Here is a 115,343-nt window from a genome sequence, read left to right on the forward strand (position 1 = left end):
AGTCTCAAAGTCACTCAAAGTGCTCACTTTTGAATCAAATTTGAGATAACCTCCTAAGTAGTTGTCTAAGATCTTTATTCACATCTTAATACTTTTTTCAAATTTATCAAGTTTTTGAATACTCCTTTACTCTTGTCTAAGATTGCAAAATGAATTCTACTCAGTATTCAGAACGTTTTTTGAATTTTGTTCAACAGCAATTGATGAGCTTTAACGCTGATCAAGAACTTGAACATGTTGTTGTATATGTAGCAAGATCAGGAGACGCTGGATCTCCAACTTTAGAAGTTGTAGGTCAGTGGCCCAAGTCAGAAAAAGTATTACAGCCAGTAGAAACAGATACGGCTCTTCGAACCCCATCATCTAATAGGAGATGGTATCCATTGCAAGAGGGTTCAATATTATTAGGTGTTATTCGTGCGGAAAGAATTAATTCTGAGGAAGAATGGCCTGAGATTCTTGATCAACGTTTGCAAACTCTTTCAATTGCTCTAGCCAACTCATTAGCATCTGAACTTGAGAGGAAAAGATTGTTAGATCAACTTGATGATCAAAAAGAGCAGATATCTCTAATGGTTCATCAACTTAGAAATCCATTAGCAGCACTTGGAACTTATGCAAAACTTCTTTTGAGGAAAATAGGGCCTGAAAGCGAACACGAAAATCTTTTAAAAGGACTTTTGAATGAGCAAGCTCAAGTGAATAAATATTTATCTGCCCTTGATCAACTGAGCCAAGTCAAATTACCTCAAACTGATGATGGTTCAAATAGATTACTCTTGCCTCCACTTTTGCCAACTGAGACTGCTATCAGCGTAAAAAGCTTACTAGAACCTTTGATTGAAAGAGCCAAAGCTAGAGCTAATCTGCAAGGGAGGAAATGGTTTAGTCCTTCTCAATGGCCAACATGGATGGAATCAAGATCAATTTCAGAAGGAGTTATTGCTGAAATAGTCGCCAATCTTTTGGAAAATGCATTCCGTTATAGTCCCCTTCCGTCTTCTATTGGTATAGAGGTAACAGAACAGGGTATATGTATTTGGGATGAAGGTATTCCTATTAAGCAGGAAGAAAGAGAAAAGATTTTTGAAAAAGGTTTCAGAGGTGAAAGTGGTTCAGAAATGTCTGGGAGTGGTATAGGCCTTGCCCTTGCTAGAGATTTAGCTATCCAGGTAGGAGGCAATCTAAAGTTATTGGTTAAACCAAGCCAATTTAAAAGTTCTTTACCTGCGTCAGGAAATGCTTTTGTAATTAATTTACAACCAAAATAATACTTAATAGAAACAAATAAATTGTTTCTGTTATTACTAAACTTGCTCCATAACTATCACCATTATGTCCTTCTAAATATTTATTCAATAAATATGGTATTAATAATGAAGTTATTAAACCTGACAAAATAAAATATACCAATAATAAACTTCTTGATATATTTACGCTATTTGAAAATAGAAAAAATATTATTCCTAAACAAATAATTATGAATGAAGGTATTATCTCTTTAATTAATCCGTTCCAGTGCTTTTGATGAATGGAACTTGATCCTTCTTTGAAAATATATTGATAATTTCCAATAGCAAAAATTTGGGAAATTCTCCCCCAGAATGCCGCTAAAGGAAATACAAGAGGTGCATAAAAACTTAATTTGTTTATTGTTGCTATTTGAATAATTATAATAATTACTAAACTTTGTACGCCTATTGCACCCACTCTGCTATCTTTCATTGCTTCAATTCTCTTTGATGGACCTGCACCAATTCCATCTGCAGTATCCATTAAACCGTCAAAATGAAGTCCACCCGTCACTAAGATATTAATTGCAACTGATATTAAGGCAATAGAAATATTTGGCCAATTGAAGTGACTTAATAAAAGCCAAGAAAGAGATTGTAAAAATCCAATAATAAGTCCTATTAAAGGAGCAAACCTAGCAATCCTTCTAAATTGAGGTTTAATTAATGGCAACTGAGGCAAAATTGTGTAAAACACCCATGCGCCTGCAAGATCACCCAGCCAGTTTTTAAAAATCAGAATTACAACCTCAACTGTTTATTACCTACTAAATTAGTTATATAACTAATTTAAGTTCAGGTTTTTAGAAATAATTGAAAAACCCATTGTTTGATTTTCAAATAAAAAGCAGATGTAAGTCGACATTAGCTCGTGCTTGTTCTTTTAAAACGCCAAATGGAATTGTAAATACCCCTAGATTTATGCCAGTAGGAACTTTAGGAACAGTTAAGGGAGTCTCATCAGAGCAACTTGCGAAAACAGGAGCTCAAATGATTCTTGCAAATACTTTTCATCTCCATCTTCAACCAGGAGAAAAGGTTGTTCAAGATGCTGGAGGATTACATAAATTTATGAGTTGGAGCAAGCCAATACTTACTGACTCAGGGGGGTTTCAAGTATTTAGTTTGGCAAAATTGAACAAAATTGATGATGAAGGGGTTTTGTTTCAAAGCCCCAGAGATGGTAAACAAATTTTTCTTACTCCTGAAAAAGCTATTGAAATTCAAATGGCTTTAGGTTCAGATATTGCAATGGCTTTTGATCAATGCCCCCCTTACCCAGCTAGTGAAGTAGAAGTTGAAGAGGCTTGCAAACGAACTCATATTTGGTTAGAGAGATGTATTAATTCTCACAATAAAAAAGATCAAGCAGTCTTTGGAATAGTCCAAGGTGGTTGTTTCCCACATTTGAGAGAAATAAGTTCAAAAATCGTTTCAGGATTTGATCTCCCAGGGATCGCTATAGGAGGAGTAAGTGTTGGAGAGCCTATAGAGCAAATGCATAAAATTGTAAGAGAAACCTGTCCGCTATTACCTGAGGATCGACCCAGGTATCTTATGGGGATTGGAACATTAAGAGAAATGGCTATAGCTGTTGCAAATGGTGTAGATTTTTTCGACTGTGTGATCCCTACGCGCTTGGGAAGACATGGAAGCGCTTTGGTTGATGGTCAGGTATGGAATTTAAGAAATTCACGTTTTAAAGACGATTACAGGCCACTGGATTCATCTTGCCCTTGTGAGGCTTGTACTGGTGGATATACAAGGGCATATATTCATCATTTAATTCGCAACAAAGAGTTGCTAGGTCTCACACTTTTGAGCTTGCATAATCTTACCCATTTGATCCGTTTTACAGGCGCTATGAGGCAAGCAATCCTGGACGGTTGTTTTTCAGAGGATTTCGCTCCGTGGCAGAGTGACTCTAAAGCGCGTCATACGTGGTAGCGTGCGTGCTTAATACGTCCATTATTTCTTAGGGATGGCACTGATTAATCTCGACTTACTTGCTGAACTTCCTGCTGCTTACCAGGCTTTTGCACCAACAGTGGATGTTCTTCCGCTTATACCTCTTTTCTTCTTTCTGCTTGTTTTTGTTTGGCAAGCGGCAGTTGGCTTTCGTTAAAAGCGAAGTTTTTTCTTCTGGTTCTTTTACAAATTAAGTAATCTAAGAGAAGTTCTTAACAAAATAAAACTTTTGCCCGAATTAAAACATCGGGCAAAAATTTTTTAAATAATTGATAAGTCTTATTTAAATACCTTTTTTAAGCAAAATGTCTTCGCTTGGCATTGATACAGCTTTCTCAATTAAATCAGCAAGATGTAGTGCTCTAGACGCTTGATGACCTCCAACAGCCGGTTTCTCCTTACCTCTAACGCATTGTAGAAAATGCTCCAGTTCTGCATATAGCGGCTCAATTGATGTTGTACTTACTTCTTCAATAAAACCATCGTTTCTATAAAGTAGCTCGCCGTGATCAGCTGAATACCATTCATGAGCTTTCCGATGGATGTGAATATTGTGATTTAGGAAATCTGTTTCTATAAGACTTTGTTTGCAATGAGCGCTCAAGCTTCTGATCTTTTTGTGACTCATTTTGCTTGCAGTCAGACTTGCTACAACCCCGTTTTGAAAACCCAGTGTCGCATTAACGTAATCCATAGGTCCATCTCCACTGCATCCTCCAACTGCAGCAAGTCTTATCACTTTTGAATTTGCAAGTTCAATAACTAAATCAATATCGTGAATCATTAAGTCCAATACGACTGAAACATCATTAGCTCTCTCGGGATGAGGGCTATGCCTTCTGGCTTCAAGAACTACAACTTCTTCATTAGCAACTACTTTTGTTAATTCTCTAAAAGCAGGGTTAAATCTTTCTATATGGCCAACTTGTAATAACTTTTTCGAATTGTTTGAGGCATTAATCAAAGATGAAGCTTCTTCTTTATTTGCTGCTATGGGTTTTTCAATTAACACATGTATTCCGGAGTTTAGACATTCTAGTCCTACTTCTTGGTGAAATAATGTAGGCACAGCAATACAAACAGCTTCTACTTGATGTAATAAATCCTTGTAATTTCTATACCAATTACAATTAAATTGCTCCATCGCTAATTTCCCTCGCTCTTCGTCTAAATCTGCAACTCCTACTAGTTCAGCATCTTTTAGAAGACTTAGAACTCTTGCGTGGTGCCACCCCATATTTCCAATTCCTATTACGCCAACTTTTACGGGAATAATATTTTTGTTAATTTTGGAGATGGTTTTCATATTTTTATTATTCGTAAATGAATTTTTATAAATTATTTAGGTAGGGTTATTTTTACTTTATTTATTCTTGGACCTTCCATGGAGATGATTTCAAATATGATTTCATTATGAACCAACGTTTCTCCTGTATTAGGGATTTCTTGGAGCTTTTCTAAAACAAATCCAGCAAGAGTGTAATGATCATCAGCTTCTGGAAGTTCTAGTTTAAGTTCTCTATTTAGTTCTATTACTTCTATATCACCAGAAGTAATCCAGATTTTTTTTAAGTCATCAATAGTTCTTAGCTCACATTCTTTATTATCAAATTGAATCTCATCACCAACAATTTCACCTGTTAAGTCTGCTGATGTTATTAATCCTTCAGTTCCCCCGTATTCATCAACAACTAAAAGTAGTGGGTTCCCATTCTTTATAAGCGGTAATAATTCGGCTAAAGTAGAAGTTTCTAACACACGAATAACAGGATCTATATACGGCTCTAAAGATGTGTTTGCTTGCATTTTCCCTTTAGCTATTGGATCAGCAAGTTGCCTTAAATCCAAAACCCCAAGAACATTATCAAGCGAATCATCAATTACTAAGTATCTTGCATGACGAGTTTTGTGAACTTCCTCCATCATTTGTGTGAAGGAAACCTCTCTTGGAAGGGTAACCATCCCTGACCTTGGAACCATTACTTCTCTGACTTGTGTGTCTCGAAGTGCAAAAACGCCTTCAAGTATGTTTCTTTCATCAGGTTTTAATCCTGTGACTCCACCAGTTTCAATTAATTTTTCTAGTTCTCCTGCAGAGAATGCAGCTGTTGTAAGACTTTCTGATTGAGTATTGAGTCCGAAAGATCTAAGAATTAATAAAGCAAGTCTTTCTAGTAAAGAAAGAAATGGTGACATCCATTTTATTGCTGCTTCAATTAGAGGCGATAATTTAAGGGCAGAAGTCTCTGGCTGATTAAGAACAAGTGCTTTTGGAAGTAGACCAGATATCAGAGTTGCTAAAAGTACAACACTAATAAAAAGTCCTAGATCTAAGAAATAGTTAATTGGACTACTATCCCCCCACCTTTGAAATGCAAAATTTTTGCAGATCCAACCAATTGAAATTAATGAAATAGTTATTCCTAACTCGGCTATTAAAAGGGTTCTTCTAAGCCTTTTCTGCAGCCTAATTATTGAATTGGATCCTGGTAGTCCATCTTCAACCAACCTTTGAACCTTAGTTGAACGAAGTCGCAAAATGGCAAATTGACCTGCATTAAAAAATGCTGGTATTACAAGCAATATAAAAAGAAGTAATAAACTCATTAATAATTTTTCTATGGGGGTGGCGAGGATCGAACTCGCCTAAGGCGAATTATGAGTTCGCTGCATTCACCAGATTGCTACACCCCCAAAAAAAGCAAAAATAAAACTTTTTTTGATAATAGTTAATTAGTTTGCCTAAAGTAAATATATATCTAATCCCACCAAGATGTTTAATAATTAAACTTGCATATAAAGATATGAACCCATTGAATTCTTCTTTAGATGGATTAAAAGAAAATCTTTTAACTTTATTAGCTCAAAAAGCTTATAGGTTTGGCGATTTTACTTTGGCTTCCGGGAAAAAAAGTTCTCATTATGTCAATTGCAAACCTGTTTCTCTCTCAGGTCGAGGCCTATTGTCGATAAGTTCCTTATTCCTGAGACAAATAAATGATAATGATAGCGGCGTAGCTGGTTTAACTTTGGGCGCTGACCCTCTCGTTAGTGGTGTTGTAATGTTGGCAGCTCAATCAGATATTGATTTAAGCGGTTTAATAGTAAGGAAAGAGGCTAAAGGTCACGGAACTGGAGCATGGTTAGAAGGACCTTTGCCTCCGAGGGGATCTGTGATTACGGTTCTAGAGGATGTTGTGACTACTGGTGGCTCTTCTTTAAAAGCTGTTGAAAAACTTAGAAATCAAGGTTATTTAGTTAACCAAGTATTAGCGATAGTCGACAGAGAAGAAGGAGGAAGAGATGCAATGTCTAAAGCTGATTTAGATTTGAATAGTCTTTTCTTTTTACAAGAGATTGTTGAAAGAGCTAAAAGCTTGTAATGACAGAAACTAAATCATTGATTTGGGATGAAACATTCCCTTCATTGCTTCTAAAAGGGGGTGGGACTGCTGCTTTTTTACATGGTCAAACGACTGCAGATATTTTTGCTCAGCAACAACTAGAGGAAGTCTTCTTGAGCTGTTGGTTATCAACTAAAGGAAGTTTAAAAGCTTTATTGGAAATTCGAATTTCAAATAATATGGCTGAAATAGCTATAATTTGTGGTGAAATTAATTCTATAATTGATGGATTTGAGTCAGTAATATTTCCAGCTGATAAAGTAAAGTTAGAAGTTATAGAACCAATAAGAAGAATACAAGAAATAAATAACTACCAATCTTGGAAAAAGTCAAATCCTATTTGGATATGTAATAGTAATTTAGTTCAAAATGAATTTCGTGAGTATACTAAAGTAACCAAAGAAGAGTTGGAAATATGGAAAATAAGACAAGGTATACCTAGTTTTGATAGAGAGATAAATGGAGAAACAAATCCCTATGAATTAGGTTTAGGAGATACAATAAAGCTAGATAAAGGTTGTTATTTAGGTCAAGAAGCGATTGCAAGATTTGTTAGGTCTAAATCTTTAAAATATCAACTTCGTTATTGGGAGGCTTATGGTGAAGCTGAAAATTTCAAAATTGGTAAGAAATTTTTGAATACTATTCAAGATAACGAATTGAAAAAAAAAGTAGGCGTTATTACATCTTCAATTAAAACTAAAGATAATTTTCTTTGTGGACTTGCCTTAATCAAAAATAATTTTATTAATAAGGATATTTGCTTTTCTGAAAAAGACGAATCTATAACTATGAAAAAGCCAATTTCATTTCTTCAGACTTTCTAGTCTATTAAGATATTTTTCCTCTTGATCTATTAACCACTTTGCGATCATTAAAGTAGCAATACAATCATCACGATTATATCTAAAGATTGAACTTAAATTTTTAGAGTAAATGTTATTTAATTTACGTGATTCCTTCCATTGTCTCCACCATAAAAGAGCTCTAGCTCCATCAGTATTTGATTGCTCCCATTCAAATCCTATGAATTCTGCGATTGATTTAAGTCCATAATTCTTTACAGGAAGGCACCAGTATTCTCTAATTAATAGATGTATATCAATAAATCTTTTTTTTAATGCATCAAGTTCATGAGGACTAGCCCCTTGCTGTAATCCTAGTTTTAGTAAAGATATGTGCTCTGTTTCACCGTAATGGAGTATTGGAAGATCTTTGTGATGATTTAACTTTCTCTTTATTCTTTTCCATAGTGAATTTTCTGTATCCTTTTCAAGATTAAGTAATGGTGAATATTTAATTTTTTTTAAATTTATCTCTTTATAAATATTGTTTGGTATTCGAATGAAACCATGTAAAAAATCATGTTTAATATCTGGGTCAGATTCAATATCGTAAATCAATAAACCTTTTGCTTCTTTTAGGTTATTTAGATTTTTTTCTGGGTTTAGCTTGATTGCCTTATTTCTTGATTGGGATTGCGCTTGTAAAATTAGTTGTTTGGAAATATCACCATGCTGTGTGCCAAAATTATCAAGCTTTTCCTTCAGTTTATAATGCTTGATTTTTGCTAAATCTTCTATATTTTTTATACCAATTTTGTTTAATAAAAGTTCTCTTTTTGCTCCTATTCCACTGACTTCACTTAGGTATCCTTTTTTATTAGCGACACTATCACAATCTTTTCTCCAAGAACATATAGTGCATTTTTTTCTATTAGAAGTGATTGGTGGAGGAGTTTTGGACTCAATATCTTTCTCTAGATTTAATAATGATTCTATTAATTCTGTATTCATATTATCGGTTAATCTTATCTTTTCGACTTTTATGATTTCATTTTCTTTATGGAGTATTAAACCTTTTTGGACCTGATACTTTTGTAAATTATTTATTAATAAACCTGTCATAGAAAGTATTAATCTGTGCTCTCTTGTAATTTTTTTACCTTGCCTGGCTAATACAGGTTGGTAAGAAAAACTACCCCAAATACTTTCTCCAGATGTCTTTTTTAAAATAGGTAAATTACCTTTGATAAGTCTATGTTTTATTAAAGGAAATTTAAGTCTGATTCCATAAACGATATTTTTCCCCTCTTCACAAGCTTGAATTCCTATCCCATAACTTTTTTGTGCGAGATTATGAAAGCAGTCGATTTGATGATTTAATTGAAGTGTGCTGTGAGCTGTCCACAATTTTTTTTGTTTATCACCATAGATTTCAAGCCAAGCTTTTCTTCTGCATCGAATCCAACTCCTTAAAAGGTGATCATTAATTGTCTTGGATTTATTACATTTCATACTCTCAGAATAATCTGCATTTCTTTAAGCACAAAGTTTCTCCAACATAAAAGATGAAAAAGAAAAAATTGAATCTTACTAAGGAGAAAATTTCTTTCGGCACAGATGGATGGAGAGGGATATTAGGAGTTGATTTCACATTGGAAAGATTGCTTAAAGTTGCTGCTGCTGCAGCCCAAGAGCTTGCATATGTGAAGGAGAAAAAAAATAATAAAATAATTATTGGTTTTGACCGTCGTTTTCTTGCAGAGGAGATGGCTGAGGCAGTTGCCTCTGCAGTTAGAGGAGTAGGTTTAGTACCTTTGTTGGCATCTTCTGCTCTACCAACTCCCTCTTGTAGCTGGGGAATAGTTGCAGAAAAGGCACTTGGTGGACTAGTAATCACAGCAAGTCATAACCCTTGTGAATGGTTGGGCTTGAAAATCAAAGGTCCTTTTGGAGGCTCAGTTGATAATTCTTTCACCGATTCCGTTCAAAAAAGATTGGATGCTGGAGGAATATCAATTCCAATTGAAGATGTAACAGAGAGAATTGATTTTAGAAAACAACATCTTTTAGGCATTAGTCAAAAATTTGATATGCCTTTCATTTCTAATGGTTTGAGAAAATTAGGAGTGAAAATATTTGTCGATCCAATGCATGGATCTGCTGCGGGCTGCATGTCTGAATTATTTGGCGTTGATAGTGATGACTTTATTCATGAAATAAGAACTAAAAGAGACCCATGTTTTGGCGGGAACCCACCAGAACCTATGAGGGCTTACCTATCTCAATTAATAGAAGAAGTTCAGGCTTCATTCAAAGCAGATCAGTTGTCCATGGGCTTGGTTTTTGATGGAGATGGAGATCGAATTGCGGCTATTGATGAAAAAGGTAGATTTTGCAATACACAGTTATTAATGCCTGTCCTTATAGATCATTTAGCAAGAGTTAGAAATATGGAAGGTTGTGTTGTTAAAACTGTAAGCGGATCGGACTTGATGCGATTGGTTGCGGAGGATTTGGGTAGAGAAGTGCTCGAAAAGCCCGTTGGCTTTAAATATATTGCTGAGGAAATGCTTTCAAGAGAAGTTCTCATAGGAGGAGAGGAGTCAGGCGGAGTTGGATTTGGACATCACTTGCCAGAACGCGATGCTTTGTTTACCGCTTTGCTTTTGATGGAGTCAATAGTTGCTGATGGTAAATGTTTAGGTGAGAAAATAGATTCTCTTCATGGTCGTTTTGGTAAGAGTCATTTTGATCGTATTGATTTAACTCTCAAAGATATGGAGATGAAAAGGAATTTGGAGAATTTTTTGAAAAAGAAAACTCCTTCTTCAATTGGTCATAAATCTGTTTTAGAGGTTATTTCAACTGATGGAATCAAACTTGTACTTGATAAAAGTCATTGGCTTATGTTCCGCTTTTCTGGAACAGAGCCTCTTTTAAGAATTTATTGCGAAGCTCCATCAAGTGCAGAAGTTACTTCAACTTTGTATTATGCAAAGCAACTTATAGATATTAGTTTTGGATAATCTCCCTCTAGTAATTGCTAGTGGCAATCAAGGTAAAATAGGAGAATTTAAAAAACTTTTGGATGATTTTCCATTTGATTTATTGACTCAACCTTTTGGATTTGAGATTGAGGAAACAGGAAATACATTTATGGAAAATGCAAGAATCAAGGCCATTGCTGTCAGCCAAACAACAGGTAATTTGTCTCTTGCTGACGACTCTGGGTTAAGTGTTGAGGCTCTTGGAGGGGCACCAGGTATTTATTCTTCTAGGTATGCAAATTCAGATAAGGAAAGAATTGAAAAACTATTAGCAGAGCTAAAACCTTTTCCAAATAGAAAAGCTAAATTTGAATGTGCATTATGTATAGCTAGTGGGGCAAAAGTGTTGGTAGAAGTTTCAGGCTTTTGCGAAGGTCTAATAACTTTTTCCCCGAAAGGGGAAAATGGGTTTGGTTATGATCCGATTTTTGAAGTTTCTGGATTAGGTGAGACTTATGCGGAAATGAATCACGAAAAAAAGAAGCATATTGGTCACAGGGGGAATGCATTCAAATTGCTCATACCAGAATTGAAAAAACTATTGGTTTCAATAAAAAAGTAGTTTTTGATTTCTTGAAAAACTTTTAGTTTTAATTTTCAACCCAGCTTCCGTGCAATCCATGGGGAATTGAAATAGGAACTTCGAGAATTGCTGTTTCACTCAGATCTTTAGAATCAAGGATTATTAAATCAGTTCCCGATCTAATACCATTCCAAACCAATACAACTAACCATCCATCGTCTTCTTCAGATTTTGTTTCTTGGGATGGAATAAATATTGGCTCACTTACAAAACCTCTTGGAGCAGCGCTCCAGCTGATCTCTTTATTGTTGGAAAAATCAATTTTTTTTATAGCCTGTAGTGGCCCATTTCCTTCTTTTTCTTCTGCAGTTGCCATCCAACTGAAGCGGGCCTTTAATCCTTCGAAATGAGGATTGACCATTGCAAATTCACAACATTGATTGCTTATGGTTGAACAAGTAAATGTATTTTCTATTGGATTGATTTCACTTCTTTTCAAAATTCCTTCTGGTAAAACATCAAAATCAATTTCTCTAAAATTATCCTCGGGTCCAATGCTAGGAAAATCATCATAAAAAATACTTTCAATATTGATTTTTTCATTTTCTTCCCATGCATTTAAATGATGAAACACAAAACCTTTGGGAGCATTAACTGACTTTGGAGGTTGACCAGCAAATTTGCCAGCGTCCCTTGGAATTAATAAAAATTTTGGAGTCCCATCGGGTTTGGACGCTAAGCATTGTGCGGCTCCTTTTTGTCCAAGGAGGAATGGGAGAGGATTAAAACTAATAGCATTTTGCAGAAAGATTGCCCAGTTTGGTGTTATGGCAAAATCATGCAAGAACGCAAATCCATTAAAAGAATCTTTTCTATCACTTAAAAGAGAACCTATATTTTCTCCCTCTGTGGAAAATTCCATCAATCTAATTGTGCTTTTAGGACCAGTAGACACTCCAAAAGTGACCATTCTTTGACTTTTGTGATGGCCAGGGTCAAATCTTGGATGAGCACTAAATGCCTCACCTTTTTTTAAAACTCCTTTTAAATCAGATAAACCATTGGTTTCAAGGGTATTTGGATTAAGTGAATATGGACTGGATGCTTCCCATAAAGCTAGTAGATCATCTCCAAGTTTTATTACGTGAGTATTGGCAATATTTTTTAGCCTTACATCAAAAGCATTGGCTAATACCCCTCCTTCTTTTTGAGTTCCAAATACACCTCTATATAAAAATTTTTGGGATTTTTCTTCTTCTGCCCATTCCTTTGTGCGAACAAAACGATTTGTTAGGTTTATTTTCCCATTTTCAAATTTGAAGGCAGCAATCATTCCATCTCCATCAAATGGATGATGGACCCATTTCCCACCTCTTTCTAATCTGCCTGGTCCGTTTCGATACAAGGTCCCAGAAATTTTTTTAGGAATAGATCCTTTTACCAGTTTGAGTTGAACATGATCTAATTCTTTTTCAACATTGCAATATGCACTTGACCAATCTTCTTTATTAAAGATTTTTTGCTGTGGTGACGTTTCTTTTTTTAAATAACTAACTGACACTATTTTTTCTTAGATTGGAACTTGATTTTCGCTTAAACTTCTTACTTTTGCGAGCTCAAGGTCAAAATGATTTATTTAAATATGAAGTTTTTATTGACCAGCCTGTTCAAGAACTCCTTTACTGCTTGGTATTTGACTTGATCTTCTAGGGTCAATTTCAGTAGCCATCCTAAGAGCTCTTGCAAAAGATTTGAAAGTAGCCTCAATTATGTGGTGAGTGTTATTACCCGCCAATTGTCTGATGTGGAGAGTTAACCCACCATTACCCACAACAGCACCAAAAAATTCTTTAACCAACTCGGTATCATAAGTGCCCACTTTTTGAGAAGGAATATCTAAATTAAAACTTAAATGTGGCCTACCTGAACAATCAACCACAACCTGAATAAGAGCTTCATCAAGCGGAGCTGAAAAATGACCAAAGCGCTTTATTCCAACTCGATCACCTAATGCTTTTGACAAAGCTTGTCCAATAGCAATCCCAATATCTTCATTGGTGTGATGATCGTCAATGTGAGTATCTCCATTAGCTCTTACTTCAATATCAAATAATCCATGACTAGATAATTGTTGGATCATATGGTCTAGAAAGCCAATCCCGGTATTTGCACTGCATTTACCAGAACCATCAAGATCAATTTTCACAAAAACGTCAGTTTCCTTAGTTTTCCGGCTAATCTCTCCTTCTCTGGTTTTTTTCATATTTAATTGGAAATTTGAGTTTGCTTGAAATTACATTCCATTTATGCAATAACCTGCATCCACATAAACAGTTTGTCCTGATATACCACTCGAAAGATCGCTAAGCAAGAAAGCAGCTGTATTACCCACTTCGATTTGAGTCACGGTTCTCCTTAGGGGAGCTTTTGCTTCGACGTTATGAATCATGTCAAGAATTCCTCCAATAGCTGAACTAGCGAGAGTTCTTATTGGCCCAGCACTAATAGCATTCACTCGAACCTGATTTTCAGGACCAAGTTCTTCCGAAAGATATCTAACGGATGCCTCTAAAGCTGCTTTAGCAACTCCCATTACGTTGTAGTTAGGAATCGCTCTTTCTGCTCCTAAATAAGTCAATGTCACTACGCCTGCACCTTTACTGAAAAGAGGTTTTGCATATTTGCATAATGGGGCGAGTGAGTAAGCACTAATTTCTAGGGCTCTTGAAAATCCCTCTGAAGAAGTTGCACTGTAATTACCTACCAACTCTTCTTTCCCAGCAAAGGCTAAACAGTGAACTAATCCATCAAGCTGTCCCCATTGATTTTTAATGGCTTCAAAAACTTCTTCAATTTGAGAAGAGTTTTGAACATTAAGTGGTAAGAACAGGCTTGGATTTAAAGGAGAAGTAAGTTCTTTTACTTTTGCTTCAAATCTACCTTTTTCATCGGGCAAGTATGTAATTCCCAGTTCAGCTCCAGCTGCTTTTAACTGTTGTGCAATTCCCCAGGCAATTGATCTGTTGTTTGCTATTCCTGTAACAAGGATTTTTTTGCCACTAAGATCGAGAAGCATCTTTCGGACTCATTTGGTTAGTATTACTAATTGTCCCTTATTTAGGGCTAAGACTCATAGTTAAATGAATATATAGTTAAAAGTTCTGTAATCCACTTACCCCAAAAAGTATAAGAATCATGGTTCGAACAGCCTCAACAATGCTTCCATTAGGAACTCAATTACCTGCTTTTGAGCTGGCTGTGGTTTCAGGCGTGAACCTCGCTCCGGATGATTCTTTAAAAGGTCTTAGTTATATCAGTAATTTTGAATTAACAAAAAGACCATTGTTTTTGATGGTCATATGCGCTCATTGTCCATTTGTTAAGCATGTAGAAAGTGGAATCACAAATTTATTCAATTCTTTTGGTGATGACGTTCAATTTTTGGCTATTTCTAGCAATAGCTTGAAAACTCACCCTCAAGACGCGCCAGAATTCCTAGCCGCTCAGGCCAATCAACTGGGATGGAAGTTCCCATATTTATTTGATTCTGATCAAAAATTAGCAAAGGCGCTTAAAGCCGCATGTACCCCTGATTTTTATATTTTCTGGCCGTCTCCAGATGGAGGCTCAATATTGAGATACAGGGGACAATTGGACGAAAGTCGTCCTGGCAATGAAATACCTGTTTCTGGTGATGATATTCGTCAAGCACTCAGATCATTATTCAAGGGAGAAGATATTTCAGCTAATCAAAAACCTTCTATTGGTTGCAACATCAAATGGCATCCTGGTATGGAGCCTGAGTGGTTTGGATGAATTAATGATCATCTTTTTGATCCTTCATCGTTGCACTTAATTTAAATAGTTATGCAAATACCTCCTTTTAGCCTTGAATCTCAAATTTCTGAAATTGGAGAAGAGATTGAAGAAGCTTTAATAAAGGTTTTTAGAAGTGGAAAATATATTGGAGGAGAAGAGGTAACTTCCTTCGAAAAAGCTTTTGCCTTAGCTACAGAAACTTCTTACTCAGTTAGTTGTAATAGTGGAACTGACGCATTAATTCTTGCTTTAAGATCACTCAATATTGGACAAGGTGATGAGGTGATCACCTCATCATTTAGTTTTTTTGCTACTGCAGAAGCAATTACAAGTGTTGGAGCTAGGCCGGTTTTTGTGGATATTGATCCTGAAAATTATCTTATGGATCTGGATTTAGTAGAAAAAGCAATAACTCCCAGAGCAAAAGCTATTTTGCCTGTTCATTTATTTGGTCATCCACTAGATATGGATAAAATAATGGCAATTGCTGAAAGAAATAATCTAAAGGTTGTAGAGGATTGTGCGCAAGCGGCTGGTGCACATTGGCGAGGTAAACCCGTAGGAAGCTATGGGGATGTAGGTTGTTTTAGTTTTTTCCCTACTAAAAACTTAGGTGCAGCAGGAGATGGAGGAGCTATAACTACTAATGATTTTGATTTGGCAAAAACAATTAGGGAATTAGCTATTCATGGGATGCCAAAGAGATATTTTCATACAAATATTGGATATAATAGTAGACTTGATTCATTACAAGCTGCAATCTTAAATGTTAAGTTATCTCGATTAAATAAATGGATCGAGCAAAGAAAATCAATAGCATTTAATTATATAAATGAGTTATCGACTATCGAGTCAATTAAATTACCATCTAATAGTTTTATTGATAATTCTAGTCATTCTTGGAATCAATTTGCAATAAGGATAACGGACAATTCTTTTGTTAAAAATTTAAAATTCTCTTCAGAGGATGTTCCTGATAGTCTAAGTAGAGATCTATTTAAATCCGAACTTCAAGGGCATGGAGTAAATACAATAATTTATTACCCAATACCAATACATCTTCAACCTGCATATAAAATATTAGGGTATAAAGAAGGGTCTCTTCCTATTACTGAGAAAGTATGCAGTCAGGTTATTAGCCTACCTATCTTCCCCGAGTTAAAATCTATTGAGCAATCATATGTAATTGATAAAATAAAGGAAATATTTAAAATATAATCTATTTAATATTTGAATATAATTCTTTGAATATTGATGTTTGATTTTTATGGTTTATTATGGGTTTCGGATAGCCATTCCTCTCTGCTAAAATTATTTCACCTGAAAGTAAATTAGACGTTGATATGTGTGATAACTCCGGAATCCATTTCCGGATATAATTACCATCTTCGTCGAATTTAGAAGCTTGTCTAAAAGGATTAAATATTCTCATAGGTTTTGGATCCATTCCACTGCTAGCACTCCATTGCCAACCTCCATTGTTTGATGCTAAGTCACCATCAACTAAGCTTTTCATGAAGAAAAGTTCACCCAATCGCCAATCAATTAAAAGGTCTTTTACTAGAAAAGAAGCAACAATCATTCTACATCGATTATGCATCCATCCAGAATCTTTAAGTTGTCTCATTGCAGCATCGACTATTGGGATACCGGTCAATCCATTCTCCCAAGCATCCAGCCAAGCAGGTTTATTTTGCCATGGAAAATTTAACCATTTTTTCCTATATGGACCTTTCTCAAGCTCTGGGAAATTAATGAGGGCATTTTGATAAAACTCCCTCCAAGAAAGTTCCTTTATCCATGTATCAATAGAATTTATTTGATATTCGTCAGTCGCCATGTTTTTTGATTTTTGAGCCCCATTCCATACTGCCCTGCAACTTATTGTCCCTAAACTTAAAGCAGCACTAAGATTAGAGGTTGATTCTAAAGATGGAATATCTCTTGCTTGATTATATGAATTTATCACTTTTGAATTTATGAAAAAGTTTAATTGCTTTATTGATTCAGACTCTCCTGGTTTGCAAGGACAAAGATTAGTACCCTTAAATCTATTTGAAGAAAGTAAATCACAAATATATTTACTTTCTTTTGTAATGCAATAGTTTAAATCTGAGTTTTTAATTAATGATAATTCTCTCTTATTTAGACCTCGAAAATTTTCAGGTGTTCTTAAGATTTGGATTGAATTATTATTTGCTATGTTAGTCTTATTGATTATATTAATCCATTTACGATAAAAAGGTCCATACACTTTGTAAGGTTCATCGTTGTTTGTTTTGATATTAACTGGATTAACAAGTAATTGATCTAAAAATGTATATACTTTTCTTTTCTCCTTTAAAAGTAGTTTTGTAATTAGTTTGTCTCTATTGATTTCATAGGGCTCAATATTTTCGTTCCAGTAAATACATTCAGCTTTAATTAAGTCCGCTAATTTAGAAATTAATTTAATAGGATCTCCATTCAATATTAATAAACGACTTCCTCTCTTTTCCCAATTCTTTTGGAGTTCTAAAAGACTTTCGCCCAAAAACCAATTTTTTGCTTCAGATGTAGTTCTATTGATATCTAAAAGATTGGGATCTAAAATATAAACTCCTATGAGCTCTTTTGAATTATTAGATGCATGAAATAGACCTATATTATCTTCAATTCTTAAATCTCTTCTATGCCAAAATATTGATCGAAACTGTGTCATTTTTTATTCAAGATTTGGCATGCTCTGAACCATGCAGTAATGGTTTTTCCATCAAGGTATTCTTCTCCACTTGCAATAATGTCGTTTAACTTTTCGGGAGAAATTTTTAATACTTCAATATCTTCATCTGCATCGCCCTCAGGCTTCTGATTAAGTTTAGTTAAACCTCTTGCAAGAAAAAGATGAATTGTTTCGTCTGAATATCCTGGGCAAGGAAGCATTTCTCCAAGATTGTCCCATCTTTGGGCTGAGTAACCACTTTCTTCTTGGACTTCTCTTTTGATCGATTCCAGTGGGCTTTCTCCTGCTTCTAATGTTCCTGCTGGAAATTCAAGAATTCTTCTCGAGCAAGCAAATCTGTATTGACGAAGAATAACAACTTCTCCGGAATCTGTTATTGGTACTGCTAATGCAGCTCCTGGATGCCGAATGACCCCAAATTCACCCTCCATTGAATTGGGTAAAAGAAATTTATTAATTTCAAAACGAATTTTTTTTGCATCAAGACAAGCTTTTGTCTCAATAATTTCTGAGGGTTCAGGTCCTGGAATAGACATACATTTTTTTATATTCATATAGGATGACTGATTTTTTTAGAAAAGGTAGGTGATTTTTGTTATGAGTTTTATTCAGGCCAAATGTTTTGAGAATTGATACGTTTTGGTTTCCCTTGAGACTTTGATAAAATCTCTGCAAGGGGAATTAAAACAAAGTTTCTTTCACTTAATCTTGGATGAGGCAAAATAAGAGTTTCTGAATTTATGTGCAGTTCCCCCCAAGAAATGAAGTCAATATCTAAAGATCTTGGCCCCCAAGAAATTCCTGCTTTTTTTCTGTCCCTACCTGCAATTCTTTCTAATTCTAAAAATTTTTCCATCAAACAGATAGCTGCTTTTTTGTTTGGGGTTACTGAGGCAAAATCCTCTCCCTCAACCATAAGTACGGTATTAATAAAGTTTGGTTGATCAACTGGACCCCCTAAAGGAGCAGTCTCAAATAGAGGTGCCCATTGAAAAGATAAAGACTTATCAATATTTTGGGAATCGATTTTTCGGCAATTTAAAGCAACATTCCACTCAATTATGCTTTGTTCTATTTGCGGCCTCATGACAGCGATTGTTCTTATGGGATCTCCAAGAATGCCAGGGATATTTGCGCCTATTGAGATGACGAGTTTCAATTCTGTTTTTTGTTTTGCATAAGTCATGCGAATATTAAAAGACTTTTAAAAATTTGCTTGATTTATCCAACCCTATGGTTTCCAGTGGATTGAATAACAACAAGATGTCTTCTGCTTCAAAAGACACTGCTGTCATGGATAGAGCTAATCGTTCTTTCCCGTTGGCTGCAATTACAGGCCATGGAACTTTAAAGCTTGCTTTAATGCTCGCTGCAGTTGATCCAGGCTTGGGAGGAGTGATAATTGCTGGTGGTCGTGGTACTGGTAAATCTGTTTTAGCTAGAGGGTTACATGCGCTTCTACCTCCTATTGAAATAATTGATTTAGAAAAATTAGCTAATAATAATCATGATGATGATTCATTTATTTATCCAGCAGGTAGAAATTTAGATCCTTCTTTTTCAGGGGAGTGGGATGATTTGACTAAAAAGCTATTTACAAAAAATATAGGAAGCCTGGAAAATACTAATGACTTAGAAAATATCCCTAAAAAAGTTATTCCTGCTCCTTTTATTCAGGTTCCCTTAGGAGTAACCGAGGATAGACTTGTTGGGGCTGTAGATGTTGCTGCTTCATTATCAAGTGGAACTTCAGTATTTCAGCCAGGGTTATTGGCTGAAGCACATAGAGGAGTTTTGTACATAGACGAATTGAATTTGCTAGATGATGGCATTGTTAATCTCCTTTTAGCTTCAGTTGGTGCAGGTGAAAATAGAGTCGAACGAGAAGGATTAAGCCTAAGTCACCCATGTCGTCCTCTTTTGATTGCCACTTACAACCCTGAAGAGGGGGCATTGAGGGACCATCTTCTGGATAGATTTGCAATTGTGCTGTCTGCAGATCAATTAATTACAAATGAACAAAGAGTTGAAATAACGCAGTCTGCCATTGCACATGGTCAATCTAGTGAAGCTTTTGCTAAAAAATGGTCTGAAGATACAGAATCCCTATCAACGCAATTACTTTTGGCGAGGCAATGGCTCCCAGATGTTCAAATCAGTGCGGATCAAATCCAATACTTAGTTACAGAAGCCATTCGGGGAGGTGTAGAGGGACACAGGTCAGAGCTCTATGCAGTAAGAGTTGCAAAGGCTCATGCTGCTTTATGTGGTAGAGATTCAGTGGACGCAGAAGATTTAAAGGCTGCAGTAAGACTTGTAATTGCTCCAAGGGCTATGCAAATGCCTTCAGAAGAAGAAATGGAACCCCCAGCCCCAGAAGATCAGCAGCCACCGCCACCGCCGCCTGAAGACTCTGAAGACAATAATGAACAAGAAGAAGAACAAGAAGAAGATCAAGAAGAGGAGCAAGATGAAGAATCATCACCTCCAATCCCGGAGGAGTTTATGCTTGATCCAGAAGCATGTGCTGTTGATCCAGATTTGTTGCTGTTTTCATCCACTAAATCAAAGAGTGGAAATAGCGGAAGTCGATCAGCTGTTTTAAGTGATAACCGAGGAAGATACGTAAAACCAATTCTTCCTAGAGGCCCTGTTAAAAGGATTGCAGTAGATGCGACTTTAAGAGCTGCGGCTCCTTATCAAAAAGCTAGAAGAGAGAGAGAACCCAATAGGAAAGTTATAGTTGAAGAAGGAGATTTGCGTGCAAAATTATTGCAGCGTAAAGCAGGTGCTCTAGTGATTTTTTTAGTTGATGCAAGTGGTTCAATGGCTCTCAATAGAATGCAAAGTGCAAAGGGAGCTGTTATTCGTTTGCTAACCGAAGCTTATGAAAATAGAGATGAAGTTTCTCTTATCCCTTTCCGTGGAGATCAAGCAGAAGTTTTACTTCCTCCAACAAGATCTATTACTGCTGCCAAAAGAAGACTTGAGGCAATGCCATGTGGGGGTGGATCTCCACTTGCTCATGGTTTGACTCAAGCTGCAAGAGTTGGCGCAAATGCTTTAGCAACAGGAGATCTAGGACAGGTGGTTGTTGTGGCAATTACTGATGGGAGAGGGAATGTTCCATTAAGCACTTCATTAGGTCAACCCGTTCTAGAGGGAGAACAACCTCCTGATTTGAAACAAGAAGTTCTTGATGTTGCATCGCGCTATCGCTCACTTGGTATTAAATTGCTGGTTATTGATACAGAACGGAAGTTTATTGCAAGTGGTATGGGTAAAGATTTAGCTGAAGCTTCTGGAGGGAAATATGTTCAATTACCTAAGGCGAGTGATCAGGCAATTGCATCAATTGCTATGGAAGCAATAAATAGTGTCAGCTGAAACTTCGGTTTCTTAGGGATATATTTCATCAAAGAATTTACTCAAGCCTATTGTCACCCTTTTAAGGGCATCAACCAGTTCTTTATCTTCCATAATGTTTCCAACTTCTGAACTCATTTGATCAATTTTTTTTGTTAAAGAACTAGATGTTGAGGCAAGTTCCTGAAGATCCTTTAAGGTCTTTGGATTATCTAAGCTTGCAAGAATATTTTTTAAATGAAAAGCAGCTTTTGTAAGTTCAGAAATAATAGGTTTTGCTCTTATTAGTTCTGATTTTGATAACAAAACAAGTTCATCAAGATTAGCTTGAGTTCTATCAAATTGTTTAATTGATTCCGATACTTGATTGACTATTGCTTGTTTATCAGCTTGATCAATAATTTCATCTAAACCTTCTGTTAAGGTTGATATGCTTATCATTTCTACGCCTTTAATTTTCTCTCCATTACATAAGATTCTTTTATTAGGACAATCTTTCTTTACCGTATATTTTTCGTTTCTATTTAATGATTTTCCCAATGAGATTAATGATAATTGAGCATCTCCTCCAAGCACAGAACTTGTAACTATTTTTGCAATTACCGGTTTTGGTAAAATTAGATTATTGTTATTTAATTTTATTTTCGTCTCTACAGAATTTCTTGTGAAATTTATCTTTTGAATAGACCCTACAATTATTCCTCTATAAGTAACTGGAGAGAGCTTGGCAAGGCCACTTGCATCTTTGAAATTTGCAGAAATTTCCCAGGTTTTAGAAGCTAAACGAAAATCTCTTAACCAAAGCATGGCTCCGGAAAAGATGATTAATCCACCTAATAGTGAAAATCCAACAAATGCATCACGAACGCTTCTCCGCATAGATTTATAAGTCCTCTGGTTGCATTGGTCCTTGAAGATTACCTGTGCGAAATTGTTTTACATACGAATTCTCAGTTTGTTTGAATTCATCTACAGATCCATCCCATTGAAACTTACCATCATAAAGCAAAATAACTCTATTAGCTGTTCTTTCAATAGTACTTGAAACGTGACTTACCACTATTGAACAGCCTTTGGCTACTTCAGTTGTTTTAATAATTAAATCTTCAATTCGGGTGCAAGCTATTGGATCTAATCCAGCTGTTGGTTCGTCGTAAAGAAGAAGTGGAACAGAGCCTTTCTTTGCTCTGGAGTTACTAATTAAGGCACGAGCAAAACTTACTCTTTTTTGCATCCCCCCACTAAGTTGATTTGGAAATTTTTCTGCAACATCGAATAAACCAACTTGCTGTAAACAGTCAATAACTTGCTTGTGAATCATCTCTTCAGAATATACATTTTGTTTTTCAAGTAAAAATCCAACATTTTCTTTGACAGTTAAAGATGCTAATAAGGCGGGGTTTTGAAAAACCAATCTCACGTCGGGAGGTTCGTTTTGATCAAGCCTTAAATAATGTTGCTCTATACCTGATATTTGAAGGCTTCCACTAGAAGGTAATAGTAAACCTGCAAGTAAGCGAAGTATTGTTGATTTGCCTGAGCCCGATGGACCCACAATTGCAAGTCTCTCTCCAGTACGCATGGAAAGATTAACTTCATTGAGAACTTTATTTGATCCCAGTTCTATGCTGAGATCTTTTATGAGCATAACTTGAGTGTTTTTTGACACTCTCTCTCCTAATGTTTGTTTACCTATCTTATTTTGTATGAGATTTATGGATTTGGAAGTTTAATTTGAGTTTATATGAATTAATTGTTTAGGTCTATTTTTAGAAATTTTCTCTAGCTTAAATCCATTGAAAAAAAGAAGAAAAAGAAAATTAAAAAGATCTAACTTGCGTAAACGCTTTTTCGCGAGTTTATCTTTTCAACTTTACTCACGCTTTAGAAGAGCTATTAGATGGCTTTTGCCAGGACTAGTAGTAAAAAGATGGATGATGACATCTGGATTGGGTTTGTTAATTGCTTTGATAGGGGTCTCAATTTGGGCGGATCTTCGCCCGATTTACTGGGTTGTAGAAATACTTTTTTGGTTTTTAGGATTTATAACTACTTTTTTACCTAGAAATATTTCTGGACCAATCGTCTTTTTAATTGGAATATGCTTATTGATTTGGGGTCAAGGGAGAAGTTTTGAATCTATTAGACAGGCATTAGGTACAAAAAAAGATACTTTTTTAGTTGATGCATTAAGAGCTAAACAAAAATTAAATAGAGGTCCAAATATTGTTGCCATTGGAGGAGGAACAGGTTTATCTTCATTATTAAAAGGTTTAAAAAGATATAGCAGTCGAATTACAGCGATAGTAACTGTTGCAGATGATGGCGGAAGTAGTGGAGTCCTTAGGAGAGAACTTGGTGTTCAGCCTCCAGGAGATATTAGAAATTGTCTAGCAGCTTTAGCAACTGAAGAACCACTAATTAAAGGTCTATTTCAGTATCGCTTTTCTTCAGGCAGCGGACTTGAGGGCCATAGTTTTGGAAATCTTTTTCTCTCGGCCTTAACTGCAATTACTGGAAGCTTAGAGACAGCAATTACGGCGTCGAGTAGAGTTCTTGCTGTTCAGGGACAAGTTGTTCCTGCAACTAATGTAGACGTCAGGTTATGGGCGGAACTTGAAAATGGTGAGAGAATAGATGGAGAATCAGCTATTGGTAAAGCCAGATTCCCAATCATTAGAATCGGTTGCTATCCACCTACGCCTCCAGCTTTGCCAAGAGCTCTTGAGGCCATAAAAAATGCTGAAATTATTTTGATTGGTCCTGGGAGCCTATACACTTCAATACTTCCAAACTTATTGGTCCCTGAAATAGTCGAAGCAATTGAGAGAAGCAAAGCTCCAAAATTGTACATATGTAATTTGATGACTCAGCCAGGAGAAACTGATGGACTTGATGTCTCTGGACATGTAAGGGCTATTGAGGCTCAATTAGCTTCTAGAGGAATCACGAGAAAAATTTTTAGTTCAATTCTTGCTCAAGATGAATTAGAACCTTCTCCACTTGTCGACTACTACAAATCAAAAGGAGCTGAACCAGTCAAATGCAATAAAATTGAACTTTTTAGCCGAGGTTATAAGGTTTATCTTGCTTCACTTCAGGGCTCAAAAGCTACTCCAACTTTGAGGCATGATCCTAGGAGTCTTGCTTTGGCAATAATGAGGTTTTATAGAAGATATAAAAAAGGTAAATAACTCAGTAAGCATCTTGCATTTCGTAAAAATCAGGCTGTATATAATCTTTTCTTAATGGCCAACCTTTCCAATCTTCAGGCATCAAAAGTCTTTTTGGATGTGGATGACCTTTAAAATTAACGCCATACATATCGAAAGTTTCTCTTTCTTGCCAATCTGCACCTCTAAAAAGACTGTACAAACTTGGAACAGTTAGATCCCCATCTCTATCTAGAAATACTTTTAATCTAACTTCGCGAGGAGAAATATCTTTTTTAAATTCACCCATTTCTATTAAATTATAAAAACAAACAATATTTAGTCCAGGCCCTTCATCGTATCCGCCTTGGCATTGAAGATAATTAAAACCATCATTTTTTAATGCCTCAACTATAAATAAAAGATCTTTTGGATCGACTTTGATTACTTCAATACCAAGATGATCTTCTGGAAGAGATATATTTTTAAATCCATTTTTAGAAAGCCACTCGCTTATAGGACCTGTAATTTTTTCTTCTACTAAGATTTCAGTTTCATTTGTCATGTTTTTTTAAGTAGATTTAATTATTTGAGAGTTCTGCAGATATTTTTTGAACTTCTTTTATTGATTGGTCAAATTCATTTGACAAGGATGGATTTAAAGCGACCATTTGTGTTTTAGCCTTTAAATATTGTCCATTAACTTTTGACTCGATTCTCTTCATCTTATGTGGAATGGTTAAGTATCTATGCGTTTGAGTGATTTTTGATCTTTCTGAGATTGATTCGTTCGCTACTTTTTTTCTTAATTTAATCACTGCATCAAATATTGCTTCAGGTCTTGGGGGACACCCAGGGAGGTATAGGTCAACTGGTATTAATTTGTCTACACCTCTAACTGCTGTCGTAGAGTCTGCGCTGAACATGCCACCAGTGATAGTACAAGCTCCCATAGCAATTACGTATTTAGGATCAGGCATTTGCTCGTAAAGCCTCACCAGCGCAGGTGCCATTTTCATGGTTACAGTTCCAGCAACTATGAGTAAATCTGCTTGCCTGGGAGAACTTCTTGGTACCAATCCAAATCTATCAAAATCAAATCGAGATCCAATCAGAGCCGCAAATTCAATAAAACAACAAGCAGTTCCGTATAAAAGAGGCCATAGACTGCTTAATCTTGCCCAGTTATGAAGATCTTCAAGGCTGGTGAGAATTATATTTTCGCTTAAATCATTAGTTACAGAGGGAGCACCAACAGGCCCACAAGAAGCCTCCCTAAGGTTTCTTACGGCTTCGGCGGAGGGAGATTTTTTCAAGGGATTCAACTCCATTCAAGGGCACCTTTTCTCCATGCATATGCTAACGCCACAACAAGTATTGTGATAAAAACAAGAGCTTCTATAAATGCTAATAATCCAAGTCTGTGAAATGCAACCGCCCATGGGTAAAGGAACACCGTCTCTACATCAAAGATAACGAAAACAAGTGCAAACATGTAATAACGAATATTAAATTGGATCCATGCCCCTCCAATAGGCTCCATTCCAGATTCATATGTGAGTTGTCTTTCTCCTGCTTTGCTTTTTGGAGCTATGAGCTTGTTTGTTGTAAGAGCAAGGATAGGAACAGCTCCTGAAATAAGAAGAAATCCTAAAAAATACTCATAGCCCTGAAGGGAAAACATGAATGAATTACTGATTTCAATATCAGTCTGACAGTCATTTTCTAGATTAGTGCCATAGAGTTGTTATATGTGAGAGTGAAAACTGTGAGTGAAAACAGCAAAACAAAATCCAACCCTATGGAAGATTGGAATTCTGATGAAAAACAAAATCAAGTTATTTCATTTGAACCAAAAAATTCAACTAAGGAACTTGATGCAAAATTAAATAGATTCGAATGCATGAGTTGTGGCTTTATTTACGATCCTGAAGAGGGTATAAAAAAGCTCAATATTAAATCAGGAACTGCTTTCCTAGACATAGACAAAGATAAGTTTAGATGTCCAGTCTGTCGAGTAGGATTTAGTGGATACAAGGATATTGGACCTAAATCAAAGCCTAGTGGATTTGAAGAAAACCTAACTTATGGCTTTGGATTTAATAAACTTCCCTCAGGCCAGAAAAATGTACTGATTTTTGGAAGTCTGGCTTTAGCCGCTGCCTGTTTTCTCTCTCTTTATTCTTTGAAATGAAACGTCTGTTTTCTAATGTCATCAATTTGACTCTTGTCTTAATAGTTGGAGTTGCTCTAAGCGGATGTACTGTTAGCAATGCTGACATGGGAACATCAAGTCCTTGGACACCTGTCATCCTCGACACTGATGCAAATCCCTTGGATATTGACTTTGTAGATGACAAAAATGGTTTTCTTGTGGGAACAGATAGGTTGATACTGGAGACAAATGATGGAGGCATTACATGGAAAGAAAGGAATTTAGATATTCCAAGCGAAGGGAACTTTCGTTTGATAAGCATTGATTTCAAGGATCAAGAAGGTTGGATTGCAGGGCAACCGGGTTTAATTCTTCATACAACTGATGGTGGAAAAAATTGGACTCGTCTCGATTTAGGAAATAAGTTGCCCGGAGATCCATATTTGATAACCACAATTGAGCCTGATTCTGCTGAATTAGCAACTACTGCTGGTGCAATTTATAAAACTATGGATGGCGGTACAAATTGGGAAGCACTAGTTGTGGATACTTCTGGCTCTGGAGGTATAAGAGAGTTAAGGCGAACAAATAATGGTGGTTACATTAGTGTTAGTAGTCTTGGAAACTTTTTTTCAGTTCTAAAACCTGATCAGGAGACTTGGAGTCCTCATCAACGGGCAAGTAGCAAAAGAGTCCAAAGTGTTGGTGAACAGCCAAATGGGGACTTATGGATGCTTTCAAGAGGAGCTGAAATCAGATTTAACGCTGATCCCGATAACATTGACTCCTGGTCCAAGCCCATAATTCCAATTGTCAATGGTTATAACTATCAAGATCTTGTTTGGGACCCAAATGAATCGATTTGGGCCGCTGGAGGCAATGGAACTTTATTAGTTAGCAATGATGATGGAAAATCTTGGGAGCAAGACCCTATTGGTGATTCAGTGCCTACAAATTTCATCAGAATTCTATTTGTGGACGATTCAAATAGTGTCAGCGCCAAGGGATTCGTTTTTGGAGAAAGGGGGAATTTATTGAGGTGGCAGGGTTGAAATAGAAAAAAATATGATTATTTCCATGACTCTGTGTAACCAGCTTGCAACAGAGATCCATTCTTTTGATTCTTGCTTGATAAGATCACTGAGCTGATTAAGTGAGGCTATGGCTGCCGGCTCTACCGGGGAACGCCCGTTTTTTGAGATCATTACTAGTGTCCGCTATTGGATTATCCATGCTGTGGCACTCCCTGCGATCTTCGTTGCAGGATTTCTATTTGTGTCTTCTGGGCTTGCCTACGACGCTTTTGGAACTCCTAGACCAGATACGTATTTTCAGGCTGGAGAAAGCAAAGCTCCTGTTGTTGTTCAGCGCTTTGATTCCAAGGCTGAACTTGACACGCGTCTGAAATAACCAAATTTCATCTGATTGCTTTTTTATCCATGCAAGTCAATCCAAATCCAAATAAAGTCCCGGTTGAATTAAACCGAACAAGTCTTTATCTTGGACTCTTACTTGTTTTTGTAATGGGAATTCTTTTTTCCAGTTACTTCTTTAACTAAATCTCTTTATCATGAGCAAATTAAAAGGACCTGATGGACGAGCAGGAGATCGTCTGCCAAATGGTATGCCTGCAGTCTCCTGGCAAAGACGGTGGACAGAGGGAGCACTTCCTTTATGGCTAGTTGCAACTGCAGGTGGAACAGCTGTTATTTTTGTTCTTGGTATTTTCTTTTACGGTTCATACACTGGTATTGGTAACGCTGGTTAGTTTTAACTAGAAAAATACTATTTATTTGAAATAACTTTAAAGCCAACTGACATTTATTGTCGGCTGGCTTTTTTTTGAAGCCAATATTTGTCTGTAAATATTTTGATCTTGGCTTTGGTTTTATTTGGTACATGCTCTTTTGGAGTAACTAGCGCATTTTTTAATGCATTATGGAAAGAGCTTGAAGGTCTTAATGATGAGATTCTTTTAGCGGCAGAAGAGATTATTGATTTTGCAAAATTTGCATTTTCCTGAAGATTCTCAATGACCATCTCGACAGATACATCTTCGCAATTTTGATTCCAGCAATCATAATCAGTAACCATGGATAGGCTTGAATAAGCAATTTCGGCTTCTTTTGCCAATCGAGCTTCCGTATGGTTTGTCATGCCTATGATTGAACATCCCCAATCTCGATATAAGTTTGATTCTGCTTTTGTTGAAAATGCTGGTCCTTCCATAGCAAGATATGTTCCTCCAATATGCATTTTTTTCCCTTTGGTTAATAGTTTTTCTACTTCTTGCGAAAGTATTTGAGAAAGAATTTCGCAAAAAGGATTTGCCATGCTTATGTGAGCTACAACTCCATTGTTGAAAAAAGTCAATGGCCTTTGATGAGTTCGATCAATAAATTGATCAGGGATAACGATGTCGCAAGGCTTGATACTTTCTTTTAACGACCCCACCGCTGATGCAGATATTAACCATCTAACATTTAGGTAGCGCAAAGCCCAGATATTGGCTTTATATGGAATTTCGCTTGGATTTAAAGTATGTTTCTCTCCATGGCGAGCTAGAAAAACAATCTCTATTCCAAATAGATTGCCTATTAGTAACTTATTAGAGGGTTTTCCATATGGAGTGTCTAAGTTTAATTCGACTATGTCTTTAAGATTTTCTATCTTATATAGTCCACTTCCGCCAATAATTCCTAATCTAGCTTTTTCGAAATCATAGGCATCTGATTGTGTTCCAGAAATATTCAAAAAATCATGCTCAGTGATCATCTCGTTCTTGCTGGTGGTGGTCATACTCATGCCCTTGTGTTGCTTCGATGGGCAATGTATCCAAAATTGAAGCCTGCTGGAATGATTACTTTAGTTAATACATCCAGTACTACTATTTACTCTGGGATGTTTCCAGGTGTATTAGCAGGTAAATACAAGATTGATGAAATACTAATTGATTTGAGAGGCCTTGCCTCAAAAGCAGGCGTTTCATTTGTGATGGCAGAAATTAATGGGATTGTGCCTAAGAAAAAAAAATTACTTTTAGCTGGACGTCCAGAAATTGAATATTCTTCACTATCTTTAAACATAGGAACAAAAACTAACTTAAATTCTAAACCTTTAATTCCAGGGGATAATAACTTAGCTGTTCCAATTAAACCTTTCTCCGAATCATATAAATTTATTGTCTATCAAGATATATACAAAGATGATTCTTCTGCAAAACCATTTGTCATTATTGGTTGTGGATTCGCTGGAATAGAAATAGCTTTTTCTTTAAGAAAAAGATGGCCTAAAAGATCTATTCTATTAAAAATTAAATCAGGCGTGAAAATTAATAAAAATCTACTTATAAATTTAAAGGATTTGAACATTGAGATTATACAAAAAAATCCATCTATTTCATATCCAAAATTAATATGTACTGGTAATGAATCATTTGATTGGATAAAAGATAGTGGTTTACCTTTAGATGAGGAGGGTAGAGTTCTAACAAAAAAAACTCTTCAAGTTCTTAATTATCCTGAGTTATTTGCTGTTGGAGATTGTGGAGTTATTAATGATCATAACCGCCCTGCTTCTGGAGTATGGGCAGTTCGTTCGGCAAAACCACTTGCAAAGAATTTAGAGAGTATGAGTAAAGGTTTAAAACTGGAGGAATGGACACCTCAAAGAAAAGCCATACAGCTTTTAGATATTAATTCTATAAAAAAAGAATCTAAAGCTTTTATTTCTTGGGGTGAACTTATGATTGGCCCTTATAATTTTTTATCAAGATTAAAAGAATCAATTGATAAAAAATTCATCTCTAAATTTGACCTAAATAAAGATAAAGATTCAGATATGTTTTCTGAAAAAGAGATGATTAAATGTAGAGGATGTGCAGCAAAAGTAGGTTTTACACCATTAAGTTCAGCTTTGAAAAAATTAGATTTAATAGAATCTTCATCAGATGATTCTATTGATATAGGACTATTAAATTCTAGTAAGACTTTAATACAAAGTGTCGATGGATTCCCATCTTTAGTGAGTGACCCATGGCTAAATGGGAGGCTTTTAGCTTTTCATTCTTGTTCTGATATTTGGGCATGCGGAGGATCTGTAATCTCTGCACAGTCAGTTGTGAACTTACCATCCGTGTCCAATGATTTACAGCAAGAATTATTATTTCAAGTATTGGAGGGTATTAATGCTGCTTTAGTTATTCAAGGCGCAAAACTTATAGGTGGGCATACATTAGAATCAAGAAAAATATCTGAAGAACCATTCTCTCTGGCGATTGAAAGCTCATTAACTGTAAATGGAACTATTGATGATAAAAAATATTTTTGGTCTAAGCGAGGAATGAAAAAAGGAGATAAGATCCTCATTAGTCGTTCTTTAGGAACTGGAATTATTTTTTCTGCGTTTATCAATGGTCAGGTAAAACCTCATATACTTGATGCTGTTTTAAAAGAAATGAATAAAAGTCAGCATAATGTTGTTAATTATATTAATCAATTAACAAATGGAAACTCTTATTCAAAAATTGTGAATGCATGTACTGATATAACTGGCTTTGGTTTGCTAGGCCATTTGTCTGAAATGTTGGACTCTACAAATAGCGATCAATTGAAGATGAATTTAGCTCCCCTAAAAATTACTCTTCAGTTAGATAATATACCAGTCTATGATGGTGTTATTGACCTTGTAAATCAAGGCTTCCAAAGTACTTTGGCTCCTTCTAATGAAATTTTTTTACAAAATATTGATGGCGATAAAAATTTAAGATTTGAGCTAATATATAATGATTTTCTTTCTAATAAATCGTTTTATAATACAATGCTAAAAATTTTAGTAGACCCCCAAACTTGTGGACCTTTGGTTGTTAGTTGTTCATCTATTTATTCAGAGAAACTTATACAGGAGGGCCCATGGACTGAAATTGGTTTTGTTTCTTGATAAATTCTGATTAACTTATTTATAAAATAACTTTTTCATCAATTAATTTCATTCTTTGTCGTTTTATTTCTATCCCTATTTCTGGCCCAGGTGACCAACCTTGGGCTATTAAATCATCTCCTTTTATTGGAGATTCTATAGACTTCCAGTTGTATAGCCAAGATTTCAAATATTTTTTTAGAGGGTTATCTCTACATATTTCAAGTATGACAGAAGATTCATTAGCATTTATTTCTTCAAGGATTGTAGTCCACTTCGATGGGGGCCAATTTTTATATGAATTTTTAGCTTTTATATCTTCTAAATATTTATTTAATTTTAAAGACCCTTCGATTATTTCTATTTGTTGTTGATTTAAGTGTAATCTTTTTGCTTGATATATAGGGTTTTTAGATTCATAGACTAATGCTGTAAGAGATTCAATATTTGACTTCTTTGCAATGAATATTTTTTCGATGAGTCTTTGATCATTCTGCAATTTCGAATCTACTATTTTTAGGCCTCCCCAAGTTTGTAGATTTTTTAATGCATTCTTCCAATATTTACTTTTTAAAAGTAATTCGAGTTCCATTTTTAATCTTATAGATAATGCTGAAGGGGCTAAATCAGTATTATCTCCAATATGCCACTTCCATGGCCAAAGTTCGATTGTATTTTTTATTTGACTTAAGGCTTGATTTGATAGAACAAAATCTAACTTTGCAGAATAGCGAGAACCTCTAATAATTCTAGTGGGGTCATCTAGAACGCTTGATTCATGCAAAAAGTCCATTTCCATATTTTTAATAGCATCTAATCCTGAAAATAAGTCTATTATTTTATTATCTTTTAGATCAATTGCCATTGCATTTATATTAAAGTCTCTTCTGATTAGATCATTATTGATCTTTGATGACTGGACTATTGGATTTTCCCCAGGGATTGGGTATTTTTCTTCTCGTGCAGCTGCAATATCAATTTTTATTCCATTAATTGTTATTTCTGAGGTTTTATAAGTTTTGTTATCGCGAATGACTTTTACTCTTTCTGATCCAAGAATTTTTTGTAATTCTTTTACATAGGTTGATGTCTCACCTTCAATAATTAAATCTAGATCATTAAAGATAATTTCAAAATCTTGATTTTTAGATTTTGTTATTAAGTCTCTAACAACTCCTCCAACTATTGCAATAGAATTTATATTAACTGAGACTGCCGCATCTAATAAAATTGTTAGAATTCCATTAGGTAATTCTCTTATCTCTTTTTCAATTTTTGATTTATCAAATAATTCCATGAGATATATGATTTTAATGAATTAACATTTTTTTATTTTAAATTTTACTAATCTATTAATCTCAATGGAGCTAGTCTTGGGTCCAATATTTTAGGTCCCATTCCTGAGAACTTTATAGCAAGTGAGATTTTTTCTCCTGAACCAAAAACATGTGTGACTCTCCCTTCTCCAAATGAGGAATGTTCAACTCTGTCGTCAACTGACCATGTTTTCCCTGGTGAAGGACCCGAATATGTTTTTCTTACTCCATTTTCAGCTCCACTAATAAAAGACTTCTTATTGCTTTGGCGATCAACTCTAGTTAATCTATCTAAATTTCGTTCTCTTCTCAGTGTCGCTCCACTAGATAAAGGAATATCCCCTTTAACTAGCTCTTCTGGGATTTCTGAGAGAAATGTAGATGCGATAGCTGGTTCTCTCATGCCTCCCCACATTCTTCTCTCAGAGGCATGAAAGAGAAATAGTTTTTCTTTTGCTCTAGTAAGACCTACGTAACAAAGTCGCCTTTCCTCCTCAAGTGAAGATGGATCATCAAGTGATCTATAGCTTGGAAATAAGCCTTGCTCCATTCCCACAAGACAAATTACAGGAAATTCTAAACCTTTACTGCTGTGAAGAGTCATTAAAGTGACTCGATTTGAAGCAGTGTCTTTATTATCTGCATCGCTTGATAAAGCAGCAGTTGATAAAAAACCTTCTAAATTTGCCTCTTCACTTTCTTCCTGATACTGCAACGCAGCATTAACTAATTCTTGAAGATTACGCCTTCTTTCTTCTGCTTCATCTGTTCCAGTTGAAATTAATTCACTTAAGTAGCCACTTTTTTCTAAAACTAATTGAACTAACTCAGCAGGGCTCGAAGAAAGAAGATGACTTTGTAATTCATTGATAAGCTCACTAAAAGTCAAAAGACCTTTGGCAGATCTTCCAGCGAGAGATCTAACAGCTTCGGGGTCATTTACAACTTCCCAAAGAGGAATTTGCAATTGACTTGCAGCATCACTCAATTTTTGAACTGTTGTTTTACCAATCCCTCTTTTAGGAACGTTTAAAACTCTTAAAAGGCTGACACTGTCAGATGGGTTAATTAAAAGTCTTAAATAAGCTAGTAGATCTTTAATTTCTCTTCTGTCATAAAAACGCAGTCCTCCAACCACAATGTATGGAATACTCCATCTGACCAATGAGTCTTCGATTGCTCTTGATTGAGCATTAGTTCTATAAAGAATAGCCATATCTCCCCAATTTAATTCTGGATTCGAAGCATCTAAAATTCTTAGCCTATGAATAACTGCTTCTGCTTCTGCTATTTCATCGTCACACCTTGTTAATTTAATAGGTTCCCCTTCTCCTCTAGTTGCTCTAAGAACTTTATCTATTCTTTCTTTATTGTTGGAAATTAGTGAATTTGCTGCTTCGAGGATGGTAGAGGTAGACCGATAATTTTCTTCAAGTTTTACGAGAGTTGAATAATTTTTTTTGTCTTGACTTTCCTTCCCAAAGTCCTCCTGAAATCCCATTAGTATCCTAAAGTCAGCAGCCCTGAAGCTGTAAATACTTTGATCTGCATCGCCAACAACAAAAACTGATCGGTTATTCCAATCGTTAAAAGAAGATGGATCTATGCCATTGGTAACCAATTGCTTAATTAATTCGTATTGTGTCCAATTAGTATCTTGGTATTCATCGACTAAAACATGTTTGAAACGATTGTGCCAATAAGTTCTAATGTTTTCATTTTGTTGTAGTAATTGAACAGGTATTAATAGAAGATCATCAAAATCTAATGCATTATTAGCAGCTAAAGCTTTCCTGTAAAGTCTATAAGTTTCAGCAACTAATTTGCCTCTCTGCCCCTCTTGACTCTTTGCTAAATCATCAGGAAGTAAACATTGATTTTTGGCATTACTTATTGCCCAACGTACTTTTTTGGGCTCAAATCTTTTAGGATCTAATTGTAGGTCTTGTGTAACTATTTCTTTGATTAAACTTTGTGCATCTGTTTCGTCGTATATTGAAAACTGCTTAGTCCATGTCAATCCTTCAGGATCTTTGAACTTGTCAATATCAAAGCGTAATAATCTTGCAAATAAAGCGTGAAAAGTTCCTATCCATAATTCACGGCTGATTTCACGATATATACGATTACGAATTTGCCTTTGTTCTGCTACTTGCAAGGTAGACCAGGGCTTGCCATAACTTATACTTGCTAATCTTTTTGCTAAAAGTAATTCAAGTCTATCTTTCATTTCTCTTGCAGCTTTATTTGTAAAAGTGACTGCAAGAATCGAGCTTGGATCAACTTTATATTCAATAATTAAATGCGCAATACGATGAGTAAGTGCTCTAGTTTTTCCACTACCTGCTCCTGCTATAACTAATAATGGACCGTCAAAATGATCAACTGCTTGAGACTGAGCTTGGTTTAATCCATCTAAAAATATATTGTTTGATTTTTTCATTTTACAGACTGAGAATACATTAATTTAAATTTAGTTTTAGGTATATAAACAGAGATCATTTTATATAATTTAAGCAGATAAAAAAGTTATGATAATAAGCGAGAAGTCAAATTTTCTTTTTGTTTATTTAACTTAGAAAGTATTATCTTTATTTGATTAAGCTCTGAATGCGAGTTAATAATTGAGTTTATTTTTTTTTGAGGCATTTTTAGCTTATTTGACATAGTTACCACTTCTTTTTCTAAACGATTTTTGTACTCGGTTAGTTCCTTGATTGATTCTTCTAACTCTTCCTCTGTAGGACTTTGCATTTTTTGTCTCAACAATAGCTCAAATTAGTCATATCCCTGTTGCTTATAAGCTTTTTGAGATAACTCTATGAATGAGGTTACTAAAAATTCTTTTTTACAGTTAAGAAGCATTGCGTTCTTAGGTCTCTTTCAGTGAAATTTGACTGTAAGTCTTAAGTTAAATAAGTAATGACTAGGAAATCATTACTTATTTAACTTTTTACTAATAGAGCTAGGTAGTTAAAAGATGCTTGATGCGTTCTCAAGAACAGTTGTAAGTGCTGACGCCAAAGGTGCAGCAATTGGGAGTAAGGATCTTGCAGATTTAAGAAAGTATGTAGCAGATGCAAATAAAAGAATTGATGCAACCCTTGCAATAACTCAAAATGTTTCTTGCATAGCTGCAGATGCAGTAGCAGGAATAGTTTGTGAAAATACTGGACTTACTCAACCAGGTGGGCATTGTTATCCAACACGCCGAATGGCAGCTTGTTTAAGGGATGGAGAAATTATTTTGAGATATGTAAGCTATGCACTTCTTGCTGGGGATCCTTCTGTACTTGAAGATAGATGTCTCAATGGTTTAAAAGAAACTTATTTAGCTCTTGGAGTCCCAACTTCTAATGCTATTCGGGCAGTTGAAATAATGAAAATTGCCACAGTTGCAATTATGACTGAGACAAATACTGGAAGAAAAATGTTTAAGGGAATCAATTCTGGATCAGGAGCACAATGTCAAGATATAGCGGCGGAGGCTGCATCTTATTTTGACCTTGTTATAGAGGCATTGAGTTGATGAATATTCAACTTTAATTTTAATTCCTCCTCTAAAGCATTTAAACCAACTCTTATTAAGTCACTATGAAATCAGCAGTTACAACCGTTGTTAGTGCAGCTGATGCAGCTGGAAGATTTCCTAGTATGAGCGATTTTGAGTCTGTGAAAGGTTCTTTTGATAGGGCAAAAGCTCGTCTAGAGGCTGCAGAAAAACTTGCTTCTTGTCTTGATAAATTTACTAATCTTGCCGTTGATGCTGTATATCAGAATAGCTCATATGAGCAGGCTAATAAAGACAAGTGCGTGAGAGATATTCATCATTACTTGCGTCTTATTAATTATTGCTTAGTAACTGGCGGCACTGGTCCTTTAGATGAATGGGGAATATCAGGTATGAGAGAAATTATTCGTATCCAGCTTCTGCCAACAGCTGCATATATAGAAGCATTTATTTTTATTCGAGATGAAATTAAAATAAATGATGTTATGAGTCAGCAAGCCGAAACGGAATTCAAAGGATTATTGGATTATTTAATAAACGCACTTGCATAACAATAAATTAAATTAATTATAAAATATTTTCAAGGAGTTTTAACTAATGATTTGAGATCATAATGAGTAATTCTTTAGATTTAAATAAATATTTTGCACTTTATAAAGATTTTTTACATCCAAATCCAAATATTAATTCTCAAGCATTTTTGATTCTAAGAAAAGAGTTTGAAGTTAAATTTATGGATAATCTTTTAGCTAATCTCAAGGAAGAAGATTTATTTATAAGAAGAAAATCAATATTAGCTTTGGGTATGCTTGGCGAAAAAACCTTAAAATCAGTTGTTCCATTGTATATGGAGACTAGAAATAAAACTGTTAAAGTTAGCTGTCTTAAAACCATGATAAAAGTTGTAGTTAATTTTAATTTAAAAAAATTGGATCAGGACGAGATGTTAGTAGTTGGTTTAGCACTTAAAGATTCCTCCCCGGAAATAATATTGACGGTTATTTCTCTTTTGAGACAATTGGGTGAAACTGGTAGAAATATTTTGATGAAAACTTGTAGAGATAAAGACTTATTAAGGGCGAAAGCTTCTATTAGCGCTCTTTTAGAAATGAAAGATCAAACTGTTGATGAATTATTTAACGAATTATTAAATGATAAATCTATTGATCCAATGATAAAAGAAGATATTTTAAGAGATAAAGTTAATTAATATTGTAGATGATTTTTTAAGTCTTTTAGGTATCGATTTTTTTTATAGCTAATTTAATTATTGCCCTAACATTTTTATCCTGCTCCAGCTTAAGGAGCTCTTTAAGAGGGGCTATAGATTCTTTAATATTAAGTTGCATCAATGACAATGCAGAAGCTTTGCGAATATCTGGACAATTATTTTTTAATTTTAATATTAAGGCAGGAATTAAAGATTCTATTCTATACAATTTACCAATTAATTTAATAGCTTCAATCTGAATATTTTCATCAGTATCATTAAAAGCACTTTCTACTAATTGAATTGCTTCTTGATCTTTTGACTGTCTAATGTGTTCTTCAAGTGCTGAAATTGCAGCTGATTTAACGTTGGTATTTTTTGATTTAGCTGCCTTTTTTATTGCATTTGGGGCTTTGGCTCCAATGAATTCTAAACACCAGGCTGCAAGACCATATTGCATTTCTGTATATTGTGGATTCTCTAAGACAATGATTAGATGCTGCACAGCCGCCTCCCCAAAAATTGCAATTGCACCAGCCGCGGAGAATTGAACTACAGAATCCGAATCATTGGTAAGTGCTTTTATTAAGTAAGGTAATGCTTCTTGATCTTCAAGTAGCTTTAAAGTCTTAGCTGCTGCTCTCCTCTGTATTACGTTTTTACTATTAAGGAGAACATTAATCAACTCAGGGAAAGCTGCTTTGCCTATTTGGGCTAATGCTTCTGTATGACTTCTTCTAACTAAACCATTGTCATCTCCAAGACCTTTGATTAATAACTTTATCTCATTTTGACTTGATTTTCGCTTGCTCCTTATGTTGTGTTTGGCAAATTTGGCTTTATCTTTTTTTTCTTGGGTTGTAAGTTTACTTTTCGAATGATCATCCACTTTTATTATCCACTGGAATGCTTATTATATGATCTAAATGAAAGGATTCGCTAAAATCTTATTACATGTATTTTCATAAATAATATCCTTTTATATTCAGCAAAAAAATTATGCTGAATATAATGCTTTAGGCTTATCTGTTATTAAATTTCATTATATTCAAAGTGAAATCCAATCCATTTAATAATCTACCTAAAATCAATAAAAGAGATGCTATCAATATTCTTAGAAAACCAATTTCTGAAGTTAAGCTTTTAGCCGATTATTATAAAGCTGTATTCCACTTAGCCGCCTTCCCCTGCGAAGAATCAGAAATAGTACTCCTTGAATTTATAAAATATAATTGTGAAAAACTTGAATATAAAATTGCAAAAAGAAAAGCAATAGAGGTTCTTGCAATTTTTGATTGTAAAAAAGCTATACCAACTATTGCAAATTTTCTACAAACTGATGATGAGTACCTTGTCGAGGTCGCTATTTGGTCTTTAGGAAAACTTAAATGTAGTGATGTTGATATCATTAATAAGATTTCTTCAAAATTATATAATCAATTTAATAATAAAAGAGTAGTAATTCAAACATTAACTAATTTAGGAGTTATTAAAGAAATAGATAAGATTAGATCTTTATCAATAGATAAGCAATCATCCAATGGAATTAAAGGTGCATCTTTTGCGGCATTAATAAAACTTGCCGGTGAAGAAGATAAACTTATTCACTTGAAGGATTTCTTGAGGCTATCTAATCAAAATGATAGACATTGTGCGGTGCAGGATATTATTAATGCTGGTCATTTATCTATGTTACCTGTTCTAATTAAGGCGCCAATTTCTCCAACATTTAAATTACAGGCAATAGAATGTCTTTGGACTAATGAAGTAGTATTCTGGAAAAATATAAATCTCTTTAACTGTATAGATTCAGTCATTGTTGATGATCCAATTAAGATAGATACTTTAGAAGTTAAAAATTTTAATAACGACTTGAGCTTTTTTGTTGATCAACTTTTTCATACAGACTTTAATAGATGTTATCATTCGATTAAAGAATTATTAAAATTCCCTTCAGATAAGGTTTTATATTATCTAAATAATAATTGGGATAGAGCCAAATTAGATTACGGAGCAATATACTTCTTTATTGCTGTATATAAATTGCTATTAGATCAGCAATTATATGATAAATTTATTTTAGATAAAGTAGATTTTCTTTTATCCGATAATTGGCCTGACTATATGAAATTTAAATCTTCGGCAATACAAATATTGGGTTGTTTGAATGAAACAAAATTCTACAATAATATAAATAAGCTTTCCAATAATATGCATACACCTTATTGGAAAAACAGGTATACAGCCTTGCTTATATTACAAAATAAGCAAATTCATATAAAAAAAAATCTCGCTAAATTATTTTTGAATGATAGTCATAGATTCGTTAGATTAAAGGCAAAAGAGATTTGTTCTTAGTCAATTTATCTTGAGTAATGATTAATAGATGTTTTATTACCAATTCTCGTCAATAAAACAATCAAAATTTTCTATTTTTTTAAATATTAATGGTCCAAAGTTTGATCCCCATATCTTTTTATCAGTTTCTAATTCATATCCAGAATCTTCAGAAATAAGACGATTTTTATTAACTCTGACTTCACTTTTTACATAAGTCTTATCTTTCCCATATTGTATATAACATTTACAACCTGATTCTATAGATCCTGAAAAATTTCCTGGGTTTGTTTCTCTAAAATACATAGAACATCCGTCCTTCTTCTTTAATTTATATTTAGCTAGATTATTTAGAAGAGATATATCTAAGGCTCCACCAGTGAATCTTTCTTTATATTTAATCTTATGATTACTTAAAATGAAAATTTCTTTTTCTTGAGATAATTTATTTATAGACTGTCTATATGGATTCCATATATCGTGCTGATATCGCTGCTCTGAGTAGAATGCAAAACATTGATATGTTTTTAAGAACAATGGACGAATATGTATTTGAATATGTGCAAAGTTTTTTGGATTATCTAAAGCTTGTTCCTTATTACTAAATATGCCTGAAATTATCTTTGCAAATTCTAATGTAGTTTTATTTCTCATCTTTTAGTATAATTTATATTTTTTTAGAACGAATTTCCGATGCATATGAGGTTTGTAGGATAGCTAATGAATCTATTGCTCTTGTAACTGATGATCTACTCCTTAAATTGTTTGATACAAACCATATTCTTTCTTCTGTACAAATATGACTGTAGTTTGAATAAATAATTAGAGTTCCATCATCAAGAATTCTATATAAAGATACTACCTTTACTGCTTCAGTGTATCCAACGCTCCTTATTATCTTTCCTTTTGTTTTTGAGATCTCGATTGGAACAAGTATACTCTCGCCAGAAGAGTTTTCTTTTTGATTCTCTTCTCCCCAGTCACTTTTTGCTTCCCAATTAATTAGGTATGCTTTACTGACTTCATTGGGATTTATTAAATTATCTTTTAAAAATTTAATAACTCTAGAATCGTTACTTTTAGATGGAACTATTTTTATTTTACTTCTGATTTCTTCAAACTCTTGAAATGCTAGTGAATGTCCACTTCTCATTGAGTTCCATTCCCCAACGCTTTTTAAGAAAAATTCTTCAATATTCATCTAAATTATTTGAGTTGGAATTAATTTATTTTTAGACAATTAAATAATTTCACAAATATCACTTGAAGCAAAAGCTTTTGTTATATGTGAAGTTTCTAGAAAACTTTTTGTTTTAAAACCAATTGGAGAATTCCATGACCTCATAAATGGAACTATATCTTCACCAAAAATATTATTATATTCATCAGAATCTATTAAAAAATCAATATGAGCTTCAAAACCTAGGTTATTTATAATTTTAGAACTTTGAGTCACTTCGATTTGACTTTTGATTGGCCTACCAAGAATATGCTTATATCTTAACTTTATAGATTTATATTGGCTAATACTATCAAAGTATAAACTTCTATAAATTGTTGACTTACAAATTTTTCTTGTAAATTCCCTAATTGTAATATCACCATTCCTTAATTTCCTTTCAATATCAATTGGGCGCTCCGATTCCATTAAAGATAAGTTTCCAAAGATGTTTTTATATAATGCATTGATTGCTATAAGTAATGCATCATCATCATTAGGAACAAATTCATTGATTTGGAGAATATTTATCCTAGAACTTTCTTTATTTAGTATTTTGAAGTTATAACTTTCAATCTTCTCCCTTCTATAACTACTCATGATTCTGTTATGAATTAAGTTTTCGAGTTGCTTAGGTTTAGTTTTAGATGTGACTGTAAACTTTTCTTTTTCCCCTGGCATCGATGCCCCTCTTATATGTAGTCCATATGTTGTTTTTTTGCTTCCAGATACTCTGCTTTTATTATACTTGACTGGATTTTCATTAATAGTTTCTGCTCCTAATTTGAGCGCTTTAAATGGAATGCCTGACATATCAATATTTAGTACTAAGTAAGTTTAACAATATAAAGAGAAGAATATAATTTTTTTTTTAGTTATCTATATTATTTAATCTCTTAATGCTTGTATCGAATTCATTGATTTTATTTTTGAGTTGCAGAGAATCTATTTTTATTAAATCCAGCGATAGTTGCTAGTGCAAACATTCCAAGTAAAGCCCCCCCCAGCATTAGGCCAGCTCCCTGACTTACGCCTGCTCCAACAGCAACAATAATTGAATCACTTATTAATAAACTGATTATAAGAGCTGGCGTAAAAAGCCTCCAACGTGTTCCTCCTATCCCAAGTGCATAGCTTAAAAAATCAAAAAGTCCAGTCATCAGTAGCCCAGTCATTAGAAAGAAATTTCCTTCTAGTTGATTTTGATTGAAACCCTCAATTCTTTTCATGGCTTTTACGCCAACTAATTTCCTAACTGGAGCACGCCCAAAATTTCTAGCTATGAAAAATGCTAGCTGGCAAAAAATTAGGTCAGATATAAATATAGTTATGTAGCCTGTTTTGAAACCAAGTAATGATCCAGCTAAAAGTGAATAAACTGAACTAGGCAAAGCCGGAAGGATTACGCTTATTCCTCGAAGTATGAGAATTCCCAGAGGTGCCCAAATGCCCATTTCTTTAACAGCACTTCTTAACGGTTCAATTCCATACGTCTGAATTAAAAAGACAAGTAAAACAAAAGAACCTGTGAATAATGCAATGGTAAGGGACTTTTTTAATTTTTCTTTTTTCAAATTGAACTCCTAGCTATAGAGGATAAGCTCTTAAAAAATTTCTAATTTAATTATCCTATTTAAAATGTGTTTGATTTGGTTAATGATTGGATAGATGGTTTAACTTTATTCATGAAGTCTTCATATATATAACCATGAATTTAGCTAATCCTAAAGAATTATCTATTCTTCAAATTACTAACTTTATTAGAAATAAATCAATTGAAAAAGTAAATCTGAAATTTTTTAAAGAACTAGAGGACGATCACTTGAAAATATATCTTAAATTTATCTTTCAATAAATAATTAAATTGGAGCTCAAAATAATGCTTAAAGTTGTATTAGTAATTATAAGAGATTATATTGAAAAGAAAGTAACCTTTGAAAAAATAAATAAGTAATTTACTATTTTTAATTGAAAAAAGTTAATCAATATGATGCTATTATAATGGACAGATTCTTTGCTTTTTGTAAATTATAATAAACTCATGAATTCCAAGGTAAGTAATGAGACAATTCTTGTAACAGGTGCCGCAGGCTTTATTGGTGCTGCTTTAGTAAAAGCTCTTCTTACTTTGGATTTTAAAGTTATAGGTATTGATAACTTAAATGACTATTACTCAATTTCCTTAAAGAGATCTAGATTAACTGAAATTGAGAAAGTTTCCACAAAAAATGGAGAATGGTTTTTTTATGAGATTCCAATAGAAGATAATAAAGTATTGCAAGACATAATTAATAGATACAATCCAAAAGTTTTTGTTCATCTTGCCGCGCAAGCTGGTGTTCGTTACTCAATAACCAATCCTGCTGCATACATCCAAAGTAATTTGGTAGGTTTTGCAAATGTACTTGAGGGATGCAGGCAGAGTAAGATTTCTCATTTGATTTATGCCTCTAGCAGTTCTGTTTATGGTGGCAATAAAAACCTTCCCTTCTATGAAGAACAAGCAGTCAATCATCCGGTGAGTTTGTATGCCGCGACTAAGAAATCTAATGAATTAATGGCCCATACCTACAGTCACTTATATGACTTGCCAACAACTGGGCTTCGATTCTTTACCGTTTATGGCCCATGGGGAAGACCAGATATGGCTCCAATGATTTTTGCGAGATCAATTTTAAATAATGAGCCAATTCAAGTATTTAATCACGGTAAAATGCAGAGGGATTTTACTTACATCGATGATGTGGTAGAGGGTATAATTCGTTGTTGCTTAAAGAAAGCAAGTATTGATGATGACTTTAATCCTCTTATCCCTAACCCTTCAACTTCATCTGCACCTTATAGGATTTTTAATCTAGGTAATTCACATCCAACTCAACTCACATATTTTATAGAGTTATTAGAGAAGAATTTAGGAAAGAAAGCTATAAAGAATTTTCAACCTATGCAGCCAGGAGATGTCGTTTCAACTGCTGCAAGGATGGACTTGCTTAATTCATGGGTAGCATACAAACCTACGACATCTATAGAGAAGGGTATTAAATTGTTTTCTGAATGGTACTTAGATTATTTTAAAAATACTGTTTGAAGAATGGTTTTGATTCTTTCTGATTATTTAAAACTTAGGCTAGTCCTAATAATTTAATTCTGAAGAGAGCAATATTTTTTGATTGAATTGGATTTGAAATTAGAAAAGGGTGATTTTCTATCTTCTCAAAAGCTCTTTCAATCTTTTCATCTATTTTTATATCATTATTATTTCCTAGATCACAATCCTTCCAGGCTGTATCAAATGCCATTGCAAAACTATCAGCATTATTATATAAATTGTCACTAGATTCGTCTAAATTCATAAGAATACAATCAAATGTTTAAGTCATTTTAACTCCTTAATGGGATATTAAAAATAAACAAGTCTTTTTAATATATTTAATAATTATTTAGTTTTTTCGATAAAGCCTATTTAACTAGGATTTTTTATTTATAAGCTAAGTAACGCATTTGGAGCTAAATGATATGAAAACCAACATAAATTATGATTATTGTATAAAATATATTCGATTCTCAGCTATTTATCTTGCCAGATATTAACGACTTTTTAGTCTTACTTATCATTGTCTTTATTTTAATTGTGAACTTCTTTCGAAGAAATCCAAATTAGAATGATTTAATTTTATTAATGGTTTAAGTAAATTAATTACTTAGTAGTTAAAACTATAAATTTTATAAATTTAGCTTGGAGTCATTTTAGAAACTAGGAGTCTCTAAGAGTTGTTCCAAGTCTCAAAGCTAAAACCCCTGCAAAAATAACCATCAAAAATGATATTCCAGCAAGATCAGGTGAATTTATACCTATACCTGAGGAGAAATCTACCTTGGATAGATCAAATGTACTTTGAACTCCTAGTAAAAGGTTCATCATCTCTTTACTACTAATTTCATTTATGCTAACTCAAGATTGAAATGATCTTTTATTTTTTGAGCTTCAAGTATCAACTCTTGTGCAATTTTGTAATAATTAGGATAGGTCTACTTACCAACTTATGACTTAAATGCGGTTCGTATCAAAAGAAAAGGTGGGTAAACAAAAAAGATTAAAAGTATTACTAAAACTTTTCTAGTCATTAAAAAAGCACTTTGTTCTAGGTGCTTTTTAATGTTCATATTATCCAAATCTTCCTTTTTGAACGACGCCATGATCAAGATTTGAACTTGCGAAATTTACAAAAAACACCATAGCTAGCATCAAAAGAGATAAAAAGCACTATATTTAGAAATTATTAAAAAACTTCTAATCAATTCCATATTGGTATCCTGCTGGAGGAATTGTTTTTTGTTTCTTATTTAAGAGTTATTGGTATGGCAGTTCTGGGGAACTTGGTCATCTCAGAACTTCTAGAAGAGTAAATAAATCGTTAGTAGTCATTGATAAGTAAAAGACTTGCTAAAGAAGATCATTTAAGGAAAAGCAAGCATTTAAATCATTAGCGTTGGAATTTTTGCAGAAAGATTCAGGTCACTAGATCTTTAAGTAACTCCAGGACCCCAACTAATTTCAAGTATCCGTTGTTCTCTTCTAGTAGTAAAATCGTTGGACCCAACGAGAGAAAAGATAAGAGAATATGGATAGTTCTAGTAAAGAAGAAGAAAAAAAGAAGAAAATTAATGAAATAAAAACATTCTCAGTTCCTCTTGATTTAGTAAAAACCAAGGGGAAAACTACTTTGAAGACTAATGTTCCTTCTAAACTTTCTAAAGAACAAATAATTAATCAGGCAATAAATTTCCATTTACAAGGTAATATTTTAGAAGCAATAAAATATTATGAACAGTTAATCAGTCAAGGATGTAATGATCATAGGGTTTTTTCTAATTATGGAGTTATATTAAGAGATCTTGGTAAATTAAAAAGAGCAGAATTATTTACTCGAAAAGCAATTGAATTGAATCCTGATTTCGTAGAACTGCATTCCAATCTGGGAAGCATATTGCAAGATCTTGGCAAATTAAAAGAAGCAGAATTATCACAAAGAAAAGCAATTGAACTGAAACCTAATTTTGCAGAAGCAAATTCAAATCTGGGAAATATATTGAGAGATCTTGGAAAATTAAAAGAAGCAGAATTATTTACTCGAAAAGCAATTGAACTGAAACCTGATTTTGCAGAAGCTCATTCAAATCTAGGCACCATATTGCATGATCTTGGCAAATTAAAAGAAGCAGAAAATTCTCATCGCAAAGCAATTAAAATTAACCCTGATTTTGCTAATGCTTATTCTAATCTTGGCAATGTATTGAGAGATCTTGGCAAATTAGAACAAGCAAAAGAATTTCTAAGCAAAGCAATTGAAATAAAATCTGATTTCGTTCATGCTTATTACAATTTGGGGAATATATTTATAGATCTTGGTAAATACAATGATGCTGAAAATTTTTATAAGAATGCTATAAATTTAGATAACAATTTTTCACCTGCTAGATTAGGCTTAATTGTTTCAAAAGGAAATATATGCGATTGGGATGATCAAAATATTGAAAGCAATTACCTTGATAAACTTGGAATTGAAGGCTTATCTGTAAACCCTTTAGGTTTATTTTATTATGAAGATAATCCATTAAATCAATTAAAAAGAGCTAAGAAATTATATAAAGAAAAATATTATAAACAATCAAAAATAATAGCTCCTTTCAAAAATAAAAAAATTCATGTTGGTTATTTTTCAGCAGATTTCAGGAATCATCCAATGATGTATCTGATATGCTCTATGTTGAAATTACATGATAAATCTAAATTTAATATATATATATATTCATTCGTGCCTAAAGAAGATGAATATACCCAGTTAGCCAAGAACTCTGGATGTATATTTAGAGATATCAAAGAACTAAATTATAATCAAGCTGTTGATATAGCAAGGAAAGATAAACTAGATATTGCTATAGATCTTATGGGGTATACATTACACAATAGGATGGAAATATTTTCTTATCGAGTAGCACCTATACAAATCAATTATCTAGGATATCCTGGCTCTCTTGGAGCAGATGCTATTAATTATATTATCTCGGATAGCATTGTTATTCCGAAGGAATATGAAAGATACTATTCTGAAAAAATAATTAGAATGCCTGATTGTTATTATTGTACTAATGACAAAATGGAAATATATAACGGACCGATTTCACGTAAGGATTTCAACCTTCCTGAAAAAGGATTTATATTTACTTGCTTTTGTGCAAATAAGAAAATCACTTCAAAGGAATTTGATATTTGGATGAGATTACTTATTAAAATTAAAGGAAGTGTTATTTGGTTATATCAATCTAATAAATATTCAGTAGTGAATTTGATTAAGGAGGCAGAAAAAAGAAATGTAGATCCAGATAGATTAATCTTCGCCAGTAAATTGCCATTAAAAGAACATCTTGCAAGGCATGCTCTTGGAGATTTAGCACTCGACACCTTTAACTATAATGGTCATACAACAACTACTGATGCTTTGTGGGCAGGGCTACCAGTGCTAACAAAAATAGGAGAAAGTTTTGCGGCAAGAGTCTCTGCAAGTATTCTGACTTCTATAGACCTGCCTGAGCTAATTACTTATAATGAAAAAGAATACGAAGAAAAAGCCCTTGAAATAGCTAGAAATCCTGAAAAACTTATAAGTATAAAATCTAAATTAGGAAAGTTAAAAGAAACATCCCCACTTTTTAATTGTGAATTATTTACAAAAAACTTAGAGAGAAAATTCATAGAATTAGTTAACTAATTTTATGAATCAATATATTCTATAGAAACCATTTCCTAGAGTATAAAAAATAAACAAACTTACAAAACTGTGAACTGTTTCAGAAAAGCATCCCCACACTTTCAAAGCAACCTATCAGTTCTGGGTTTCTAAAATGACTACCTGATTATTCAGAGAACATCGTGGCATTAATAATTCATTAATTTGATAGGGCAACTTTCATACCGTTTTTATAGATACTCAATTTGTGCTTTATTGAACTCAAAACCTTCGAAAAGCAACTATATCTTGTTTTTGGTATTAAAAAAGCACCTATAAGGTGCTTAATAATGGTGCCAGGACCCAGATTTGAATTGGGGAAAATTTAAAAAAATACTAAAAAAACACTATTTATGCCTGTGAAGAAAGGACAAATTTCTAGATATTGTGCCCTCTCAAAAACTTCCATACCAGTTCCATACCAATACCTTTCTTGAGGAGTTATTTTTTATTTCTTATTTAAGTGGCATTGGTATGGAAGTTCTGTGGGACTTAGTTAACTCAGAAGTTCAAGAAGAGTGGAAAAGTGGTTAGTAGTCATTGATAAGTTCCTTTGAGAAAAAGACTTGCCAAATAAATTCATTCAAGGAGAAGCAAGCAGTTAAATCATTAGAGTTGGAATTTTTGCTTAAAGATTCAATTCAATAGATCTTTAAGCAACTTCAGGACACTAAATGTTTTCCAGTATCAGCTGTTCTTTAGTAGTAAAATCGCAGGACCAAAAGATAGAAAAGATAAGAGAAGATGGATAGTTCTATTCAAGAAGGAGAAGAAAATAAGAAAAGCACTGAAGTAAAAACATTCTCAGTTCCATTTGCCTCAGGTGAAATCAAAACCAATATTACTATTAATATCACGAGTCCTTCTAAACCTTCTAAACCTTCTAGAGAACAAATAATTAATCAAGCATTTAAGTTTCATTTCCAAGGAAATATTTCAGAAGCAATAAAATATTATCAACAGATAATTAATCAAGGATGTAATGATTACAGAGTTTTTTCTAATTATGGAAGCATATTGAAAAATCTTGGCAAATTACAAGACGCAGAATTTTCTACTCGCAAAGCAATTGAACTAAAACCTGATGTAGCAGAAGCACATTCCAATCTCGGCAATATTTTGAAAGATCTTGGCAAATTAAAAGATGCAGAATTGTCATACCGCAAAGCAATTGAACTTAAACCTGATTTCGCGGAAGCGCATTCAAATCTGGGAAGCATATTGAAAAATCTTGGCAAATTACAAGACGCAGAATTTTCTACTCGCAAAGCAATTGAACTAAAACCTAATTATGTAGAAGCACATTACAATCTGGGAATCATATTGAAAGATTTTGGCAAATTACAAGATGCAGAATTGTCATACCGCAAAGCAATTGAACTTAAACCTGATTTCGCGGAGGCGCATTCAAATCTGGGAAGCATATTGAAAAATCTTGGCAAATTACAAGACGCAGAATTTTCTACTCGCAAAGCAATTGAACTAAAACCTAATTACGCAGAAGCACATTTCAATCTGGGAATCATATTGAAAGATTTTGGCAAATTACAAGATGCAGAATTGTCATACCGCAAAGCAATTGAACTTAAACCTGATTTCGCGGAGGCGCATTCAAATCTGGGAATCATATTGAGTGATCTTGGTAAATTACAGGAAGCAGAAATCTCATTACGCAAAGCAATTGAACTAAAACCTAATTACGCAGAAGCACATTCCAATCTGGGAATCATATTGAGTGATCTTGGTGACTTACAGGAAGCAGAATTATCATACCGAAAAGCAATTGAACTTAATCCTGATTATGCAGATGCTTATTCCAATCTGGGAAGCATATTGAGTGATCTTGGTAAATTACAGGAAGCAGAAATCTCATTACGCAAAGCAATTAAACTTAATCCTAATTTTGCTACTGCATATTTTTCTCTATCGACTCTGAAACACTCAAATGATGATAATAAAATATGGCAGGATCACCTCTTTTCTGAAAGTATCTTGAATACTAAATTACAAAAAGATCAAATTGATATTTACTTCGCAAGAGCAAATATTCTTCATAAGGAAAAAAAGTACGAAGACAGTTCTAACTTTCTTGAATTAGCAAATCAATTAAAATTAATTCTTCACCCATCTAACGCAGATACTTTAATCAATCAATCTAAAGTATTACGTATTGAATCAGATCAAAAAGAAATTAATAAAAAAGACTACAAAGAACCACCAGAGAGTATTTTCATTGTAGGAATGCCAAGAAGCGGTTCTACATTATTGGAATCAATTCTCAGTATGAATACTAATGTTGATGATTTGGGGGAGAGTAATATCTTCAAAGAATCATTCCTAGATTATAAGAAAAACAACCAATTATTAACTCTTGCTGAGAGATATTGGGTAAAAATAAAAAATCATAAGAAACAATCAAATAAAACAACTAATAAAAACTTATACAACTACCGATACGCAGGTGTTATTGCTCGGCATATACCAAACGCAAAAATTATTCACTGCTATAGAAATCCTTTAGATAATATTCTTTCAATTTTCCGAACACATTTTGCTAGAGGAAATGAATATTCCTCTTCCTTAGTGGAATGCGCAAGAGTTTATCTAGATCAAGAAGAAGTAATGACAGAATATAAGAAAAGATTTAGATCAAAAATATATGACTTAAACTATGACTCATTAGTTAGCAATCCTAATAAAGAAATTCAATCTTTGATCTCTTGGTTAGGTTGGAAGTGGGAGGATAAATATCTATCTCCTCATCTAAATCCACGCTCAGTATCTACAGCAAGCAAGGTTCAAGTTCGGTCACCAATTAATTCAAAATCTATTGGTGGATGGAAGAATTACAAAGATATGCTGAAACCTGCGATTGAAATCCTGACTCAAACTGATAAATATCAAGACATAATCTCCTAAAACGAACTTACAAAACTGGGCAAAGTTTGAAGAAAACCTCCCACAACCTACGCAGGGATGTATCAGTTCTGGGTTTCTAAAATAACTATCTGAATATTCAGAGAACATCGTGGCAGTAATAATTCATTAATCTGATAGGGCAACTTCCATACCACTTCCATACCGTTTTTACAGATACTCAATTTGTGTCTTATTGAACTAAAAATCCTGAAAACCTAACTATATATTGGTTTTGGTATTAAAAAAGCACCTATAAGGTGCTTAATAATGGTGCCAGGACCCAGATTTGAACTGGGGACACGGCGATTTTCAGTCGCCTGCTCTACCAACTGAGCTATCCCGGCTCTGACCTCTAATAATGTACCAATTCGTAAGTACCTTATTGAAAAATAAATTGAAATCTCCTTAATTTTCTTTTGTCCAAGTTAAAAGGCAACTTTAAAAACAAGAGTAAGCTAGCGATCTCTTGATTTTCTTAGCAGTATTTTTCATTATGCTGGAATAGCCTTAATCATCTTAACCAATGTTTTATGTGCATCTGCACAGTCTTGAAGGATATGATCAAATTCTATTTCTAATATCTGTCCATCAATTTTTAACTGAATAGATTCTGGAGATATGCTGATCATTTTCGCTGATTTAAAAGTTTTGGTTTTTCCATAATATTTTGCATATGCAAAGACTGCATCCTCATGGTCTTTGTTCATATGATTACAGATTCTTGCACTTGACTCATTGTTGATAGGCTCGGAATTCATAATTTTTCTTTAGATAACGACTTTATAAATTAATTAATAAGTTAGTTAGATGTTTAAGAAGTTGAGATTAAAAATTTCATAAAGAATTTAATCCTTTATTCATGATAATCCTTGCAAAGCAATACTAGCCACCCCTGCTGCAGGGGGTCTATTGCAAATTTTTATTGGTATGCCAATTTCTCTTTCTCTTATTTTTTTCCAAGTGATATTTTTTGCACCACCTCCAATAGTAATAATTTGACTCGGTAAATCAACTCCTAATTCATTAAGCTTTTGCCAGCCTCTTGCTTCTATTTTTGCTAACCCTTCAAATAATGCATGAAGATAAAGAGAATCGCTGACTGGTCTGGGCTCAAACTTAGGTTTTAAATTGGGATCATCTATTGGAAATCGTTCTCCTTGACTGGATAGTGGAAGTAGAGTTAACCCTGTTGATTTATTAGGGTTAATTTGTTTGCTTAATTCTTCAATATATTCAAGATTAAAGAAATCTAGTAGTATTGCAGCTCCTGCATTAGATGCTCCACCAGACAGCCAATTCCCTAATAATTTATGATTAGAGATCCCTTTCCCCGAAAGGGGTTTATTAACAAATTTCTTAATCACTATTGTACTGCCAAGTATTGTTATCCCATCATGTTTATTGGGAAAAGTTGCTAAAACCCCAGCATTCGAATCTGTAGTACCTGCTATTACTTTAAGATTTTTTGGTAAATTTAACTTATGTGCTTTTTTAATACATATATTCCCCATTATTTGCCCAGAAGGAATTATTTTAGGAAGACAATTTAACCATTTTAAATGTTCAAAACTTTCTGGCCATGAATTATTTGATATATCCCAACCCATCCTGATATTGTTACCTTCCTCACCATATTCCCAATCATTGATAAGCCATCCACTTATCCAATCTGCTTGGTGTCTTAAGATTATTTCATTACCATATAAGTGCAAAAGTCTTAGTGCTCTCCCAACACTTCCACTTATGCTAGAGCCTGCACATTCTTTCGTAAATAGCTTTTCAATCTCGTACGAATATTCTGAACAGGATAAAAAATAAGGCAGGGCTTTCCCAATAGGTTCTCCATTTTTCTTGCATGCTAAAAGTGTTCCAGATGTACCCGCTACAGAGCAGGAAACCAATTTTTCTTTTAGCCCTTTAGGGATTTCTTTTATTAGATTTATGAGGCTATTTATCCAGTCTTCAGATATTTCAAGACCTTTTGAATATGCTTTTGAGGAAGTGAATAGTATTTTTTTTTTAGTATTAATTATTGCAATTCTTACACCTGATGTACCAAGATCTATACCAAGCACAAGCGAATTATTTAACATTTTTTGATTAAAATCTTTTTTATACGAGTAAACTCAATTCTTTTGCTTTTTGAGTTACATCCTCCCATGGAAGAGCAATATCAGTTCTACCAAAATGACCATAAGCTGCAATATCTCTATAAAAACGTCCTCCTCTTAGACTAGGAAGTCCCTGCAGGTTAAAAGATTTCATAATTGCGCCTGGTCTTAAATCAAATTGATTTTGAACAATTTGAGTTAATTCAGCGTCTGAAACTCTCCCGGTACCATAAGACTCAACAAGTATTGATACCGGCTTGGCAACACCAATTGCGTAACTTAGTTGGACTTCAACTTTTTTGGCAAGATTTGCTGCGACTAAAGCTTTTGCAACAAATCTTGCTGCATAAGCTGCGGATCTATCAACTTTTGTAGGATCCTTTCCAGAAAAAGCCCCACCCCCATGGCGAGCATATCCACCATATGTGTCTACAATTATTTTCCGACCTGTAAGTCCTGCATCTCCTTGAGGTCCTCCAATGACAAATTTCCCTGTTGGATTTACCAGAAATCTTGTAGTTTCTATTGAAGGTTTTAAATCCAGATCCTCAGTGGCTGGCTCAACAACCAATTGCCATAGGTCGTTTGCAATTCTTTTTTGGATTTCCTCTTCAAGAGTTATTCCATCGACTTCTGATTTGTGCTGAGTAGAAATCAGTATTGTGTCGATGGTGCAGGGGACTCCGTTTTCGTATGAGACACTTACTTGGGTTTTTCCATCAGGTAAAAGATAATCAATTAATTTTTGATGCCTAACTGATGCCAATCGTCTTGCTAATCGATGAGCGAGACTAATTGGCAATGGCATTAGTTCAGGAGTCTCGTCACAAGCAAAACCAAACATAATTCCTTGATCACCTGCACCAATTTGATCTAATGGATCTGTTGAATGGTCTTCAGCTTCATCTACTCCTTGAGCAATATCTGAAGACTGTTGGTCAAGAGCAACTAGGACTGCGCAACTATTAGCATCGAAGCCACCTGCACTTGCACTTTCATAGCCAATACTTTTGATCACTTCTCTAACAAGCTTATTGAAATCAACCTCCGCTTTAGAAGTTATTTCTCCAGTTATTAGACATAAGCCAGTATTTACTACTGCTTCACACGCAACCCTACTTGTTGGATCTTCAGTTAAGAGAGCATCTAAAACGGCATCACTTATTTGATCGCAAATTTTATCAGGATGTCCTTCTGTTACCGATTCAGAGGTGAAAACGTATCTACTCATTAGAAACCTGAATTGAATACTACTTTAGGTGTTTGTCAGAATGTTTAATTCATTTAATTTTTTGATGATGAATTGTTTTTCAGTAAGGGTTGGAGGAATTTTCCATCCACCAATAAAGCCTATTATTATTGCTACATCTGCTTCTTGGGCCATTTTTAAATCAGTATCTGCATCTGAAATCAGCGCACATTCTGAAGGCTTTTTCTTCATTCTTTTGCAAAGTTCTATAACTGCTTTTGGGTTAGGTTTCGAAGGTTTATTCTCAGCACTCCAAAGATAATCAAATATGCCTTCTAATTTGTTGCTGGAAATAAATTCTTCTATTCCTGTTTGTGTATCATTCGTCATTAATGCAATAGTTATACCTTTTTGTTTTAGAGAAACTAAGAGATCAAATGCATCTGAAATTAAACTTCTTTGCTTCTGTGTATTGTCTTCATTATTAGATAGGAAGATATCTACTTCATCGAATATTTCTTGACTTATGGAAAGTGATTTAAACCAATCAAAACCAAATAAAGAAAATATTGTTGCTGTAGATATAATATTTTGCTCTTTCGAAGCTATTGCTAGACTTGCATTAGCTGAAAGAGCTTGATTTTTTAATCCATAAATAGAATTAAGTAATTTTTTTAAAAGAAAAATTTTAAAATTGTTTATTTTTAATTTTTTAAATTTAGATGCTGCAAAATCTACTCTAGTTTTGGCAAGTTCTAATAAGTATTCCTCACTATTGGATAATGTGCCATCCTTATCAAATATTATTGCCTTAATAAAACCAGCAGAACTATTTCTTATTAACAGCTCTGCCATTTTTATAAAAGTAAATAATCAGATAGTCATTACTGCAATGGGATCTTCACCTTCTTCGGCTTGCTCAAGAAGCATTTGTTTATATCTTGCTGCCATCTCTTCAGCTTTATCAAAAACTTTTTGAGGGTCAGTCAGCATGTCTCCAGGTTCTGGTTCAAGTGCCTTTGTAGAGAGTGAAATTCTACCTCTTTCGGCATCTAGGTCAATTATCATAACTTTCATTTGGTCGTTGACATTTAGTACAGAGTGAGGAGTCTCAATATGTTCATGGCTGATTTCAGAAATGTGAAGAAGTCCACTAACACCTCCAATGTCTATAAATGCTCCATAAGGTTTAATTCCTCGCACTGCTCCGACAACAACTTCTCCAACTTCAAGTCGATTCATTTTCCTTTCAACTAAAGCTCTTCTATGACTTAGAACCAGCCTATTTCTTTCTTCATCAACTTCTAGGAATTTCAATGGTAGAAAATCAGCAACTAGTTCTTCTTTAGCCTTTCTAGTACTTATATGAGATCCAGGAATAAAGCCTCTAAGACCTTCCACTCGCACAAGTGCGCCGCCTCTATTGGTAGCAAAAACTTCGGAATAAATTGTGGCATCCTCCTTTTGTAATTGTCTCACTCTTTCCCATGCTCTTTGATATTCGATTCGCCTTATCGATAAAGATAATTGGCCATCCTCATTTTCCTCAGTCATGATGAAAAACTCTCTAATTTCTGAGGGTTGTAAAACATCACTGAGGCCTTCTACTCTATTTATGGATACTTCTTGCATAGGCATAAAAGCAGCTGTTTTGGCGCCAATATCAATCATTGCTCCTTTAGATTCAAGAGCAAATACAGTTCCATTGACTATGTCGCCAGGTTTAAAATTGTAGTCATATTTGCTTAATAAAGATGCAAATTCATCAAGAGTGAACCCTGCGCTTTCAAGATCAGTTTTATTTTTTCTGCTAGATGAGTCATCAGCTGCTGGAATGTTTTTGGGAATATCGTTTTCCTTTAATTCACTTTCGGAAGAAGTATCAAATTCTGAACTTGCTGAATTTGAGATGGTTTCTTCAGTTGGTGAGATTTCTGTTTCTAGATTTTTTTCTTGAACTTTGCTCTCTGGATTTTCAGACATGCTTTAATGACGGTCTGCCATTTTAGGACAGTGCGATAGAAATACAAAATGGCCCGCCGACCAAATTGAGATTTAATTCTACTTTATTGATAGGTCTTTCTAGTTAAATAACTGATGCAAATTGTTCTTTTTTTAGTGGTTTTAGCGATTCAAGCGTTTGAATAAAATCATTAATTCCATGAAATTGTCTGTAAACAGAAGCAAATCTAATATAAGCAACTTCATTAATATCTTTTAAATGAGTGAGAACCATTTCCCCAATTTCAATTGTTTCTACCTCTTTCCTAATACCTTGATGGAGTTTTTGCTCTATTTCATCAACAATAAATTCAATTTTAGTTGCAGTTATAAGTGTTTTTTCACATGCTCTATTTAAACCACTAATTAGTTTACTTCGATTGAAAATTTCTTTTGCTCCGCTTCTTTTTAATACAGTAATTGGTGTCGTTTCTACTCTTTCATAGGTAGTAAAGCGGAAGTCGCAATTTAAGCACTCCCTTCTTCTTCTGACGCTTCTTCCAGAATCAGCGGAACGAGATTCAAGAACTCGACTGTCTGTATTTTGACAAGATGGGCACTGCATGCAGCCCTTTTCAATGATTTAACTAACTTTAAACATTTATTTGGCTTCTGAGAAGGGGCAGATTAAATAAAACTACTTTTTTATTGAAAAACTATGTATTTATTTTGATGATTAAATGAATAAAAATTTTAATTAATATTCTAGCCATAAAAAAAAGCCCTGATATATCAGGGCTTTTTTTATTTTACTTGTCGTACTTTGGAGGATCGCGAAATGCGACAGCAAAGAAGAGGGTTACAAGTGCCAAAGTGAGTATTAGCACGTAGGAGAAAGCTTCCATCTAAGTTCTCGGTATAAAGGGGGTAAGGAATCCTGACTTAGGCTCGACCAGGAATTCGGCGGGTGGATTCGTCTCCAAGTTTTTTGAAGAGACCAAACTCAACCTGATCGCCAAGCTCTGGATCGATACCTGAGAATCTGTCGCCAAAGAGAGTTCTTGCGGCGTGCCACCAGTGCCCAAAGAGGAATAACAAGCCAAAACACAAATGTGCATATGTGAACCATGCTCTTGGTGAGCTACGGAATACACCATCTGACTTGTAACGATCTCTATCAAACTTGAAGGCTTCTCCAAGTTGAGCTTTTCTCGCTAGACGTTTTACTACTACTGGATCAGTAAATGTTTGACCATTTAATTCACCACCATAGACAGTAGCTTTAACGCCTGTTTGCTCAATGGAATACTTGGCTTCAGCCCTTCTGAAAGGAATGTCAGCTTTAACATTGCCATCTTTGTCTTCGAGAATGACAGGGAAGTTTTCAAAGAAGTTTGGAATTCTTCTTACTTCTAAGTCATTGCCACTACTATCAGTAAATGCGATGTGACCTTGCCATCCACTTGGAACTCCATCGCCATTAACCATAGCTCCTACTCTAAATAGACCTCCTTTCGCAGGACTATTTCCAACGTAGTCATAGAAGGCAAGTTGTTCAGGGATAGCTTCGTAAGCTTCAGCTTTTGAAGCACCATCGTTCATAGACTCTTGAACTCTGCGGTTGATTTCAGTTTTGAAATACCCAGAATCCCATTGATATCTAGTAGGGCCAAACAATTCAACTGGAGTTGTAGCTGATCCGTACCACATAGTTCCAGCAACTACAAAAGATACAAAAAGAACAGCAGCTAGAGCACTAGCAAGTACACCTTCTAGGCTTCCTAGCTTTAAAGCCCTATAAAGCCTTTCTCCAGGTCTGTTGGTGATATGGAATATTCCACCAATTATTCCTAAAAGTCCTGCCCCAATGTGATTAGCGACAATACCTCCGGCATTGAATGGATTAAATCCTTCAGCACCCCAGACAGGAGCAACTTTTTCTACATGCCCAGTTAATCCATATGGATCAGATACCCATATACCAACAGTTGAGCAATGAAAGGCTCCAAAGCCAAAGCATGTTAAGCCAGCTAAGAAAAGATGTATCCCAAAAATTCTTGGAAGATCTAAAGCTGGTTCTCCAGTGCGGGAATCTTCCCATAATTCAAGGTCCCAGTAAGTCCAGTGCCATACGGCAGCAAGCATCAAAAGACCACTGAAAACTATATGAGCTGCAGCAACCCCTTCGAAGCTCCAGAATCCGGGGTCAACTCCGGTTGCACCGGTTATATCCCATCCGTTCCAGCTTCCTGTAATTCCAAGACGGGCCATAAAGGGCATGACATACATGCCTTGGCGCCACATTGGGTTCAGTACTGGATCAGAAGGATCAAAAATGGCCAATTCATATAAGGCCATTGAGCCGGCCCAGCCGGCTAACAAAGCAGTATGCATGAGGTGCACGGCCAAGAGGCGGCCAGGGTCGTTAATAACAACTGTGTGCACCCGATACCAGGGCAATCCCATGGGTCAGGTTCGTATAACGAAGCTGCTTAATGCAGCAAGACTCGCATGATCGTAAATGGTATTGCTTGAGTTAATGCACAGGATGTAGAGACCTGAAATGACTTTTGACACTCTTGGATAAATTCTAGCTTGTTTTGAGAGGCTTAAATCGGCTAAACACAAGTGGTAGACTAACGAAAAGGAAAAAAAAAAGAAAAAGAAAAAATTTTGGAATTTAAATTGATTTTGTAATTTTAAGTCGTTTTTGTATCAAACCAGTTTCAAAAAACTGAAAATTCAGGGATCAAATTTGCTTGAAAACGATTATTTGAAAAATTTTTTAGAGCTATTCAAATCTAAAAAAGCTAACGGACCATTTTAAACCAAAATTTTTCGGCAAATTACAAAATCTCAGTCTGTTTGAATCAAACCCCAGTTTTTTTGCTTAAGGGTTATATAGTTTATTTCAGAAATTTGTTCTGAGTAAAAACCTCGGTTATGGAAACCACTAGTTTTGGCTTTGCCGCAAGTCTTTTATTTGTTGGCGTACCAACAATCTTTCTTATTGGTTTATTTGTTTCTACCAGTGAGGGAGAAAAATCAAGCTTTTATTCAGATTCCAGTAAGGGTAGATTGAGCCCTGAACCTAAAAAGTAATTCAGACCTTTTTCAGAATTAATGATCTCAAGTGTTTTACTTGAGATCATTTTTGCTATCGACTTTTATCTCATAAACTTATTTATTGATTCAATAGATTTTCAATATGTTCTTGGGACTAGAATAATTAGGATTTTTTTATGTGTTTAGCAATTAATAGCGAGTGGAAAACAACAAAAATAATTCTTCCTCAACATACTGATCATGCTGGAGTTATGTGGCATGGTTCTTATATAAACTTCTTAGAAGAGGCGAGAATTGATGCATTAAATAAGGTTGGGACAACATATTCACAATTATCAAAAAGAGGCTTTGAAATACCAGTAGTTTCATTAACTATTAAATATAAAACTTCTTTTCTTCATGGAGAACAAGTATTATTAAAAAGTAAATTTAATATAGTAAATAAAATAAGACTTAGTTGTAGAACTTTATTTTTAAAATCAAATGGTGATATTGGAGCAGAAGCAAAGGTAGGACTAGTTATTGTAAGGAAAGCAAATGATTCAATCAAGTTAATAAGAGAATTGCCAGAACAAATTAAAAATATATTATTACTCCTAGAGGAGGGACCTAAAGTTTAAATTTTGATTTATGGTTTTAAACCCTATTGCTGGAAAAACTTTTCTTCAATGGAGAAAAAAAATGATATCAAGAGGAGGAAGAAAAGTTGATTTTGATTGGTTGCTAGATATTGCTGCTGGAGTTTCTTGGAGTAAGTTGCATCAAATGATTTTGCACCCTGAGTACTATTTTTCTCTAGATATTACAACTGAAGAATTAGCACTTATCTGGGAATCTCATTTAAAAGATCAAACACCTCTTCAATACTTAATTTCTAAATGTCCTTGGAGAGATTTTGAGTTAGAGGTCTCAGCAGATGCACTGATTCCAAGGCAAGAAACAGAATTTTTGATTGATCTTGCTTTGAATAAAGTTGCAAATTTAAAATTTGGAAGGTGGCTTGACCTAGGGACAGGCTCTGGCCCTTTGGCAATTTCTCTAGCAAAATCTCTTCCTGCCTGGGAAGGCCATGCTGTTGAAATTAGCAAAGATGCTTTGGAACTAGCAAAGAGAAATTTAAAATCTCTTACCCCTAACTCAAATGTAAAATTTTCTTTAGGAGATTGGTGGGAACCTTTAGGAAGATGGAATGGAGGTTTTGATTTGGTTGTAAGTAATCCTCCTTATATCCCTTCAGAACTAATTGAAGAATTGGAACCTGTTGTTAAAAATCATGAGCCTCGCATCGCTTTGGATGGAGGAATGGATGGGATGAATTCTTCTAAAAAAATAATTATTGGGGCATCGAATGGTTTAGCTAAAGGCGGTTGGTTAATTCTTGAACATCACTATGATCAGAGTGAAAAGATAATTGAATTTATGCTAGAGATCGGAATGGATGAAGTTGCTTATGAAAAAGACTTAAATGGTATTAAGCGTTATGCAATTTGTCGTAAATAAATAAGATGCTTACTGATCAATTTGCAATCTCTGAATTAGATGCAAAGTTAAAGAATGGATCTTTAGGGATATTTCCAACTGATACATTGCCAGCCCTTTGTTCATGTCCTAAATACTCAAAAAATATATGGAGTATTAAAAAAAGGCCTCTGAATAAACCTCTAATTTTAATGGGAGGTTGCTTGGAGGATTTATTTGAGTTCGTTCAACCCTGTGCCTTGGAAGATGGCTTGAAAATGGCAAAAATCTACTGGCCTGGTGCTTTAACGATTATTTTGCCCACAATTGACGGCAATCTCTCTCACTATTTGAATTCAAATTCAAACTCCCTTGGCTTTAGAGTTCCAGCCTTAAAGATTGCAAGAGATTTTCTTAATGAAACAGGTCCTCTTGCAACTACCAGTGCAAATATTTCTGGAAAATCTCCTGTTAAAGATGCGATAGAAGCTTCAATTGAATTCCCTGGAATTCCAATCCTTGGCCCTGTCCCTTGGCCAAAAGCCTCTGGCATGGCTAGTACAGTTATTGAGTGGAATAAAGGAAAATGGAAATTATTAAGGGCTGGTTCAGTTATTTTGAATTAAAAGTAAAGCATGATTTATCTATTAGGAACAGTTTTATTTTTACAGTCTCTTTTTTGGTGGTTTTTTAGAACTCCGATAATAAGTCTTGATTGGATTATTCAATTAAAAGCTTTAAACCTTTTCGTAGTTGCTTTTTTAATTTGGGTGATCTCTGGTAAATCTAAATAAAGTCTATCCAGCTTGGATTTTAAAAAGAGTTTTACAATGCCGGCTAACAGATTTGAACTGATGACCTTCGCTTTACAAAAGCGCTGCTCTACCGCTGAGCTAAGCCGGCAATTTTAATAGTCTACCTAAAAATGTAATTTTAAAGTTAATCCATTAAAAAATTTGTTGAAAAAACTTTTATAAGAGATTTTGATTCTTCAACCCCCATGACTATTTGCTTTTTTAAGTCATCACTAAGAAAATTTTAATCAGTACTTGCTATCTCTTGAGAGTTAACTTCAGTCTCATTTGTAGTTTCTATGAGCTTGATTTGACCATTTAAAGTTCTTTTGATAGGTAGGTTTGCAACTAGTGCTGTCATCCGATCTTCTGTCTCAAGACTAACTGCGCCTTCATCCATGTCTATTTCGACATACTTTGCAACTACTTCTAAAATTTCTTTTCTCATTTGATCTAAAAGGTCTGTGCTTAGATCAGAACGATCGTGAGCTAGAACAAGTTGAAGCCTCTCTCTTGCAGTACTGGCGCTAGCAGGCTGTCTTCGTAATAATTTGTTGATAATGTCTCTAAGTGTCATTGCTTTAGAAAATTTTTGTTTGCATTAGTCTTCTGAATTTTGCACCAAATCCTGAACTTTCTTCTGCTGGATCAATTAGAGGAATATCTTCTCCCTGTAATCTCTTCGCAATGTTTAGATAACATTTAGCAGCAGGGGAATTAATACTGTTTAAAGTAAGAGGCTCTCCTCGATTTGTACTGACAATAACTTGTTCATCCTCGAGGACAAGACCAAGTAAAGGTAAGGCTAGAATATCAGTCACATCCTCAATAGATAGCATTTCTTGGCTGGCCATCATTTTTGGCCTGACTCTATTAAGAACTAACTGTACTGGTTTAATAGCATTGGTATTAAGCAAACCAATAACTCTGTCGGCATCTCTAACTGCCGAAACCTCAGGATTGGTTACTACAATTGCTTCTTGGGAAGCCGCCATGGCATTTTTAAATCCATCCTCAACTCCTGCAGGGCAGTCGATTAAAACGTAGCTGAAGTGTTCTTTTAACATATCTACTATTCTTTTCATGTCATCTGGCTTTAACCAATCAAGCATTCTTGGATTGCCAGCAGGCAGTAAGGATAGATTTGATTCTTGTTTGTGCTTCACTAGGGCTTGATCAAGTCTGCATTCCTCCTCTAGGACTTCTTGTGCTGTGTATACAATTCGATTTTCTAGTCCTAAGAGTAAATCTAAATTTCTAAGACCAAAGTCTGCGTCTAAAACAGCAGTGCTAATACCTTGTCTGGCGAGTGAAATACCCAGATTTGCTGTAAGGGTTGTCTTGCCGACTCCACCTTTTCCTGAGCAGATAAGAATGACGCGCGTATCAGTCGCCACGGACCTCCTTGAATTCGACAAATTTTAGTTCGATTTTGATAGAGAAAAAAGCTTTATTGCTATATCGGTTGCATTGGGTTTGCTTTTGAAGACATCTCTAAGGTCGAATTTGCTGTTTTTCACTATTAATTTGAATGTTTTTGTGATTTGACTTTTTAAATTAAGTTGTCTCCAGTGGGGAAATAATAATTTTTTCTTGGATTATCCTTGCTTGCTCTGCAATACCAAGCTGTGGTTTCTCCTTAGGACCTCTGGCCACTTTGTTTGCGATTCTAAGTTGAACAGGCCTTAACTGAAGTGCACATATTGAAGCTTCAGGATTACCTTTGTTTCCTGCATGCGCTATGCCTAAAAGTCTTCCCCAAATAATTATATTTCCTTCTGCGCTCACTATTGCGCCTGGATTAACATCTCCAAGTATTAATAAATCATGAGGGCTTTCAAGATATTCACCTGATCTTACTGTTCCTTTGTGAAAGTCGGTTTTTGACAAATCTGAATTTTTATTATTTACTTTGAAATCATTATTTTCATTAATAAAATGGGTTCTATAACCTAATGATTGAGAGCTTACTGTCGTTTTTATTGATGTTGATAAAAAACTAATAACTCTACAATTATATCGATTGGTAATTTCTATTAATTCTAATATCTCAGTACAAGATAGATCGAGGCTTTTACAATCAATTTCTACATTATTTGATTTGATTGTTTTTAGTTCATTCTTTAAGCATAACCTCCAATTTAAATAATTTTTATTATCTAAATTGATAATGGTTTTTCTAGGATTTGAGTTCATTTTGTATTTATTGTTTTACTTTTAGGACTTCAATCTCAATTCTTAATTCATTTTCAATTTCTTTTGGATAAATCAACCATGAAGATTGATTAGCTTCTATTAATCTTTCAACTAATGGAGAAGCTTTTTCTAGAGCCTCTAGTTTTGCTCCATCCCATAACCGAAGTCCATATTTATATGGATGATAACTTTTAACTATTTGCTCTCTTATGCCGCAGGATATATCAGGGTCGATAAAGTACTTCTCAGATAGTACTCTTGCTTTTGCTAGGGCTTCTAGTCTAATTTCTAAAGATAAAAAAGATATATTTAATGCTTTCAGTAAATTCCGATGTATAAAGCGTCTACATAAATTTGATAAGTTTTTCGAGGAAGATTCTTGCCATTTATGAATATGATATCCAGTAACTATATCATCATTAGACAAGAAACTATCTATGCTCATTTGCTCATGATTCCATAGCCATTCTGACATATTTTTATCAGCCCATACCAAATCAGGCCCAAGCTTTCTAGCTATTTTTATTATTTGCTCTAATAACCAATTGCAAACCTCATTTAATCGGTGATTATAAACACTTCTGTACATTAGATTTCTTATAACTAAATAATGTTCAACTGCCATTAACCCTTTGGGATGTATAGCCAAATCTCCATCTGGTGCAATTGTCATCGCTGATATTATTCGATCAATATCTAGTTGCCCATATCTTGCCCCTGTTGTATAACTATCTCTCATTAAATAATCAAGTCTATCACAATCAAGTTGACTACTAATTAATGAAATTATTGATTTTTGGGGTGTTTCTCTCAATTGAATTAAATTTGAAATTGCTTTTGCATTTCCTTTGCCATATCTATCGATAATCATATTAATTTCTTTGTTTGAAGTTATCAATTTTGCTGTCCAATTTTCATGTTTTATTTTAAATATTTCTTCGCTTGTATGACTTAGTGGACCATGACCTAAATCATGTAAAAGTGCAGCACCGTAGAGAATGAACTTGTGCTCTTTTAATTTTGAATCAAATGTAGATAAATGATTTATTGCTCTTCTAGCAAGATGAAATACACCAAGAGAATGCGTAAACCTACTTGACTCTGCACCATGGAATGTTAAATATGCTGGACCTAATTGTTTAATTCTCCTTAATCTTTGAAATGGGGAGGAATCGACTAATTCCATCACCATTTTCTCTTCTGGAATTAAACTGTTTAAAGTTATGGATTGATGAAGAGGGTCATAATAAGTTCTTATTGACATACCTTATTCAATATCTTTAAGACCTAATTCTTCTTCTGTGAGATTCTCTTTTGATAATTTTTCAGAGACTTCTTCTTTGTCCAACGTTGCTTGCATCGTAAGTTCTGCGTCAAGAAGCCATCTGTCTTCATCAGAACCAGGATTTAGTGGCTCTGGCATCTCCAAAAGGCGATCAGGATCTATGCCAAGGTTTTGTATATCTCTTCCATTTGGAGTCAAGTAGCTAGCAACAGTTATTGCTAACCCGCTGCCATCACTAAGATTAGTTAAGGATTGTATTAAGCCTTTACCAAATGTTTTATTACCAATAAGTTCAGATCTTTTATTGTCTTGAAGAGCACCAGCAAGAATTTCGCTAGCACTTGCAGTCCCTTCGTTTACAAGAGTAACCATAGGTCCATCGTAAAGTGTCCCTATTCCAGAACTAATTGGATCACTTATAGCGTCTCTTTTCTTTGTTTCAACAATAGGCATATTGCTAAGGAAATCGTCAGCGACGGCAAGGCCAGAACTTACCAAACCTCCAGAGTTATTTCTTAAATCTAAAATCAGTCCCTCTATGTCTTTTCCTGAAAGTTCAGCCAATGCCTCCTTGACTTGCTCAGGGACGCCTTCACTAAATTGTGTGATTCTTAAGTATCCAAGAGTATGAGATTCATTTCTAATCCTTTTTGTTCTTACTGGTCTTAGATCAACGCTTCTTCTCTCTAGAGCAATCTCTTTTATTTCATCATCAGGTTGTTGTAATTCAACAATGACTTGTGTTCCAGTTTCTCCTCGCAATTTTGCTGCGGTAGCTTCAAGACCTAGTTGCTTTGGAGATTGCCCGTTAACTTTTCTTAAAATGGTACCACTCTTAATATCTGCATCTGAGGCTGGAGAGCCCTCTAAAGGAGATATAACTACTATCTCTCCATCGTCTTTTCTTGAACCTAACTGAAGTCCTACACCATTGATTTCACTGCCTATATTGCTTTTTTTCATCGCTTCATAATCTTCTGGCCTCAGTAAACGAGTATAAGGATCACCAAGAGGAAGAAGCATTGCTTCTATAGCTGAATAGGCTTGTTGGGAATTATTTATTGGTTTTTCAAGGGCTTTTTGACGAAGTCTTTTCCATTGGATTTCATCAAATTTCTTAGGAGCAAGATAACCCTCATTAACTAGATTCCAAGCCTCAATAACCAGCAATTGTCCATCATTGAGGGCTGAAGCGGGCTTAGTTAAAACTTGAAATAAAATTCCAAAGCAAATTAAAACCGCAAAAAGTCTTTGCAGTAGCTTGGTTAAAGATTTAACAGATGGAAGCATTGGATTGATCTTTTGCGGCGACCAAGGGGCACATCTAGTAAGATATTTCAAAGTACAGTGAATAAGTGGATGGCGAACTCTTCACCGGTTTATGACTGGTTCCAGGAACGTCTTGAGATACAGGACATAGCGGATGATGTCACTTCAAAATACGTTCCTCCACATGTCAACATATTTTATTGTCTGGGTGGGATAACACTGGTTTGTTTTTTGATTCAATTCGCGACAGGGTTCGCGATGACTTTCTATTACAAACCTACAGTAACTGAAGCTTATAGCTCAGTAAGCTATCTCATGACAGACGTGAGCTTTGGTTGGTTAATTAGGTCAGTGCATAGATGGAGTGCTTCAATGATGGTACTAATGCTTATTTTGCACGTTTTTCGCGTTTATTTAACAGGTGGATTTAAAAGACCAAGGGAATTGACATGGATAACTGGTGTTGTTATGGCCGTCATAACAGTTGCTTTTGGAGTTACCGGATATTCTTTGCCTTGGGATCAAGTTGGTTATTGGGCGGTTAAAATTGTTTCAGGAGTTCCAGCTGCTATTCCAGTTATTGGTGACTTTATGGTTGAACTGCTTAGAGGTGGAGAGAGCGTTGGGCAGTCAACTTTGACGAGATTTTACAGTCTTCATACGTTTGTAATGCCGTGGCTATTGGCAGTATTTATGTTGATGCATTTTCTAATGATTAGAAAACAGGGAATTTCTGGTCCTTTATAATTTAATAACTAGTTTTTCAATTAACCTTCAACCCCCTAAAAATTTTTAATTATGTCCACTCTTAAGAAGCCAGACTTATCTGATACCAAACTAAGAGCTAAGCTTGCTAAGGGTATGGGGCATAATTATTACGGAGAACCTGCTTGGCCAAACGACCTACTATATATTTTTCCAGTAGTGATTCTTGGAACAATTGCTTGCGTTGTTGGGTTGGCAGTTTTAGATCCAGCATTTCTAGGGGATAAAGCAAACCCATTCGCAACCCCTTTGGAGATTCTTCCGGAATGGTATCTTTACCCTGTTTTTCAAATTTTACGTGTAGTCCCCAATAAGTTACTTGGTATTGCCCTTCAAACGTTAATTCCGCTTGGTTTAATTATTCTTCCCTTTATTGAAAATATCAATAAATTTGCTAATCCTTTTAGAAGGCCAGTAGCAATGTCATTATTTTTATTTGGAACTGTTTTGACTATGTACTTAGGAATAGGAGCATGCTTACCGATTGATAAATCCCTTACTCTAGGTTTATTTTAATAGCTTTCTTCCAAGTCCAGCATCAAAACATCGTCTGGTTCTGCTCTTAAAAGATGATGCAGTAATAAAAATCCAACAATAGTCCAAGTTTGGTAGGTTCTAGATTGTTGACCTACCCAAGTTCCCGTTGGCCCATCAAAATATTCAGCCCATTTTTGTCTTGGTAATTGGTTCAATTGACTCCAGTAACACTCTTCAATGAGTGCTCTCATTTGCCCCATAAGTAAAACATCCGCTTCTGGGTAGCGTTTCTCATGAAGCAATATAGAAGCACCAAAAAACCATAAAAGACTTGGCCAATGACCACCATTGTGATAGCTCCATGGCCAGTTTTTGGGGTCAGAACCGGTTTTGTTTTGCCACTCCTCTACATCCATTGGTGGATGGCATATCCTCATGGGCATTTGTGCCATGAGGTGTTCACGGTTATGAAGAACAAGACGAAATAAGGCTCTCTGCTGAGGTGCTGTCAATACACCAAACATGCATGCTAATGAATTCCCCAAGCTATAAAAACGAAAATCAGGCCTACCAGTTCTTATATTGCCAATAAGGTATCCACCTCTATTTTCCAGCCAATCTTGAAGCCAGGAAGGCACTACTTGAGGCTGAACATTGAATTCATTTTGATGTTGATCTTCTCCGTATTGCTCAGTGGGCCTTCTTCTGAGCACTTGCATCGTTTTACTTGTGACCCAATAGTGCTTCAAAAGAAATTGTCGAAGATCATGCACCCACTGACGAGTTAAAACAAGTCTCTGATCAAGCAATCGACTTTTTTGATGTTTTCTGCTTAATTCCATTAGTTCTATGCAGCTTTTTAGGCATGCATGCAACAAAACCTCTACCTCAAGAGGAGCTCCCCAAACATCCATAGGTCGATCGATCATAAATGAACAATCTGGAACAAATAAAACAGGATTTCCCTCAAAAGTTGGATGCAAAACTAAATCAAGAAGAAGTTGAACACCTCTTTGAACCTGTTGACTTGTCCCAAAACTTTGATCACCACTTTTTTTTACATATAGCCAACAAAGTACTGGCCACCATAGGCTTGCATCAGCAGAGGTAATCCTTCCAATAGATCTCTGGCCATAATCTGCTATTAATTTTCCTTTTTCTTCGACAAAGCTTGTTGGAAAAACCCCTCTTGTTTGATAGGTAGTGCTTTGCAAATCCAGACTTACTGTCAAGAATTTCTTGACTATGTCAAATCGTTTCTGAGTTAACAGATAAATCATTACTGGGACGTTGTCCCTTAAAAAGATCTCTCCATAATTGAGAGCATCATTTTTTGTTGGATGCTCTAAGGCCGCAACACTACCTGCAATGTCACCGGAAATTTCAATTAAAGTTTTTTCAAAATGTTCTTTAGCTCTTGCAACAACTTTGTCTTCATTCGAGTTGGGGCGAACCCTTTGATGCTGTTGGCTAAAACGTGCGGGCATTAAGATAATCTTTTGCCATCGCTAAAAGCTAGTTATGGCTTACTCCTTTGATACTGATAGTAAGAGGTAAAACATTTCATTTGCAACTTTGTTGCAACTAAGTCCTTTGAGGGTCTACAATATTCTTCTGCGCAAAAGTGATTCTGGAGCGTACTCATTTAGCGAAAATTACGAAAGTTTTTAAGTTAAGTGGGAGTTTTACAACATTTGAGGACTAACCCCTTCTGTGTTGTAAGCTGAAAAACGGTCGAAAGATCGAAAAATGTTTTGGCTTTGTGCCAAGACAGAACCTAGACAACTTAAAAGTTTAGGAACTGACGCTTTTATCGCGTCTGGTTCATTTTTGAATCGGATGTATTGCGATAAAGGTGTGAGGTCCCGTCAAAAGAAATTAGTTGCATGATTTTGTCACTATTTCGAATTGGAGTTTCACGGCTCTATTTTGATATTAGGTGTTACAGAGTTAGAGCAACGACGGATCTGAGATCCGGGAAAGTCACGAAGATAAAACTAAGTGCACTCTTTAGAACCCTTATGAAAATAAGGTGGCAACAATCACAATCAGTACTCCAGTGCTGTAATTAGTGGGAGAAGCAAATCAGACTGAGTAGATTAATTTTTACAATAGGGCCTGACTACAACGGAGAGTTTGATCCTGGCTCAGGATGAACGCTGGCGGCGTGCTTAACACATGCAAGTCGAACGAACCTTCGGGTTAGTGGCGGACGGGTGAGTAACGCGTGGGAATCTACCCTCAGGAGGGGGATAACGGTTGGAAACGACCGCTAATACCCCATATGCCGAGAGGTGAAATGAATTTCGCCTGAGGATGAGCCCGCGTCTGATTAGCTTGTTGGTGAGGTAATGGCTCACCAAGGCATCGATCAGTAGCTGGTCTGAGAGGATGATCAGCCACACTGGGACTGAGACACGGCCCAGACTCCTACGGGAGGCAGCAGTGGGGAATTTTCCGCAATGGGCGAAAGCCTGACGGAGCAACGCCGCGTGAGGGACGAAGGCCTCTGGGCTGTAAACCTCTTTTCTCAAGGAAGAAGATATGACGGTACTTGAGGAATAAGCCACGGCTAATTCCGTGCCAGCAGCCGCGGTAATACGGGAGTGGCAAGCGTTATCCGGAATTATTGGGCGTAAAGCGTCCGCAGGCGGCCTTTCAAGTCTGCTGTTAAAGCGTGGAGCTTAACTCCATCATGGCAGTGGAAACTGATTGGCTTGAGTATGGTAGGGGCAGAGGGAATTCCCGGTGTAGCGGTGAAATGCGTAGATATCGGGAAGAACACCAGTGGCGAAGGCGCTCTGCTGGGCCATTACTGACGCTCATGGACGAAAGCCAGGGGAGCGAAAGGGATTAGATACCCCTGTAGTCCTGGCCGTAAACGATGAACACTAGGTGTCGGGGGAATCGACCCCTTCGGTGTCGTAGCTAACGCGTTAAGTGTTCCGCCTGGGGAGTACGCACGCAAGTGTGAAACTCAAAGGAATTGACGGGGGCCCGCACAAGCGGTGGAGTATGTGGTTTAATTCGATGCAACGCGAAGAACCTTACCAGGGCTTGACATCCTGCGAACCTTTAAGAAATTAGAGGGTGCCTTCGGGAACGCAGTGACAGGTGGTGCATGGCTGTCGTCAGCTCGTGTCGTGAGATGTTGGGTTAAGTCCCGCAACGAGCGCAACCCACGTTTTTAGTTGCCAGCATTTAGTTGGGCACTCTAGAAAGACCGCCGGTGATAAACCGGAGGAAGGTGTGGATGACGTCAAGTCATCATGCCCCTTACGTCCTGGGCTACACACGTACTACAATGCTACGGACAAAGGGCAGCAAACTCGCGAGAGCTAGCAAATCCCATAAACCGTGGCTCAGTTCAGATCGTAGGCTGCAACTCGCCTACGTGAAGTAGGAATCGCTAGTAATCGCAGGTCAGCATACTGCGGTGAATACGTTCCCGGGCCTTGTACACACCGCCCGTCACACCATGGAAGTTGGCCACGCCCGAAGTCGTTACTTTAACCCTTGTGGAGAAGGACGCCGAAGGTGGGGCTGATGACTGGGGTGAAGTCGTAACAAGGTAGCCGTACCGGAAGGTGCGGCTGGATCACCTCCTAACAGGGAGACAAATAATTGATTGTGATGTCTTAGTAATTATCTAAGGCCGCAATCCTGTCACCTTAAGGTCGATCGGTACCTCAGATTTTTGTATTAATTTTATAATTAATCCTTTAATTTCAGTTCCTAAACTTGTCTAGGTCACACCCAACAAGGGTTTCTCCTGGGCCATTAGCTCAGGTGGTTAGAGCGCACCCCTGATAAGGGTGAGGTCCCTGGTTCAAGTCCAGGATGGCCCATTCGTTGTTGGGGGTATAGCTCAGTTGGTAGAGCGCCTGCTTTGCAAGCAGGATGTCAGCGGTTCGAGTCCGCTTACCTCCACTGAAACCTACCCTGGTAACTAAATTCCCGGAGAAAAATTTGTGGATGTGACTTATATTTGTCTATTTGAAAAGAACCTAGCTTCTTATCATCATTTTTTTAGTTGATAATATGCTGGGCTCGCATGGATTTTTTCCATGAGAATTCAGTAGAACCTTGAAAACTGCATAGATTAGAAAGAATAAAGCATCTCATGGATGCATAATTCTGTATTAATAATTTAGCCTTAAAACTAAATTAAATATAGAATTCATGTTTAATTCTTGAGTAATAGCCGAGCACAATTGATTTTGTGATTGTATTTAAGGTCAAGCTACAAAGGGCTCATGGCGGATACCTTGGCACACAGAGGCGATGAAGGACGTGGTTACCTGCGATATGTCTCGGGGAGCTGGATACACGCTTTGATCCGGGAATTTCCGAATGGGGCAACCCTTAGAACGGCCAGCTGAATATATAGGCTGGCACGAGCCAACCCAGCGAACTGAAACATCTTAGTAGCTGGAGGAAAGGAAAGTAAATAACGACTCCCTAAGTAGCGGCGAGCGAACGGGGAATAGCCCAAACCGATAGTTTCGACTATCGGGGTTGTGGGACAGCAATGTGGACCAACAAACCTAGAAGAAGCGCTTGAATGGCGCGCCATAGAGGGTGAAAGCCCCGTAATCGAAAGGAGAGTTGGCCTAGCTGTATCCCGAGTAGCACGGAGCACGTGGAATTCCGTGTGAATCTACGAGGACCACCTCGTAAGGCTAAGTACTCCTGTGTGACCGATAGCGCAACAGTACCGTGAGGGAAAGGTGAAAAGAACCCCGGGAGGGGAGTGAAATAGAACATGAAACCATGAGCCTACAAGCAATGGGAGCCCGACTTATCGGGTGACCGTGTGCCTGTTGAAGAATGAGCCGGCGACTTATAGGCACTGGCGGGTTAAACCGAGAATGGTGGAGCCATAGCGAAAGCGAGTCTGAATAGGGCGTTTTGTCAGTGTTTATAGACCCGAACCCTGGTGATCTAACCATGGCCAGGATGAAGCTTGGGTGATACCAAGTGGAGGTCCCAACCGACTGACGTTGAAAAGTCACCGGATGAGCTGTGGTTAGGGGTGAAATGCCAATCGAACCAGGAGCTAGCTGGTTCTCCCCGAAATACGTTGAGGCGTAGCGTCTAGTGCTCCAGCAGGGGGGTAAAGCGACCATTTCGGTGCGGGCTGCGAGAGCGGTACCAAATCGTGATGAACTCTGAATACCCTGTGTGTAACTAGGCAGTCAGACTGTGGGGGATAAGCTCCATAGTCGAAAGGGAAACAGCCCAGACCGCCAGCTAAGGTCCCAAAATCAACACTAAGTGATAAAGGAGGTGGGATTGCCCAGACAACCAGGAGGTTTGCTTAGAAGCAGCCATCCTCAAAGGAGTGCGTAATAGCCCACTGGTCGAGCGATCCTGCGCCGAAAATGAACGGGGCTAAGTGTTGTACCGAAGCTGCGGATTTAATTTTTAAATGGTAGGGGAGCGTTCTATGTGGGGTGAAGCGTTAGCGTAAGCGGGCGTGGACTGCATAGAAGTGAGAATGTCGGCTTGAGTAGCGAAAACATGGGTGAGAATCCCATGCCCCGAAACCCTAAGGGTTCCTCCGGCAGGCTCGTCCGCGGAGGGTTAGTCTGGTCCTAAGGTCAGGCCGAAAGGCGTAGTCGATGGATAACAGGTCAACATTCCTGTACCAGTTATGTTTTGGGAAGGGGGACGGAGAAGGCTAGCCAATCCAGATGTTGGTTACTGGTTCAAGCGTTCAAGGCTTTGAGGAACGGAGAAAACGTTCTGAGCTAAGGCGTGAGTACGAGCTGCCACGGCAGCGAAGTTGGTGATGTCATGCTTCCAAGAAAATCCCTATACCCGTTAAGGCATAACTGCCAGTACCCGAAACCGACACAGGTGGGGTGGTAGAGAATACCGAGGGGCGCGAGATAACTCTCTCTAAGGAACTCGGCAAAATGGTCCCGTAACTTCGGGAGAAGGGATGCCAGCGCAAGCTGGTCGCAGTGAAGAGGCCCAGGCGACTGTTTACCAAAAACACAGGTCTCCGCTAAGTCGCAAGACGATGTATGGGGGCTGACACCTGCCCAGTGCCGGAAGGTTAAGGAAGCCGGTTAGCGTAAGCGAAGCTAGTGACTGAAGCCCCGGTGAACGGCGGCCGTAACTATAACGGTCCTAAGGTAGCGAAATTCCTTGTCGGGTAAGTTCCGACCCGCACGAAAGGTGTAACGATCTGGGCGCTGTCTCGGAGAGAGGCTCGGCGAAATAGAATTGTCTGTGAAGATGCGGACTACATACACCCGGACAGAAAGACCCTATGAAGCTTTACTGCAGGTTGGTATTGTTCTCGGGCTCTGAATGCGCAGGATAGGTGGGAGACATTGATGTAGTGCTTTTGGGTGCTACTGAGTCAACGGTGAGATACCACTCTTTCAGAGCTAGAGATCTAACGTTTACCCGTTATCCGGGAAACGGACAGTATCTGCTGGGCAGTTTGACTGGGGCGGTCGCCTCCTAAAAGGTAACGGAGGCGCACAAAGGTTTCCTCAGGCTGGTTGGAAATCAGTCGTCGAGTGCAAAAGCAGAAGGAAGCTTGACTGTGAGACCTACAAGTCGAACAGGGACGAAAGTCGGTTTTAGTGATCCGACGGTTCTGAGTGGAAGGGCCGTCGCTCAACGGATAAAAGTTACTCTAGGGATAACAGGCTGATCTCCCCCAAGAGTTCACATCGACGGGGAGGTTTGGCACCTCGATGTCGGCTCATCGCAACCTGGGGCTGAAGTCGGTCCCAAGGGTTGGGCTGTTCGCCCATTAAAGCGGTACGCGAGCTGGGTTCAGAACGTCGTGAGACAGTTCGGTCCATATCCGGTGTATGCGCAGGAATATTGAGAGGATTTCTCCCTAGTACGAGAGGACCGGGAGGAACGCACCTCTGGTGTACCAGTTATCGTGCCAACGGTAAACGCTGGGTAGCCATGTGCGGAGTGGATAACCGCTGAAAGCATCTAAGTGGGAAGCCCACCTCAAGATGAGTATTCCCATGGTTTAAACCAGTAAGATCACGGGAAGAACACCCGTTGATAGGCTCTACGTGGAAGTCTGGTAACAGATGCAGCGGAGGAGTACTAATAGATCGAGGGCTTGACCTTCTTTTGCTTTTACTTAAATTATTGCTTTATTCGATCCAATTATTTTTTAATAAAATCTATGCAGTCTTCAGGGTTCATATAAAACACTATCCTGGTGTTCATGGCGATGTGGAACCACTCCGATCCATCTCGAACTCGGTTGTGAAACGCATCAGCGGCGACGATATTTGGGGGGTAGCCCCCTGAGAAAATAGCTCAATGCCAGGTAAAATTATTTAAAAAGGGTTCATATGGACCCTTTTTTGATGATTAATTATTTTTGGCAATTAGGACACCAGTGCGTGCTCCTTCCACATATCTTCTCTCGCAGTATTTTTTCCCCACACTTTTTGCATTTTTGACCTCCTCTTCTGTATACCCAAGCTTGGCCACCATAATTTCCATTAAGCCCCTCTAAATCTCTAAAATCGCTAAAGGTGGTACCTCCTTCACCAATACTAATTCTTAGTATTTTTGTAAGACTATTGCAAAGCTTATTTAGATCAGTTTTCTTTAAATTTTTACTTTTAATTTTAGGATTAATACCAGCATCAAATAATGATTCATCTGCATAAATATTTCCAACACCAGCAACAGTTTCTTGATCTAACAAAGCTGATTTAATGGAGCGCGTTTTTGTCTTCAAATATTCTTTTAAATAATGACTATTAAAATCAGCACTAAATGGCTCTGGGCCTAATCTTTTAATTCCAGATACTATTTCTGGTACTGATTTTGATGGTGGGACGTACCACATTTGTCCGAAATTTCTAATATCTATAAATCGAAGTTCGTTACCTCTTTTTTCAAAAAACCTTACTCTTGTATGCTTGCAAGGGAGTGTTTGTTCCTTTATTAATTTAAATTGACCTGTCATTCTTAGATGAACAACTAAAAAACCTTTACTATTTTTGTCTTTTGAATGTAGGGAGCCTATTAGATATTTACCCCTTCTACCCCAATGACCAAAATAACTATTTCTAATATTTTTTATGAAATTCTCAGACCCACCAATACTTGAAATTGATCTATCTTTTAATACTTCGATTCGTTTAATATAAAAATTATTTAGAAGTTTTTCAAGCCCCTTCCTAACTGTTTCAACTTCAGGTAATTCTGGCAAAAGTAATAATACTGCTAACTTGAGGCAGCTTCTAATTCTTTCACTGAAAATTGACTGGTATTGGCACCACCATCAACACCACTAAAAGCTTTGAAATCGCATTTTTCAAATTTGACAGTTACTGGGTATCTCATAGCTGGAGATTTATCGATGGAGACTATTTCTCCAATTTGATTGAACCAGTATGATTCTTGACGCAAGATGCGAACCTTGTCTTTTCTCGCAAAGCTCATCTGAGTTTCCACAATGATTTAGTGTCTTTATTATCTATCAGAACAGGAGATATTTGCATATGTGTCACAGACTGTCGCTGGTATTTTAAAAAAATAGATCGTTTTTAAAAGATTTTTCCTTTCAGGAAAAACAATTCATATTGATTTTGGGACGAATATTCAATTAGCTTTGAGTTGTATTAACCTTCAAAAATTTTATTTTTTGTGATATCACAGCCATCTTTAGACCCCTCTTCTCTTAGTTTTGATTTACCTGATCCCGATCAAGACGACTTAAGTAATATTGATTTTATTGAGAGATTAGAGAATGCATGGTCAATTTGCGAGCAGTTTGATTTGCAAACAGAAATTTGGCGAGGAAGGATTTTACGTGTTGTAAGAGATAGAGAAAAGAAAGGAGGGGATGGTAGAGGAACAGGGTTTTTGCAGTGGTTGAGAGAGATGGAAATCAGTAAAAGTAAAGCATATACTCTTATTCAATTAGCTGATTCTTCGGATAATCTTGTGGTTGATGGAATTCTTGAAGAAGCAAGTGTAAATAATTTTTCAAAAAGAGCTTTTATTGAAACTGCACACGCTGAACCAGAGATTCAACATATGATTTCTGAGGCTGCGAATGAAGGGAAAGACATAACTAGAAGACAAGTAAAGAGCTTAACTGATCAATTTATGGCCGCTACTAGCTCTCTTTTGCCTGATGAAATTAGAGAAAAAACGCAATCAAATTTGTTGCCAGCCAAGTTTGTTGCTCCATTGGTAAGAGAATTATCTAAGTTATCGCCTATTCAGCAAGAAGAGATCTGCGAGACTTTAAGAGCAAATCCTGAAATTGATTCAGTAAAAGATTTGACGAATACTGCTAAATGGATAGGCAAGTCTTTAGATGCTTCTCTAGCATTAAGAGCTTTTCAAAATAAGAATTTAAATTTAGATAAAGCTACTCAAGAAGCTCTCAGATTGGATTCTTTAGGAATACTTTCAGATGCTTTTGTACAAGCTAAAAATATAGAGAGTTCTATCCTAAAGTTTCATTCTGCTTGGAAAAGATTAGAAGGCTTGCAAGAGAGACTATGGGTAGAGTCTGGCAGTAGTACTCCTTATTTAAGAGAGATTTTAGAAACCCTTCAAACCCTTACTGGTTCAACAATAAGAGTATCTCTTGGTGAACTTTCAGGAGGTAAAAAATTGAGGTTGCAACTTGTTGAGGAGGATTCTGATCGATTAGAGCCCCCATCTCTTGGTTTGAATAAATAATTAAGATTTTTTATTCCTGATCACAAAAATCATGAATTAATTTGAACTCGAAATCATTTTTTGGAAAATACCAACTTGTCCAATCAGTATTTATTAATGTATTATTTAAGGCTCTTTTTTCGCAGCTTATAGCTAAATAAAAAGATTTATTTTTTTTTGTTTTTGCTTGAGTTATGTAATCTCCATCAATGTATCTCCATTCTGACCAATTTATCATTAATGTGCCATATTTTAGCCATTTTAAAGTATTGGTCTCTCTTATTTTTAATTTTGTATTAGGATATATCTTTGATTGAGGTTTTAATTTATTTAAAGAAATAATATCTCCTATGGCTATTTGGTGTATCTTTGCAATATCAGAAAGGACTTCATCACTAGAAGTATGATGATAAAAAACTTTTTTATTAGCTAATTTAATACTTTTTTGATCTGTTTTTGGTTTATAATTGATTCCCTTTGGTAGTAGAATTATCTGATTAGGCTTTAGAATCGATGTGCTATCTAGATTGTTAATATTAAGAATATCTTTTAAATTTATATTATGATCTTTGGCAATATTGTATAGAGTATCACCTTTAATAACTTTATACTTAATTATTTCGGCATCATCATTTGAGTCTATTTTAGGAATTATAATAACTTCTCCTTCAATCAACAAGTTTGCATCATTGAAATTATTTTTATACATTAGTTCTTTTAGGGAAACTCCATATTCCTTGGATAACTTATTGAGAGTATCGCCATTTTTTGCAATAATCTTTATTTCTGCTTTTGCTTGTAAGTTGAAAAATAAAAAGAATAAAAAAATATTTTTAATATGAAAAAGACGTAGAAGTGTTTTTCCCTTTTTGAGCATACTTTATTTAAATTAAGAATCTATCTTGCAGATATTAAATACATATTAACCTAATAACTTTTTAAGTAAAGATAAATCTAACTTATATGGAGGGTATCGAAAACTCAGATCAAGCCAGAAAGGTCGTTTTAAGATTGATTTGAAATGAGTAAAGTTATCAAAACCTGCTTTGCCGTGATATTGTCCCATTCCGCTTGATCCGATGCCTCCAAATGGAAGTTCCGGTATGCCTGCCTGTAAAACAACATCGTTGAAGCAAACTCCACCTGAAGATGTTAAAGAAAGCATTTTTTCTTGTTCTTTATCACTTCCTCCAAAAAGATAAAGGGCAAGCGGCTTAGGTAAAGATTTAAAATCCGAAATTACTTCGTCGAGATTTTGAATACATAAAATAGGCAATAAAGGTCCAAAAAGTTCTTCCTTCATTAAAGGATCATTTCGGTTCTCGATTTTAATAAGGGTGGGACTAATCTTTTTTTCTTTTTCATTACAATCACCTCCGTGTATGATCTGATTGTTTTTTTTAGCTTGTTTTAATAAATTATTAAGCCTATTAAACTGGTTTTGATTAATGATATTTCCAAGATGTTTAGAATTTAAAGGAATATCTCCGTAAAAATCATCAATTGACTTTTTGAAATTAGAAATTAAAGAATCAAATAGTTTATTTTCAACAAGTAAGTGATCTGGTGCAATGCATGTTTGACCAGCGTTGAGACTTTTCCCCCATATAATTCTTCTTGCCGTTACTTCCAAATTCGCACCTTCTATAACAATAGCTGGACTTTTACCCCCAAGCTCTAAAGTTATTGGGGTAAGATTTTTCGCGGCAGCTTCCATTACTTTTTTTCCAATATTTTCTCCGCCTGTGAAAAAGACATGATCAAATTTTAGTTTCATTAATTCCGAAGCTATAATCCCATCCCCTTCAATAACCTGTGTGACTTCTATTGGAAAATATTTTTCTATGAGGTTTTTAATAAGACTTGAGACATGCGGCGCATGCTCAGATGGCTTTAAAACAGCAGTATTTCCAGCTGCAAATGCTGCTACAAGTGGCTGAAGTGTAAGAGAAAAAGGGTAGTTCCATGGACCAATTATTAGGATGCAACCTAATGGATCTGGTTGAACAAATGCTTTTCCAGGTCTCAGAGATACTGGAACATTGATTGGCTTTGTCTTCATCCAGGTGGACAAATTCTTTTGAGCGAGTTTTATTTCTTGTTTTACGGCAATGATTTCGAAAAATGCTTCTGTAGGAGGCTTCCCTAAATCTTGTTTTAAAGCATCTAATATTTCTTGTTGATGATTTTCTATTAAACTGGATAAAGCATTAAGTTGCTTACGTCGCCATTTCTCTTGTCTGGTCTTGCCTGATAAGACTAAATCTTGTAAATGATTAAATAGGAGATTTTTTACTGGCAATTTTTTTCCCTGTTTTTCCTCTTCTAGCAAAATAAATCATACATTGAGGTTAAGACCATCTGAAAATACTTTTCTAGGTAATTTGACTCAGGTTTTTAACTTTTATATTGATCCAAAAGTAGTGCTTTTTCTTCTGATTTTTTAAAGATTACAAATGAAAAAACAATTAAAGATAGTAATCATTATTTAAACCATAAGTTTAGATGGGATTTTTGAGTATTATCTACGAGTTACTTTTCTTAGATATTGGCCATAAGATGGTAATCCCAACTAGTGATAGATTGATTAATCATTTAATTATTATTTTTGCATTTTCTTTGGCTTTTATAGGCGTTGCAGAAATTATGTACTGGTTATACAAAAAAGAATATCTAAGGGCAAAGGCTAAATATTTAAGGGAATTAATAGATCAAAAAAATGATGTAAGTGGTTTAAATGAGCCTTTTTATTCTTGCGTATATGAAAAGTGGAACTCTGGAGAAATGCCTTTATCAGAAGCTAATGCAACTTGTAGCTTAAAATTTCAACAGAATTAAATATATTTAAAGAAAATCTATAAATAATTCTATACTATAATTAATTTGCTCATTTAGGTTCTTATTAAAATTAATAGTCTATGTCTAATAAGTTAAGGAGGAGAAAAACATTAATATATTTTCTATTAGTCATTTTTTTACTCTTTGTAAGTATTGGTGTTTTTTCTTCTGATTTTGATGTAACTAGAGATTTCTTTTTTAATCTTGTAAGTAGTTTAAATTCATACAGATTTTTTAATCCAATACTAATATTTTTATTATTTTTACTAAGGTCTATTAGTATTATTATACCAGTTTTGCCTGGAACAATATTTTCAGTAGCGTCAGGATATCAGTTTGGATTTGTCCAGGGTCTAGTTATTATTTCCATAGCAGATTTCTTGTCATGTTCAATTTCATTTGTTTTGGCTAGAAAATTAGGAAGGAATTATATAAATAGCCTATTAGGTTCAAGACAAATGTACAGAGTTGAAAGTATTAGCAAAAACTATTTAGAGAATAATTATTTTCTCATGGTGGCTCTTTTGATGTCTGGGTTCTTTGATTTTGCTTGCTATGCAATTGGCCTAACAAAAATCACATGGAAAAGATTTATGCCTGCGTTAGTTTTTAGTATTATAATTTCTGATTCTCCCTTCGTTGCGAGTGGTTTTGCAGCAAGAAAAATTAATAATATGGGACTTAAGAATTTCCTACAAAAAATATTAAATGGTGAATTTGATATGATCTCTGGAAATTATCTTTTGCTATTCATAATTTCTTTTTTAATTATATTTGTTTTAGCCGTTATCAACTTTTTTTTAAATAAAAGATCAAAGTTTATTAGGTGATTTTCCTTTCCAAGAAAAAAGCCCTTTATAAAAGGGCTTTTAAAATTAGAGAGATTTCTTAGCTTTGATAAGACTTACCACGATAGGTGAGTTGTACGTGCTGCTTTTCTCCAACTGCTTTGTGCTGATTGTACTTAAGACCTCTATAGGTTAAAGACATTTTTCATCTCCGAAATATGCTCAAGTCCCCGTTCCTTGGCTTGAGTCAAACTGCGGCTCATACGTTGATGAGTTGAACGTTTTAAGTAGCAGTTGCTACAAAAAAAGTATAAACGCAATTTTTTATCCTTGGTGTTCACGTTGTTACAAAAAACCTTTGTCTTTGATAAAGGTTTTTTGTTTGATTACCTTTTTTACGGATTTTTATTCAAAATAATTTGAATACTGCTTATTCTTAGCTATTAGAAAGGTAGTTTTTCGCCGAAAATTCTTAATTAAGAAAACAACCTCTAGCTTTTTAAATCGCGAAGAATTTTTAATTTTTTCACCTGTGACAATTGACAAACTTTACTGTCAGCAATGTTTATCTCTACAGATGCTTATAAATTAAAATATGTGAGGAGTTGGGACACTCCAGCAGTGGAAACAAGGAAACACTTGCTTATAGTTCCTATAAAAAAGCCGTCTATTTATAGGCGGCTTTTTTTGGGCTTTTAAGAATAACTTGAGAAGTTACACAATCTTTTGCGTTTCATTAATATTTTAAATGGAAGTAATAAGGGATTAGTTGAAGAAGCATTCCTAGGGAAATCAAAAGAACAGAAAACCAAAGAAATAAAGATGACAAAGTATTTGATCCATTGGATCTGAAACTACGAGTTATTTGCATGATTAGATCTCCTTGGGTTTGAGGGGAAGGTATCCCACCAATGTGACTTTGAATACCTTCCATTTTTAAATTAGAACCAAGTTATGGGGACATGAAAATTTTTTATGCTTTGGTCTAATCGAACCACTAGAAAAAATTCAACAGCACAAATTACCAAATTATCCCTGAATTCACTTCGATTCCAAAAATTTTTTAATTCCCTATTATTTTTTAGATGTATAACTTTTGGCATAAAGTTAATTAACTAAGGATGTATCCTAAGTCTTATTAGATCTTTTTCTGATTTTCTAGATAATAGACTGAACAACAATTTTTACTTTCTTACTCCGTTTATTAGTTTATTTTTATAAGTATATCTGTAATGACTTGATTTCCTTGAGCTGATAAATTTAAATCAAGTTATTATTAATTAGTATTAGTATAAAAGTTGATGAGTAGTCTTAAGCTGAATCTAGGCTGTGGAGAAAAAAGATTTCCAGGGTTTATAAATGTTGATAAATTCGGGACTCCAGATGTTAAACATAATTTAGAGTCATTCCCCTGGCCATGGGAAAATAATTCAGTCTCAGAGATTAGATTAATTCATGTACTTGAACATCTAGGGAGAGAAACTGAAACATACTTTGGAATATTTAAAGAGATGTATCGAATCTGTAAGAATGGAACAAAAATATATATTGTTGTCCCACATTTTAGACATCAATTTTTTTATGATGACCCAACTCACGTTAGAGTTGTCACTCCTTTAGGTTTGCAGCTTTTTTCTAAAAGGTTAAACAAATTGTGGATAGAGAAAAAAGCCGCTAATAGTCCTCTTGGTTTATATCTTGATATAAATTTTGAACTGAGGCAAACAATTATCAAGCCGAGTGAAGACTGGTTTCGGCTTTACCCTGACAAAAATGTCGATTTAAAACTACTTCAACAAAAATCAGCTATATATAATAATCTAATCGAGCAATATGAGATGTTGCTTGAGGTCATTAAAGATTGAAATTTTATTTCACTTGGTTATGAGTAATTACAAAAACAAAATTAATAATATACATAAGCAACAAAAAGATTACGATCAAGAAAAAATTAAACCTCCCTCTCAAGTCTTACATAAAAAGAAAAAAGCCTTAGATCTTCTAAAAAAAGGCGATTTGAAAGAAGCAGAAAAAATTTACAGAGAACTTATAGCTTCTGGAGAAAAGAACCATGTTGTATACGGAAACCTTGCTGCAATAGTTGGAAAAAGAGGGAACAAAATTGAAATGATTAGTCTTCTTAAAAATGCACTTCGAATTGAACCAAACTTTCCTATAGCTCATAATAATTTAGGAACAGCTCTAAAAGAAAGAGGAGAGCTTAGTGCAGCGATAGTCTCTTATCAAAAAGCTATACAACTTCAACCAAACTATCCAGATGCATTTAGCAACCTAGGGAATGCTTTCAAAGAAAAAGGAGACTTGAGTGCAGCGATAGTCTCTTATCAAAAAGCTATAGAACTTAATCCAAACTGTGCAGATGCTTATAATAATTTAGGAACAGCTCTCCAAGATCAAGATAATCTAAGAATTGCCATAGCCTCTTATCAAAAGGCCATAGAACTTAATCCAAACTTTGCAGATGCTTACAATAATTTAGGAACAGCTCTTAAAGAACAAGGACATTTCAAGTCTGCTATTTCTTCCTATCAAAAAGCTTTATACCTAAATCCAAAATTTACTAATGCTTATTGGAATTTGTCATTAGTTCAACTATTGATAAAAGATTATAAAAATGGCTGGAAGAATTATGAATGGAGATTGAAAAGAAAAGAGATGGAAGTTATTCATGCAAAACTATTAATTCCAAAATGGAAAGGAGAATCATTAGAAATAGGGAGTAAATTATTAGTCATTAGTGAACAAGGGTTAGGCGATACTATTCAATACATGAGATATATACTGTATCTAAGAGAAAAAGGTATTGACGTTTGCTTATGTGCTCCAAAAAAATTGCATAATCTGATAAAAAATTCAAAAATTGATTCCAATCCTTTAACACCTGATCAGGCCAATAAGCATATAAAAGGCAAGTGGATCTCTTTGCTATCTTTACCACAATACCTAGGTGTAGATTCCAATAATGTAATTATTTCTAAACCCTATATATCAGCTAAAAATTCTCATCTTAACAAATGGAATCAAGTTGTTAAAGATGAAAAAAAACCAATTATTGGATTAAATTGGCAAGGAAATCCAAATATGGAAAAAACTTATATAGGACGATCTATACCATTAGAAATGTTTTCCAAACTCTTTGAAAAAAATGAATTTACGCTACTCTCTCTTCAAAAAGGTTTTGGATCTGATCAATTAGAAAGTTGCTCATTTCGACAAAAATTCGTAAAATGTCAAGAACAAATTGATTCCACTTGGGATTTTCTAGAAACTGCTGCGATCATAGACATTTGTGATTTAATTATTACATGTGACACCTCAGTAGCTCATTTGGCAGGGGGAATGGGAAAAAAGGTTTGGTTGTTACTTAGAGATATACCTTTTTGGACTTGGGGTATGCATGGGGAGAGAACATTATGGTATCCATCAATGAGATTATTTCGTCAAAAAAATCGATATAACTGGCTTGAAGTAATGGAACGAGTTTTAATACAATTAAATAAAGAATTTGTAAGAAAAAGATGAGTAAAAAAAATCAGAGTCTAATGCATCTTTTCATCCCAATCTCACTTGGAGAATTAATGGACAAAATTTCAATTTTAGAAATTAAAAAAGAAAATATGAAAGGTATAAAACTTGAGAATGTTAAAAAAGAATTGGATAATCTTAATTCAATCGTTAAAATTAACAATCTTGATATTGATAAAAACTTTCTTTCTAATCTTCGTGATGTAAATAAGAAGCTATGGGTAATAGAAGATAAAATCAGAGAAAAAGAGTCTCAAAATAAATTTGATAAGGAATTTATTGAATTAGCAAGGTCTGTATATAAAGAGAATGATAAAAGGGCCTCAATTAAAAAAGAAATTAACTTAAAATATAATTCTAATTTTATAGAAGAAAAATCATATATAGTTTATTAGATATAAATATTAATCTATTTGATTAAGTGATTAAATATTGTTATTAATTTATCTATGAAATGACTATTGTAAACAACAACTATGTTTTATAATAGTCATTTAAGTCTATGGAATCTTGTTTTATAAAGCCAAGAATAATTATTCTGAGTTTTAGATTAAAGCTTTATTATAGTATTTTAAAATAAAGATCATCACTCCTAGAATAAATCTAGATAGCCATGAGAATAATAGATGAAAATTCAAACCTTTTTTACTTTTTTAATAACTTAGATTAAAATGATTCTTAAATAGAATTAAATTTTTTATTTTTAATCATTAAGAATTTTTAGAGAAGGAAAAAATAAGATTTTATGCTAAATATAGCTAAAAATACTGCAAAGGCTATAATCTTAAATGAAGCCATTTATAAGATGAAAGAAGAAAACCAAGATACGAGTAATGGATTTTTAAAAATACAACACATTAATCCAGAGCCAATTGGAATCTATACCATTCCAATTGAAAGGCATTTAAGATATAAAGAAGCAATTTGGAAAGCTTGGAGAGAAGGAGATGAAGATATTCTTCAAGTTTCCACTCCAATTTCAAAGCATTTATGTAATGGTAGCGAACAAAATCTATTCAAGTCTTTCCCTGAGTGGATAGAATTGAAAAATGAATTAACAAAAATATTACTTGATTATATTAAGCATTTAGGACACCTTTGCGATGAAATAGTTATAAATTCTGCATGGCTAAATCATTCTCAAGAGAAGTCAAATTTACCATTTCATTCTCATAGTAATTCATTCATTTCGGCCAATTATTTTGTGAACTTTATTCCTGGTAAGCATAGCGAGCTTGCTTTTAGAAATGACAGAGCTATAGAAGTTACTCCATCAAATTTTCCAACATTTTCGATACCAGAAACCAAGAAAAAAAGTATGTATAATGCTAATTATATAGGTTTGAAAGTAAACGAGGGGGATATCTTGATTTGGAGAAGTCATCAACAACATGGATACTCAACTCCCAATAAAGCTAATGATAGGCTAACACTTAGTTTGAATGCGATGCCAAAAATACTTGATAATGGAAAGTATTCTTTCAGAATAAATTAAACTATAATCAAATTAATCTAACAATTAAAATATTCAAAAGTTTTTATGGATTAGAGAAATATTCATTATTAGGTATGAAATAGATATATATTATTTAGATAATTTATTAACTAATTTTATTATACTTTTTCACTTAGAGATTGATATCGTTTATCTTTTTGCTTGAAAAGAAGTTTTATTTGAAATATTAGGCTAAGTTATTTTTGTTTTAACGAGCTTTGTAAATATAAAGAGACCTTAAATTTATGTCTTCTCTGTGAGGCTGATTAATTTTTAATTGTGGAGAATTAATGTTTAATCTTTTTCTTTTCTGAGTTGGAATTTAGTTGAATAGATCACTTGTATTGTGAAATTGTCGACAAAGTATACGTTGACTATTGAATTAATTTCCAATGATTGATGGTTACTGCTCTGAGAGTAAAAACCTTTTTTCAAGATATAATCTTCTTTATAAGACCTTTACGAAAAATAGATGTGACTGAGAGGAAAACAGATCAAAAGCAAGAAGGGTCAGAGGTGAAGACGTTTCCAGTTACATTCGCTTTAGAGGAAATCAGAGAAAATATTTTTTTCAATGAGAATACAGCTAATAAATCTTCTAAAGAACAAATAACTGAACAAGCATTTCGACAAGGAGTTGCCGCACATAAAAAAGGCAGGCTTCAGGAAGCCGAGCGTCTCTATCGAATCGTCTTGCAATCTCAACCTCTGCACCCTGACGCTAATCATAATTTGGGCGTGTTAGCAGTCTCAGTGAATAAAACTATTGAAGCATTGCCACTTTTAAAAACCGCTCTCGCAGCTAATCCAAAAATAGAACAGTTTTGGATTAGCTATATTGATGCATTGATTAAAGGGGAAGCAGAATCAAGTGGCAAAGAAATTTATTGAAAAAGCAAAGGAGCACGGAGTGAATGATGAGAAGTTAAATGCTTTGCAAATACCGAAGGAACCACAGATTGAAGAATTAAAAAATTAGTGTCGTTTTTCATAAAAATAGACAATTTATTGAAGCAAAAAAATTGGCGTTATCTCGAAGATTTCCAGCATCGGTGGTCGGCTGCTGCCGCTTACTAAAGCAGTGGTATTTAATTCTGGCACAAAAATCTGTGGAAAAACTGGATGTCACCTGCAGCCGACTTGGGTACCACTTGGAGAACTTGCAGGTTGGAAGCTGAAGAAGTTTAGAAGGCATTGATCATCAACGCCACAGCCCCATACCGGGTCTTACTTTATTAATGTAAGCATGAGAAGTGAGCAAAGTCATGAGCAGGAGCAGCTCCCCAGTCAAGCATGCTGCTCATAACAATTGTGCTGTAGGCACTGGGCATCTGAAGAAGTGACTATCAAAGCATAAACAAAGCTATAAGCTTCACAAAAACTATGTTCAAGCTCAAAAGCAACTTGCTACAGCAACTTGAAGAATTGGAAGAATTGAAAATAGTCAGTTTCCTGCCACAGCCAGAAAGCTTTTGGCAACTGAATGGAATCTGGTCCAGAGGGGAGCAGCTGCTCCAGCCATTTACCCTATTTATTATTAGCAGAATAGTGCATTTTCATTGAACATTTTGCCATTGGATTCCACAAAAGGAGTTTGGGAAAGATGGCAGCACCAAATAGCTTGATGATTAAAAAAAAAAATAATGCTGAAAACATTTTTTTTTTTTTTTTTTTTTTTTTTTTTTTTTTTTTTTTTTTTTTTAAAAAAAAAAAAAAAAAAAAAAAAAAAAAAAAAAAATAAAATAATTTATTAATTCATTGAAATTTTAAAATTTCATTAAAAATAATCAAATTATTGAAAAAAAAAAAGAATGGAATATAAGTGACCATGTTACAGCAGCATGATGAGAAATTTTTTTTTTTTTTTTTTTTTTTTTTTTTTTTTTTTTTTTTTTTTTTTTTTTTTTTTTTTTTTTTTTTTTTTTTTTTTTTTTTTTTTTTTTTTTTTTACATAGAAATAAATTAAAATAAATTATTTTTTTTTTTTTTTTTTTTTTTTTTCCCCAGTGTTCATGCACACACACACACACACACACCAAAATCTCACAAAAAAAAAAAAAAAAAAAAAAAAAAAAAAAAAAAAAAAAAAAAAAAAAAAAAAAAAAAAAAAAAAAAAAAAAAAAAAAAAAAAAAAAAAAAAAAAAAAAAAAAAAAAAAAAAAAAAAAAAAAAAAAAAAAAAAAAAAAAAAAAAGAATGGAAATGTGTGACTCCAACAGAAGAGACATATCATTTTCGTGGTATAGTGAGTGTTTCATGGGATCGATATATCAGCAATCTTCGCTTGTTAGTTCATGAATATATGAAACGCTTAGCGAAAGGGAATGCTATTCAAAATACAATCACAATTCGAGTAATGGTTACTCAAAATACAGCTTCAAATGTCAGTATTATAAAGGATTCAAATGACGCTAGTATTATTCTGAAAGAGTGGAATGATTTTGTCGCTGAAAATGAGAAGGAGCTCGGAATGCCTCCTTTTGACCGTAAAAATCATAATGTTGATGATCTTGTGCGAGACAATAATTATTCGTCTACTTCCTACTCCTTGCAGAGGGGGATTAAACTAACTTTCTGGAGAGCATTTACATTCGCTAATACTCGGATAAGCGATGACTATGACTTAAAAGCAACAAGGGAAACATCATATTGTCCACATCCATTTACTGATGTTGGTGTTCTCTGGAATGGCGATGTAACTTTATGCTGTCTTGATCATGATGGGCAATTGAAAGTAGGTAATGTTCTTGACTCGTCGATCGAGGCTGTAATTAATAGCGAAGAAGCTCAAAAATTACGTGCTAGTATGCTTGGAGATCACCCTCTTCCGTCTATCTGTCAAACATGCCAGGAAAGGCCGTTCAAGCGAGAAAAAGCTTAAATTAATAAGAAAGAAAATTGGTAACTTTATAAGTTATCTGAGCTTAATACGGAAAACTTTCTATGCCTTACGGCAATTTATAAGACTTTAGTTTTTCTTTTTACTAATTTTATAAATCACATCCTGTTCAACAATGATGCTTCTATTAGTCGAGAGTGCCAGGTCAGTTTGCTTTCTAATAGACCGATAAGAACAACCTTCATTTCTTAAACGTAAAACTACTCTTTTTTTATTTTTACTCTTTAACTTTTTTCCCTATGGGGCTTTGTCTTTGCGAACTTTGTTGGGCATAACCCATGTATTTACATTCAGGGCTCTCTGGGAAAAGTGGTTTTCTGTAATAAACTTTTTTCTTATTTTCTTGTTCCAAACAGTATGTTATTTCTTGGCTGACTTTTTATTCTGTATCAAATGATTTTTACTGTTAGCATTAACTTTTTGGAACACTAAAAATAAGTATTTTTTCTGTTGATTTTTATCTCTTGAACTAATTATAAAAGTTATAGCAGAACAACTCCTCACACAATCCGTTCTGTAACCAGAGAAAGGCACCCAGGGACACCAGTGAGTCGGGGTGCCTTTCTTAATACCCTTAATAAGTGATCCCTAAGATTAGAAATACAAGACGAATATAATGGATTTGTTTAGTCTAAAAAAAATTTGCATTGAAAATAAATTATCGATATTTGGCAATTACCTGAAAATCAAATTAATGATCCTGCTCAGTAAAATTTATTACCTCATATCCAGTGATTCTTGAGTTGCATCTCCAAAATGGATTTCAAGTTCATTGCTAAAAATATCTGTTCCGTTGATGGGAACGATAAGTGGTAAATCTCTGTAATGAAGCAAATTACTCTCCATGTGTAATTCCTCGAATGAAAAATCCCCCTCATGCTTCCCGCCATTTGTCTTGAATTCTCCTGCTTCTGTTTTCGCCCAAACAATAAACCAATCAAGCTTTTCCAATTTTGTTAGTTTTGTCTCATTCCATTCGTGATAGTCATCACAATCAAACAACTCAATTACCGATAGCTCTATTCTTTTACCATTAACTTCTATTGCTCCTTCGTCTAAGTGGATTTCGTATTCCTCTGCACCGTCTTCTTCAAGAAGAACTTCACTATTTAAAGTTTTCTGTGCTAGTGCCACCATTTTCTCTTTTCTGTCATCCAGAATTTTGCTTATCACTATGGATTCGTCCCATAGATCTTCGTCAAGAACGTATCTAAGGGGGCCAAATCTTTCTGAAAGGGCTTTGTTAGCAGCATCTTTTGCAATCTTCGCTGCCTTTTCACTGTCTTCGTCAAGTTCTTGTTTAAGGCGTCTTATGTCACTTGCTAGAGCATCCATCTTTTTATAGAATTCGCCATAATATTTTCCTTCTCTTGTCTTTTCGGTGGAGTAAAAGACCTTTATGTATTGAATATCGCCGTTGTAAGTAACTTCAAATGACATTAGCCTGGATATCTTTAATTCAAATCATCACGCCTTTTGCTTTGTCTTGCCATACTTAATTCGTGGATGGTTTGACAAGGTTTAACATAAAGTTTTTCCAGGTTTAAAAGTTTTCAATATTCCTTGAGAGAATTATTAGTCTTGGCAATGTTTAATAGACGTTTTGAGCGTAATTATAGATAGTTTAAAAAATATTAAAAAAGCTCTTAACCAGACCATTAAGAGCTTTTTTTAGATTTTTTCAAAAGGTTTTGAAAAAATTGTTGATAGGGTTTAAATGGATTAAGTTCCACTTAGAAGATGCCGGGAATAATTTGCCCTGTTGTTGCGTATGCACCAAAGGCTGCAACAAAGCCAAGCATTGCTGCCCAACCGTTAAACTTTTCTGCTTCAGGAGACATGATAAATTTGCAAATATAAAACAAATATAAAGAAAAAACACTCTCTCTGTGGGTTTTACTCACTTTTTTGATTATGAGAGTTGATGAAAGCTATAACAAAAACTTATTCAAATTTCAGCCATAAATATTTAGCAGTTTAAAAATGAAATGGAAAGAAGCTCTTATTGTTTGGGAGTAATGGGGGGATGTTTGAAATGAGTACTTTTCAGTTGCCCCAACTTCTTTTAATAGTTGCCATTTTGGGACTTACGTCAGATCAGAAGAATCAAGCAAAATGGTCTAAAAACAACAAAAGTGGACCCATAATAGGACGTCCACTTTTAAAGATATGCGATCCTAGTGCCTTAGATCGCTTGCCCTGGTTAAGCTTCCGACGATGCCCTCGTCGGGACTTGAACCCGAGACCTCTCCCTTACCAAGGGAGTGCTCTACCGCTGAGCTACAAGGGCTTGTGGAAAGATGGGCCGGGTTGGATTTGAACCAACGTAGGCGTAGCCAGCGGATTTACAGTCCGCCCCCATTAACCACTCGGGCACCGACCCGATCCACTCAATGAGATTAACAGCCAAGGGTGCTACTTTTATAGAATTTGTTGGTCCTTTGAGGTTGGAGTCGATACCATCATTAAAGATGTTTAATTTAAGAGAAATATGAATCTTTTATTAATCAATGGGCCTAATTTGAATCTTGTGGGGAAAAGAGAGCCATCTATATATGGGATTCAAACTTTGGAGGACATTCAAGAAGAGTTACTTATTTTGGCAAGTGAGCTTGATGCAAACCTTAAATTCTTTCAGAGTAATTCAGAAGGTGAGATGATTAGTTGCATTCAAAATAATGCTGGTTTAGTTGATGGGATATTAATAAATGCAGGTGCCTATACTCATACTTCCATAGCAATTAGAGATGCATTACTGGGAGTTGATATTCCCTATGTGGAAGTACATTTAAGCAATATTTATTCGAGGGAAGAATTTCGCCACAAATCATTTCTTTCTGATAAGGCATTGGGTTTGGTTTGTGGCTTTGGACCAACTAGTTATCAACTTGCCTTAAAAGGAATAGTTTCTTTTTTAAACCGAGTCTGAGGAGCGTATGGATAATTCATATTATCAAGGTGTGGAGAATTTAAAGATTCACTGGCTAATAAATAAAACTAGTGAAAATTGGATAAATCTTGCTATTTCCAATCCAATGGAAATACTTTTGGATCATGCACATTGTGAGCGAAAAGCGGCTGGAGTAGCTCTTCAACTGATGTTTCGTTATGTGAGTGAGCCTGGTCTTTCTGAAGTTTTAAGCCCATTAGCACGAGAGGAGCTTGAGCATTTTGAGAGGGTCTTGTCCATTTTGAAATCCCGTGGAAAAAAATTACAAAAATTAGCATCACCTCCGTATGGGTCGATTTTGGCGAAAAATATTTCTAAAGATGAACCAACACGAATGTTGGATAGTTTTCTAGTTGCTGGACTTATTGAGGCAAGAAGTCACGAGAGAATGAAATTGTTGTCTATGTATTCCCCTGATGTTGAACTTCGTAATTTATACGACGACTTATTAAAAAGTGAGGCTAGGCATTTTGGGATTTATTGGAAGTTGGCAAATGAACGCTTTGATAGAAAAATTTTTACTTCAAGGCTGGGTGAATTAGCTAGGGTTGAATCGGAAGCTTTAGTTGAAATGCACCAAGAGCCAAGGATGCATAGTTGAGTTGTTGTTTTGAATAGGAAGATTTACCAAATTAAATGAAAGTTTTGACCATTACCGGTGTAGGTCCAGGAGACCCCTCTTTATTAACTTTGGCAGCAGTTGAAGCTATTAAAGAGTCTACTGTCGTTTCTTACCCTGTCTCAATTGTTGGAGGAGAGAGCCTTGCTGAGATGATTGCCTCAAAATGGATAACTAAAGATAAAAAAAAATTACCTTTATATTTCCCTATGGTTGATGATTACAGCACATTGAAAAGTGCATGGCGAGACGCTGGTAATAAATTAATGGAGATGGTTAAGAAAGGAGAAAGAGTCGTTTTCCTTGCTCAAGGAGACATCTCACTTTTTTCGACAGGTTCATATCTTTCAAAGGAATTAGAAAAATATAAGACAGAGTGCATCGTTAAGCTTATTCCAGGTGTTTCATCTTTTTCTGCCGCCGCCGCTGTGTGTAAATTGCCACTTGCTCTTCAAGAAGAGCAATTGCTTGTAGTACCAGTACCAGATTCGTCTGAGGTCCTAAAGGTTATTTTGTCTGAAGCATTAATAATGAACAGGGTAGTTGTGTTGCTCAAGCTTGGGAAAAAATGGAAATGGGTTAAACCTGTACTTAAAGAATTAGACCTATTAGAAAGTTCTATATTTGCAGAAAAGGTAGGCTTTTCTGATCAACAAATTTTTAGGGCATCTGACGTACTCCCTGCAAGTAGACCATATTTTTCTTTGCTGTTGATTCGACAAAGATGGCCATCTCAATTGCCATGAATTTCTTAGCTTAATTTAATGAGTTCCTCTTCAAGAAGTCTAATTGCTTCTTTTGGGGTGCTTGCTCTAACCAATTTATGTCTCAGCGAAGAGGCGCCCTGGAAACCTTTGCAAGTCCAATTCATATGTTTCCTCGCAATTAAAAGTCCATGATTACCTTTTTTTGATACAAGTAACTTGAGGTGTTCCAATGACAAACGAACTTTCATGTTTGCGTCTGGTGTCCTAAAAGTTTTTTGATGGTTAATCTCTTCATCGATTTGCCCTATAAGCCATGGCGCACCCATGCTTGCTCTACCAATCATGATCCCATCAGCATTTGTGATCTCGAGGCATTGAATTGCATCACGAGTATTTTTGATGTCACCATTTGCGATAACAGGGATATCTAATGATTTTTTGATTTTTGAAATAGCTTCCCAATTTGCAGTTCCTGAAAAGCCTTGCTTTCTTGTGCGTCCATGAACAGTTATTAACTGAGCCCCAGCATCCTGCAGACCTAAAGCAAAAGAGACTGGATCACTGGTATTTTCACACCAGCCTAATCTTATTTTTACTGTTAATGGAATTGAGATAGCTTTAGAAACCTTTTTGACGATTGTTTGAGCAAGTTCTGGTTCCTTTAATAAAGCACTTCCGCCGCCTTTTTTTGCAATTTTTTTTACTGGACATCCCATATTGATATCTATGAGGAATGCACCATGGGATTCTGCTTTAATTGCAGCATCAATCATTGATTCTGGACGATAGTCAAAAAGTTGAACACCAATTGGTCCTTTCTCTTCTGAAAGCTCATTTACCTTCTCTTCTCCATGACCTAATTCAAGACTTTTAGCATTCACCATTTCAGTAAATAGCAAAGCTTTTGGAGCCCATCTACGTACAAAATTTCTGAATATTTGATCACTGACGCCTGCAAGTGGAGACTGGATAATTGGACACTCCAAAGATCTAGATGTCCCATTACCTGATAAAAAAATCGGAGGTAAAACTTTCATCCTCAAAGTGATCTTGGATTTTTATCAATCATTGCATGAAAACAAAGTATTATCTGCGTTGCTGGCTTCAGAAAATAAACAAACAATACCGAAGGAGGATTTTAAGGCTATTGGTACTTGTAGAAAGGCAATCAATATTAGAAGGATTGTTATTATCGAAGGTTTTTTTGTATTTAATACATCCTTCTTTTTTGAGGTGAATCTTTTAATCGGAGTTTGATTTTTAAATCTCATGTTAGATTTGAGTCTTTGTTCATAGTTGTAGTATGAAGAATTAATCTCAATTTTGACCTATAAAGGGTTAATGATCTTATGAAAGGTAGAGAAATTTGGCCATACCAATAGTTGCAATAATAGGGCGACCAAATGTTGGCAAATCTACATTGGTAAATCGCTTATGTCAAAGTAGACAAGCCATCGTTCATGATGAACCAGGGGTAACAAGAGATAGGTCTTATCAAGATGGATTTTGGAGGGATAGAGATTTTAAAGTTGTAGATACTGGTGGGTTGGTTTTTGAAGACGATAGTGAGTTTCTTCCTGATATAAGAGAGCAAGCAAATCTTGCTCTTGAAGAAGCTGTAGTTGCGCTAGTAATTGTTGATGGCCAGGAAGGTATCACGACAGCTGATGAATCGATCGCTGAATTTTTAAGGTCTCATTCATGTAAAACACTAGTAGTAGTTAATAAATGTGAATCTCCCGAGCAAGGCTTGGCAATGGCAGCTGAATTTTGGAAACTTGGTCTGGGAGAGCCTTATCCAATATCTGCAATACATGGCGTTGGAACAGGTGATTTGCTTGATCATGTAATTACTTTCTTTCCTTCTAAAGATTTAGATGAAGTTACTGATTCACCTATTCAATTGGCAATTATTGGGAGACCAAACGTAGGGAAGTCAAGTCTTCTTAATGCTATTTGTGGAGAGACAAGGGCAATTGTTAGCTCTATTAGAGGTACTACGCGAGATACTATTGATACTCGAATCACTCATGAGGGTAAACAGTGGAAATTAGTCGATACCGCGGGAATACGTAGACGTAGAAGTGTCAATTATGGTCCAGAATTCTTTGGTATCAATCGTAGCTTTAAAGCAATAGAAAGAAGTGACGTCTGTGTTCTTGTTATAGACGCTTTGGATGGAGTAACAGAGCAAGATCAAAGGCTTGCAGGTAGAATTGAACAGGAAGGCAGAGCATGTTTGATTGTTGTTAATAAATGGGATGCTATCGAAAAAGATAGTCATACTATGTCGGCAATGGAAAAAGATATTCGTTCAAAACTATATTTTCTTGATTGGGCGGCAATGATTTTTACCTCAGCACTTACCGGACAAAGAGTAGAGGGTATTTTTGCGTTAGCCATATTGGCAGTTGAACAAAATCGAAAAAGGGTAAGTACGTCAGTTGTTAATGAAGTACTTACTGAGGCTTTGAAATGGAGAAGTCCTCCTACTACTAGAGGTGGCAAGCAGGGACGACTATATTACGGTACTCAAGTTGCAATTAATCCACCAAGTTTCACCCTTTTTGTGAATGAACCCAAATTATTTGGAGCCACTTATCGAAGATATATAGAAAGACAAATAAGAGAGGGGCTAGGCTTTGAAGGGACACCGATTAAATTATTTTGGAGAGGTAAGCAGCAACGTGATGTCGAAAAAGATTTGGCACGCCAACAAAAAGGGACCTGAAACCTGTAATTAATTATGGACTGGTTAAAAAAAATTCCTATTGGTCAATATGTCTCTGGAAAATCTAGCTGGCTTCGTGTCATTGATCCTCGAATCAAACTCTCTTGGATACTTTTGTTTTTGTTAACTCCAATTTTAGCTAACTCTATTTGGAGAGTTTCAACAGCCTTTGCTCTTTTGTTGATTACATTCTTTAGCTTTTTACCGTCTCGTATTTGGTGGCGATCACTATTATTCTTAATAGCATTTTCCTTGATTATAGGCCTCTTATCGATTGTTTTACCTGCAAGTGAAGCAGCAAGTGAATTGACTATAAGAGCGCCTGATGAAATACCAGGAGCAATTGTTATGTCTCGATCATGGGAGATTTTTAGGGTGGGACCATTTAATTTCGGTAGCATTTCACTAGGACCGTTAGTTATAGATCGTCGATCTGCAGAATTAGGTGTTAAAACTTCGACTCTAATTTTTACAGTTATTCATAGTGTGAATTTGATGTTACTGACCACTCCTCCTGAAGACCTTGTATGGGCAATAAGGTGGTTTTTTTCTCCTTTAATTTTTATCGGATTACCTTTAGAAAAATTGTCATTTCAACTCCTTTTGGCATTACGATTTTTACCTCTAGTTCAAGAAGAACTTCAAAATCTCTTTCGATCAATAGCTTTGAGAGCAATTAATTTTAGAAAATTGGGACTTAAAAATACATTAGTTTTTTTTGTATCTATCGGGGAAAGACTTTTGTCAAATATCTTGCTTAGAGCGGAACAAGGAGCTAATTCTCTCATGTTAAGAGAGGGGCTTTGGTTATCTTCCGAGCAACTTAGGCCTTGCATTGTTATTGATCCTAGATATTTATGGATTAATTTATCCTCAATTCTTTTGCTTTTGATAGCTATTAGCTTACGTTGTATGTATGGTACATCTTAATTAAATAAAATTTAAGATTTGAACGCTGAACGCTACCTAAATCATCCAACTTTTGGCATGCTATATCTAGTGTCACCAGCAACTAATGGTAGAGATGTATATGCAACTTTATATGCACAGAAAATATTTTTTTTAGTTACTTTGCAACCAAGAGGAGCGACTTTTGAAGTTATTCCTTATATGGATGCTAGACACTATTCGGAAATGCATTTGTCTAAATCGAGAAGAGAGAAATCTCCAGATATTGAAGTTTGGAGAGAATTATTTAATCAAACTTTTATTTGAGTTTACTTTGATTTGCGCCCATGAGTTTAAGAAACTAAGAGATTCCTTACCCATGGGGGTGAGTTTACTTGCTGTCAGCAAGGGGCATCATCGAGATTCTATAAGGCAACTTTCTTGCTATGGTCAGTTGGATTTTGGAGAAAGTCGATTACAAGAGGCTATCCCTAAGAAACATGACCTAATTGATTTAAATCAACTTCGATGGCATTTTGTTGGTACTTTGCAGAAAAATAAAGTTCGAAGGGTTATTAAAGAATTTGATTTTATTCATTCAGTTGATTCTTTACCTTTGCTTGAGAGAATTTCTAGAATTTCAGAAGAAGAAAAAAAAACACCGAATATATTTTTACAAGTAAAATTTAGAACTGATCCCAACAAAGGTGGATTTTCAAAGCAAGAACTTTTAGAAAGCTGGTCCAAGATTATTTCTTTTAAGAATATTCATTTAATTGGCCTTATGACAATTCCACCAATAGCTCTAAATTCGTATCAAAGACAAGAGTTATTTACTGAATGTAGAAATCTTGCAAATTATTTGGGGATAAAGGATTGCTCAATGGGAATGAGTAATGATTGGCAAGAGGCAATAGCAGGAGGGGCTACATGGATACGTTTAGGTTCTCTTTTGTTTGGTAAACGTCGAATCTAGGTAAATAATGGAAGATATGAAAAAACTAATAAAAAAGCTTGCCCCTTATCTTAAGTAGCGTTATCTAAGTATATGGTTCATTCTTCAATATTGTTGAAGATGTATCGCTTGTTGGCTTATCCAACTTTTTAACAAATCATCCCGAGAGGATTATCTGGTGTCGCTTATTTCCCGTCTTCGTGCTGTCGTCGCTGGCGATGACTTTTTAGATAGTGATTTTGATGAGCTCGATTACGAAACAAGCGACGATTTTGAAAATTTCAATAGAGCCAACAAAGGAGGAAGTGGAGAGATGTCAACCATTTCTCAGCCCAACCCTTTTGATGGCCGTAATGGTTATGGTTCATCAAATGTCATTGGTATGCCTGGTATCGCAACTAACGATTCTGAAGTTAGCTTGATGGAACCACGTAGTTTTGATGAAATGCCAAGAGTGATTCAGGCTTTACGTGAGCGTAAAACAGTTATTTTAAATCTAACAATGATGGAGCCCGATCAGGCTCAGAGAGCTGTTGATTTCGTTGCAGGTGGGACATTCGCTATCGATGGACATCAAGAAAGAGTTGGAGAAAGTATTTTCCTTTTTGCACCTTCTTGCGTAACTGTAACTAATTCTTTTCAAGAGGAAGCATCCCCTTCAAGTATGACTAATAAAGGAACAGATTTGATTGCTAAGGAGTCTTCTCCTGCTCCAGAGCCTGCTTGGGGGGAGACAGTGGCCACCGCTCTTTGAAAGATTAAATAGATTGGAAAATTCCATTGGTATAATTGGTTTTGGCCGTATGGCTAAAGCTATTATTTCCCCTCTTTTGGAAAGAGGGGAATACAAGCCTGAGAATGTTATTGGAATTGTTGGGAGTGCCTCAAGTATTCCATCTTCAAATAGTGGTCTTCCTCAAGGAGTAAAAGTTTTATCTAGTGAGGATAGTTTGTCTGTAGATGTATGGAATGTTCCAATAAAGTTATTGGCTGTAAAACCTCAACAATTCAACAAAATAAAGGAATCCGTCTCAACATTTCAATGCAATGAGCAGTTCCCTAAACCTTTATTAATTTCAATTTTAGCTGGAATAACATTGAATAGTCTTACTCGTGCTTTCCCTGGACACACATGTGTAAGAGCTGTTCCGAATACTCCTTCACTGGTCGGAGAGGGACTTACTGGTCTCGCATGGGGAAATGACATAACTTTGGAGCAAAAGAATGCAGTGAAAAAGATTTTTGAACCGATCAGTGAAATATTTGAGTTAGAGGAGAAACAGCTTGATTCCTTCTTAGCTCTAACTTCTTCAGGACCTGCATATATAGCGCTAGTGCTTGAAGCAATGGCTGATGGAGCTGTTGCGGCTGGATTAACACGCTATTTGTCCAATCAATTAGCACACAAAACACTTTCTGGAACTGCATCTCTATTGAGAAAAAAAGGTTTACATCCTGCTGAACTTAAAGATATGGTTGCTTCTCCAGGAGGGACTACAATCAGCGCTCTTCGACACCTTGAACTTGCGGGCTTGAGATCCGCTTTAATTGAAGCAGTTGTCGTGGCATCTCAGAAGAGTCGTCAATTGGCTGAAGAGATTTCGAATGATATGAACTAAGTAAGTTTGAATATAGATTTTCAAGTGAGTCAATATTCTGTTGAAGTGTATATTTTTCCTCCACTCTTAAACGTGCACGTCTACCTAATTCGTTAGTGAGTACTGGTTGGTCGCGTAAAACAGGTAAAAGAGTCCTTAACTGAGAAGTGACTCCTTCAGTATTTAGTATGATTCCTGCACCATTTTCAAGGACTTCTCCATCGGCTCCTGCATCAGTTGCCACGCATGCTGTACCAGTTGCCATGGCTTCGAGTAAGGCGATTGATAATCCTTCTACAAGGCTTGGAAGTAAGAAAACCTCAGCGAGTTGAAGAAGTGCGACTCTTTTGTTTTGATCGGCTTCATATCCCCACCAGATGACATTATCTTCTTTATTAAATATTGCATTATTTTCAAGAGTAGGCCTTAGCGGTCCATCTCCTACAATTACTAGTCGACATCCATTTGGTTGAACAAATCTCCATGCACGCAGTAAAGCTTCAACATTTTTTTCAGAAGCTATTCTGCCCATATAGATAAAGATTCTCTCAGAACCTAATTTTTTCCTGATTTCTAATTGAAGGTTATTTAGTGTATTTTTCGGATTAATGGGACACCATTTTTTTATGTCAATTCCGTTGGGTATTACATCAAGTCGGCTTTCTTTTACACCTAGTTTTGCAAGTACTTCTGCTTGCATATCCGAGAAAACAATAACTTTGTCATACTTAGCTAATGATGGTGCATAAAGTTGGTAGGTAAGTTGCTGTGTATTGGCGGTAAGATTTCTCAGCTTTGAATCGAAAGCTGGATGAAAAGTTGCGATTAAAGGTAAATTAAGTTGATGACAAAGTTCAGGAAGACGAAAATCTAATGGAGAGAGAGTCAGACTTGCATGGACTAAATCAGGTTTAAGCCTTGAAAGAGATTCTCGAAGCTCTCTTTGAGCATTCAAAGAAGGTATTGTGTAAACCTGAGATTTAATTAAATAAGGAAGACTTACATCAGGATCATTTGCAAGTAGAGAGGTCTTATTATTTCCCTCTCTAAGTGGATTATCAAAATGAATAAAACTTGTTTGATATCCTCTCTCTCTAAGCTCTTCAGTCGTGCTTAGCCCGTAACAGACGTTTCCGCAGAAAGGTGTTTTTTTGCCTAGCCAGGCTATATGGGTCAAACTCTAAAAGAACCGGTATTTTAAATTAGCAGCTATCCCATATTTCTTCTCAAACTATTGTTAAAGGTTAAATAATTTATAAATATGGTGTATAAAATAATAATTTAGTTCAAATATATTGGTCTATTTAGTATTTAGATCATTGCTAATTAATACTTCTCTCATCATTTGGAGAGATGCGATTTTTTTTTGTAAATGAGTATCGATCCATACTTCAACTATTTTTAATAATTTCAACCAAACATGTTTAGGACCTAATAAGTCTCCATTGCTATGAAAAGGTATTTTTTCTAGTAAAAGTCTTTGAAGTAAAGCAAGCTCAGATGGATTTAGCTCAATATTTGCATTGGCTATTTCTCCAATAGCAAAACCTTCTTCGGGAAGAAAACTACACTTCCAGTTCCATTGTCCAATAGGTGGTAAAAGTTTGGTGCCAGAGTGACAACAATTTTGAAGGGGTAAGCAATACCCTCCTAGTGCCAATAAATGCATACATGATTGGACACTTATTGCTAAAGCTTGTAATGAATCAAATTCTGCTTTATGTAAGTCGTCGAGTCTATTTAAATGAATTAAAACCATTTTAAGCAAATCTTTTTGCGGATCTTCATTCCCAACCATAATCATTAATAATTCTGAAATTGCTTGAGCAGCTGAAAGCGTTTCTAAATGCTTACCAAGATTCCCATAACTCTTAATAATCTTTATTTGTGTAACTTTCTTAAGACCTCTTTTCCCAACTATATGTAAGTCTAAAAAATTAAAAGGAGATGTTGCTCCCAGTCTACTTTTGGGTTTCCTAGCTCCTGGTATTGCAAGACGTGAGATCCCATTCTCTTCAGTTAGTATGGTTAAAAGCCTGTCATTTTCGCCTAGAGGTCCAACTTTTAAAGATAGTCCTTTCACTCTTTGAGTTAAACTCATTTATCTTGATTCTTTTGCTCTTGGTTAATTTCAAATCCAAAGGTTGTACCTATATAAGTTGACCCTGCATCAATGATATCCATTGCTTTATCAAAAGTCTTAATACCTCCAACTGCCTTAATAGAACAGCGATTATTAACAATTTTAGCAACCTTCTGAATTTGATTTTTATCTATAACAGTGCCAAAACCATTCCCGACTTGAATACCATTTGCGCCTGCATCAATTGAAGCATTTATTGCTGAGGAAAGTTTTGATGAAGTTAAAAGTGTATTTGAATCAATTATGACTCTTATAGGAATAGAAAGTTCACTTAATTGATTTATTTCCTCCGCAAAAAGTTCAATATTCCCCTCTTGTAATGCAAAATAATTTGGAACAATATCTAATTCTTCTGCTCCTTTCTCAATTGCATATTCTGCTTCTTTGAGTTTGTTATAAGTTGGGATAAATCCAAAAGGAAATGCAATTACTGTTATTAATTTTGTAGTACTTTTTCTTCCTAACCTTTCACGGACAATTGATATGTGAGAAAGACAGGTGCATAAACCTGCAAAGCCAATTTGCTTTGATCCATCACAAATCTGAACAATCAGATCTCTTTCTAAATGAGGATTTAAGACTGCTTGATGAATTAAATGAGAAATATTGGTATTTGCTTCTCCTAAACTATTTTTTACCATTTGAGTTTTAGCTAATTTTTTTCTTGGATGACACCATATCCTCCATGATTTCTCTTGTATATGACTCGTAATCCTGATCCCTCTTCCTCTCTAAACAAATAAAAGTCATGATCAATAAGATCTAATTGGGCTCTTGCTGTTTCAATACTCATTGGGAGCATTTCAAAATATTTGCGTCTAACCCCTGGACTAGGGAGATGAGGTGCTTTCCCCTCAATGAGTGAATTATCTGAAGAAGAATAATTTTGAGTGTCTTCATTTTGGATAGATTTTGTTGACTGATTATTATGAGCATGATGAGTGTTATGCCGCTCTTTATACTTGCGTAATTGACGTGCAAGTTTATTTGCTACTAAGTCGATGCTTGCATAAAGATTTTCACTTCTTTCTTGCGCTCTTATTACTGTTCCATTTGCGAAAACAGTCACCTCTGCTGTTTGTTGGGGTACCCGCGGATTTCGAGCAACTGAGAGGTGGACATCAGCTTCTTGCACCATTTCTTGGAAATTGTGAGTTGCTTTATCAATTTTTGTTTTGGTGTAATCACGAAGCGATGGAGTTAATTCAAGATTGCGTCCATGAATAAGAAGCTTCATTTTGTTTCGCCTGAATCAGGGCCTTATAGCAACTTAGATCTAACCCCTCAACTTGCACAATCTTCTTCCGCTTTTCTTTTTGAACCTAAAAATATTGTGCCATTTGAGACTGCCTTATGTTGGCAGAAGAAATTTCAGAAAAGCCTTATTGAAGAACCGTTCTCACCGCAAGCAGTATGGTTTCTTGAGCACTTTTCTTGTTTCACAATAGGTAGAGGAAGTGACAAAAAAAATTTGTTATTTGAAGAAAATAAATCTCCTTTACCCATTTTTAGTATTGAAAGAGGAGGTGAAGTCACGCATCATATGCCTGGACAGGTCGTGGGATATCTAGTTTTAAATTTAAGTCTTCACAAAAAAGATTTATCTTGGTATCTGAGAGAATTGGAACAAGTGGTGATCGATGTCCTTGACTTGTTGGGAATAGAGGGAAAGAGGGTGGATGGCTTAACAGGAGTTTGGTGTGAAGATAAAAAGGTTGGCTCAATAGGAATTGGTTGCAAGAGATGGGTAACTCAACATGGATTCTCACTAAATGTAGATTGTGATCTTATTGGTTTTGAGAAGATAATTCCTTGTGGACTGGATAAAGTGAAATTAGGTAAATTGAGTGATTGGATACCTGGCATCAAAGTCTGTGACGTTAAGCCTCTTTTAAGGGAATCTGTAAAAAGACGTTTTAAATTGAACTGGGAAAACATATAAATTGACCTTTAAGTATTACTAATGGAATAAAAAATTAATTTTTTGGATATGACAAAAACCAATTCACAAAACAACATATTTGCTTCTAGAGAAGCTTTGGCTTTTTGGATGCCTAATAGAAAAGAGGAAAAAGCAATTAATAGAAGATCTCATCTTGAGAAAATCGCTCAAGTTGATGAAATTTGGGAACTTTTAAAAGTTCAGTTGGGCGATGTATTAGCGGTTGATTCACCGCATACTTTCCACTCAGAAAGCTTTACATATAAGGAACTCGCAGAAAATATTACTAAGGCGGCATTTGCCTTTTCCCAGGTCGGGATAGAAGCTGATGATGTGGTTGCTCTCTTTGCAGAAAATAGTCCTAGATGGCTAATTGCTGATCAAGGCCTTATGCGGATAGGTGCAACAGACTCTGTTAGAGGTTCTACTGCTCCACCAAGTGAGCTTAGATATATTCTTGAGGATTCAAATGCGGTTGGATTGATTGTTCAAAACTCCGACGTCTGGCAACGACTTTCGCTTAATGATGATCAAAAGAATAATTTGAAATTTGTTCTTCAACTTGAGGGTAAAGCTAGTGAAGGCGTTTTTGAATGGGAGAGTTTTTTAAAGAAAGAATTTAACATTGAAAATGTAAATAAATGGGAGAAAAAAATTAAGAGAAAACCGACTAGAACAGCAACAATTTTATATACTTCTGGAACGACAGGTAAACCTAAAGGCGTTCCATTATCACACTCTAATTTATTACATCAAATTAGGTCGCTTGCTTGCGTAGCCAACCCTAATCCGGGAGCCCCGGTATTAAGTGTTTTACCAATTTGGCATTCTTATGAACGTAGTGCTGAATATTATTTCTTTTCTTGTGGTTGTACTCAAACTTATACATCGATTAGGCATCTTAAGGAAGATTTGCCTAGGGTAAAGCCAATAGTAATGGCAACAGTTCCAAGACTTTGGGAGTCAATAAAGCTAGGTTTTGAGGACGCTGTGGATAAAATGCCAAGGCTGAGAAAGACCTTGATAAAAAGTGCAATCTCGAACAGTAAGGCATATAAATTGGCACGAAGAAAGCTTTATTTTTTAACAATTGATAGAGTTTCTACTTTAGAACAAATTATCTCTTTTATAGAGATAATTTTACGGTTCCCAATTCATAGAATTGCTTCTATTTACTTATGGCCAAAAATCCTTACCAAGATTTGTGGAGGAAGATTGAGATTCCCAATTAGTGGTGGAGGTGCAATTGCTCCGCATATTGATTCTTTCTTTGAAGCCTTAGGTGTTGAATTATTAGTTGGTTATGGCTTGACGGAAACTAGTCCAGTTCTGACATGTAGAAGACCTTGGAGAAATATTCGTGGAGGCGCAGGTCAACCTTTACCAGAGACTGAGATAAAGATTGTAGATCCAGAAACATTCCGAATAAAAAAGTTCCGTCAAAAAGGCTTGGTGCTTGCTCGTGGTACTCAAATAATGTCTGGTTATTTAGGAAAACCATCTGAATCAAAGAAGGTTTTAGATGCTACTGGCTGGTTTAATACTGGAGATTTAGGGATGTTGCTTGATGATGGATCTTTAATACTGACTGGAAGAGCAAAAGATACGATTGTGCTAAGTAGTGGAGAAAATATTGAGCCTGGTCCTTTGGAGGAATGCTTGATAGCGAGCCCATTGATTGAACAGGCATTGTTATTGGGTCAAGATCAGAAACATCTAGCTGCTTTGATTGTTCCAAGAATTGATCAAGTAAAAGGATGGCTATCAGAAAGGGGTGTGAATTCACAAGTTGTTCTTGGACTATCACCTGAAAATAATGAATTAAGGCAAGCTCTAAGATTGGAAATGAATGAAATTCTTGCAAATCGTCTTGCATCTAGAAGAGAAGAGAGATTATTTGCAATTGCTTTAGTAGAGCCATTCACAATAGAAAATGGCTTGTTAACGCAAACTCTTAAGCAAAAACGTGAAAGAATTATTCAGCGTGATATAAAACTAGTAAATGAAATATATGGTTTGTAATTTGTTTGTTTGGCCAATTAAATTGACCAATACTATTTTTACTGAGAGCCTATGGATCGAATCATAATTTATTGATCAGGTGGACTCAATTTCTATAAAACGTTCAATAACGGTCAGAGCAGTCGTAACACCTTCATGGAAAGAGGAGGCTGAGCGAGAATTAAGTAATGCAATATCTGCAATAGATCAGCAACTTGGTGAGTTAGAAAAAGAAGGACAACAAATTGTTGATGGTATTAGGCGTCAGAGCTCTAATCCTCTTGACCCAAGAGTTCAAGAGCAAGTCGCTCAAGTTCAGAACCAAGTTGCTTCGAAGAGATCAGAATTTGAAGAACAAAAAAGAAATCTTTTATTACAGCAATCTCAAGTTCGTGAGTTTGAGATGGAACAAATCGTTGAGCAAGGACAAATTGATAGTTTTTGTGATTTAAAAGTTGGTGATAACTTAGTCAGTAAAATGGGAGTGAGTATTTTGGTAAGAGATGGCGTAGTAGAGGCAATTGATCAAGATTGAAATTTGGTCGAACTAGAATTTATCCCAGAAAAAATTTTTGATATTAAGACGAAATCCACATAAAAAAAACTATCGTTGTAAGGACACTCATGTGGAACTAACATTGGTATGTATTGATACTTGCAAAGCTTCTAGATAGAAAATTTTGAAGCCTTGCCACAAACTCTCCATAAAGGGAAAAGGAACAAATTATGGCCACTCATGACATTTTTATGCCTGCTTTAAGTTCAACAATGACTGAGGGCAAAATAGTTGAGTGGCTAAAAAAACCTGGAGATAAAGTTGAGAGAGGTGAGTCAGTTTTAGTTGTTGAGTCAGATAAAGCTGATATGGATGTTGAGTCTTTCCAAGATGGCTTTCTTGCATCTATCGTCATGCCTGCTGGAAGTTCTGCACCTGTTGGAGAGACAATAGGATTGATTGTTGAGACTGCAGATGAGATCGCAGCGGCTCAAGCTAATGCACCTTCTCCCTCCCCTCAATCAGCCAGTCAAGAAAAAGAGAGTGCATCGCCTCAAGTTCAAGAAAAACAAGCCTCTGTTGACTCTCCTAAAGCAACTGTAATTACAAAGGCATCTACTGCACCTCTTGTTTCAGAATCCTCTGCAAATCAGACTCAGTTCCTTAATGATGGTCGAACCATCGCCTCTCCTAGAGCTAAAAAACTTGCTTCTCAAATGGGAGTCGATTTGGCAACTGTTAGGGGCTCAGGACCTCATGGACGGATACAAGCCGAGGATGTTCAAAGTGCAAAAGGGCAACCCATAAGTGTTCCTTGGATTGCTGAAAGCAATGCTCCAGCGAAAATTGTTTCTGATGTGCCTCGTATAGAAAAGAAATCTGTTGACCCCGGCAAGCCACCTTCACCAGGAAAAAGTTTTGGATCAAGAGGGGAAACAATTGCATTCAATACTCTTCAACAAGCTGTCAATCGGAACATGGAGGAAAGTTTAAATACTCCTTGTTTCAGAGTCGGATATTCAATTCTTACTGATGAATTGGATGATCTTTATAAACAAGTTAAACCTAATGGAGTAACCATGACTGCTTTACTTGCTAAAGCAGTTGGCTTAACCCTCGCTAGACACCCCCAGGTGAATGCAGCTTTTAGTTCTGAAGGAATTGCCTATCCTTCACAAATAAATGTAGCCGTTGCAGTTGCTATGGAGGACGGAGGATTGATAACTCCAGTGCTGCAAAATGCTGACAAGACCAGTCTTGCTGATTTATCCCTACAATGGTCTGATCTTGTTAAGCGTGCGAGGAATAAGCAATTAGAACCTCAAGAATATAGCAGTGGTACGTTTACGCTCTCGAATCTGGGTATGTTTGGTGTGGATCGTTTTGATGCAATTCTGCCTCCAGGGACTGGAGCAATTTTAGCGGTAGGAGCTTCCTTGTCTAAAGTTGTTGCTTCTAAAGATGGTTCGATTTCAATCAAAAAACAGATGCAAGTAAATCTTACCGCTGATCACAGAGTGATCTATGGGGCTGATGGAGCTCTGTTCCTGAAGGATTTGGCATACTTAATCGAAAAGAACCCTTATAGCCTTTCGTCTTGAGGTTTAATTAGTCGAACCACAAGTGATTTTTTCTTACTTTAATCAGATTTGATGTGTTAGATAAAAACGATAATCTTTTAAGCTCATATAACTATGATTTACCAAATGACTTAATTGCTCAATCACCTACCAAGAATAGGCATGATGCGAAATTGATGATTGTTAAAGATGGCCTAGATGATTCTTTAAACCTTCTTCATGCAAAGGTATGGGACATAAAGGATATCTTGAAGACTGGTGATCTTTTAGTTGTTAATAATACACGAGTTGTTAAAGCAAGATTGAAAATTCGATTGTCAGGAGGAGGCCTAGGTGAATTATTGCTAATGGAACCGAGGGGTAATGGCCGATGGCTTTGTCTTGGTCGTCCTGCTAGACGTATGAGAGGAGGTGATCAATTATGGTTGGATACGTCACCAGATGATTCTTTAATCTTAAAAGTTATTGATAAGGATGAGAGAACAGGCGGAAGAATTATTCATTTTTCAAATGAGTTTACTAGTTGGACGGAAATGGAAAATTTACTTAATTTATGTGGAGAAATCCCATTGCCACCATATATAGATAAGGACAAATCTAGTGGTCATGAGGAAAGCTATCAAACTAGATTTGCTTCGAAACCAGGAGCTATAGCTGCTCCCACAGCGGGCTTACATCTAAGTGATGAACTTATAGAAATTTTAAAAATCAGAGGTATAAGAATTGCACAAATTACTTTGCATGTCGGGTTAGGAACTTTTAGACCATTAGAGAAAGAAGATCTATCTCATTTGCATTTACATAGTGAGTGGATAGAGGTTGCTGAAGAGACCATCAAAGCGATAACTAATTGTAAGGAGGATGGGGGGAAAGTCTTTGCGGTTGGCACTACAAGTGTTAGAGCCCTTGAGGCTGCTTACCTGTCAGGAAGAGGAACTTTGAAGCCGTATGAGGGCAAAGTAGACTTGGTAATTAAACCAGGATTTAAATTTTCCGTCATTGATGGATTGCTCACTAACTTCCACTTACCTAAAAGTTCCCTATTACTTTTAGTTAGCGCTCTAATTGGTCGAAAACGTTTGTTGAAACTTTATAAACATGCTATCTCTAACAAATATCGATTTTTCTCTTATGGAGACGCGATGTTGATAACACCGGAGTCAATTATATAAACTCAAAAGTCAAGCTAAAGATGGTTCTTTAATAACGCCTGTAGGAACATTCTCAAACATTACGGATGAGATATATCTTTCGGCAAGATCAGGTAGAACCACAACGATTGTCTTTCCTGAGAACTCTTCTTTTTCGGCCAGTCTTACGGCCACAGCTGCAGCGGCACCACATGATATGCCAACTAGTAGTCCTTCTTCTTGTGCTAAACGTAAGGCCATTGCAATAGACTCATCATTAGAGACTTGCTCAACTTGATCGACTACAGATAAGTCAAGATTCTTAGGAATAAACCCAGCTCCAATGCCTTGAATTTTGTGAGGTCCGGGTTTTACTTCTTCTCCGTTAAGAGTTTGTGTTATTACTGGGCTATGAGTGGGCTCTACGGCAACAGATAATAATGAATGATTTTTTTCTTGCTTTATGAAACGGGAAACACCTGTTATTGTCCCACCAGTCCCGACTCCAGAGACTAAAACATCAATTTGACCATCAGTATCATCCCAAATTTCAGGGCCTGTTGTTTTGAAATGTATTTCTGGATTAGCTGGATTATCGAATTGTCCTGGCATGAAGTATTTTTGAGGCTCGCTATCTGCTATTTCCTTCGCTTTCGCAATAGCGCCAGGCATTCCTTTTGCTGCTTCGGTAAGTATTAATTCAGCACCAAGAACGGCCATCATTCTCCGACGTTCAATTGACATGGACTCAGGCATTGTAAGAATTAACTTGTAACCTCGAGCAGCAGCTGTATAAGCAAGGGCTATTCCAGTATTTCCAGATGTTGGTTCAATAATGACTTTATCTTTATTCAGTAAACCTTTCTTCTCAGCATCCCAGATCATATTCGCTCCAATTCTACATTTGACGCTGTAGGCAGGGTTACGGCCTTCTATCTTTGCAAGTACTGTTGCTTTTGCATTTTTTGTAATCGAATTAAGCTTAACTAATGGTGTATGCCCAATAGCAAAACTATTGTCTTCATAGATTCTGGACATTTTTAAATGACTTAATTAATTAATACTCTAAATCTATATAAGAATTTAGGTAATTGGTTATTTAGATAATCTTTATTAGTGATTTTTTTATATTGCTGAATTAAATCTTGACCATAATTCATCTTCATTTTCTAGTCCTACTGACACTCTTAATAAGTGTTCCGAGACGCCGCAACTGTCAGCCCATTTCAATTCTTTAAAGTGAGCCAACTGAACATATGGACAAACCAATGTAAAATATGTACCTAAACTTGGCCCTTTGTTTACTCTTAATGAATCATAAACTCTTTTTGATTCTTCAATCCCCCCTTTAAGTTCAAATGATAATAGACATCCATAACCTCCTCCTTTCTTTAGTAGCGAATTAAAATTTTTACAATGTTGAGGATGTAAAACCTTTAAAATTTCTTTTTTTGTTTCTAATTTTTCTTTTAGCTTTAAGCAAGATGAATTTAACCTTTTTAAGCGATCCTTTACGTCTCTACTAGTTAACTCTAGCTCAATAGCATCTGAATCAGATAGTGTAGATAATGCAACTTTAGGAATTATCTCAGTTAATTCTTTTTTCCATTTAGAGTATGGGCTAATGACAGAACTGCCAGCAAGAATATCTCCTCTTCCAGCAAAACTTTTTGTAAGAGAACTAAAAATCACATCTGCGTAAGGAGTTAGGTGTACATTTATAGATGAACCGATTGTGTCGTCAACAATGACAGGGATATTTTTTTCTTTAGCTAATTTGGAAACTGATACGAGGTCAATACATTGCAATAAAGGGTTGCTTGGTATTTCTATGATTAACGCAGCTGGATTCTTTTTATCGATCTCCTCTTTTATATGACTTAATGTTGTTTGTACAATGAGATCACTCCCTTGGAAAATAACCTGAGGTAGTTTGAGTACATCAACATATGGGAAACCTATTTGAAGCGTCGAAGAAGTTCCTTTAATACAATATATTGCTGAAAGAATAGTCGTTAAGGAAGCCATGCCTGAACGATATAGTCGTATTAGACCATTGTCACAATTATAAATATTTGCTAAGCGTTTGATAAGTTCCTCTCTGGCGCAATGACCATGTGAAGTGAGTGGCTTTTTCTCTTTCCCAAGAGCTATTGCTGCTTCACGTGACGATAATCCAAGACCAGTGTGTTGCCAGAAGGCTTTTGCTAGAGAGGTATTTCTTTGGTCAACAATTAGACATGAAACGCCAAGAAAATCTTCTATTTTTGAAAAACAATCTGAATTCTTTCGAAAACAATATTCTTGGGCACTTAAAGCAGAAGCCCTGTTGGGGTAAGGCCAACAGCTTTTCTGCGATTCACCATGAAATTCAAGTGATTTCCGAGCTATCTGAGCAACAAAAGGATTAAATCCAAATCTAGGGTAAATTGCTTTTAATGAATTTATACAAGCCGGAATCTTCTCTTCGTATGCGATTACATCTTCCCATCTAGGCAAGGCAACAGATACAGCATGTGGACTACTCGGTAGAGGCTCTCCTAAATCTTTGGCACTCCAGCAAGGATCAGTAAGTAAATTTCTTTCAGTCAAGAGATAGTTCCCAAGGCTTGATTTAAATCAGCACTTAAGTCTTCAATGTCTTCACATCCAACGGAAAATCGAATAAGTGAATCAGTAATTCCAATTTTTAATTTTGTTTCTTTGGACACAGAAGCATGTGTCATTGTGGCTGGATGGCAAACAAGACTTTCAATTCCTCCTAGACTTTCAGCCATTTTGAAGTAATGAAGACTTTTGCAAAATGAATAGGTTTGAGCTTGAGTTGCGTTAACAGTGGCAGTAACAATTGCTCCTCCCATAGCCATTTGTCTTTTTGCTAATTTACATTGTGGATGATCATTTCTGAAAGGATATCGAACGTATTTTACTGCTGGATTAGCGGCTAATTGATCAGCTATTTTAGATGCATTGTTAACTTGTCTTTCTAGGCGAAGTGGAAGAGTTTTTATTCCTCGTGTAATAAGCCAGCAATCAAAGGGGGAAGGATTTAAGCCCAGAGCTTTCTGGGCGAAATTTAGTTTATCTCTCCAAATAGTACTTTCGGTACATACCGCACCTCCAAGTGCATCTGAGTGACCATTGATGTACTTGGTCGTGCTCGTTAAAGATAAGGTTGCTCCAAGTTTAAGAGGTCTTTGTAATAGAGGTGTCGCAAAAGTATTGTCTACAACAACGGGTATTTGCATTTTATTTGAGAAATGACAAATCCCCTCAATATCAATAATTTTAAGGAGTGGGTTAGTAGGACTTTCGATCCAAATCATCGAGGGTTTGTAATTTGCAATGACTTCTTGAAAATTGGGCTTGGTAAAGTCTATCCATTTAGTTTCTAATCCAAAACTATTAAAAACTTGTTCAAATAATCTCACCGTACATCCATAAAGGTTCTCCTCACAAAGGATTAAGTCTCCAGCCTTGAGAGTGGAGATTATTGCTGTAATTGCAGCGACTCCTGAACCAAATACACTTGCGAAATGACATTCTTCCAAATCAGACAAAACTGATTCAAGAATTCGAAAATTTGGATTTCCTGAACGAGTGTAGTCAAATCCACCCTCATTGCCATGAACGAACGTTGAGGTTGGGAAGATGGGAGGCATTATTGATCCGGTTTCTTCAGAAAAATTTTCTTTGTGATGAATCACTCTTGTGTTTACCCCAGTGCTGAACTCTTTGTCTCTTTTTATTGATTTCATATACTTTGATTTGTTTTTCTATAGGCTATAGAAAAACATGAAAAAGCCCCTAAAAAAAGGGGCTCTATAATTAAATTTAATGAGAAAGAAGCTATGTTGAGCGCTATACCTTTCTTGAATAATACATAAATTCAGCTATAGCAGTTAATTCAAAAGAAAATCAGGTTGGGCTTTAGTTTGAATGATTTTTCCACAGATCGTATAATACACGCGAAATTAATCTGATTGGCTATCCGTACAAAGTCATTATCACGATTATCTTGTTAAAGAGCGAGCATTAACCAAAGATAAGAAAACCAAATTAGTTTCGATGAATCTATTCGAAAATATCTTTCATAATCAAGTCTTGATGACTTTCTTGATTGCATCAATTTGGATCGTTCCAGGTTTTGTATTTACCAGAATGACAAATCAAAAATTCAAGCGAAGAGAACTAGCAAGACAAGCTAATAGAGTTTCAAAACTTTACCCTTCTTCTTAGTTTAAGAAAGGTCAAAAGTACCAGTACGACATCCTGTGAAAAAATTGCGAGCTTAATCATTGCTGAAAGATTCTCGGGACATTTAGCAAAAGTCTCTTAGGAGATTTGTACAACCAGAGTATTTATCGCATTAACTTTTAGAACAACCTAATAGGTAAAAATAACCCGAACTGGTTAGCCCTACATAGACTGACCTATGGGCAAAAAGGGTTTACTTTTATATTGTTTGAGACTTCACATAAGTAACTAGAAATTTATTAGCTATGCACGCAATGACTAAAATTACTGCTGCTAAGTTGTTGGTTCTTTTGAATCTTCCAGTAATCCTTTTATTTGCAGCAGCCTTCGAAATTGGTTCTTCAGTACTTGCATAATTATGACTTTATTTCAAAAAGGGTTTAGTGAAACAAAAGTTAAAAAGTATATTCCTATTTTTGTTGCTGGAAAGCTACTAATATTTATAGGCTTTCTCCTCTACATGATGCAGAGATAAGAAATGACAACACAAGAAAGAATTAGAGCTGCTAAATTACAAATTAAAGAATTACAAATTTTTATTTAACACTTGCAGAAAGAGAAGTTAAATCTAATATTAAGTTTTCTGATTACTGAAAATTTCTTGTTAAGGTGTTTAAAATTTAAGTTGCTTTTACCACTCAGAGTCTTCTAGAAGATTCTAATAACCTTTTTAATCAAATAACAGGTTTTATTCTATTACTTCTTCTAGAGTGATTCGATTAAAATAAATAATTCTTCATTTCGAAGAGGTGAGTTTTAATAAGCATTATTAACTGTATAAAGTGTGTAAAGAGATATAGCGATTCCTAAGAAATCTACAACTAGAATTGGAGAAAATGATGGAAAATAATAAGTAGGGATTGAAGTCATAATGTTATAACTAATAACAAATATGCTCTAATGCATCTACATTCTTTTTGATTGAGGCTTGTACGACAAATTTTTACGCTTATTACGACAAAGGCTAATGATTAAAAAACTCAGTAAGTGATAAGTCATTTCTTTTTAATAAAGCAAAAGTTGTACCCTTGTAACCTTTGCATATACGTAAGTCGGGAGATAATACAGTTGTATCTAGCCAACCTTTTTGAGTCTTTTTTATCTCTGAAAAGAAGCAAATCTTTTTCCCTAGTAACTTTGGACCTATTATTCCTGCTTTTTTAAAGTTAACGTTTATACGTTTCTGATCAATAATTTCTAAGCTAGCAAGAATGTTAGTAGCAAATAGCTTTTCTGCAAAACTTTTTGGTCTTAATAAATTTAATCCTCTACTTCTCTCAGGCTCAAGGATCTGTAAGTTATCTACTAGCGGTGAATAATTTAAAAAAGGTGAGTTAGAAGAACTCCATCTAAGTTCCCAAACACCTGTGAGTAAATCAATTTGCTTTATTATGTCTACAGAGGATTCTCTCTCACTAAGTTTTATGAGATCTAAGATCTGACTTGATTTTGTAGGGGTATGACTAAGAACTTCTATCAATTTTGATATTGCATTCATGATAAATATTTATTTAGAATCTATAGTTGTTCAATATTGATTTGGTTGACATAAAGAACGTGTGGCTGGTCTTTACTTCCCTCACTTGCTTGAATCCATTCTTTGTACTCTTCTTTGAGAGCTTTTTTGTCTAGCCCATCAAGTTCGGTTAGTCTCTTTACTGCATCATTCATTGTCACTTCAAGAGTTCTTTTTAAGCTAATAGTTGGAATTTTCATGTGAAATTACCAACTAGAGATTCAGCTAAAAAAGTACAAAGAACGAAAGCGAGAGTCATCGCTAATGGTTTTTGAAATAAGTCATTAGAAGAGTTCATTTGATTTTCTTAGTAGTGACCAATTGAACTGACGAAGCATGCTAAAGCTCCGCAATAGATAAAAAACAAACTCATTTCTAATGGTCTACGACTGAAAAATGAGAGGTAGTAAAAAGCTGATTTCATGAGGGTAGCTAGAAAAATTTAAAATAACTGTTTGATTTTTTCTTTGCTGCTAGTTATACGGCAAAGCTCAGTCATCTCTGGTTTGGGAATGTTGAAAGGAGTAAACAATTTCACTAAACCTTATGCAACCCCATTGTTTTAATGCATTTAAATGTCCTCTAGATGTGGAGAACCCCCTAATAAAAAGTAGTACTTGCACTACAACATTTGATCATCAAATCTGCCTATGTGTTTTTGTAGTTATGTTTTCTTCGTATCACGCTATTTTGTTTGCAATACTATTAATAAATAGCTCTGCCTTGATTTTTCAAATTTCTTCAGCGGAACCTAGTCAGTCAAATCAAATTTTACTAGTACTATTCAGATTCATTTTACTTTTCCGTGTTTATCTAGACACGTTTAGAACAAGAGAACTCAATTAATTTAAGCATTTTGCAATTCTGAACCTGGAAAATGCTAAACAGCTTTCATAAGCATAAAGTAAATTAAAGTTAAGGAATTCTATAATCATCTGATATTTCTAGTTAACCGAACGATTGAATCTCACGAACTTCATTTGATTCTCTGATCATGTATGTAAACGGCTCAAACTTATGAAGAAATTAATCCCATTATTACTCCTTTCCTCTTCTACTCTTTATTCCGCGATTGGTGTCTTGCCTGTTAGTGCTATGGGTTGCAATTTATCTACCAACAAAGACGAAGTGAATTGTGTTGAAGGTGATATTGATTGTGAAACGAAACTAATAGATAATCGAATCAATTAAAAAAAATGTCAAATCAAATCTCCGGTTTATACGAATCAATTTTAGAGGCCTCTAACCGTGGGGAACTTTGGGGGATTGAACCCTCTTCTCCAGAATCAACTCAATTAGAAATTGATTTTAACGCTAATAATGCTTAGCCAAATAGTTGTTGTTTTTGCTTCAGGTTTGTTTGCATTGGGAGGAATCTTGGTTCTAATTTCTGGTTTTGATGATGATGATAATGATGGAGATGGCATGGCTTTCCGAGAGTTTCAAAGCCTAGGGACTTAAGTACCCAATTGGATTTTCTAGAGTTTAATAATGTCGATAATGTTTTCTTGGTACCAATAAAATATCAAAAGTTCAACATTTATATAGTCGTAAAAGATTCAAAATATATCTTCTTATCAAGAA

The 115,343-nt window shown here is 35.4% G+C and carries 117 protein-coding genes, 7 tRNA genes and 3 rRNA genes; 63 read left to right on the forward strand and 64 right to left on the reverse strand.

Annotated features, from left to right (window positions below):
* Positions 1-149: 149 nt before the first annotated feature.
* Positions 150-1,271 (forward strand): sensor histidine kinase, encoded by a 1,122-nt coding sequence (locus tag AC6EJB_RS09595; protein ID WP_498491227.1) that lies wholly within the window; start codon positions 150-152, stop codon positions 1,269-1,271.
* Here the strand turns inward: AC6EJB_RS09595 and AC6EJB_RS09600 are convergent.
* Entirely contained in the window at positions 1,252-2,034 is a 783-nt protein-coding gene (locus AC6EJB_RS09600) for an adenosylcobinamide-GDP ribazoletransferase (protein ID WP_498493030.1), read from the reverse strand. The genes AC6EJB_RS09595 and AC6EJB_RS09600 overlap by 20 nt on opposite strands.
* 83 nt (positions 2,035-2,117) lie before the next feature.
* Between AC6EJB_RS09600 and tgt the strand changes: the two genes are divergently transcribed.
* Together tgt and AC6EJB_RS09610 are read left to right on the forward strand one after the other, a co-directional pair.
* On the forward strand, positions 2,118-3,239 hold the full coding sequence (gene tgt, locus AC6EJB_RS09605; protein WP_498493032.1) for a tRNA guanosine(34) transglycosylase Tgt: 1,122 nt from the start codon (positions 2,118-2,120) through the stop codon (positions 3,237-3,239).
* 34 nt (positions 3,240-3,273) lie between these two features.
* On the forward strand, positions 3,274-3,417 hold the full coding sequence (locus AC6EJB_RS09610; RefSeq protein ID WP_498491228.1) for a photosystem II reaction center protein K: 144 nt from the start codon (positions 3,274-3,276) through the stop codon (positions 3,415-3,417).
* A 126-nt stretch (positions 3,418-3,543) separates the two neighbouring features.
* Here AC6EJB_RS09610 and AC6EJB_RS09615 read toward each other — a convergent pair whose 3' ends face one another.
* The 3 genes from AC6EJB_RS09615 to AC6EJB_RS09625 form a co-directional block, all read right to left on the reverse strand.
* Positions 3,544-4,566 (reverse strand): Gfo/Idh/MocA family oxidoreductase, encoded by a 1,023-nt coding sequence (locus tag AC6EJB_RS09615; RefSeq protein ID WP_498491229.1) that lies wholly within the window; start codon positions 4,564-4,566, stop codon positions 3,544-3,546.
* A gap of 32 nt (positions 4,567-4,598) precedes the next feature.
* The gene (locus AC6EJB_RS09620; protein ID WP_498491230.1) at positions 4,599-5,867 is read right to left on the reverse strand and encodes a hemolysin family protein; all 1,269 of its coding nucleotides are present in this window, start codon (positions 5,865-5,867) and stop codon (positions 4,599-4,601) included.
* A 14-nt stretch (positions 5,868-5,881) separates the two neighbouring features.
* Positions 5,882-5,954 (reverse strand) — tRNA-Ile (locus tag AC6EJB_RS09625).
* 110 nt (positions 5,955-6,064) lie between these two features.
* Between AC6EJB_RS09625 and pyrE the strand changes: the two genes are divergently transcribed.
* The gene (pyrE, locus tag AC6EJB_RS09630; protein ID WP_498491231.1) at positions 6,065-6,643 is read left to right on the forward strand and encodes an orotate phosphoribosyltransferase; all 579 of its coding nucleotides are present in this window, start codon (positions 6,065-6,067) and stop codon (positions 6,641-6,643) included.
* Entirely contained in the window at positions 6,643-7,491 is an 849-nt protein-coding gene (ygfZ, locus tag AC6EJB_RS09635) for a CAF17-like 4Fe-4S cluster assembly/insertion protein YgfZ (RefSeq protein ID WP_498491232.1), read from the forward strand. Before pyrE ends, ygfZ begins: the two co-directional genes overlap by 1 nt.
* On the opposite strand, the gene AC6EJB_RS09640 is transcribed toward ygfZ, so the two are convergent.
* Positions 7,471-8,961: a TM0106 family RecB-like putative nuclease gene (locus tag AC6EJB_RS09640; RefSeq protein ID WP_498491233.1), complete on the reverse strand. Its 1,491-nt coding sequence runs from the start codon at positions 8,959-8,961 to the stop codon at positions 7,471-7,473. The two genes, ygfZ and AC6EJB_RS09640, sit on opposite strands and share 21 nt — an antisense overlap.
* A 53-nt stretch (positions 8,962-9,014) precedes the next feature.
* Here AC6EJB_RS09640 and AC6EJB_RS09645 point away from each other — a divergent pair, with 53 nt between their 5' ends.
* Both AC6EJB_RS09645 and rdgB read left to right on the forward strand, forming a co-directional pair.
* Positions 9,015-10,475: a phosphoglucomutase/phosphomannomutase family protein gene (locus AC6EJB_RS09645; protein WP_498491234.1), complete on the forward strand. Its 1,461-nt coding sequence runs from the start codon at positions 9,015-9,017 to the stop codon at positions 10,473-10,475.
* Positions 10,468-11,058, forward strand: a complete 591-nt coding sequence (gene rdgB, locus AC6EJB_RS09650) for an RdgB/HAM1 family non-canonical purine NTP pyrophosphatase (RefSeq protein WP_498491235.1) — start codon at positions 10,468-10,470, stop codon at positions 11,056-11,058. The genes AC6EJB_RS09645 and rdgB overlap by 8 nt, the downstream gene beginning before the upstream one ends.
* 28 nt (positions 11,059-11,086) lie before the next feature.
* Here rdgB and AC6EJB_RS09655 read toward each other — a convergent pair whose 3' ends face one another.
* The 3 genes from AC6EJB_RS09655 to fabI all read right to left on the reverse strand — a co-directional run bounded on the left by AC6EJB_RS09655 (position 11,087) and on the right by fabI (position 14,095).
* The gene (locus AC6EJB_RS09655) at positions 11,087-12,580 is read right to left on the reverse strand and encodes a carotenoid oxygenase family protein (RefSeq protein ID WP_498491236.1); all 1,494 of its coding nucleotides are present in this window, start codon (positions 12,578-12,580) and stop codon (positions 11,087-11,089) included.
* A gap of 90 nt (positions 12,581-12,670) precedes the next feature.
* Positions 12,671-13,282 (reverse strand): imidazoleglycerol-phosphate dehydratase HisB, encoded by a 612-nt coding sequence (gene hisB / locus AC6EJB_RS09660; RefSeq protein WP_498491237.1) that lies wholly within the window; start codon positions 13,280-13,282, stop codon positions 12,671-12,673.
* A 30-nt stretch (positions 13,283-13,312) separates the two neighbouring features.
* Positions 13,313-14,095 carry an enoyl-ACP reductase FabI gene (gene fabI / locus AC6EJB_RS09665; RefSeq protein ID WP_498491239.1) on the reverse strand — a complete coding sequence of 261 codons (783 nt, stop codon included), beginning with the start codon at positions 14,093-14,095 and terminating at the stop codon, positions 13,313-13,315.
* A 119-nt stretch (positions 14,096-14,214) separates the two neighbouring features.
* Here fabI and AC6EJB_RS09670 point away from each other — a divergent pair, with 119 nt between their 5' ends.
* Both AC6EJB_RS09670 and AC6EJB_RS09675 read left to right on the forward strand, forming a co-directional pair.
* The gene (locus AC6EJB_RS09670; RefSeq protein WP_498491241.1) at positions 14,215-14,835 is read left to right on the forward strand and encodes a thioredoxin family protein; all 621 of its coding nucleotides are present in this window, start codon (positions 14,215-14,217) and stop codon (positions 14,833-14,835) included.
* A 51-nt stretch (positions 14,836-14,886) separates the two neighbouring features.
* Entirely contained in the window at positions 14,887-16,056 is a 1,170-nt protein-coding gene (locus AC6EJB_RS09675) for a DegT/DnrJ/EryC1/StrS family aminotransferase (protein ID WP_498491243.1), read from the forward strand.
* 1 nt (position 16,057) lies between these two features.
* On the opposite strand, the gene AC6EJB_RS09680 is transcribed toward AC6EJB_RS09675, so the two are convergent.
* The 3 genes from AC6EJB_RS09680 to folK all read right to left on the reverse strand — a co-directional run bounded on the left by AC6EJB_RS09680 (position 16,058) and on the right by folK (position 18,746).
* Complete coding sequence (locus AC6EJB_RS09680) at positions 16,058-17,539, reverse strand: cryptochrome/photolyase family protein (protein WP_498491245.1); 1,482 nt, start codon at positions 17,537-17,539, stop codon at positions 16,058-16,060.
* On the reverse strand, positions 17,536-18,096 hold the full coding sequence (locus AC6EJB_RS09685) for an NUDIX hydrolase (protein ID WP_498493034.1): 561 nt from the start codon (positions 18,094-18,096) through the stop codon (positions 17,536-17,538). The genes AC6EJB_RS09680 and AC6EJB_RS09685 overlap by 4 nt, the downstream gene beginning before the upstream one ends.
* Before the next feature lie 68 nt (positions 18,097-18,164).
* Complete coding sequence (gene folK, locus AC6EJB_RS09690; protein ID WP_498491246.1) at positions 18,165-18,746, reverse strand: 2-amino-4-hydroxy-6-hydroxymethyldihydropteridine diphosphokinase; 582 nt, start codon at positions 18,744-18,746, stop codon at positions 18,165-18,167.
* Between the two features lie 47 nt (positions 18,747-18,793).
* Here folK and bchD point away from each other — a divergent pair, with 47 nt between their 5' ends.
* Entirely contained in the window at positions 18,794-20,947 is a 2,154-nt protein-coding gene (gene bchD, locus AC6EJB_RS09695; RefSeq protein WP_498491247.1) for a magnesium chelatase ATPase subunit D, read from the forward strand.
* Positions 20,948-20,959: 12 nt separating this feature from the next.
* Here bchD and AC6EJB_RS09700 read toward each other — a convergent pair whose 3' ends face one another.
* Entirely contained in the window at positions 20,960-21,805 is an 846-nt protein-coding gene (locus AC6EJB_RS09700) for an MlaD family protein (protein ID WP_498491248.1), read from the reverse strand.
* Positions 21,806-21,809: 4 nt separating this feature from the next.
* The gene (locus AC6EJB_RS09705) at positions 21,810-22,595 is read right to left on the reverse strand and encodes an ABC transporter ATP-binding protein (protein WP_498491249.1); all 786 of its coding nucleotides are present in this window, start codon (positions 22,593-22,595) and stop codon (positions 21,810-21,812) included.
* A gap of 127 nt (positions 22,596-22,722) precedes the next feature.
* Here AC6EJB_RS09705 and AC6EJB_RS09710 point away from each other — a divergent pair, with 127 nt between their 5' ends.
* Positions 22,723-24,120 (forward strand): gluconeogenesis factor YvcK family protein, encoded by a 1,398-nt coding sequence (locus AC6EJB_RS09710; protein WP_498491250.1) that lies wholly within the window; start codon positions 22,723-22,725, stop codon positions 24,118-24,120.
* Between the two features lies 1 nt (position 24,121).
* Here AC6EJB_RS09710 and AC6EJB_RS09715 read toward each other — a convergent pair whose 3' ends face one another.
* Genes AC6EJB_RS09715 through AC6EJB_RS09725 form a run of 3 tightly spaced genes read right to left on the reverse strand, consistent with a single transcriptional unit; the run spans position 24,122 to position 25,762 of the window.
* A complete protein-coding gene (locus tag AC6EJB_RS09715) occupies positions 24,122-24,643 on the reverse strand; it encodes an NAD(P)H-quinone oxidoreductase subunit J (RefSeq protein WP_498491251.1) in 522 nt (173 codons plus the stop codon).
* A 16-nt stretch (positions 24,644-24,659) separates the two neighbouring features.
* Positions 24,660-25,409 carry an NADH-quinone oxidoreductase subunit NuoB gene (nuoB, locus tag AC6EJB_RS09720; protein ID WP_498491252.1) on the reverse strand — a complete coding sequence of 250 codons (750 nt, stop codon included), beginning with the start codon at positions 25,407-25,409 and terminating at the stop codon, positions 24,660-24,662.
* A complete protein-coding gene (locus AC6EJB_RS09725; RefSeq protein WP_158466018.1) occupies positions 25,400-25,762 on the reverse strand; it encodes an NAD(P)H-quinone oxidoreductase subunit 3 in 363 nt (120 codons plus the stop codon). The genes nuoB and AC6EJB_RS09725 overlap by 10 nt, the downstream gene beginning before the upstream one ends.
* An 84-nt stretch (positions 25,763-25,846) precedes the next feature.
* Here AC6EJB_RS09725 and AC6EJB_RS09730 point away from each other — a divergent pair, with 84 nt between their 5' ends.
* Positions 25,847-26,272, forward strand: a complete 426-nt coding sequence (locus tag AC6EJB_RS09730) for a rubredoxin (protein WP_498491253.1) — start codon at positions 25,847-25,849, stop codon at positions 26,270-26,272.
* A complete protein-coding gene (locus AC6EJB_RS09735; protein WP_498491254.1) occupies positions 26,269-27,285 on the forward strand; it encodes a photosynthesis system II assembly factor Ycf48 in 1,017 nt (338 codons plus the stop codon). The genes AC6EJB_RS09730 and AC6EJB_RS09735 overlap by 4 nt, the downstream gene beginning before the upstream one ends.
* Here the strand turns inward: AC6EJB_RS09735 and AC6EJB_RS09740 are convergent.
* Positions 27,265-27,438 (reverse strand): hypothetical protein, encoded by a 174-nt coding sequence (locus tag AC6EJB_RS09740; RefSeq protein WP_498493063.1) that lies wholly within the window; start codon positions 27,436-27,438, stop codon positions 27,265-27,267. The genes AC6EJB_RS09735 and AC6EJB_RS09740 overlap by 21 nt on opposite strands.
* On the opposite strand from AC6EJB_RS09740, the gene psbE reads away from it, so the two are divergent.
* From psbE to AC6EJB_RS09755, 3 genes are read left to right on the forward strand one after another with little or no spacing between them, the layout of a single operon-like run.
* Entirely contained in the window at positions 27,395-27,643 is a 249-nt protein-coding gene (gene psbE, locus AC6EJB_RS09745; protein ID WP_011294296.1) for a cytochrome b559 subunit alpha, read from the forward strand. The genes AC6EJB_RS09740 and psbE overlap by 44 nt on opposite strands.
* A gap of 29 nt (positions 27,644-27,672) precedes the next feature.
* The gene (psbL, locus tag AC6EJB_RS09750) at positions 27,673-27,792 is read left to right on the forward strand and encodes a photosystem II reaction center protein PsbL (protein WP_011294297.1); all 120 of its coding nucleotides are present in this window, start codon (positions 27,673-27,675) and stop codon (positions 27,790-27,792) included.
* Positions 27,793-27,803: 11 nt separating this feature from the next.
* Positions 27,804-28,001 (forward strand): photosystem II reaction center protein J, encoded by a 198-nt coding sequence (locus AC6EJB_RS09755; protein ID WP_269609601.1) that lies wholly within the window; start codon positions 27,804-27,806, stop codon positions 27,999-28,001.
* Positions 28,002-28,054: 53 nt separating this feature from the next.
* On the opposite strand, the gene mtnP is transcribed toward AC6EJB_RS09755, so the two are convergent.
* Positions 28,055-29,008 carry an S-methyl-5'-thioadenosine phosphorylase gene (gene mtnP / locus AC6EJB_RS09760; RefSeq protein ID WP_498493036.1) on the reverse strand — a complete coding sequence of 318 codons (954 nt, stop codon included), beginning with the start codon at positions 29,006-29,008 and terminating at the stop codon, positions 28,055-28,057.
* Here mtnP and selD point away from each other — a divergent pair.
* Positions 28,994-31,171, forward strand: coding sequence for a selenide, water dikinase SelD (gene selD, locus AC6EJB_RS09765; protein WP_498491257.1), 2,178 nt, complete (start codon positions 28,994-28,996; stop codon positions 31,169-31,171). The two genes, mtnP and selD, sit on opposite strands and share 15 nt — an antisense overlap.
* Before the next feature lie 19 nt (positions 31,172-31,190).
* Here selD and AC6EJB_RS09770 read toward each other — a convergent pair whose 3' ends face one another.
* From AC6EJB_RS09770 to AC6EJB_RS09780, 3 genes are all read right to left on the reverse strand, one after another.
* On the reverse strand, positions 31,191-32,447 hold the full coding sequence (locus AC6EJB_RS09770) for a CCA tRNA nucleotidyltransferase (RefSeq protein WP_498491259.1): 1,257 nt from the start codon (positions 32,445-32,447) through the stop codon (positions 31,191-31,193).
* 47 nt (positions 32,448-32,494) lie between these two features.
* Positions 32,495-34,909: a UvrD-helicase domain-containing protein gene (locus AC6EJB_RS09775; RefSeq protein ID WP_498491260.1), complete on the reverse strand. Its 2,415-nt coding sequence runs from the start codon at positions 34,907-34,909 to the stop codon at positions 32,495-32,497.
* Between the two features lie 86 nt (positions 34,910-34,995).
* Positions 34,996-35,220, reverse strand: coding sequence for a DUF8630 family protein (locus AC6EJB_RS09780; protein WP_498491261.1), 225 nt, complete (start codon positions 35,218-35,220; stop codon positions 34,996-34,998).
* A 226-nt stretch (positions 35,221-35,446) separates the two neighbouring features.
* Here AC6EJB_RS09780 and cpeB point away from each other — a divergent pair, with 226 nt between their 5' ends.
* The 3 genes from cpeB (at position 35,447) to AC6EJB_RS09795 (ending at position 37,187) form a co-directional block, all read left to right on the forward strand.
* A complete protein-coding gene (gene cpeB, locus AC6EJB_RS09785; protein ID WP_498491262.1) occupies positions 35,447-35,995 on the forward strand; it encodes a phycoerythrin subunit beta in 549 nt (182 codons plus the stop codon).
* Between the two features lie 65 nt (positions 35,996-36,060).
* The gene (gene cpeA, locus AC6EJB_RS09790) at positions 36,061-36,528 is read left to right on the forward strand and encodes a C-phycoerythrin subunit alpha (protein WP_498491264.1); all 468 of its coding nucleotides are present in this window, start codon (positions 36,061-36,063) and stop codon (positions 36,526-36,528) included.
* A 62-nt stretch (positions 36,529-36,590) separates the two neighbouring features.
* Complete coding sequence (locus AC6EJB_RS09795) at positions 36,591-37,187, forward strand: glycosyltransferase (protein WP_498491266.1); 597 nt, start codon at positions 36,591-36,593, stop codon at positions 37,185-37,187.
* 25 nt (positions 37,188-37,212) lie between these two features.
* On the opposite strand, the gene AC6EJB_RS09800 is transcribed toward AC6EJB_RS09795, so the two are convergent.
* Positions 37,213-38,076, reverse strand: a complete 864-nt coding sequence (locus AC6EJB_RS09800) for a HEAT repeat domain-containing protein (protein WP_498491268.1) — start codon at positions 38,074-38,076, stop codon at positions 37,213-37,215.
* A 164-nt stretch (positions 38,077-38,240) separates the two neighbouring features.
* Between AC6EJB_RS09800 and AC6EJB_RS09805 the strand changes: the two genes are divergently transcribed.
* Entirely contained in the window at positions 38,241-39,545 is a 1,305-nt protein-coding gene (locus AC6EJB_RS09805) for a HEAT repeat domain-containing protein (RefSeq protein ID WP_498491270.1), read from the forward strand.
* Positions 39,546-39,581: 36 nt separating this feature from the next.
* Here AC6EJB_RS09805 and AC6EJB_RS09810 read toward each other — a convergent pair whose 3' ends face one another.
* The 4 genes from AC6EJB_RS09810 to AC6EJB_RS09825 form a co-directional block, all read right to left on the reverse strand.
* Positions 39,582-40,178: a chromophore lyase CpcT/CpeT gene (locus AC6EJB_RS09810; RefSeq protein ID WP_498491272.1), complete on the reverse strand. Its 597-nt coding sequence runs from the start codon at positions 40,176-40,178 to the stop codon at positions 39,582-39,584.
* Between the two features lie 13 nt (positions 40,179-40,191).
* Complete coding sequence (locus tag AC6EJB_RS09815) at positions 40,192-40,725, reverse strand: phycobiliprotein lyase (protein WP_498491274.1); 534 nt, start codon at positions 40,723-40,725, stop codon at positions 40,192-40,194.
* Between the two features lie 39 nt (positions 40,726-40,764).
* Positions 40,765-41,556 (reverse strand): phycobilisome rod-core linker polypeptide, encoded by a 792-nt coding sequence (locus AC6EJB_RS09820; protein ID WP_498491276.1) that lies wholly within the window; start codon positions 41,554-41,556, stop codon positions 40,765-40,767.
* Positions 41,557-41,666: 110 nt separating this feature from the next.
* Entirely contained in the window at positions 41,667-42,317 is a 651-nt protein-coding gene (locus AC6EJB_RS09825; RefSeq protein WP_498491277.1) for a TVP38/TMEM64 family protein, read from the reverse strand.
* A 467-nt stretch (positions 42,318-42,784) separates the two neighbouring features.
* Here AC6EJB_RS09825 and AC6EJB_RS09830 point away from each other — a divergent pair, with 467 nt between their 5' ends.
* Entirely contained in the window at positions 42,785-43,831 is a 1,047-nt protein-coding gene (locus AC6EJB_RS09830) for an NAD-dependent epimerase/dehydratase family protein (protein ID WP_498491278.1), read from the forward strand.
* A gap of 34 nt (positions 43,832-43,865) precedes the next feature.
* Here the strand turns inward: AC6EJB_RS09830 and AC6EJB_RS09835 are convergent, their stop codons facing one another.
* Both AC6EJB_RS09835 and AC6EJB_RS09840 read right to left on the reverse strand, forming a co-directional pair.
* Positions 43,866-44,096 carry a hypothetical protein gene (locus tag AC6EJB_RS09835; protein WP_498491279.1) on the reverse strand — a complete coding sequence of 77 codons (231 nt, stop codon included), beginning with the start codon at positions 44,094-44,096 and terminating at the stop codon, positions 43,866-43,868.
* A gap of 401 nt (positions 44,097-44,497) precedes the next feature.
* A complete protein-coding gene (locus tag AC6EJB_RS09840) occupies positions 44,498-44,665 on the reverse strand; it encodes a photosystem I reaction center subunit XII (protein ID WP_498491281.1) in 168 nt (55 codons plus the stop codon).
* A gap of 700 nt (positions 44,666-45,365) precedes the next feature.
* On the opposite strand from AC6EJB_RS09840, the gene AC6EJB_RS09845 reads away from it, so the two are divergent.
* The 3 genes from AC6EJB_RS09845 to AC6EJB_RS09855 all read left to right on the forward strand — a co-directional run bounded on the left by AC6EJB_RS09845 (position 45,366) and on the right by AC6EJB_RS09855 (position 50,450).
* A complete protein-coding gene (locus AC6EJB_RS09845; protein ID WP_498491283.1) occupies positions 45,366-47,513 on the forward strand; it encodes an O-linked N-acetylglucosamine transferase family protein in 2,148 nt (715 codons plus the stop codon).
* A gap of 405 nt (positions 47,514-47,918) precedes the next feature.
* On the forward strand, positions 47,919-48,065 hold the full coding sequence (locus AC6EJB_RS09850) for a hypothetical protein (protein ID WP_498491284.1): 147 nt from the start codon (positions 47,919-47,921) through the stop codon (positions 48,063-48,065).
* A 210-nt stretch (positions 48,066-48,275) separates the two neighbouring features.
* Entirely contained in the window at positions 48,276-50,450 is a 2,175-nt protein-coding gene (locus AC6EJB_RS09855) for a tetratricopeptide repeat-containing sulfotransferase family protein (RefSeq protein ID WP_498491285.1), read from the forward strand.
* A gap of 268 nt (positions 50,451-50,718) precedes the next feature.
* On the opposite strand, the gene AC6EJB_RS09860 is transcribed toward AC6EJB_RS09855, so the two are convergent.
* The 9 genes from AC6EJB_RS09860 to psbB form a co-directional block, all read right to left on the reverse strand.
* Positions 50,719-50,794 (reverse strand) — tRNA-Phe (locus AC6EJB_RS09860).
* A 147-nt stretch (positions 50,795-50,941) separates the two neighbouring features.
* Entirely contained in the window at positions 50,942-51,208 is a 267-nt protein-coding gene (locus tag AC6EJB_RS09865; RefSeq protein WP_498491286.1) for a DUF2470 domain-containing protein, read from the reverse strand.
* A 99-nt stretch (positions 51,209-51,307) separates the two neighbouring features.
* Positions 51,308-52,543 carry an FGGY-family carbohydrate kinase gene (locus AC6EJB_RS09870; protein WP_498491287.1) on the reverse strand — a complete coding sequence of 412 codons (1,236 nt, stop codon included), beginning with the start codon at positions 52,541-52,543 and terminating at the stop codon, positions 51,308-51,310.
* Between the two features lie 19 nt (positions 52,544-52,562).
* Entirely contained in the window at positions 52,563-53,792 is a 1,230-nt protein-coding gene (gene metK / locus AC6EJB_RS09875; RefSeq protein WP_498491288.1) for a methionine adenosyltransferase, read from the reverse strand.
* Between the two features lie 24 nt (positions 53,793-53,816).
* Positions 53,817-54,605 carry an HAD family hydrolase gene (locus AC6EJB_RS09880; protein WP_498491289.1) on the reverse strand — a complete coding sequence of 263 codons (789 nt, stop codon included), beginning with the start codon at positions 54,603-54,605 and terminating at the stop codon, positions 53,817-53,819.
* Between the two features lie 18 nt (positions 54,606-54,623).
* Positions 54,624-55,733 (reverse strand): 30S ribosomal protein S1, encoded by a 1,110-nt coding sequence (locus AC6EJB_RS09885; RefSeq protein ID WP_498491290.1) that lies wholly within the window; start codon positions 55,731-55,733, stop codon positions 54,624-54,626.
* A 103-nt stretch (positions 55,734-55,836) separates the two neighbouring features.
* Complete coding sequence (gene nrdR / locus AC6EJB_RS09890) at positions 55,837-56,316, reverse strand: transcriptional regulator NrdR (protein WP_498491291.1); 480 nt, start codon at positions 56,314-56,316, stop codon at positions 55,837-55,839.
* A gap of 184 nt (positions 56,317-56,500) precedes the next feature.
* Positions 56,501-56,596, reverse strand: coding sequence for a photosystem II reaction center protein T (locus tag AC6EJB_RS09895; RefSeq protein ID WP_011294325.1), 96 nt, complete (start codon positions 56,594-56,596; stop codon positions 56,501-56,503).
* A 37-nt stretch (positions 56,597-56,633) separates the two neighbouring features.
* A complete protein-coding gene (gene psbB / locus AC6EJB_RS09900) occupies positions 56,634-58,100 on the reverse strand; it encodes a photosystem II chlorophyll-binding protein CP47 (protein ID WP_498493038.1) in 1,467 nt (488 codons plus the stop codon).
* Between the two features lie 534 nt (positions 58,101-58,634).
* Here psbB and psbM point away from each other — a divergent pair.
* From psbM to AC6EJB_RS09920, 4 genes are all read left to right on the forward strand, one after another.
* Entirely contained in the window at positions 58,635-58,793 is a 159-nt protein-coding gene (gene psbM / locus AC6EJB_RS09905) for a photosystem II reaction center protein PsbM (protein WP_269609630.1), read from the forward strand.
* A gap of 140 nt (positions 58,794-58,933) precedes the next feature.
* Complete coding sequence (locus AC6EJB_RS09910) at positions 58,934-59,377, forward strand: acyl-CoA thioesterase (RefSeq protein WP_498491292.1); 444 nt, start codon at positions 58,934-58,936, stop codon at positions 59,375-59,377.
* A 10-nt stretch (positions 59,378-59,387) separates the two neighbouring features.
* Positions 59,388-60,257, forward strand: a complete 870-nt coding sequence (gene prmC, locus AC6EJB_RS09915) for a peptide chain release factor N(5)-glutamine methyltransferase (RefSeq protein WP_498491293.1) — start codon at positions 59,388-59,390, stop codon at positions 60,255-60,257.
* Positions 60,258-60,262: 5 nt separating this feature from the next.
* Positions 60,263-60,841 (forward strand): L-threonylcarbamoyladenylate synthase, encoded by a 579-nt coding sequence (locus tag AC6EJB_RS09920; protein ID WP_498491294.1) that lies wholly within the window; start codon positions 60,263-60,265, stop codon positions 60,839-60,841.
* 205 nt (positions 60,842-61,046) lie between these two features.
* Here the strand turns inward: AC6EJB_RS09920 and AC6EJB_RS09925 are convergent.
* From AC6EJB_RS09925 to ctpZ, 6 genes are all read right to left on the reverse strand, one after another.
* A tRNA-Thr gene (locus AC6EJB_RS09925) sits at positions 61,047-61,118 on the reverse strand.
* Between the two features lie 135 nt (positions 61,119-61,253).
* On the reverse strand, positions 61,254-61,586 hold the full coding sequence (gene minE / locus AC6EJB_RS09930; RefSeq protein ID WP_498491296.1) for a cell division topological specificity factor MinE: 333 nt from the start codon (positions 61,584-61,586) through the stop codon (positions 61,254-61,256).
* A 4-nt stretch (positions 61,587-61,590) separates the two neighbouring features.
* Entirely contained in the window at positions 61,591-62,406 is an 816-nt protein-coding gene (gene minD, locus AC6EJB_RS09935; RefSeq protein ID WP_498491297.1) for a septum site-determining protein MinD, read from the reverse strand.
* Positions 62,407-62,566: 160 nt separating this feature from the next.
* The gene (locus AC6EJB_RS09940) at positions 62,567-63,205 is read right to left on the reverse strand and encodes a septum site-determining protein MinC (RefSeq protein ID WP_498491299.1); all 639 of its coding nucleotides are present in this window, start codon (positions 63,203-63,205) and stop codon (positions 62,567-62,569) included.
* 7 nt (positions 63,206-63,212) lie between these two features.
* A complete protein-coding gene (locus AC6EJB_RS09945; RefSeq protein ID WP_498491301.1) occupies positions 63,213-64,469 on the reverse strand; it encodes an HD domain-containing protein in 1,257 nt (418 codons plus the stop codon).
* Between the two features lie 3 nt (positions 64,470-64,472).
* Entirely contained in the window at positions 64,473-65,780 is a 1,308-nt protein-coding gene (gene ctpZ / locus AC6EJB_RS09950; protein ID WP_498491302.1) for a carboxyl-terminal processing protease CtpZ, read from the reverse strand.
* A gap of 69 nt (positions 65,781-65,849) precedes the next feature.
* Here ctpZ and petB point away from each other — a divergent pair, with 69 nt between their 5' ends.
* Positions 65,850-66,506, forward strand: a complete 657-nt coding sequence (gene petB, locus AC6EJB_RS09955; RefSeq protein ID WP_011294336.1) for a cytochrome b6 — start codon at positions 65,850-65,852, stop codon at positions 66,504-66,506.
* 51 nt (positions 66,507-66,557) lie between these two features.
* On the forward strand, positions 66,558-67,040 hold the full coding sequence (petD, locus tag AC6EJB_RS09960; RefSeq protein ID WP_498491303.1) for a cytochrome b6-f complex subunit IV: 483 nt from the start codon (positions 66,558-66,560) through the stop codon (positions 67,038-67,040).
* On the opposite strand, the gene AC6EJB_RS09965 is transcribed toward petD, so the two are convergent.
* Positions 67,037-68,488 carry a glycoside hydrolase 100 family protein gene (locus AC6EJB_RS09965; protein WP_498491304.1) on the reverse strand — a complete coding sequence of 484 codons (1,452 nt, stop codon included), beginning with the start codon at positions 68,486-68,488 and terminating at the stop codon, positions 67,037-67,039. The two genes, petD and AC6EJB_RS09965, sit on opposite strands and share 4 nt — an antisense overlap.
* A 637-nt stretch (positions 68,489-69,125) precedes the next feature.
* Here AC6EJB_RS09965 and AC6EJB_RS09970 point away from each other — a divergent pair.
* The 5 genes from AC6EJB_RS09970 (at position 69,126) to rrf (ending at position 74,321) form a co-directional block, all read left to right on the forward strand.
* Positions 69,126-70,610: ribosomal RNA gene (locus tag AC6EJB_RS09970) — 16S ribosomal RNA — on the forward strand.
* Positions 70,611-70,775: 165 nt separating this feature from the next.
* Positions 70,776-70,849, forward strand: a tRNA-Ile gene (locus AC6EJB_RS09975).
* Between the two features lie 9 nt (positions 70,850-70,858).
* A tRNA-Ala gene (locus AC6EJB_RS09980) sits at positions 70,859-70,931 on the forward strand.
* Positions 70,932-71,237: 306 nt separating this feature from the next.
* A 23S ribosomal RNA gene (locus AC6EJB_RS09985) occupies positions 71,238-74,114 on the forward strand.
* Positions 74,115-74,204: 90 nt separating this feature from the next.
* A 5S ribosomal RNA gene (gene rrf, locus AC6EJB_RS09990) occupies positions 74,205-74,321 on the forward strand.
* The 16S, 23S and 5S rRNA genes sit together here with 2 tRNA genes alongside, the layout of an rRNA operon.
* 46 nt (positions 74,322-74,367) lie before the next feature.
* Here the strand turns inward: rrf and AC6EJB_RS09995 are convergent.
* Both AC6EJB_RS09995 and AC6EJB_RS10000 read right to left on the reverse strand, forming a co-directional pair.
* A complete protein-coding gene (locus AC6EJB_RS09995) occupies positions 74,368-75,216 on the reverse strand; it encodes a DNA-formamidopyrimidine glycosylase (RefSeq protein WP_498491305.1) in 849 nt (282 codons plus the stop codon).
* Positions 75,217-75,230: 14 nt separating this feature from the next.
* The gene (locus AC6EJB_RS10000; RefSeq protein ID WP_498493040.1) at positions 75,231-75,449 is read right to left on the reverse strand and encodes a photosystem I reaction center subunit IV; all 219 of its coding nucleotides are present in this window, start codon (positions 75,447-75,449) and stop codon (positions 75,231-75,233) included.
* Positions 75,450-75,653: 204 nt separating this feature from the next.
* Here AC6EJB_RS10000 and AC6EJB_RS10005 point away from each other — a divergent pair, with 204 nt between their 5' ends.
* Positions 75,654-76,703: a hypothetical protein gene (locus AC6EJB_RS10005; RefSeq protein WP_498491307.1), complete on the forward strand. Its 1,050-nt coding sequence runs from the start codon at positions 75,654-75,656 to the stop codon at positions 76,701-76,703.
* 10 nt (positions 76,704-76,713) lie between these two features.
* Here AC6EJB_RS10005 and AC6EJB_RS10010 read toward each other — a convergent pair whose 3' ends face one another.
* Entirely contained in the window at positions 76,714-77,559 is an 846-nt protein-coding gene (locus AC6EJB_RS10010) for a LysM peptidoglycan-binding domain-containing protein (protein WP_498491308.1), read from the reverse strand.
* Positions 77,560-77,604: 45 nt separating this feature from the next.
* Positions 77,605-78,984 carry an aldehyde dehydrogenase family protein gene (locus AC6EJB_RS10015; RefSeq protein ID WP_498491309.1) on the reverse strand — a complete coding sequence of 460 codons (1,380 nt, stop codon included), beginning with the start codon at positions 78,982-78,984 and terminating at the stop codon, positions 77,605-77,607.
* A 203-nt stretch (positions 78,985-79,187) separates the two neighbouring features.
* On the opposite strand from AC6EJB_RS10015, the gene AC6EJB_RS10020 reads away from it, so the two are divergent.
* Both AC6EJB_RS10020 and AC6EJB_RS10025 read left to right on the forward strand, forming a co-directional pair.
* A complete protein-coding gene (locus AC6EJB_RS10020) occupies positions 79,188-79,520 on the forward strand; it encodes a hypothetical protein (RefSeq protein ID WP_498491310.1) in 333 nt (110 codons plus the stop codon).
* Between the two features lie 80 nt (positions 79,521-79,600).
* The gene (locus AC6EJB_RS10025) at positions 79,601-80,350 is read left to right on the forward strand and encodes a TVP38/TMEM64 family protein (protein ID WP_498491311.1); all 750 of its coding nucleotides are present in this window, start codon (positions 79,601-79,603) and stop codon (positions 80,348-80,350) included.
* Positions 80,351-80,408: 58 nt separating this feature from the next.
* On the opposite strand, the gene AC6EJB_RS10030 is transcribed toward AC6EJB_RS10025, so the two are convergent.
* The gene (locus tag AC6EJB_RS10030) at positions 80,409-80,510 is read right to left on the reverse strand and encodes a DUF4278 domain-containing protein (RefSeq protein ID WP_498491312.1); all 102 of its coding nucleotides are present in this window, start codon (positions 80,508-80,510) and stop codon (positions 80,409-80,411) included.
* A 534-nt stretch (positions 80,511-81,044) separates the two neighbouring features.
* Positions 81,045-81,242 (reverse strand): hypothetical protein, encoded by a 198-nt coding sequence (locus tag AC6EJB_RS10035; protein WP_498491313.1) that lies wholly within the window; start codon positions 81,240-81,242, stop codon positions 81,045-81,047.
* Between the two features lie 367 nt (positions 81,243-81,609).
* Here AC6EJB_RS10035 and AC6EJB_RS10040 point away from each other — a divergent pair, with 367 nt between their 5' ends.
* From AC6EJB_RS10040 to AC6EJB_RS10065, 6 genes are all read left to right on the forward strand, one after another.
* Positions 81,610-82,173, forward strand: a complete 564-nt coding sequence (locus tag AC6EJB_RS10040) for a class I SAM-dependent methyltransferase (RefSeq protein WP_498491314.1) — start codon at positions 81,610-81,612, stop codon at positions 82,171-82,173.
* Positions 82,174-82,192: 19 nt separating this feature from the next.
* Positions 82,193-83,851, forward strand: coding sequence for a tetratricopeptide repeat protein (locus tag AC6EJB_RS10045; RefSeq protein ID WP_498491316.1), 1,659 nt, complete (start codon positions 82,193-82,195; stop codon positions 83,849-83,851).
* A complete protein-coding gene (locus AC6EJB_RS10050; RefSeq protein ID WP_498491317.1) occupies positions 83,848-84,249 on the forward strand; it encodes a DUF6165 family protein in 402 nt (133 codons plus the stop codon). The genes AC6EJB_RS10045 and AC6EJB_RS10050 overlap by 4 nt, the downstream gene beginning before the upstream one ends.
* 410 nt (positions 84,250-84,659) lie before the next feature.
* On the forward strand, positions 84,660-85,349 hold the full coding sequence (locus tag AC6EJB_RS10055) for a putative 2OG-Fe(II) oxygenase (protein ID WP_498491318.1): 690 nt from the start codon (positions 84,660-84,662) through the stop codon (positions 85,347-85,349).
* Positions 85,350-85,748: 399 nt separating this feature from the next.
* Positions 85,749-86,240: a tetratricopeptide repeat protein gene (locus tag AC6EJB_RS10060; protein ID WP_498491319.1), complete on the forward strand. Its 492-nt coding sequence runs from the start codon at positions 85,749-85,751 to the stop codon at positions 86,238-86,240.
* A 1,352-nt stretch (positions 86,241-87,592) separates the two neighbouring features.
* Positions 87,593-88,228 carry an SPASM domain-containing protein gene (locus tag AC6EJB_RS10065; protein WP_498491321.1) on the forward strand — a complete coding sequence of 212 codons (636 nt, stop codon included), beginning with the start codon at positions 87,593-87,595 and terminating at the stop codon, positions 88,226-88,228.
* Positions 88,229-88,963: 735 nt separating this feature from the next.
* Here AC6EJB_RS10065 and AC6EJB_RS10070 read toward each other — a convergent pair.
* The 4 genes from AC6EJB_RS10070 to AC6EJB_RS10085 all read right to left on the reverse strand — a co-directional run bounded on the left by AC6EJB_RS10070 (position 88,964) and on the right by AC6EJB_RS10085 (position 90,629).
* Positions 88,964-89,686: a hypothetical protein gene (locus tag AC6EJB_RS10070; RefSeq protein WP_498491322.1), complete on the reverse strand. Its 723-nt coding sequence runs from the start codon at positions 89,684-89,686 to the stop codon at positions 88,964-88,966.
* A 293-nt stretch (positions 89,687-89,979) separates the two neighbouring features.
* On the reverse strand, positions 89,980-90,087 hold the full coding sequence (locus tag AC6EJB_RS10075) for a high light inducible protein (protein ID WP_269617134.1): 108 nt from the start codon (positions 90,085-90,087) through the stop codon (positions 89,980-89,982).
* A 377-nt stretch (positions 90,088-90,464) separates the two neighbouring features.
* Positions 90,465-90,536, reverse strand: a tRNA-Thr gene (locus AC6EJB_RS10080).
* An 11-nt stretch (positions 90,537-90,547) separates the two neighbouring features.
* Positions 90,548-90,629: transfer RNA gene (locus AC6EJB_RS10085), tRNA-Tyr, on the reverse strand.
* Positions 90,630-90,737: 108 nt separating this feature from the next.
* On the opposite strand from AC6EJB_RS10085, the gene aroQ reads away from it, so the two are divergent.
* Genes aroQ through cobI form a run of 3 tightly spaced genes read left to right on the forward strand, consistent with a single transcriptional unit; the run spans position 90,738 to position 92,561 of the window.
* Positions 90,738-91,175, forward strand: coding sequence for a type II 3-dehydroquinate dehydratase (gene aroQ, locus AC6EJB_RS10090; RefSeq protein WP_498491323.1), 438 nt, complete (start codon positions 90,738-90,740; stop codon positions 91,173-91,175).
* 7 nt (positions 91,176-91,182) lie between these two features.
* Entirely contained in the window at positions 91,183-91,797 is a 615-nt protein-coding gene (locus tag AC6EJB_RS10095) for a MiaE family protein (RefSeq protein WP_498491325.1), read from the forward strand.
* Positions 91,798-91,832: 35 nt separating this feature from the next.
* The gene (gene cobI / locus AC6EJB_RS10100) at positions 91,833-92,561 is read left to right on the forward strand and encodes a precorrin-2 C(20)-methyltransferase (RefSeq protein ID WP_498491327.1); all 729 of its coding nucleotides are present in this window, start codon (positions 91,833-91,835) and stop codon (positions 92,559-92,561) included.
* A 5-nt stretch (positions 92,562-92,566) separates the two neighbouring features.
* Here the strand turns inward: cobI and dusB are convergent, their stop codons facing one another.
* A complete protein-coding gene (gene dusB, locus AC6EJB_RS10105; protein ID WP_498491329.1) occupies positions 92,567-93,559 on the reverse strand; it encodes a tRNA dihydrouridine synthase DusB in 993 nt (330 codons plus the stop codon).
* A gap of 13 nt (positions 93,560-93,572) precedes the next feature.
* Between dusB and AC6EJB_RS10110 the strand changes: the two genes are divergently transcribed.
* From AC6EJB_RS10110 to proC, 7 genes are all read left to right on the forward strand, one after another.
* Complete coding sequence (locus AC6EJB_RS10110) at positions 93,573-93,779, forward strand: hypothetical protein (RefSeq protein WP_498491330.1); 207 nt, start codon at positions 93,573-93,575, stop codon at positions 93,777-93,779.
* 109 nt (positions 93,780-93,888) lie between these two features.
* A complete protein-coding gene (der, locus tag AC6EJB_RS10115) occupies positions 93,889-95,253 on the forward strand; it encodes a ribosome biogenesis GTPase Der (protein WP_498491331.1) in 1,365 nt (454 codons plus the stop codon).
* A gap of 15 nt (positions 95,254-95,268) precedes the next feature.
* Positions 95,269-96,183, forward strand: a complete 915-nt coding sequence (locus tag AC6EJB_RS10120) for an energy-coupling factor transporter transmembrane component T family protein (RefSeq protein WP_498491333.1) — start codon at positions 95,269-95,271, stop codon at positions 96,181-96,183.
* Positions 96,184-96,201: 18 nt separating this feature from the next.
* Complete coding sequence (locus AC6EJB_RS10125; RefSeq protein WP_498491334.1) at positions 96,202-96,468, forward strand: PipX family protein; 267 nt, start codon at positions 96,202-96,204, stop codon at positions 96,466-96,468.
* 7 nt (positions 96,469-96,475) lie between these two features.
* Positions 96,476-97,117 (forward strand): YggS family pyridoxal phosphate-dependent enzyme, encoded by a 642-nt coding sequence (locus AC6EJB_RS10130; protein ID WP_498491335.1) that lies wholly within the window; start codon positions 96,476-96,478, stop codon positions 97,115-97,117.
* A gap of 157 nt (positions 97,118-97,274) precedes the next feature.
* On the forward strand, positions 97,275-97,850 hold the full coding sequence (locus AC6EJB_RS10135) for a cell division protein SepF (protein WP_498491337.1): 576 nt from the start codon (positions 97,275-97,277) through the stop codon (positions 97,848-97,850).
* 13 nt (positions 97,851-97,863) lie between these two features.
* Entirely contained in the window at positions 97,864-98,715 is an 852-nt protein-coding gene (gene proC / locus AC6EJB_RS10140) for a pyrroline-5-carboxylate reductase (RefSeq protein WP_498491338.1), read from the forward strand.
* Here the strand turns inward: proC and AC6EJB_RS10145 are convergent.
* From AC6EJB_RS10145 to hpf, 4 genes are all read right to left on the reverse strand, one after another.
* Positions 98,597-99,871, reverse strand: a complete 1,275-nt coding sequence (locus AC6EJB_RS10145; protein ID WP_498491339.1) for a glycosyltransferase family 4 protein — start codon at positions 99,869-99,871, stop codon at positions 98,597-98,599. The two genes, proC and AC6EJB_RS10145, sit on opposite strands and share 119 nt — an antisense overlap.
* A 123-nt stretch (positions 99,872-99,994) precedes the next feature.
* On the reverse strand, positions 99,995-100,795 hold the full coding sequence (gene recO, locus AC6EJB_RS10150) for a DNA repair protein RecO (RefSeq protein ID WP_498491340.1): 801 nt from the start codon (positions 100,793-100,795) through the stop codon (positions 99,995-99,997).
* Positions 100,792-101,478, reverse strand: coding sequence for a deoxyribose-phosphate aldolase (gene deoC, locus AC6EJB_RS10155; protein WP_498491341.1), 687 nt, complete (start codon positions 101,476-101,478; stop codon positions 100,792-100,794). The genes recO and deoC overlap by 4 nt, the downstream gene beginning before the upstream one ends.
* Positions 101,479-101,489: 11 nt before the next feature.
* Entirely contained in the window at positions 101,490-102,074 is a 585-nt protein-coding gene (gene hpf / locus AC6EJB_RS10160; RefSeq protein ID WP_498491342.1) for a ribosome hibernation-promoting factor, HPF/YfiA family, read from the reverse strand.
* On the opposite strand from hpf, the gene lipB reads away from it, so the two are divergent.
* From lipB to queA, 5 genes are all read left to right on the forward strand, one after another.
* Complete coding sequence (lipB, locus tag AC6EJB_RS10165; protein ID WP_498491344.1) at positions 102,057-102,779, forward strand: lipoyl(octanoyl) transferase LipB; 723 nt, start codon at positions 102,057-102,059, stop codon at positions 102,777-102,779. The two genes, hpf and lipB, sit on opposite strands and share 18 nt — an antisense overlap.
* 48 nt (positions 102,780-102,827) lie before the next feature.
* Positions 102,828-104,801 (forward strand): AMP-binding protein, encoded by a 1,974-nt coding sequence (locus AC6EJB_RS10170; RefSeq protein WP_498491346.1) that lies wholly within the window; start codon positions 102,828-102,830, stop codon positions 104,799-104,801.
* 79 nt (positions 104,802-104,880) lie between these two features.
* Positions 104,881-105,315: a YlqD family protein gene (locus AC6EJB_RS10175; RefSeq protein ID WP_498491347.1), complete on the forward strand. Its 435-nt coding sequence runs from the start codon at positions 104,881-104,883 to the stop codon at positions 105,313-105,315.
* Between the two features lie 191 nt (positions 105,316-105,506).
* Positions 105,507-106,877 (forward strand): dihydrolipoamide acetyltransferase family protein, encoded by a 1,371-nt coding sequence (locus AC6EJB_RS10180; RefSeq protein WP_498491348.1) that lies wholly within the window; start codon positions 105,507-105,509, stop codon positions 106,875-106,877.
* A gap of 53 nt (positions 106,878-106,930) precedes the next feature.
* Positions 106,931-108,028, forward strand: a complete 1,098-nt coding sequence (gene queA / locus AC6EJB_RS10185) for a tRNA preQ1(34) S-adenosylmethionine ribosyltransferase-isomerase QueA (protein ID WP_498491349.1) — start codon at positions 106,931-106,933, stop codon at positions 108,026-108,028.
* A gap of 9 nt (positions 108,029-108,037) precedes the next feature.
* Here queA and cysK read toward each other — a convergent pair whose 3' ends face one another.
* The 5 genes from cysK to AC6EJB_RS10210 all read right to left on the reverse strand — a co-directional run bounded on the left by cysK (position 108,038) and on the right by AC6EJB_RS10210 (position 113,959).
* Positions 108,038-109,024 carry a cysteine synthase A gene (cysK, locus tag AC6EJB_RS10190; protein ID WP_498491350.1) on the reverse strand — a complete coding sequence of 329 codons (987 nt, stop codon included), beginning with the start codon at positions 109,022-109,024 and terminating at the stop codon, positions 108,038-108,040.
* An 87-nt stretch (positions 109,025-109,111) separates the two neighbouring features.
* Positions 109,112-110,578 carry an aminotransferase class I/II-fold pyridoxal phosphate-dependent enzyme gene (locus AC6EJB_RS10195; protein ID WP_498491351.1) on the reverse strand — a complete coding sequence of 489 codons (1,467 nt, stop codon included), beginning with the start codon at positions 110,576-110,578 and terminating at the stop codon, positions 109,112-109,114.
* Positions 110,575-111,744, reverse strand: a complete 1,170-nt coding sequence (locus AC6EJB_RS10200; RefSeq protein ID WP_498491353.1) for a trans-sulfuration enzyme family protein — start codon at positions 111,742-111,744, stop codon at positions 110,575-110,577. Before AC6EJB_RS10200 ends, AC6EJB_RS10195 begins: the two co-directional genes overlap by 4 nt.
* Before the next feature lie 1,463 nt (positions 111,745-113,207).
* Positions 113,208-113,741: a PAP/fibrillin family protein gene (locus AC6EJB_RS10205; protein ID WP_498491354.1), complete on the reverse strand. Its 534-nt coding sequence runs from the start codon at positions 113,739-113,741 to the stop codon at positions 113,208-113,210.
* A 20-nt stretch (positions 113,742-113,761) separates the two neighbouring features.
* Complete coding sequence (locus AC6EJB_RS10210; protein ID WP_498491355.1) at positions 113,762-113,959, reverse strand: hypothetical protein; 198 nt, start codon at positions 113,957-113,959, stop codon at positions 113,762-113,764.
* Between the two features lie 817 nt (positions 113,960-114,776).
* Between AC6EJB_RS10210 and AC6EJB_RS10215 the strand changes: the two genes are divergently transcribed.
* From AC6EJB_RS10215 to AC6EJB_RS10225, 3 genes are read left to right on the forward strand one after another with little or no spacing between them, the layout of a single operon-like run.
* Positions 114,777-114,950: a hypothetical protein gene (locus AC6EJB_RS10215; RefSeq protein WP_498491356.1), complete on the forward strand. Its 174-nt coding sequence runs from the start codon at positions 114,777-114,779 to the stop codon at positions 114,948-114,950.
* A gap of 5 nt (positions 114,951-114,955) precedes the next feature.
* Complete coding sequence (locus AC6EJB_RS10220; protein ID WP_498491358.1) at positions 114,956-115,087, forward strand: hypothetical protein; 132 nt, start codon at positions 114,956-114,958, stop codon at positions 115,085-115,087.
* The gene (locus tag AC6EJB_RS10225; protein ID WP_498491359.1) at positions 115,080-115,220 is read left to right on the forward strand and encodes a hypothetical protein; all 141 of its coding nucleotides are present in this window, start codon (positions 115,080-115,082) and stop codon (positions 115,218-115,220) included. The genes AC6EJB_RS10220 and AC6EJB_RS10225 overlap by 8 nt, the downstream gene beginning before the upstream one ends.
* Positions 115,221-115,343: the final 123 nt, after the last annotated feature.

It is taken from the genome of Prochlorococcus sp. G4PB17 (assembly GCF_059772445.1).

Bases quoted from the DNA above. Each gene is read 5' to 3' on its own strand.
- AC6EJB_RS10095 (WP_498491325.1), top strand. From the start codon at position 91,183: ATGGATAATTCATATTATCAAGGTGTGGAGAATTTAAAGATTCACTGG.
- ctpZ (WP_498491302.1), bottom strand. From the start codon at position 65,780: ATGCTTCCATCTGTTAAATCTTTAACCAAGCTACTGCAAAGACTTTTT.
- AC6EJB_RS09735 (WP_498491254.1), top strand. From the start codon at position 26,269: ATGAAACGTCTGTTTTCTAATGTCATCAATTTGACTCTTGTCTTAATA.
- cpeA (WP_498491264.1), top strand. From the start codon at position 36,061: ATGAAATCAGCAGTTACAACCGTTGTTAGTGCAGCTGATGCAGCTGGA.
- AC6EJB_RS10220 (WP_498491358.1), top strand. From the start codon at position 114,956: ATGTCAAATCAAATCTCCGGTTTATACGAATCAATTTTAGAGGCCTCT.
- AC6EJB_RS10040 (WP_498491314.1), top strand. From the start codon at position 81,610: ATGAGTAGTCTTAAGCTGAATCTAGGCTGTGGAGAAAAAAGATTTCCA.
- nuoB (WP_498491252.1), bottom strand. From the start codon at position 25,409: ATGGAGTTGAATCCCTTGAAAAAATCTCCCTCCGCCGAAGCCGTAAGA.
- AC6EJB_RS09945 (WP_498491301.1), bottom strand. From the start codon at position 64,469: ATGTCAATAAGAACTTATTATGACCCTCTTCATCAATCCATAACTTTA.
- AC6EJB_RS09610 (WP_498491228.1), top strand. From the start codon at position 3,274: ATGGCACTGATTAATCTCGACTTACTTGCTGAACTTCCTGCTGCTTAC.
- AC6EJB_RS10225 (WP_498491359.1), top strand. From the start codon at position 115,080: ATGCTTAGCCAAATAGTTGTTGTTTTTGCTTCAGGTTTGTTTGCATTG.
- prmC (WP_498491293.1), top strand. From the start codon at position 59,388: ATGGTTTTAAACCCTATTGCTGGAAAAACTTTTCTTCAATGGAGAAAA.
- AC6EJB_RS09855 (WP_498491285.1), top strand. From the start codon at position 48,276: ATGGATAGTTCTATTCAAGAAGGAGAAGAAAATAAGAAAAGCACTGAA.
- AC6EJB_RS10170 (WP_498491346.1), top strand. From the start codon at position 102,828: ATGACAAAAACCAATTCACAAAACAACATATTTGCTTCTAGAGAAGCT.
- AC6EJB_RS09830 (WP_498491278.1), top strand. From the start codon at position 42,785: ATGAATTCCAAGGTAAGTAATGAGACAATTCTTGTAACAGGTGCCGCA.
- psbM (WP_269609630.1), top strand. From the start codon at position 58,635: ATGGAAACCACTAGTTTTGGCTTTGCCGCAAGTCTTTTATTTGTTGGC.
- AC6EJB_RS09940 (WP_498491299.1), bottom strand. From the start codon at position 63,205: ATGAACTCAAATCCTAGAAAAACCATTATCAATTTAGATAATAAAAAT.
- AC6EJB_RS10045 (WP_498491316.1), top strand. From the start codon at position 82,193: ATGAGTAATTACAAAAACAAAATTAATAATATACATAAGCAACAAAAA.
- AC6EJB_RS10030 (WP_498491312.1), bottom strand. From the start codon at position 80,510: ATGTCTTTAACCTATAGAGGTCTTAAGTACAATCAGCACAAAGCAGTT.
- AC6EJB_RS09810 (WP_498491272.1), bottom strand. From the start codon at position 40,178: ATGAGAAATAAAACTACATTAGAATTTGCAAAGATAATTTCAGGCATA.
- AC6EJB_RS10050 (WP_498491317.1), top strand. From the start codon at position 83,848: ATGAGTAAAAAAAATCAGAGTCTAATGCATCTTTTCATCCCAATCTCA.
- AC6EJB_RS09675 (WP_498491243.1), top strand. From the start codon at position 14,887: ATGCAAATACCTCCTTTTAGCCTTGAATCTCAAATTTCTGAAATTGGA.
- AC6EJB_RS09840 (WP_498491281.1), bottom strand. From the start codon at position 44,665: ATGATGAACCTTTTACTAGGAGTTCAAAGTACATTTGATCTATCCAAG.
- fabI (WP_498491239.1), bottom strand. From the start codon at position 14,095: ATGCTTCTCGATCTTAGTGGCAAAAAAATCCTTGTTACAGGAATAGCA.
- AC6EJB_RS09615 (WP_498491229.1), bottom strand. From the start codon at position 4,566: ATGAAAACCATCTCCAAAATTAACAAAAATATTATTCCCGTAAAAGTT.
- selD (WP_498491257.1), top strand. From the start codon at position 28,994: ATGCTCAGTGATCATCTCGTTCTTGCTGGTGGTGGTCATACTCATGCC.
- AC6EJB_RS09895 (WP_011294325.1), bottom strand. From the start codon at position 56,596: ATGGAAGCTTTCTCCTACGTGCTAATACTCACTTTGGCACTTGTAACC.
- hpf (WP_498491342.1), bottom strand. From the start codon at position 102,074: ATGAAGCTTCTTATTCATGGACGCAATCTTGAATTAACTCCATCGCTT.
- AC6EJB_RS10075 (WP_269617134.1), bottom strand. From the start codon at position 90,087: ATGTCTCCTGAAGCAGAAAAGTTTAACGGTTGGGCAGCAATGCTTGGC.
- bchD (WP_498491247.1), top strand. From the start codon at position 18,794: ATGGTTTCCAGTGGATTGAATAACAACAAGATGTCTTCTGCTTCAAAA.
- deoC (WP_498491341.1), bottom strand. From the start codon at position 101,478: ATGGTAAAAAATAGTTTAGGAGAAGCAAATACCAATATTTCTCATTTA.
- ygfZ (WP_498491232.1), top strand. From the start codon at position 6,643: ATGACAGAAACTAAATCATTGATTTGGGATGAAACATTCCCTTCATTG.
- AC6EJB_RS09670 (WP_498491241.1), top strand. From the start codon at position 14,215: ATGGTTCGAACAGCCTCAACAATGCTTCCATTAGGAACTCAATTACCT.
- metK (WP_498491288.1), bottom strand. From the start codon at position 53,792: ATGAGTAGATACGTTTTCACCTCTGAATCGGTAACAGAAGGACATCCT.
- AC6EJB_RS10000 (WP_498493040.1), bottom strand. From the start codon at position 75,449: ATGAGCTTTGCGAGAAAAGACAAGGTTCGCATCTTGCGTCAAGAATCA.
- petD (WP_498491303.1), top strand. From the start codon at position 66,558: ATGTCCACTCTTAAGAAGCCAGACTTATCTGATACCAAACTAAGAGCT.
- AC6EJB_RS09780 (WP_498491261.1), bottom strand. From the start codon at position 35,220: ATGCAAAGTCCTACAGAGGAAGAGTTAGAAGAATCAATCAAGGAACTA.
- AC6EJB_RS10215 (WP_498491356.1), top strand. From the start codon at position 114,777: ATGAAGAAATTAATCCCATTATTACTCCTTTCCTCTTCTACTCTTTAT.
- AC6EJB_RS09795 (WP_498491266.1), top strand. From the start codon at position 36,591: ATGAGTAATTCTTTAGATTTAAATAAATATTTTGCACTTTATAAAGAT.
- folK (WP_498491246.1), bottom strand. From the start codon at position 18,746: ATGACTTATGCAAAACAAAAAACAGAATTGAAACTCGTCATCTCAATA.
- aroQ (WP_498491323.1), top strand. From the start codon at position 90,738: ATGAATCTTTTATTAATCAATGGGCCTAATTTGAATCTTGTGGGGAAA.
- AC6EJB_RS09835 (WP_498491279.1), bottom strand. From the start codon at position 44,096: ATGAATTTAGACGAATCTAGTGACAATTTATATAATAATGCTGATAGT.
- AC6EJB_RS10025 (WP_498491311.1), top strand. From the start codon at position 79,601: ATGTCTAATAAGTTAAGGAGGAGAAAAACATTAATATATTTTCTATTA.
- AC6EJB_RS10060 (WP_498491319.1), top strand. From the start codon at position 85,749: ATGGTTACTGCTCTGAGAGTAAAAACCTTTTTTCAAGATATAATCTTC.
- AC6EJB_RS09680 (WP_498491245.1), bottom strand. From the start codon at position 17,539: ATGACACAGTTTCGATCAATATTTTGGCATAGAAGAGATTTAAGAATT.
- AC6EJB_RS10020 (WP_498491310.1), top strand. From the start codon at position 79,188: ATGGGATTTTTGAGTATTATCTACGAGTTACTTTTCTTAGATATTGGC.
- AC6EJB_RS09885 (WP_498491290.1), bottom strand. From the start codon at position 55,733: ATGTCTGAAAATCCAGAGAGCAAAGTTCAAGAAAAAAATCTAGAAACA.
- AC6EJB_RS09880 (WP_498491289.1), bottom strand. From the start codon at position 54,605: ATGGCAGAGCTGTTAATAAGAAATAGTTCTGCTGGTTTTATTAAGGCA.
- AC6EJB_RS09845 (WP_498491283.1), top strand. From the start codon at position 45,366: ATGGATAGTTCTAGTAAAGAAGAAGAAAAAAAGAAGAAAATTAATGAA.
- nrdR (WP_498491291.1), bottom strand. From the start codon at position 56,316: ATGCAGTGCCCATCTTGTCAAAATACAGACAGTCGAGTTCTTGAATCT.
- petB (WP_011294336.1), top strand. From the start codon at position 65,850: ATGGCGAACTCTTCACCGGTTTATGACTGGTTCCAGGAACGTCTTGAG.
- AC6EJB_RS09640 (WP_498491233.1), bottom strand. From the start codon at position 8,961: ATGAAATGTAATAAATCCAAGACAATTAATGATCACCTTTTAAGGAGT.
- AC6EJB_RS09920 (WP_498491294.1), top strand. From the start codon at position 60,263: ATGCTTACTGATCAATTTGCAATCTCTGAATTAGATGCAAAGTTAAAG.
- AC6EJB_RS09700 (WP_498491248.1), bottom strand. From the start codon at position 21,805: ATGCGGAGAAGCGTTCGTGATGCATTTGTTGGATTTTCACTATTAGGT.
- AC6EJB_RS10070 (WP_498491322.1), bottom strand. From the start codon at position 89,686: ATGTCATTTGAAGTTACTTACAACGGCGATATTCAATACATAAAGGTC.
- AC6EJB_RS09910 (WP_498491292.1), top strand. From the start codon at position 58,934: ATGTGTTTAGCAATTAATAGCGAGTGGAAAACAACAAAAATAATTCTT.
- AC6EJB_RS09725 (WP_158466018.1), bottom strand. From the start codon at position 25,762: ATGTTTTCCCTTCAGGGCTATGAGTATTTTTTAGGATTTCTTCTTATT.
- psbL (WP_011294297.1), top strand. From the start codon at position 27,673: ATGCAAGTCAATCCAAATCCAAATAAAGTCCCGGTTGAATTAAACCGA.
- AC6EJB_RS09715 (WP_498491251.1), bottom strand. From the start codon at position 24,643: ATGACAAATGAAACTGAAATCTTAGTAGAAGAAAAAATTACAGGTCCT.
- AC6EJB_RS10210 (WP_498491355.1), bottom strand. From the start codon at position 113,959: ATGAAAATTCCAACTATTAGCTTAAAAAGAACTCTTGAAGTGACAATG.
- AC6EJB_RS09645 (WP_498491234.1), top strand. From the start codon at position 9,015: ATGAAAAAGAAAAAATTGAATCTTACTAAGGAGAAAATTTCTTTCGGC.
- AC6EJB_RS10180 (WP_498491348.1), top strand. From the start codon at position 105,507: ATGGCCACTCATGACATTTTTATGCCTGCTTTAAGTTCAACAATGACT.
- pyrE (WP_498491231.1), top strand. From the start codon at position 6,065: ATGAACCCATTGAATTCTTCTTTAGATGGATTAAAAGAAAATCTTTTA.
- AC6EJB_RS09820 (WP_498491276.1), bottom strand. From the start codon at position 41,556: ATGTCAGGCATTCCATTTAAAGCGCTCAAATTAGGAGCAGAAACTATT.
- AC6EJB_RS09770 (WP_498491259.1), bottom strand. From the start codon at position 32,447: ATGGAATTATTTGATAAATCAAAAATTGAAAAAGAGATAAGAGAATTA.
- AC6EJB_RS09870 (WP_498491287.1), bottom strand. From the start codon at position 52,543: ATGTTAAATAATTCGCTTGTGCTTGGTATAGATCTTGGTACATCAGGT.
- mtnP (WP_498493036.1), bottom strand. From the start codon at position 29,008: ATGATCACTGAGCATGATTTTTTGAATATTTCTGGAACACAATCAGAT.
- AC6EJB_RS09865 (WP_498491286.1), bottom strand. From the start codon at position 51,208: ATGAATTCCGAGCCTATCAACAATGAGTCAAGTGCAAGAATCTGTAAT.
- hisB (WP_498491237.1), bottom strand. From the start codon at position 13,282: ATGAAAAAAACCAGAGAAGGAGAGATTAGCCGGAAAACTAAGGAAACT.
- AC6EJB_RS10205 (WP_498491354.1), bottom strand. From the start codon at position 113,741: ATGAATGCAATATCAAAATTGATAGAAGTTCTTAGTCATACCCCTACA.
- AC6EJB_RS09775 (WP_498491260.1), bottom strand. From the start codon at position 34,909: ATGAAAAAATCAAACAATATATTTTTAGATGGATTAAACCAAGCTCAG.
- cpeB (WP_498491262.1), top strand. From the start codon at position 35,447: ATGCTTGATGCGTTCTCAAGAACAGTTGTAAGTGCTGACGCCAAAGGT.
- AC6EJB_RS10010 (WP_498491308.1), bottom strand. From the start codon at position 77,559: ATGCTCAAAAAGGGAAAAACACTTCTACGTCTTTTTCATATTAAAAAT.
- AC6EJB_RS09620 (WP_498491230.1), bottom strand. From the start codon at position 5,867: ATGAGTTTATTACTTCTTTTTATATTGCTTGTAATACCAGCATTTTTT.
- psbE (WP_011294296.1), top strand. From the start codon at position 27,395: ATGGCTGCCGGCTCTACCGGGGAACGCCCGTTTTTTGAGATCATTACT.
- AC6EJB_RS09685 (WP_498493034.1), bottom strand. From the start codon at position 18,096: ATGTCTATTCCAGGACCTGAACCCTCAGAAATTATTGAGACAAAAGCT.
- cysK (WP_498491350.1), bottom strand. From the start codon at position 109,024: ATGTCCAGAATCTATGAAGACAATAGTTTTGCTATTGGGCATACACCA.
- AC6EJB_RS09595 (WP_498491227.1), top strand. From the start codon at position 150: ATGAATTCTACTCAGTATTCAGAACGTTTTTTGAATTTTGTTCAACAG.
- AC6EJB_RS09740 (WP_498493063.1), bottom strand. From the start codon at position 27,438: ATGATCTCAAAAAACGGGCGTTCCCCGGTAGAGCCGGCAGCCATAGCC.
- recO (WP_498491340.1), bottom strand. From the start codon at position 100,795: ATGAGTTTAACTCAAAGAGTGAAAGGACTATCTTTAAAAGTTGGACCT.
- dusB (WP_498491329.1), bottom strand. From the start codon at position 93,559: ATGAAAGTTTTACCTCCGATTTTTTTATCAGGTAATGGGACATCTAGA.
- AC6EJB_RS09755 (WP_269609601.1), top strand. From the start codon at position 27,804: ATGAGCAAATTAAAAGGACCTGATGGACGAGCAGGAGATCGTCTGCCA.
- AC6EJB_RS10200 (WP_498491353.1), bottom strand. From the start codon at position 111,744: ATGAAATCAATAAAAAGAGACAAAGAGTTCAGCACTGGGGTAAACACA.
- AC6EJB_RS09815 (WP_498491274.1), bottom strand. From the start codon at position 40,725: ATGAATATTGAAGAATTTTTCTTAAAAAGCGTTGGGGAATGGAACTCA.
- minE (WP_498491296.1), bottom strand. From the start codon at position 61,586: ATGACACTTAGAGACATTATCAACAAATTATTACGAAGACAGCCTGCT.
- AC6EJB_RS10120 (WP_498491333.1), top strand. From the start codon at position 95,269: ATGGACTGGTTAAAAAAAATTCCTATTGGTCAATATGTCTCTGGAAAA.
- AC6EJB_RS09965 (WP_498491304.1), bottom strand. From the start codon at position 68,488: ATGCCCGCACGTTTTAGCCAACAGCATCAAAGGGTTCGCCCCAACTCG.
- cobI (WP_498491327.1), top strand. From the start codon at position 91,833: ATGAAAGTTTTGACCATTACCGGTGTAGGTCCAGGAGACCCCTCTTTA.
- AC6EJB_RS10035 (WP_498491313.1), bottom strand. From the start codon at position 81,242: ATGGAAGGTATTCAAAGTCACATTGGTGGGATACCTTCCCCTCAAACC.
- AC6EJB_RS10055 (WP_498491318.1), top strand. From the start codon at position 84,660: ATGAAAGAAGAAAACCAAGATACGAGTAATGGATTTTTAAAAATACAA.
- lipB (WP_498491344.1), top strand. From the start codon at position 102,057: ATGAATAAGAAGCTTCATTTTGTTTCGCCTGAATCAGGGCCTTATAGC.